This window comes from Streptomyces longisporus (assembly GCF_039532765.1).
GTDB lineage: Bacteria > Actinomycetota > Actinomycetes > Streptomycetales > Streptomycetaceae > Streptomyces > Streptomyces longisporus.
The window spans coordinates 416,775-530,295 of record NZ_BAAASG010000011.1; the positions used below are offsets into that span (position 1 = coordinate 416,775).

General features: G+C 70.8%; 99 protein-coding genes, 3 tRNA genes and 1 pseudogene (1 of these 103 running past the window's edge). 54 read left to right on the top strand and 49 right to left on the bottom strand.

What is annotated here, in order from left to right:
- Positions 1-1,085: CpaE/TadZ family protein (locus ABD355_RS24340; protein WP_486388678.1), on the top strand; the 1,085-nt coding region annotated here is incomplete at its 5' end.
- Between the two features lie 12 nt (positions 1,086-1,097).
- Here the strand turns inward: ABD355_RS24340 and ABD355_RS24345 are convergent.
- Genes ABD355_RS24345 through ABD355_RS24365 form a run of 5 tightly spaced genes read right to left on the bottom strand, consistent with a single transcriptional unit; the run spans position 1,098 to position 5,660 of the window.
- Complete coding sequence (locus ABD355_RS24345; protein ID WP_344402717.1) at positions 1,098-2,000, bottom strand: MOSC domain-containing protein; 903 nt, start codon at positions 1,998-2,000, stop codon at positions 1,098-1,100.
- Positions 1,913-2,464, bottom strand: coding sequence for a hypothetical protein (locus tag ABD355_RS24350; protein ID WP_344402719.1), 552 nt, complete (start codon positions 2,462-2,464; stop codon positions 1,913-1,915). Before ABD355_RS24350 ends, ABD355_RS24345 begins: the two co-directional genes overlap by 88 nt.
- A 57-nt stretch (positions 2,465-2,521) precedes the next feature.
- Positions 2,522-3,319, bottom strand: a complete 798-nt coding sequence (locus ABD355_RS24355) for a sugar phosphate isomerase/epimerase family protein (RefSeq protein WP_344402989.1) — start codon at positions 3,317-3,319, stop codon at positions 2,522-2,524.
- A gap of 35 nt (positions 3,320-3,354) precedes the next feature.
- Positions 3,355-4,506 carry a dihydrodipicolinate synthase family protein gene (locus tag ABD355_RS24360; protein ID WP_344402721.1) on the bottom strand — a complete coding sequence of 384 codons (1,152 nt, stop codon included), beginning with the start codon at positions 4,504-4,506 and terminating at the stop codon, positions 3,355-3,357.
- Positions 4,503-5,660 carry a Gfo/Idh/MocA family protein gene (locus tag ABD355_RS24365; RefSeq protein WP_344402722.1) on the bottom strand — a complete coding sequence of 386 codons (1,158 nt, stop codon included), beginning with the start codon at positions 5,658-5,660 and terminating at the stop codon, positions 4,503-4,505. The genes ABD355_RS24360 and ABD355_RS24365 overlap by 4 nt, the downstream gene beginning before the upstream one ends.
- A gap of 270 nt (positions 5,661-5,930) precedes the next feature.
- Here ABD355_RS24365 and ABD355_RS24370 point away from each other — a divergent pair, with 270 nt between their 5' ends.
- From ABD355_RS24370 to ABD355_RS24390, 5 genes are all read left to right on the top strand, one after another.
- A complete protein-coding gene (locus tag ABD355_RS24370; RefSeq protein WP_344402723.1) occupies positions 5,931-6,989 on the top strand; it encodes a LacI family DNA-binding transcriptional regulator in 1,059 nt (352 codons plus the stop codon).
- Positions 6,990-7,121: 132 nt separating this feature from the next.
- Positions 7,122-7,565, top strand: a complete 444-nt coding sequence (locus tag ABD355_RS24375) for a hypothetical protein (RefSeq protein WP_344402725.1) — start codon at positions 7,122-7,124, stop codon at positions 7,563-7,565.
- A gap of 283 nt (positions 7,566-7,848) precedes the next feature.
- Positions 7,849-8,448 (top strand): dihydrofolate reductase family protein, encoded by a 600-nt coding sequence (locus ABD355_RS24380; RefSeq protein WP_344402726.1) that lies wholly within the window; start codon positions 7,849-7,851, stop codon positions 8,446-8,448.
- Between the two features lie 101 nt (positions 8,449-8,549).
- Positions 8,550-9,482: a bifunctional helix-turn-helix transcriptional regulator/GNAT family N-acetyltransferase gene (locus ABD355_RS24385; RefSeq protein ID WP_344402727.1), complete on the top strand. Its 933-nt coding sequence runs from the start codon at positions 8,550-8,552 to the stop codon at positions 9,480-9,482.
- A gap of 11 nt (positions 9,483-9,493) precedes the next feature.
- Entirely contained in the window at positions 9,494-10,294 is an 801-nt protein-coding gene (locus tag ABD355_RS24390) for a sugar phosphate isomerase/epimerase family protein (protein ID WP_344402728.1), read from the top strand.
- 10 nt (positions 10,295-10,304) lie between these two features.
- Here ABD355_RS24390 and ABD355_RS24395 read toward each other — a convergent pair whose 3' ends face one another.
- On the bottom strand, positions 10,305-10,889 hold the full coding sequence (locus tag ABD355_RS24395) for an RBBP9/YdeN family alpha/beta hydrolase (protein WP_344402729.1): 585 nt from the start codon (positions 10,887-10,889) through the stop codon (positions 10,305-10,307).
- 50 nt (positions 10,890-10,939) lie between these two features.
- On the opposite strand from ABD355_RS24395, the gene ABD355_RS24400 reads away from it, so the two are divergent.
- Positions 10,940-11,938: a LysR family transcriptional regulator gene (locus ABD355_RS24400; protein ID WP_344402730.1), complete on the top strand. Its 999-nt coding sequence runs from the start codon at positions 10,940-10,942 to the stop codon at positions 11,936-11,938.
- On the opposite strand, the gene ABD355_RS24405 is transcribed toward ABD355_RS24400, so the two are convergent.
- The 3 genes from ABD355_RS24405 to ABD355_RS24415 are packed head-to-tail and all read right to left on the bottom strand — an operon-like array spanning position 11,865 to position 14,669.
- Positions 11,865-12,494: a GNAT family N-acetyltransferase gene (locus tag ABD355_RS24405; RefSeq protein ID WP_344402731.1), complete on the bottom strand. Its 630-nt coding sequence runs from the start codon at positions 12,492-12,494 to the stop codon at positions 11,865-11,867. The genes ABD355_RS24400 and ABD355_RS24405 overlap by 74 nt on opposite strands.
- 11 nt (positions 12,495-12,505) lie before the next feature.
- Positions 12,506-13,750, bottom strand: a complete 1,245-nt coding sequence (gene aroA, locus ABD355_RS24410; protein WP_344402732.1) for a 3-phosphoshikimate 1-carboxyvinyltransferase — start codon at positions 13,748-13,750, stop codon at positions 12,506-12,508.
- Between the two features lie 4 nt (positions 13,751-13,754).
- Positions 13,755-14,669, bottom strand: a complete 915-nt coding sequence (locus tag ABD355_RS24415; protein ID WP_344402734.1) for an EamA family transporter — start codon at positions 14,667-14,669, stop codon at positions 13,755-13,757.
- A gap of 89 nt (positions 14,670-14,758) precedes the next feature.
- On the opposite strand from ABD355_RS24415, the gene ABD355_RS24420 reads away from it, so the two are divergent.
- The 3 genes from ABD355_RS24420 (at position 14,759) to ABD355_RS24430 (ending at position 18,602) form a co-directional block, all read left to right on the top strand.
- Positions 14,759-15,676: a LysR family transcriptional regulator gene (locus ABD355_RS24420; protein WP_344402735.1), complete on the top strand. Its 918-nt coding sequence runs from the start codon at positions 14,759-14,761 to the stop codon at positions 15,674-15,676.
- Positions 15,677-16,007: 331 nt separating this feature from the next.
- Positions 16,008-17,801, top strand: coding sequence for a glycoside hydrolase family 3 protein (locus tag ABD355_RS24425; protein ID WP_344402736.1), 1,794 nt, complete (start codon positions 16,008-16,010; stop codon positions 17,799-17,801).
- A 165-nt stretch (positions 17,802-17,966) separates the two neighbouring features.
- Positions 17,967-18,602, top strand: a complete 636-nt coding sequence (locus tag ABD355_RS24430; protein WP_344402737.1) for a hypothetical protein — start codon at positions 17,967-17,969, stop codon at positions 18,600-18,602.
- Between the two features lie 34 nt (positions 18,603-18,636).
- On the opposite strand, the gene ABD355_RS24435 is transcribed toward ABD355_RS24430, so the two are convergent.
- The 5 genes and pseudogenes from ABD355_RS24435 to ABD355_RS24455 form a co-directional block, all read right to left on the bottom strand.
- The gene (locus ABD355_RS24435) at positions 18,637-20,058 is read right to left on the bottom strand and encodes a S28 family serine protease (protein WP_344402738.1); all 1,422 of its coding nucleotides are present in this window, start codon (positions 20,056-20,058) and stop codon (positions 18,637-18,639) included.
- A 97-nt stretch (positions 20,059-20,155) separates the two neighbouring features.
- Positions 20,156-20,551 (bottom strand): hypothetical protein, encoded by a 396-nt coding sequence (locus ABD355_RS24440; RefSeq protein WP_344402990.1) that lies wholly within the window; start codon positions 20,549-20,551, stop codon positions 20,156-20,158.
- Between the two features lie 77 nt (positions 20,552-20,628).
- Positions 20,629-24,414, bottom strand: a complete 3,786-nt coding sequence (locus tag ABD355_RS24445; RefSeq protein WP_344402739.1) for an ABC transporter ATP-binding protein — start codon at positions 24,412-24,414, stop codon at positions 20,629-20,631.
- A gap of 97 nt (positions 24,415-24,511) precedes the next feature.
- Positions 24,512-25,429: pseudogene (locus tag ABD355_RS24450) on the bottom strand (esterase-like activity of phytase family protein).
- A 39-nt stretch (positions 25,430-25,468) separates the two neighbouring features.
- The gene (locus ABD355_RS24455; RefSeq protein WP_344402740.1) at positions 25,469-26,329 is read right to left on the bottom strand and encodes a serine hydrolase; all 861 of its coding nucleotides are present in this window, start codon (positions 26,327-26,329) and stop codon (positions 25,469-25,471) included.
- Between the two features lie 157 nt (positions 26,330-26,486).
- Between ABD355_RS24455 and ABD355_RS24460 the strand changes: the two genes are divergently transcribed.
- On the top strand, positions 26,487-28,742 hold the full coding sequence (locus tag ABD355_RS24460; protein ID WP_344402741.1) for an ArnT family glycosyltransferase: 2,256 nt from the start codon (positions 26,487-26,489) through the stop codon (positions 28,740-28,742).
- Positions 28,743-28,915: 173 nt separating this feature from the next.
- Entirely contained in the window at positions 28,916-29,740 is an 825-nt protein-coding gene (locus ABD355_RS24465) for a class I SAM-dependent methyltransferase (RefSeq protein WP_344402742.1), read from the top strand.
- On the opposite strand, the gene ABD355_RS24470 is transcribed toward ABD355_RS24465, so the two are convergent.
- The 3 genes from ABD355_RS24470 to ABD355_RS24480 form a co-directional block, all read right to left on the bottom strand.
- Positions 29,672-31,357, bottom strand: a complete 1,686-nt coding sequence (locus ABD355_RS24470; RefSeq protein ID WP_344402743.1) for a thiamine pyrophosphate-binding protein — start codon at positions 31,355-31,357, stop codon at positions 29,672-29,674. The genes ABD355_RS24465 and ABD355_RS24470 overlap by 69 nt on opposite strands.
- Positions 31,354-32,343: an agmatinase gene (gene speB, locus ABD355_RS24475; protein ID WP_344402744.1), complete on the bottom strand. Its 990-nt coding sequence runs from the start codon at positions 32,341-32,343 to the stop codon at positions 31,354-31,356. Before speB ends, ABD355_RS24470 begins: the two co-directional genes overlap by 4 nt.
- Before the next feature lie 66 nt (positions 32,344-32,409).
- The gene (locus tag ABD355_RS24480) at positions 32,410-33,870 is read right to left on the bottom strand and encodes a sodium:solute symporter family protein (RefSeq protein WP_344402745.1); all 1,461 of its coding nucleotides are present in this window, start codon (positions 33,868-33,870) and stop codon (positions 32,410-32,412) included.
- A gap of 122 nt (positions 33,871-33,992) precedes the next feature.
- On the opposite strand from ABD355_RS24480, the gene ABD355_RS24485 reads away from it, so the two are divergent.
- Both ABD355_RS24485 and ABD355_RS24490 read left to right on the top strand, forming a co-directional pair.
- Entirely contained in the window at positions 33,993-35,465 is a 1,473-nt protein-coding gene (locus tag ABD355_RS24485; RefSeq protein WP_344402747.1) for a PucR family transcriptional regulator, read from the top strand.
- Positions 35,466-35,636: 171 nt separating this feature from the next.
- On the top strand, positions 35,637-36,425 hold the full coding sequence (locus ABD355_RS24490; RefSeq protein ID WP_344402748.1) for a phosphatase: 789 nt from the start codon (positions 35,637-35,639) through the stop codon (positions 36,423-36,425).
- Between the two features lie 16 nt (positions 36,426-36,441).
- On the opposite strand, the gene tesB is transcribed toward ABD355_RS24490, so the two are convergent.
- From tesB to ABD355_RS24505, 3 genes are all read right to left on the bottom strand, one after another.
- Positions 36,442-37,308, bottom strand: coding sequence for an acyl-CoA thioesterase II (tesB, locus tag ABD355_RS24495; protein ID WP_344402750.1), 867 nt, complete (start codon positions 37,306-37,308; stop codon positions 36,442-36,444).
- Positions 37,309-37,354: 46 nt separating this feature from the next.
- On the bottom strand, positions 37,355-38,512 hold the full coding sequence (locus ABD355_RS24500) for an acyl-CoA dehydrogenase family protein (RefSeq protein ID WP_344402751.1): 1,158 nt from the start codon (positions 38,510-38,512) through the stop codon (positions 37,355-37,357).
- 107 nt (positions 38,513-38,619) lie between these two features.
- Complete coding sequence (locus ABD355_RS24505; protein WP_266955508.1) at positions 38,620-39,216, bottom strand: SACE_7040 family transcriptional regulator; 597 nt, start codon at positions 39,214-39,216, stop codon at positions 38,620-38,622.
- Between the two features lie 95 nt (positions 39,217-39,311).
- Here ABD355_RS24505 and ABD355_RS24510 point away from each other — a divergent pair, with 95 nt between their 5' ends.
- The 10 genes from ABD355_RS24510 (at position 39,312) to ABD355_RS24555 (ending at position 52,286) form a co-directional block, all read left to right on the top strand.
- Positions 39,312-40,928 (top strand): carboxyl transferase domain-containing protein, encoded by a 1,617-nt coding sequence (locus ABD355_RS24510; RefSeq protein WP_344402752.1) that lies wholly within the window; start codon positions 39,312-39,314, stop codon positions 40,926-40,928.
- An 11-nt stretch (positions 40,929-40,939) separates the two neighbouring features.
- Positions 40,940-42,904, top strand: coding sequence for an acetyl/propionyl/methylcrotonyl-CoA carboxylase subunit alpha (locus ABD355_RS24515; protein ID WP_344402753.1), 1,965 nt, complete (start codon positions 40,940-40,942; stop codon positions 42,902-42,904).
- On the top strand, positions 42,901-43,824 hold the full coding sequence (locus tag ABD355_RS24520; protein ID WP_344402754.1) for a hydroxymethylglutaryl-CoA lyase: 924 nt from the start codon (positions 42,901-42,903) through the stop codon (positions 43,822-43,824). Before ABD355_RS24515 ends, ABD355_RS24520 begins: the two co-directional genes overlap by 4 nt.
- Positions 43,825-43,832: 8 nt before the next feature.
- Positions 43,833-44,993 (top strand): acyl-CoA dehydrogenase family protein, encoded by a 1,161-nt coding sequence (locus tag ABD355_RS24525; protein WP_344402755.1) that lies wholly within the window; start codon positions 43,833-43,835, stop codon positions 44,991-44,993.
- Positions 44,994-45,142: 149 nt separating this feature from the next.
- On the top strand, positions 45,143-46,189 hold the full coding sequence (locus tag ABD355_RS24530) for an ABC transporter substrate-binding protein (protein WP_344402756.1): 1,047 nt from the start codon (positions 45,143-45,145) through the stop codon (positions 46,187-46,189).
- Positions 46,190-46,332: 143 nt separating this feature from the next.
- Positions 46,333-47,166 (top strand): siderophore-interacting protein, encoded by an 834-nt coding sequence (locus tag ABD355_RS24535; RefSeq protein WP_344402757.1) that lies wholly within the window; start codon positions 46,333-46,335, stop codon positions 47,164-47,166.
- A gap of 78 nt (positions 47,167-47,244) precedes the next feature.
- Positions 47,245-48,711 (top strand): lysine decarboxylase DesA, encoded by a 1,467-nt coding sequence (desA, locus tag ABD355_RS24540; protein ID WP_344402758.1) that lies wholly within the window; start codon positions 47,245-47,247, stop codon positions 48,709-48,711.
- Positions 48,695-49,978 carry a lysine N(6)-hydroxylase/L-ornithine N(5)-oxygenase family protein gene (locus ABD355_RS24545; RefSeq protein ID WP_344402759.1) on the top strand — a complete coding sequence of 428 codons (1,284 nt, stop codon included), beginning with the start codon at positions 48,695-48,697 and terminating at the stop codon, positions 49,976-49,978. The genes desA and ABD355_RS24545 overlap by 17 nt, the downstream gene beginning before the upstream one ends.
- Positions 49,975-50,517: a GNAT family N-acetyltransferase gene (locus ABD355_RS24550; protein WP_344402760.1), complete on the top strand. Its 543-nt coding sequence runs from the start codon at positions 49,975-49,977 to the stop codon at positions 50,515-50,517. The genes ABD355_RS24545 and ABD355_RS24550 overlap by 4 nt, the downstream gene beginning before the upstream one ends.
- Positions 50,514-52,286 carry an IucA/IucC family protein gene (locus ABD355_RS24555; RefSeq protein ID WP_344402761.1) on the top strand — a complete coding sequence of 591 codons (1,773 nt, stop codon included), beginning with the start codon at positions 50,514-50,516 and terminating at the stop codon, positions 52,284-52,286. Before ABD355_RS24550 ends, ABD355_RS24555 begins: the two co-directional genes overlap by 4 nt.
- Before the next feature lie 141 nt (positions 52,287-52,427).
- Here the strand turns inward: ABD355_RS24555 and ABD355_RS24560 are convergent, their stop codons facing one another.
- Positions 52,428-54,011 carry a beta-N-acetylhexosaminidase gene (locus ABD355_RS24560; RefSeq protein ID WP_344402762.1) on the bottom strand — a complete coding sequence of 528 codons (1,584 nt, stop codon included), beginning with the start codon at positions 54,009-54,011 and terminating at the stop codon, positions 52,428-52,430.
- Positions 54,012-54,071: 60 nt separating this feature from the next.
- On the opposite strand from ABD355_RS24560, the gene ABD355_RS24565 reads away from it, so the two are divergent.
- A complete protein-coding gene (locus ABD355_RS24565; RefSeq protein WP_344402763.1) occupies positions 54,072-54,935 on the top strand; it encodes a DUF4429 domain-containing protein in 864 nt (287 codons plus the stop codon).
- A 52-nt stretch (positions 54,936-54,987) separates the two neighbouring features.
- On the opposite strand, the gene ABD355_RS24570 is transcribed toward ABD355_RS24565, so the two are convergent.
- Positions 54,988-56,553 (bottom strand): purple acid phosphatase family protein, encoded by a 1,566-nt coding sequence (locus tag ABD355_RS24570; protein ID WP_344402991.1) that lies wholly within the window; start codon positions 56,551-56,553, stop codon positions 54,988-54,990.
- 177 nt (positions 56,554-56,730) lie between these two features.
- Here ABD355_RS24570 and ABD355_RS24575 point away from each other — a divergent pair, with 177 nt between their 5' ends.
- Both ABD355_RS24575 and glmS read left to right on the top strand, forming a co-directional pair.
- The gene (locus ABD355_RS24575) at positions 56,731-56,988 is read left to right on the top strand and encodes a hypothetical protein (RefSeq protein ID WP_344402764.1); all 258 of its coding nucleotides are present in this window, start codon (positions 56,731-56,733) and stop codon (positions 56,986-56,988) included.
- 12 nt (positions 56,989-57,000) lie between these two features.
- Positions 57,001-58,818, top strand: a complete 1,818-nt coding sequence (gene glmS / locus ABD355_RS24580; protein WP_344402765.1) for a glutamine--fructose-6-phosphate transaminase (isomerizing) — start codon at positions 57,001-57,003, stop codon at positions 58,816-58,818.
- A gap of 194 nt (positions 58,819-59,012) precedes the next feature.
- Here glmS and ABD355_RS24585 read toward each other — a convergent pair whose 3' ends face one another.
- Together ABD355_RS24585 and ABD355_RS24590 are read right to left on the bottom strand one after the other, a co-directional pair.
- Complete coding sequence (locus ABD355_RS24585) at positions 59,013-59,579, bottom strand: GPR1/FUN34/YaaH family transporter (RefSeq protein ID WP_344402766.1); 567 nt, start codon at positions 59,577-59,579, stop codon at positions 59,013-59,015.
- Between the two features lie 150 nt (positions 59,580-59,729).
- Complete coding sequence (locus tag ABD355_RS24590) at positions 59,730-60,257, bottom strand: universal stress protein (protein ID WP_115908015.1); 528 nt, start codon at positions 60,255-60,257, stop codon at positions 59,730-59,732.
- Positions 60,258-60,590: 333 nt separating this feature from the next.
- On the opposite strand from ABD355_RS24590, the gene ABD355_RS24595 reads away from it, so the two are divergent.
- The 5 genes from ABD355_RS24595 (at position 60,591) to ABD355_RS24615 (ending at position 64,002) form a co-directional block, all read left to right on the top strand.
- Positions 60,591-60,923: a hypothetical protein gene (locus ABD355_RS24595; protein WP_344402767.1), complete on the top strand. Its 333-nt coding sequence runs from the start codon at positions 60,591-60,593 to the stop codon at positions 60,921-60,923.
- Positions 60,924-61,300: 377 nt separating this feature from the next.
- The gene (locus tag ABD355_RS24600; protein ID WP_344402768.1) at positions 61,301-62,536 is read left to right on the top strand and encodes a helix-turn-helix domain-containing protein; all 1,236 of its coding nucleotides are present in this window, start codon (positions 61,301-61,303) and stop codon (positions 62,534-62,536) included.
- 109 nt (positions 62,537-62,645) lie between these two features.
- A complete protein-coding gene (orn, locus tag ABD355_RS24605) occupies positions 62,646-63,248 on the top strand; it encodes an oligoribonuclease (protein ID WP_115908012.1) in 603 nt (200 codons plus the stop codon).
- Positions 63,249-63,352: 104 nt separating this feature from the next.
- A tRNA-His gene (locus ABD355_RS24610) sits at positions 63,353-63,425 on the top strand.
- Between the two features lie 64 nt (positions 63,426-63,489).
- The gene (locus ABD355_RS24615) at positions 63,490-64,002 is read left to right on the top strand and encodes a GNAT family N-acetyltransferase (protein WP_344402769.1); all 513 of its coding nucleotides are present in this window, start codon (positions 63,490-63,492) and stop codon (positions 64,000-64,002) included.
- A 68-nt stretch (positions 64,003-64,070) separates the two neighbouring features.
- Here the strand turns inward: ABD355_RS24615 and ABD355_RS24620 are convergent, their stop codons facing one another.
- From ABD355_RS24620 to ABD355_RS24630, 3 genes are all read right to left on the bottom strand, one after another.
- Positions 64,071-64,478 carry a PIN domain nuclease gene (locus tag ABD355_RS24620; RefSeq protein WP_344402770.1) on the bottom strand — a complete coding sequence of 136 codons (408 nt, stop codon included), beginning with the start codon at positions 64,476-64,478 and terminating at the stop codon, positions 64,071-64,073.
- Positions 64,475-64,708 (bottom strand): type II toxin-antitoxin system VapB family antitoxin, encoded by a 234-nt coding sequence (locus ABD355_RS24625; RefSeq protein ID WP_344402993.1) that lies wholly within the window; start codon positions 64,706-64,708, stop codon positions 64,475-64,477. The genes ABD355_RS24620 and ABD355_RS24625 overlap by 4 nt, the downstream gene beginning before the upstream one ends.
- 62 nt (positions 64,709-64,770) lie before the next feature.
- On the bottom strand, positions 64,771-65,811 hold the full coding sequence (locus ABD355_RS24630) for a LacI family DNA-binding transcriptional regulator (RefSeq protein ID WP_344402771.1): 1,041 nt from the start codon (positions 65,809-65,811) through the stop codon (positions 64,771-64,773).
- Positions 65,812-66,204: 393 nt separating this feature from the next.
- Between ABD355_RS24630 and ABD355_RS24635 the strand changes: the two genes are divergently transcribed.
- The 4 genes from ABD355_RS24635 (at position 66,205) to ABD355_RS24650 (ending at position 71,032) form a co-directional block, all read left to right on the top strand.
- On the top strand, positions 66,205-67,530 hold the full coding sequence (locus ABD355_RS24635; RefSeq protein WP_344402772.1) for an ABC transporter substrate-binding protein: 1,326 nt from the start codon (positions 66,205-66,207) through the stop codon (positions 67,528-67,530).
- Entirely contained in the window at positions 67,527-68,555 is a 1,029-nt protein-coding gene (locus ABD355_RS24640; protein WP_344402773.1) for a carbohydrate ABC transporter permease, read from the top strand. Before ABD355_RS24635 ends, ABD355_RS24640 begins: the two co-directional genes overlap by 4 nt.
- A complete protein-coding gene (locus ABD355_RS24645) occupies positions 68,552-69,442 on the top strand; it encodes a carbohydrate ABC transporter permease (RefSeq protein WP_425585785.1) in 891 nt (296 codons plus the stop codon). The genes ABD355_RS24640 and ABD355_RS24645 overlap by 4 nt, the downstream gene beginning before the upstream one ends.
- A gap of 150 nt (positions 69,443-69,592) precedes the next feature.
- Entirely contained in the window at positions 69,593-71,032 is a 1,440-nt protein-coding gene (locus ABD355_RS24650; protein ID WP_344402774.1) for a GH1 family beta-glucosidase, read from the top strand.
- Positions 71,033-71,145: 113 nt separating this feature from the next.
- Here ABD355_RS24650 and ABD355_RS24655 read toward each other — a convergent pair whose 3' ends face one another.
- The 3 genes from ABD355_RS24655 to ABD355_RS24665 all read right to left on the bottom strand — a co-directional run bounded on the left by ABD355_RS24655 (position 71,146) and on the right by ABD355_RS24665 (position 74,808).
- Entirely contained in the window at positions 71,146-72,594 is a 1,449-nt protein-coding gene (locus tag ABD355_RS24655) for a glycoside hydrolase family 18 protein (protein WP_344402775.1), read from the bottom strand.
- A gap of 109 nt (positions 72,595-72,703) precedes the next feature.
- The gene (locus ABD355_RS24660; RefSeq protein ID WP_344402776.1) at positions 72,704-74,107 is read right to left on the bottom strand and encodes a sensor histidine kinase; all 1,404 of its coding nucleotides are present in this window, start codon (positions 74,105-74,107) and stop codon (positions 72,704-72,706) included.
- Positions 74,104-74,808 carry a response regulator transcription factor gene (locus ABD355_RS24665; RefSeq protein WP_344402777.1) on the bottom strand — a complete coding sequence of 235 codons (705 nt, stop codon included), beginning with the start codon at positions 74,806-74,808 and terminating at the stop codon, positions 74,104-74,106. Before ABD355_RS24665 ends, ABD355_RS24660 begins: the two co-directional genes overlap by 4 nt.
- A 111-nt stretch (positions 74,809-74,919) precedes the next feature.
- On the opposite strand from ABD355_RS24665, the gene ABD355_RS24670 reads away from it, so the two are divergent.
- Entirely contained in the window at positions 74,920-75,429 is a 510-nt protein-coding gene (locus tag ABD355_RS24670; RefSeq protein WP_344402778.1) for a hypothetical protein, read from the top strand.
- An 11-nt stretch (positions 75,430-75,440) separates the two neighbouring features.
- Here the strand turns inward: ABD355_RS24670 and ABD355_RS24675 are convergent, their stop codons facing one another.
- Positions 75,441-76,310 (bottom strand): spermidine synthase, encoded by an 870-nt coding sequence (locus ABD355_RS24675; protein ID WP_344402779.1) that lies wholly within the window; start codon positions 76,308-76,310, stop codon positions 75,441-75,443.
- A gap of 60 nt (positions 76,311-76,370) precedes the next feature.
- Positions 76,371-76,802 (bottom strand): hypothetical protein, encoded by a 432-nt coding sequence (locus tag ABD355_RS24680; protein ID WP_344402780.1) that lies wholly within the window; start codon positions 76,800-76,802, stop codon positions 76,371-76,373.
- Positions 76,803-77,090: 288 nt separating this feature from the next.
- Here ABD355_RS24680 and ABD355_RS24685 point away from each other — a divergent pair, with 288 nt between their 5' ends.
- A complete protein-coding gene (locus tag ABD355_RS24685; protein ID WP_344402781.1) occupies positions 77,091-78,560 on the top strand; it encodes an NsdA family TPR-like regulatory protein in 1,470 nt (489 codons plus the stop codon).
- Between the two features lie 60 nt (positions 78,561-78,620).
- Here the strand turns inward: ABD355_RS24685 and ABD355_RS24690 are convergent, their stop codons facing one another.
- Positions 78,621-79,220: a histidine phosphatase family protein gene (locus tag ABD355_RS24690; protein ID WP_344402782.1), complete on the bottom strand. Its 600-nt coding sequence runs from the start codon at positions 79,218-79,220 to the stop codon at positions 78,621-78,623.
- A 193-nt stretch (positions 79,221-79,413) separates the two neighbouring features.
- Here ABD355_RS24690 and ABD355_RS24695 point away from each other — a divergent pair, with 193 nt between their 5' ends.
- The 7 genes from ABD355_RS24695 to ABD355_RS24725 all read left to right on the top strand — a co-directional run bounded on the left by ABD355_RS24695 (position 79,414) and on the right by ABD355_RS24725 (position 85,806).
- Positions 79,414-80,361, top strand: a complete 948-nt coding sequence (locus ABD355_RS24695; protein WP_344402783.1) for a phosphatase PAP2 family protein — start codon at positions 79,414-79,416, stop codon at positions 80,359-80,361.
- Positions 80,312-81,451, top strand: a complete 1,140-nt coding sequence (locus ABD355_RS24700; RefSeq protein ID WP_344402784.1) for a hypothetical protein — start codon at positions 80,312-80,314, stop codon at positions 81,449-81,451. Before ABD355_RS24695 ends, ABD355_RS24700 begins: the two co-directional genes overlap by 50 nt.
- Entirely contained in the window at positions 81,442-83,031 is a 1,590-nt protein-coding gene (locus tag ABD355_RS24705) for a hypothetical protein (protein ID WP_344402785.1), read from the top strand. Before ABD355_RS24700 ends, ABD355_RS24705 begins: the two co-directional genes overlap by 10 nt.
- On the top strand, positions 83,028-84,365 hold the full coding sequence (locus ABD355_RS24710) for an AAA domain-containing protein (RefSeq protein WP_344402786.1): 1,338 nt from the start codon (positions 83,028-83,030) through the stop codon (positions 84,363-84,365). Before ABD355_RS24705 ends, ABD355_RS24710 begins: the two co-directional genes overlap by 4 nt.
- Before the next feature lie 314 nt (positions 84,366-84,679).
- A complete protein-coding gene (locus ABD355_RS24715) occupies positions 84,680-85,045 on the top strand; it encodes a hypothetical protein (protein ID WP_344402787.1) in 366 nt (121 codons plus the stop codon).
- Positions 85,046-85,166: 121 nt separating this feature from the next.
- On the top strand, positions 85,167-85,742 hold the full coding sequence (locus ABD355_RS24720) for a bifunctional DNA primase/polymerase (protein ID WP_344402788.1): 576 nt from the start codon (positions 85,167-85,169) through the stop codon (positions 85,740-85,742).
- A tRNA-Lys gene (locus ABD355_RS24725) sits at positions 85,733-85,806 on the top strand. Before ABD355_RS24720 ends, ABD355_RS24725 begins: the two co-directional genes overlap by 10 nt.
- Before the next feature lie 899 nt (positions 85,807-86,705).
- Here the strand turns inward: ABD355_RS24725 and ABD355_RS24730 are convergent.
- From ABD355_RS24730 to ABD355_RS24750, 5 genes are all read right to left on the bottom strand, one after another.
- The gene (locus ABD355_RS24730) at positions 86,706-88,349 is read right to left on the bottom strand and encodes a long-chain-fatty-acid--CoA ligase (RefSeq protein ID WP_344402789.1); all 1,644 of its coding nucleotides are present in this window, start codon (positions 88,347-88,349) and stop codon (positions 86,706-86,708) included.
- 40 nt (positions 88,350-88,389) lie between these two features.
- Positions 88,390-88,902, bottom strand: coding sequence for a DUF3592 domain-containing protein (locus ABD355_RS24735; protein ID WP_344402790.1), 513 nt, complete (start codon positions 88,900-88,902; stop codon positions 88,390-88,392).
- A gap of 88 nt (positions 88,903-88,990) precedes the next feature.
- Positions 88,991-89,596 (bottom strand): lytic polysaccharide monooxygenase auxiliary activity family 9 protein, encoded by a 606-nt coding sequence (locus tag ABD355_RS24740; protein ID WP_344402792.1) that lies wholly within the window; start codon positions 89,594-89,596, stop codon positions 88,991-88,993.
- Positions 89,597-89,709: 113 nt separating this feature from the next.
- Positions 89,710-90,822 carry an SPFH domain-containing protein gene (locus ABD355_RS24745; protein WP_344402794.1) on the bottom strand — a complete coding sequence of 371 codons (1,113 nt, stop codon included), beginning with the start codon at positions 90,820-90,822 and terminating at the stop codon, positions 89,710-89,712.
- 107 nt (positions 90,823-90,929) lie between these two features.
- Positions 90,930-92,234, bottom strand: coding sequence for a peptidoglycan-binding protein (locus ABD355_RS24750; RefSeq protein WP_344402795.1), 1,305 nt, complete (start codon positions 92,232-92,234; stop codon positions 90,930-90,932).
- Between the two features lie 187 nt (positions 92,235-92,421).
- Between ABD355_RS24750 and ABD355_RS24755 the strand changes: the two genes are divergently transcribed.
- From ABD355_RS24755 to glxA, 3 genes are all read left to right on the top strand, one after another.
- Positions 92,422-92,495 (top strand) — tRNA-Lys (locus ABD355_RS24755).
- Positions 92,496-93,269: 774 nt separating this feature from the next.
- On the top strand, positions 93,270-95,276 hold the full coding sequence (locus ABD355_RS24760) for a glycosyltransferase family 2 protein (RefSeq protein ID WP_344402796.1): 2,007 nt from the start codon (positions 93,270-93,272) through the stop codon (positions 95,274-95,276).
- Positions 95,273-97,210 (top strand): radical copper oxidase GlxA, encoded by a 1,938-nt coding sequence (glxA, locus tag ABD355_RS24765; RefSeq protein ID WP_344402797.1) that lies wholly within the window; start codon positions 95,273-95,275, stop codon positions 97,208-97,210. The genes ABD355_RS24760 and glxA overlap by 4 nt, the downstream gene beginning before the upstream one ends.
- An 89-nt stretch (positions 97,211-97,299) precedes the next feature.
- On the opposite strand, the gene ABD355_RS24770 is transcribed toward glxA, so the two are convergent.
- From ABD355_RS24770 to ABD355_RS24795, 6 genes are all read right to left on the bottom strand, one after another.
- Positions 97,300-98,313 (bottom strand): glycoside hydrolase family 6 protein, encoded by a 1,014-nt coding sequence (locus tag ABD355_RS24770; protein ID WP_344402798.1) that lies wholly within the window; start codon positions 98,311-98,313, stop codon positions 97,300-97,302.
- Positions 98,314-99,620: 1,307 nt separating this feature from the next.
- Positions 99,621-100,286, bottom strand: a complete 666-nt coding sequence (locus tag ABD355_RS24775; protein ID WP_344402799.1) for a class F sortase — start codon at positions 100,284-100,286, stop codon at positions 99,621-99,623.
- A 4-nt stretch (positions 100,287-100,290) separates the two neighbouring features.
- Positions 100,291-100,857 carry a hypothetical protein gene (locus ABD355_RS24780; RefSeq protein ID WP_344402801.1) on the bottom strand — a complete coding sequence of 189 codons (567 nt, stop codon included), beginning with the start codon at positions 100,855-100,857 and terminating at the stop codon, positions 100,291-100,293.
- 120 nt (positions 100,858-100,977) lie between these two features.
- Positions 100,978-101,757 (bottom strand): HAD-IIA family hydrolase, encoded by a 780-nt coding sequence (locus ABD355_RS24785; protein WP_344402802.1) that lies wholly within the window; start codon positions 101,755-101,757, stop codon positions 100,978-100,980.
- Positions 101,758-101,843: 86 nt separating this feature from the next.
- On the bottom strand, positions 101,844-102,584 hold the full coding sequence (locus ABD355_RS24790; RefSeq protein ID WP_344402803.1) for a hypothetical protein: 741 nt from the start codon (positions 102,582-102,584) through the stop codon (positions 101,844-101,846).
- 226 nt (positions 102,585-102,810) lie between these two features.
- Positions 102,811-103,980, bottom strand: a complete 1,170-nt coding sequence (locus ABD355_RS24795; RefSeq protein ID WP_425585786.1) for an ROK family transcriptional regulator — start codon at positions 103,978-103,980, stop codon at positions 102,811-102,813.
- 53 nt (positions 103,981-104,033) lie between these two features.
- On the opposite strand from ABD355_RS24795, the gene ABD355_RS24800 reads away from it, so the two are divergent.
- A complete protein-coding gene (locus ABD355_RS24800) occupies positions 104,034-105,107 on the top strand; it encodes a Gfo/Idh/MocA family oxidoreductase (RefSeq protein WP_344402804.1) in 1,074 nt (357 codons plus the stop codon).
- A complete protein-coding gene (locus ABD355_RS24805) occupies positions 105,104-105,610 on the top strand; it encodes a heme-degrading domain-containing protein (protein WP_344402805.1) in 507 nt (168 codons plus the stop codon). The genes ABD355_RS24800 and ABD355_RS24805 overlap by 4 nt, the downstream gene beginning before the upstream one ends.
- 120 nt (positions 105,611-105,730) lie before the next feature.
- Here ABD355_RS24805 and ABD355_RS24810 read toward each other — a convergent pair whose 3' ends face one another.
- The 4 genes from ABD355_RS24810 to ABD355_RS24825 all read right to left on the bottom strand — a co-directional run bounded on the left by ABD355_RS24810 (position 105,731) and on the right by ABD355_RS24825 (position 108,462).
- Positions 105,731-106,588 carry a fumarylacetoacetate hydrolase family protein gene (locus ABD355_RS24810; RefSeq protein WP_344402806.1) on the bottom strand — a complete coding sequence of 286 codons (858 nt, stop codon included), beginning with the start codon at positions 106,586-106,588 and terminating at the stop codon, positions 105,731-105,733.
- Between the two features lie 137 nt (positions 106,589-106,725).
- A complete protein-coding gene (locus ABD355_RS24815) occupies positions 106,726-107,448 on the bottom strand; it encodes a YidC/Oxa1 family membrane protein insertase (protein WP_344402807.1) in 723 nt (240 codons plus the stop codon).
- A gap of 90 nt (positions 107,449-107,538) precedes the next feature.
- Positions 107,539-107,856: a DUF6412 domain-containing protein gene (locus ABD355_RS24820; protein WP_344402808.1), complete on the bottom strand. Its 318-nt coding sequence runs from the start codon at positions 107,854-107,856 to the stop codon at positions 107,539-107,541.
- 66 nt (positions 107,857-107,922) lie between these two features.
- Positions 107,923-108,462 carry a winged helix-turn-helix transcriptional regulator gene (locus tag ABD355_RS24825; protein WP_344402809.1) on the bottom strand — a complete coding sequence of 180 codons (540 nt, stop codon included), beginning with the start codon at positions 108,460-108,462 and terminating at the stop codon, positions 107,923-107,925.
- Between the two features lie 68 nt (positions 108,463-108,530).
- Here ABD355_RS24825 and ABD355_RS24830 point away from each other — a divergent pair, with 68 nt between their 5' ends.
- From ABD355_RS24830 to ABD355_RS24840, 3 genes are all read left to right on the top strand, one after another.
- The gene (locus ABD355_RS24830; protein ID WP_344402810.1) at positions 108,531-109,976 is read left to right on the top strand and encodes an MFS transporter; all 1,446 of its coding nucleotides are present in this window, start codon (positions 108,531-108,533) and stop codon (positions 109,974-109,976) included.
- Between the two features lie 191 nt (positions 109,977-110,167).
- Entirely contained in the window at positions 110,168-110,590 is a 423-nt protein-coding gene (locus ABD355_RS24835; protein WP_344402812.1) for a hypothetical protein, read from the top strand.
- Positions 110,591-110,646: 56 nt separating this feature from the next.
- Entirely contained in the window at positions 110,647-111,048 is a 402-nt protein-coding gene (locus tag ABD355_RS24840) for a hypothetical protein (protein WP_344402813.1), read from the top strand.
- Positions 111,049-111,105: 57 nt separating this feature from the next.
- On the opposite strand, the gene ABD355_RS24845 is transcribed toward ABD355_RS24840, so the two are convergent.
- On the bottom strand, positions 111,106-111,879 hold the full coding sequence (locus tag ABD355_RS24845; RefSeq protein ID WP_344402814.1) for a class E sortase: 774 nt from the start codon (positions 111,877-111,879) through the stop codon (positions 111,106-111,108).
- Between the two features lie 214 nt (positions 111,880-112,093).
- On the opposite strand from ABD355_RS24845, the gene ABD355_RS24850 reads away from it, so the two are divergent.
- On the top strand, positions 112,094-113,521 hold the 5' portion of the coding sequence (locus ABD355_RS24850; RefSeq protein ID WP_344402815.1) for a glycoside hydrolase. 45 nt of this gene lie beyond the right edge of the window; 1,428 of the gene's 1,473 nt are visible here — the first part of the coding sequence; the start codon lies at positions 112,094-112,096; its stop codon lies off the right edge, out of view.

Genomic DNA, 113,521 nt, shown 5'->3' on the forward strand with positions numbered 1-113,521 from the left:
ACCCCGCCACCGCCACACCCGCACACCCCGCGGTCGGCCCGACGCCACCCCCTGGCCCACCCATCACGACGCCGGAGCCGATCACCAGCCTCCCGGCACACCCCACCGCGCCCGTCACCTCCCACAGGCCCCCATCCGGGCCCCACTCCCCCGCCCCCGCTCCCGCCACTCCCGAGAGCCTTCCCACCCTCGACCCCCGCCTCGTCCTCGCCCTCGGTCGCCCCCAGCACGGGGATTCGCTCGCCCACCGGACCGGTCGTGGCCTGCGTCGGCTGGCCGGGTCCGTTTCTCAGGACGTGGCCGAACAGACGCGGATCGCGCGGGAGTTGCAGCAGCCGGTGGCCACCGGGCGGGTCGTCGCCGTGACCTCGATCCGCGGGGGCGTCGGCAAGTCGACCGTCGCCGCGCTGCTCGGGCGTACCTTCAACCACTACCGGCACGACCCGGTGCTCACGCTGGAGGCGGACGCCGCGCTCGGCACGCTGCCGGTGCGGATGGGCGCGGAGTCGGTGCGGTGGTCGTGCGCCGACCTCGCCCGGATCCTGACGCCGGCCATGCAGCTGACCCATGTGACCGGGTACCTGGTGCCCGTGGCCGACGGCGGCTGGCTGCTGCCCGGGAGCCAGGGCAAGGTCGGCGCCCCCTTGGACGTACGGACGTACCGCACCGTGACGCTCGCCCTGCGGCGCTACTTCTCCGTGACGGTCGTCGACTGCGAGACGCTCCCCGGCGACGTCGCCCGGACGGCGATGGACACCGCCCACGCCCGGGTGGTCGTCGCGCCGATGACCGCGGAGGGCGTCGGCGGAACCCGGCAGGTCCTCGACTGGCTCGGGCAGTTGCCGCATTCGGCGCTCTCGACGACCGTGGTGGCCCTCACCGCGAGTTCCCCCGACATGATCCTCGACGTGAAGGCCGCCACCGCTCACCTGAAGGAGACGGGCGTTCCCGTCGTCGTCCTGCCGTACGACCGGCATCTGGCCGGCGGCGGCCCCATCCGCACGGAGCTGCTCGGCCGGGCCGCCCAGGACTCGGCCATGCGGCTGGCGGCCGAGGCACTGCACCGGGCGGTGCGCGCGCACTGACCACCGGCGGCATCAGAGCCGTATGACATCCCCTTCCCGGACCCACCCGCCCCGCACCACCTGCGCATACACCCCGGCACACGGCTCGGGCGCGCGGCCGGGCAGGGCGGGTACGCGGTGGTGGTGGGCCAGGACGCGCAGGGCGTCCGGGTCGCGGGGGAGGTCGCCGTGGGCGAGGGTGGGGATCGCGCAGCGGGGGGTCGAGGCGATGACGCGGAGGATCGGGCCGTCGGTGATGTGCAGGTCTCGGCCGGTCCAGGTGTGTTCCACGAAGCCGTCGGCCTCGTCCGTGTCGATGACCAGGTTGGGGCGGTAGCGCTCCGCCTCCGCCGTGCCCCGGGGGCCCAGTTCGCCGATTCTCCTCAGAGTCGACGTCGTGATGACGTGCACCGGCGCGAAGTCGAAGAAGGTGCCCGGCGGGGAGGCCGAGCCGAACTGGACGGTGTCCGCCTCCACTGCGGTCTCCAAACCCGCCGCCAGGACCTGCTCCGGCCGGGAGCGGTCCAGGGTGCCGGCGGGCGGGGGTACGTCGGTCAGCGTGACCTCGCGGCCGACGAGGGCCGAGAGGGCGGCGGCCGTGGGCACTTCGGTGCCGTCCGGTCCGGTGATGCGCGGCGGCCCGGCCTCGGTGAGGGTCGCGGCGCACCTCAGCAACTCCCGCCACAGCCGCGGGTTTTTCGCGCTGGCGACCTTGCCCGTCTCCGCGTCCAGCAGCGCGAACCGGCGGTCGCCGCTCAGGCCGCGGTCGCTGATCTCGACGGCTTCGAGCGGCTCGCCGAGCATCGACTTCACCGGGTAGCGGTACAGCGCGGCGACCGTGGCCCGCCTCAACTCGGGCCCGCCCCGGTGCTCGGCGGCCCCGCCGCCTCCACCGCCTCCGCCGCCGCCCGGCGCAACCCTCCGGTCGTCGCCCATCCGTCGAAGGTCGACAGGTGTGCGACCACGCGGGCCGTCCAGTCGGCGTCGCCGAGCCGGTGCGCCTCGCCGTCCTCGACCAGGCGCGTCATCACGGACTGCAGGACCAGGATGTCCTTCGTCCGGTACCAGCGCGGATGACGGTCGAAGAACAGCTGCTGGTCCTCGTACGGGTGGCGCACGGTCATGTGCAGATAGCCGCCGCCGCGTCCCTTGAAGGGACCGGGCAGGCCGCCCAGGACGCCCATCTGGGTGTAGGCGCCGCGGTTCGGGTAGCGGCCGCCCAGGGTGATGCGGAAGCCCAGCATGATCCTGGACCAGGGGACCACCTCCGCCGCGGAGTCCCGCGCGATGGCGTGCAGGCCGTCCGGGCGGAACTCCACCCATGCACGGCCCGGGCGCCCGGCGTCCCCCAACGCCCAGCGGCCGTCGACCCGTTCCAGTGGTCCGAGGCTCTCGCTCACGAGATCCAATTCTGCACGAACCTCTGTGCGGTTCCAGCGAGTTGTCGCGCCGTGCGGTCAGGCGGCGTGCTCCACGAACCGTGCGGCCGTCTCCGCCAGCACCTCCCGGCCGTCCCGTGCCCACAGCGCGTCGTTGAAGAGCTCGACCTCGATGGGGCCGGTGTACCCGGCCGCCTCCACGTACCCCTTCCACTCCCGCATGTCGATGGAGCCGTCCCCGATCTGCCCGCGGCCGTTGAGCACGCCCTCCGGCAACGGCGTGGTCCAGTCGGCGAGCTGGAAGGAGTGGATACGGCCGCCGGCGCCCGCTCGGGTGATCTGCGCGGGCGCGTTGTCGTCCCACCAGATGTGGTACGTGTCGACGGTGACGCCCACCTGGTGGGCCGGGAAGCGTTCCGCGAGGTCGAGGGCCTGGGTGAGGGTGGAGACCACGCAGCGGTCGGCGGCGTACATCGGGTGGAGCGGCTCGATGGCCAGCCGTACGCCGTGCTGTTCCGCGTACGGGCCCAGCTCGCCGAGCGCGTCCGCGATCCGCTCCCTGGCGCCGTGCAGGTCCTTGGACCCCGCCGGGAGGCCGCCGGAGACCAGCACCAGCGTGTCGGTACCCAGGGTCGCCGCCTCGTCGATCGCGCGCCGGTTGTCGTCCAGGGCGATCGCCCGCTCGGCCGGGTCGATCGCCGTGAAGAAGCCGCCACGGCACAGGGTGGTGACGGTCAGACCCGCGTCGCGGACCAGTTTCGCCGTGGCCTCCAGGCCGTGGGACCGGACCGGTTCGCGCCACAGGCCCACGCCCGGCAGGCCCAACTCCAGGCACGCATCGACCAGTTCGGGCATCGACAGCTGTTTCACCGTCATCTGGTTGATGGAGAAGCGGGAGAGGTCGCCGCTGGTCACTGGGTCACTCCGTACAAGGCGAGAAGGTTCTTCATCCGTTCCTCGGCCAGCTTCGGGTCGGGGAACAGGCCCAGGCCGTCGGCGAGTTCGTAGGCGCGGGCGAAGTGCGGGAGGGAGCGGGCCGACTGGAGGCCGCCGACCATGGTGAAGTGCGACTGGTGGCCGGCCAGCCAGGCGAGGAGGACCACGCCCGTCTTGTAGAAGCGGGTCGGGGTCTGGAACAGGTGGCGGGAGAGTTCTACGGTCGGGTCGAGCAGGGCACGGAAACCGGCCACATCGCCCGTGTCCAGCACCCGCACCGCCTCGGCGGCCAGCGGTCCCAGCGGGTCGAAGATGCCGAGCAGGGCGTGGCTGAATCCCTTCTCGTCACCCGCGATCAGCTCGGGGTAGTTGAAGTCGTCGCCCGTGTAGCAGCGGACGCCCTGCGGGAGCCGGCGGCGGATGTCGATCTCTCGCTGGGCGTCCAGCAGGGAGACCTTGATGCCCTCCACCTTGTCCGGGTGCGCGGCGATGACGTCCAGGAAGGTGTCGGTGGCCGCGTCCAGGTCGGACGAGCCCCAGTAGCCGTCCAGCGCCGGGTCGAACATGGGGCCGAGCCAGTGCAGGATCACCGGCTCGGACGCCTGGCGCAGGAGGTGGCCGTAGACCTCGAGGTAGTCCTCGGGGCCGTGCGCGGCCGCCGCGAGCGCGCGGGAGGCCATCAGGATGGCCTGCGCGCCGGAGGCCTCCACGAGGGCGAGCTGCTCCTCGTAGGCCGCCCGGACGTCCACGAGTGACCCGGCGGTGATCTGGTCCGTGCCGACACCGCAGGCGATACGGCCGCCGACCGCCCTGGCCTCGGCGGCGCTGCGCCGGATCAGCTCGGCGGCGCCCGCCCAGTCCAGGCCCATGCCGCGCTGGGCGGTGTCCATCGCCTCGGCGACGCCGAGCCCGTGGGACCACAGATGGCGGCGGAAGGCGAGGGTGGCGTCCCAGTCGACGGCGGCGGGCGAGTCGGGCGACACGTCCGCGTACGGGTCGGCGACGACGTGCGCCGCTGAGAACACCGTACGAGAGGTGAAGGGCGAGCCGGGAGTGACGGCGAGGGGCTCGGGGCGGGGCTCGTACGCCCTCAGTCCGCCCTTGGAGTCCGGGAGTCGGATGGTCACAGCGCGATCTCCGGTACGTCGATGCGGACGCCCTGGGCCGAGGACTTCAGGCCCAGCTCGGCGAGCTGGACGCCGCGGGCGCCGGCGAGGAGGTCCCAGTGGTAGTCGGCACCGGCGTAGACGTGCTTGAGGAACAGCTCCCACTGGGCCTTGAAGCCGTTGTCGAAGTCGTCGTTGTCGGGGATCTCCTGCCACTGGTCGCGGAAGGAGTAGGTGGCCGGGATGTCGGGGTTCCAGACCGGCTTGGGGGTCATGCTGCGGTGCTGGACGCGGCAGTTGCGCAGGCCCGCGACGGCCGAGCCCTCGGTGCCGTCGACCTGGAACTCCACCAGTTCGTCGCGGTTGACGCGCACGGCCCAGGAGGAGTTGATCTGGGCGATCGCGCCGCCGTCGAGCTCGAAGATGCCGTAGGCGGCGTCGTCGGCGGTGGCGTCGTAGGGCTTGTCGTTCTCGTCCCAGCGCTGCGGGATGTGGGTGGCGGTGAGGGCCTGGACGGACTTCACGCGGCCGAACAGCTCGTGCAGGACGTACTCCCAGTGCGGGAACATGTCGACGACGATGCCGCCGCCGTCCTCGGCGCGGTAGTTCCACGACGGGCGCTGGGCGGTCTGCCAGTCGCCCTCGAAGACCCAGTAGCCGAACTCCCCGCGGATGGACAGGATCCGGCCGAAGAAGCCGCCGTCGATCAATCGCTTGAGCTTCAGCAGGCCCGGGAGGAAGAGCTTGTCCTGGACCACGCCGTGCTTGATGCCGGCGTCGTTCGCGAGGCGGGCGAGCTCCAGGGCGCCCTCCAGGCCGGTCGCGGTCGGCTTCTCCGTGTAGATGTGCTTGCCCGCCGCGATCGCCTTCTTGATCGCCTCCTGGCGGGCCGAGGTCACCTGTGCGTCGAAGTAGATCTCGACGGTCGGGTCCGCGAGGACCGCGTCGACGTCGGTCGAGATGTTCTGCGGGTCCAGGCCGTGCTGCTCGGCGAGCGCCCTGAGCGCGTGCTCGCGGCGGCCGACCAGGACCGGCTCCGGCCACAGCACCGTGCCGTCGCCGAGATCGAGGCCGCCCTGTTCGCGGATGGCCAGGATGGAGCGGACCAGGTGCTGGCGGTAGCCCATGCGCCCGGTCACGCCGTTCATGGCGATACGCACCGTCTTGCGTGTCACGTCATTCCCTTCGTACGCGGAGTCTGCGCCGCATACGCCCCGTCCCCCACTGGTAAGCGTCACAGCAAGCGCTTTCTATACGAGAAGAAGCTAGCCTCTCCCCAGCGGTCTGGACAAGACCGTGACGGAGTCGAGTTGTTCGAGGGGGCGAACAACGGGGAGCTTGACCCGTAAGGTCGGCTCGAAAACATTCGGAACCAGGGCCCCCTGCAGCCCTGTCTACGAGCACGTACGAACACGTGTGACGATGCGCGACCGGAGGACGACGAGATGACGGTGACCCTGGCGGACGTGGCGGCCCGCGCGCAGGTCTCGCCCGCGACGGTGTCGCGCGTGCTGAACGGGAACTATCCCGTGGCCGCCTCCACCCGTGAGCGGGTGCTGAAGGCGGTCGACGAGCTGGACTACGTGCTGAACGGCCCGGCCAGCGCGCTGGCGGCGGCGACTTCCGATCTGGTCGGAATCCTCGTCAACGACATCGCCGACCCCTTCTTCGGGATCATGGCGAGCGCGATCCAGTCGGAGATCGGGGGGCCGGGCGGCCGGGCCGGCGGGGAGCGGCTAGCGGTCGTCTGCAACACAGGGGGTTCGCCGGAGCGGGAGCTGACGTATCTGACCCTCCTGCAGCGGCAGCGGGCGGCGGCGGTCGTGCTGACCGGCGGCGCCATGGAGAACGAGCCGCACGCGGCGGCGGTCGCGGCGAAGCTGCGGAAGCTGACGGACGCGGGGACGCGGGTGGTGCTGTGCGGGCGGCCGCCGGCGCCGGACACCGGGGCGATCGCGCTGGCCTTCGACAACCGCGGGGGCGGGCAGCAGCTGACCGAGCACCTGATCGGGCTGGGGCACCGGCGGCTCGGCTATATCGCGGGGCCCGAGGAGCGGACGACGACGCGGCACCGCCTTGAGGGGCACCGGGCGGCGCTGGCGGCGGCGGGGATCGAGGAGGACCCGCGGGCGACGGTGTGGGGGCGCTACGACCGGACGTCCGGATACGAGGCGACGCTGGAACTGCTCCGCCGGGACCCGTCCCTCACCGCGGTGGTCGCGGCGAACGACTCCGTGGCGCTCGGGGCGTGCGCGGCGCTGCGGGAGTCCGGGCTGCGGATCCCGGAGGACGTGTCGGTCGCCGGGTTCGACGATCTGCCGTTCAGCGTCGATGCCGTGCCTGCGCTGACGACGGTACGGCTGCCGCTGGCGGAGGCGGGGGCCCGGGCCGGGCGGATCGCCATGGGGCGGGAGGAGCCGCCGCCGGGTGGGATGGCCACGGTGCGGGGGGAGCTGATGGTGCGGGGGTCCTCCGGGGTGCCGCGGGGTCCGGCGGCGGCGTGACCGTCCCGTCTCTGGGGGCTGCCGCCCCCAGACCCCCGCTGCCGGCCCTGAAGGTGCCTTGTCCTCGAACGCCGGACGGGCTGGCAGCTGCCGAGCGGACGGTTCGAGTCCCGTGGGACCGTTGACGTGTGGGTGTCCGAGGAACTGCCCGACGACATCGTGGAGTTGTGGCCCCGGCTGATGGAGTCGGCCGAGGCGACCGGCGTGCACCCGTATCTCTGTTGGCCCGACGATCCCTTCTTCCTCCAGGACCTGGCGGCCGTGGACGCCGTACACCTGGAGTCCGTTCTCGCGGCGGACTTCGCCGGGTACCGGCACAAACGCCTGCCATGGTGGCGGGAGCCGCTTCGGTACGACGATCTGCCCGAGGGCATCGCGCCCTGGCCGCACGACCCGGGACCGCCGTTCGAGAGCTGGCCCGGACTGGCGGAGGCCGCGGAGAGCCGCACGGACGGTGCGAGGCCGGAGGAGGCCTCCGCCCGGGTCGTCGAGGACCTGCTGAAAACCCATCCCTACGCCCACACATGTCACCTCGCTCTTGTCCCGCACGCCGCAGCGCCGATGTACCCGCCGTGATGGGCTGGTCCTCCCAGGCCCCGCTGCCCCTGCTGGGTGCCCTGCTGCGCAGTTGGGAGGAGCGGTTCGGAGCCCGGGTCGGCTCGCCCTGGAGCATGTGCTGTCCACCGCCGACAACATCGTCGACGACCCGCCCACGCCCTTTCCCGAGTACGCCGCCGAGCTGATCGGGCGGACCGAGTGGCGGTTCTGGTGGGACTGAGCGATGACTTCCGGTGCGTTCTTCGGTCTGAATGGACGTAACGCCGACCAGGCAGTGGACAGACATCAGGGAGCGAGTCACATGCGCATCGTTGTCAGCGAGTTCATCAGTCTCGACGGAGTCGTGCAGGCGCCCGGCGGTCCGCAGGAGGACACCGACGGCGGGTTCGCGCACGGCGGGTGGTCGCATCCGTACTTCGATCCGGAGGTGGTCGGCGGGGCCTTCGCCGCGGGGCTGGAGCAGGCCGAGGCGCTGCTGTACGGGCGCCGTACGTATCTGACGATGGCGGGGGCCTGGCCCGAGCGGGCCGGAGATCCGTTCGCCGACCGGCTCAACGCACTGAAGAAGTACGTCGTGACGGACACCCTCACAGACGACCAGCTGACCTGGAACAACACCGAGCGGATCCCGGGCGGCGAGGCCGTCGCGCGGATCCGGGAGCTGCGGGCCGCTCCCGGCGGCGACCTGGCGATGATGGGCAGCCCCACCCTGGTGCGGACGCTGATCGGCGAGGGGCTGGTGGACGAACTGCAGCTCATCCACATGCCGGTGATCCTCGGCGGCGGAAAGTCAATCTTCCCCGAGGACGGGGCCAAGCGGCCGTTCGAGCTCGTCTCCACGGTCAGGGGCAAGACCGGCGTGCAGGTGAGCGTGTACCGGCCGGCGGCCGACGAAGGGTAGTCACGGGGGTGCGGGTGTCCTAGTCTCGGAGCCGACGGTATCTCTGACTGAGTCAACTATCTGGTTCCTGTATCCGGGACAACCTCCGGGGGTCGACGCTCATGACCGTCCAGGACATCCGCACCTTCAACCGCTTCTACACGAACGTCATCGGCGCCCTCGACTACAGCCGTCAGCTGTACGCCCCGTACACCCTGACCGAGTCCCGCGTCCTGTACGAGCTGGCGCACTCACCGCGTACGGACGCGGCCGACCTGCGGGCCGAACTCTCGCTGGACGCCGGGTACTTGAGCCGGATCCTGAACAAATTCGAGGACGACGGGCTGATCGAGCGCACGCCGTCCGCGGGCGACTCCCGGCGCCGCCGTGTCTCGCTCACGCCCCGCGGCCGTGACACCGCCGCCCTGCTCGCCGAGCGTGCGAACGAATCCGTGGGCGCACTGCTGTCCACCGTGCCCTCCGCCGACCGGCCGCGTCTGGCGGAGGCGATGCGGGCCGTCCGCGAGATCCTCTCCGAGGGCCGCCCGCCCCGCCCCGAGGACGTCCTGCTGCGCGAACCGGCCCCCGGCGACCTCGGCTGGATCGTCCAGCGCAACGCCGCGCTGTACGCGTCCGAGTTCGGCTGGAACACCGACTACGAGGGGCTGGTGGCGCGGATCGTCGCCGACTTCGCCGAGGACCACGACCCGCATCTGGAGCGGGTGTGGATCGCCGAGCTCGACGGCCGCCCGGTGGGGTGCGTGATGTGCGTACGGGACGAGGCGCCCGGCACGGCCCGGCTGCGGCTGCTGCTGGTGGAACCGGACGCGCGCGGGCTCGGCATCGGCGACCGGCTGGTGCGGGCCGTCGTGGACTTCGCGCGCGGTGTCGGCTACCGCGAGCTCGTCCTGTGGACCAACGACGTCCTGGCCGCCGCCCGCCGCATCTACCAGCGCCACGGCTTCGTGCTCGTCGCCGAGAAACCGCACCGTTCTTTCGGAAAGGACCTGAACGGCCAGGACTGGCGCCTGGACCTGCACGGCACACCCGAGTGACAGTAGGGACCATGAGACTGGCGTTCTCCACCCTCGGCGTCCCCGGCCTGCCCGTCCCGGACGTGATCCGGCTCGCGGCCACCCACGGCTACCACGGCGTGGAGCTGCGCGCGCATCCCGAGGAACCGGTCCATCCCGGCATCGACCTCGCCGGGCGGGCGGATGTGGCCGCCGAGTTCAAGGCGGGCGGCATCGAGGTGCTGGGTCTCGCCGGGTACGCGCGCGTGGCCGCGCCCGGCGACGACGGCCCGGTGATCGACGAGATCCGTGCCCTCCTCGACCTCGCCCGCGACCTCGGCGCCCCGTACGTCCGGGTCTTCCCGGGCGGCGGCCACGAGCAGAGCACCGAGCGCGCCGACGCGACGGCCGCGCGACGGCTCGGCACGGCGGCGGAGTACGCCGCCGACCTCGGCGTACGCATCCTGCTGGAGACCCACGACTCGCACCGCAGGGCCGCCGACGCGATCCGCGTCCTCGGCCTGGTCGGGCACCGCCATGTCGGCGCCCTGTGGGACGTCATGCACACCTGGCTGGGCGGCGAGCAGCCCTCGGAGTCGTACGCGGCCCTCTCCCCGTACCTCGGCTATGTCCAGGTCAAGGACATCGCCTCCGCCGAGGACACGACCCCTCTCGCGCTCGGCGCCGGCGTGCTGCCGCTCACCGAGACCGTGGAGGTCCTCTCCCGGCACGGCTGGGACGGCTGGCTGTGCTGGGAGTACGAGAAGCGGTGGTACGAGGAGGCCGCGCCGCTGCCGGAGCTGCTGGCGGCGGGGCGTGAGCACCTGGGGCGGCTGCTCAACGAGTGCGCGTGAGCCGTACGTCCTACGCCGGGCGGGCCGTGATCGTCGCCGTCGCGTCCAGGCACCACTCCAGTACCGCGGGCCAGGAACCGTAACCGGCGTCGAGGTCGAGGTGGGCGGCGCCGGGGAGGACGTCGGTCGGGATGCGCAGGGGGTCGCCGAAGGCGTCCCGGGCGCCCTCCGGGCAGTAGGGGTCGTCGTCGCCCGCGACCAGGCGGGTGGGGGCGGGGAGGGTGAAGTCGAGGGCGGGCGGGGCGAATTCGGCCACCTCGGGGAACCGGGCGAGGACGGAGGCGGACGGCGGGGCGACGAGCAGTACGCGGTCGACGGCGCCGTCCTTCACCAGGCCGCGGGAGACGGCGTGCAGCCAGAGCAGCACGGAGGCGCTGTGCGCGAGGACGACGCGTTCGGAGCCCCGGAGGTCGTCGAGGTGCCGGGTCAGCCCCGACAGCCACACCTCCAGGCTCGGGTCGTCGGGGTCGGGCAGCTGGGGGTAGGTGACGTGGTGGCCGAGGCCGGTGAGGCGGTCGGCGAGCCAGTGCTGCCAGTGGGCCTCGGGGCGGTGGTTCTGCCAGCCGTGGAGGATGAGGAAGTGCTTCGCGGTCATGGGGCGATGGTTTCCGATCGCCGTTCCATCGGTCCAGTTAATCTTTCGGGGTGGAACGGGTAAGCGAGAGCTTCACGGTTGATCTGCGCCGTCTGACCGTCCTGCGCGAGCTGCAGCGCAGGGGCAGTGTGGCGCGAACGGCCGAGGCCCTGCATCTGACGCCGTCGGCGGTCTCCCAGCAGCTCACGGCGCTGGCCCGGGAGACGGGCGTACCGCTGACGGAGAAGGACGGCCGGGGCGTACGGCTGACCGGGCAGGCGCGGGTGCTGCTGGCGCATGCCGATCTGATCGCGGCCCAACTGGAGCGTGCGCGGGCCGACTTGGCGGCCTACGGGGAGGGCGGGCGCGGGTCGGTGACGATCGGGTGCTTCTCCAGCGGGATCCTGGGGCTGCTGCCGGGGGTGCTGCGGGCGTTGGCGGATCGTCTGCCGCACCTCAGGGTCGACGTCGTGGAGGCCGAACCGCCGGACCTGTTCACCGCGCTCGACGCGGGCCAGGTGGACGTGGCGGTGGCGGTGGACTTCGCGAAGGCTCCGCCGCACACCGACGAGCGCTACAGCAGGGTGGACCTGTTCACGGACGTCCTGGACCTCGTCGTGGCGGCGGACCACCGGCTCGCAGGTCGGGGCCCGGTCGCGTTGCGGGAGTTGGCACGGGAGGCGTGGATCGTCGGGGCGGCAGCCAGCTGCTGCGGGGCGGTGGCGCGCTCGGTGTGCGCGGCGGCCGGTTTCACACCGGACGTACGCCACGCGGTGAACGACTGGGCCGCACTCGCCGCCCTGGTCGAGGCGGGCCAGGGGGTGGCGCTGATCCCGCGGCTGGTACGGGAGTCGTACACGCATCGCCGCGTGACGGTGGTACCGACACAGGGGCAGCCACCGTCCCGAAACGTGTTCGCGGCGGTCCGGGCCGGCGCGGAGGAGGACGCGGTCCTCAAGGCGGTGCTGGATCAGCTCCGCACCACCGGGACCGCCGCTACACCCGCGCCACGAATCCCTCGACCCGCGCCTCCAACCGCTCCCGGCACTCCGGCCACTCCTCCGCCGTGACCGAGAAGATCGCCGAGTCGCGCAGACGGCCCTCCTCGCCGGGGGCCCAGGAGCGGGACCAGTTGCGCAGGATGCCCTCGAAGCGGGCGCCTACGCTCTGGATGGCCGCGCGGGAGCGGGCGTTGCGGGCGTCGGTCTTCAGGTCGACGCGGGAGACGTGCCACTCCTCGAAGGCGTGCCGGAAGAGGAGGAGTTTGGCCTCGGCGTTGATGCCGGTGCCCTGGGCCGGCCTCGCGAGCCAGGTGAAGCCGATCTCGATGGCGTCGAGCCGGTCCTCGGAGAGCCAGCAGCGCGGGTCCCAGAACGAGGTGGCGCCGACCGCCCGCCCCGTGGCGCGCGAGATCTGCGCGTACGGCGCCAGCCGGCCGGCGGCGGCGCGGGCGAGCTGCGCGTCGATGTAGCCGCCGACCTCGTGGGCCCGCGGCACCCATGTGAACTCGTACGTCCCGCGGTCCTCCTCCGCCGCCGTCGCCAGATCCGCCGCGTGCCGGTGCTCCAGTGGCTCCAGGCGCACCAGCGCGCCCTCCAGAACCGGCCCCTTCAGCTCGAACCCCACTCGTCCCCGCCTCACAACCGCGCGCGCAGCGCCCCGAACTCCTCGTGGAAACCGGGGAAAGTCTTCCGCACGCAGCCGGGGTCGTCGAACGAAATACCCGGCACCCGCAGCCCGGTGACCGCGAAGGACATCACGATGCGGTGGTCGCCGTACGAGGTGATCTCCGCACCGCTCCCGGACGGCACACCCGGCCGGATCTCGATCCAGTCAGGCCCCGTGGACACCTCGACCCCCAGCCGCCGCAGGTTCTCCGCGCAGGCCTCCAGCCGGTCGCACTCCTTCACCCGGGTGTTCGCCACGTCCTCGATCCGCACCGGCCCGTCCGCGAACGGTGCGATCGCCGCCAGCGTCGGCATCGTGTCCGAGATGTCCCGCATGTTGACCGTCAGGCCGTGCAGCACCCCTGTACCCCTGACCGTCGTGCCGTCCGGGCGTACCGATACCTCCGCGCCCATCCGCCGCAGCACCTCGACAAAGCCGAGGTCGCCCTGCAGCGCTCCCGTGCCCAGCCCCGGCACCGTCACCTCGGCGCCCGGCGTCACCGCGGCCGCGGCCGCGGCGAAGAAGTAGCCGGCGGTCGACGCGTCCGGCTCGATCGCGTAGGTGGTCGCCCGGTAGCCGCCCGGCGGGACCAGGAACACGTCGCCCTCCCGCTCCACCTCGACCCCGAACGCCCGCATCATCGCGATCGTGATCTCCACGTAGGGCACGGACACCAGATCGGTGACCCGGATCCGCAGGCCCTTCCTGGTCAGCGGACCCAGCAGCAGCAACGCCGTCAGGTACTGCGAGGACTGCCCCGCGTCCAGGACCACCTCACCGCCCTCGACCCCGGCGGCCCGCACCGTCAGCGGGTGGTGCCCCTCCGCCTCCTCGTGCCGCAGGTCCACGCCCAGGTCGCGCAGGGCCCGAGTCAGGGGCAGCAGCGGCCGGCGCCGCATCTGGGCCGACGCGTCGAAGCGGTACGTCCCGTGTCCCGCCGCCGCCAGGGCCGGCAGGAAGCGGGCGGTCGTGGCGCCGTCCCGGCAGTACACATCCGCCTCGTCCACCGCGGGGCCCTGCGGACGGCCGTCCACCTGCCAGGCGTCCCGGGTCCGCCCGACGCGATACCCGAGCCGCACCAGGCCCTCGGCGAACCCCTCGGTGTCGTCCGAGCGCAAGGGACGTACGAGGGTGGTGACTCCGTCGGCCGCCGCCGCCAGGAAGAGCGCGCGGGCGGTGATGGACTTGGAACCGGGGATGGTGACTACGGGCATGCCCTCATGATCGGCCGAGCACGGGCTCGATCGCCGCCTCGTCCACGGGATGGACGACTTCCCGTCGCCCCCGCGTCACCGACGCCAGCCCCACCCCGCCCACCAGCAGCGCCGCCGCACACCACCGCAGCGGGCTCACGCCCTCCCCCAGGAAGACGGCCGCCGACGACATCCCGAAGACCGGGACGAGGAGCGAGAACGGCGCGACCGTCGACGCCGGGTACCGGCGCAGCAGCCACCCCCACGCCCCGAAGCCGAACACCGTCGTCACCCAGGCCACGTAGACGACCGCGCCGGCGCCCTGCCGGTCCAGGGCGCGCAGGGCGTCGTAGTCCCGGCTCGGGCCCTCCAGCAGCAGTGACAGGCCGAACAGCGGCAGGACGGGGACCGTGCTCACCCAGACCATGAAGTTCAGCGCGTCCGGCGGGGCCGCCTTGCGGGTCAGGACGTTGGAGACGCCCCAGCAGGCCGCCGCGCCGATCACGAGCGCGAAGGCGCCGAGCGGGCCCGACGTGCCCTCGTCCACCGCCGCGACACCGATGCCCGCCAGCGCCACAGCCATGCCCGACACCCGTATCGCGGAAGGCCGTTCGCCCAGAACCACGAAGGCCACCCCGGCCGTGAACACCGCCTGTATCTGCAGGACCAGCGAGGACAGTCCCGCCGGCATTCCGGCGCTCATGCCGATGAACAGCAGGCCGAACTTGGCCACGCCGAGCACCAGCCCCACCGCCCACACCCACCTCCATGCCACCTTCGGGCGGCCCACGAAGAAGACGGCCGGCAGGGCCGCCGCGAAGAAGCGCAGGGCCGAGAACAGCAGCGGAGGGAAGTGGTCGAGGCCGATCTCGATGACCGTGAAGTTCACGCCCCAGACGGCGGCGACGACCACGGCGAGAGCAAGGTGTGCAGGTCGCATGCGTTCGAGCATCACGCTCCACGACCGTGTAGCACCAGCGATGATTACTGCATGGTCGGATGAAGCAACGCTGATGAATGGGAGCTCCCGTGCTCGATCTCCAACGCCTGCGCGCCCTGCACGCCGTCTCCGTCCACGGCACCGTGGGCGCGGCGGCCGCCGCGCTCGGGTACACGCCGTCCGCCGTGTCCCAGCAGATCGCCAAGCTGGAGCGGGAGACCAGGACCGTACTCCTGGAGAGAGAGGGGCGAGGGGTGCGGCTGACCCCCGAGGCGCATCAACTCGTGGACACGGCGCAGGAGTTGCTTGCCATAGTCGAGCGGGCCGAGACTGCGCTGGAGGAGCGGCGCGGGGTGCCTGCGGGGCGGCTGACGATCGCCGCCTTCGCCTCGGCGGCGCGCGGGCTGATGCCCGCCGTGCTCGCCGACCTGGCCGCCCGGCACCCCGCGCTCGACGCCCGGCTCACCGAGATCGACCCGCATCTCTCCGTCGACCTGGTCGCCAAGGGCGCGGTCGACCTGGCCGTCGTGCACGACTGGGACATCGCGCCGCTGCCCGTGCCGCCGGGTGTCGAGCACGCGGTGATCGGCGACGACCGCAGCACGCTGCTGGTGCCCGAGGGCCATCCCTTCGCCGGGCGGGAGTCCGTGCGGCGCGAGGAACTGGGCGGGGAGCGGTGGGTGTGCCAGCCGCCGGGGCGGGTCTGTCACGACTGGCTGGTGCGGACCATGCGGGCCGCCGGGCACGAGCCGGAGATCGTGCACCAGGCGGACGAGAACCCGACGCTGGTGGCGCTGGTCGCCGGCGGCCTCGGCATCTGTCTCGTCCCGCGTCTGGGCCGCGGCCCGCTGCCCGCCGGGGTCGTCGAGGTGCGCCTCGAACCCACCCCCGTACGACGCCTGTACGCCCTGTGGCGCAAAGGAGCCGCGCGTCGTCCGGCGATCGCAGAGGCCGTACGCACTCTGCAGGAGCAGTGGCCGGGCATCATGTCCCACCCGTCCCGTTGAACCCTCGGGCACCAACTTCCGGGAATCGCGGGGAATGCGGGAACCCGCCCCGAATGCGGTTCGTCCAACCCGCAAGCTGCCGGATGAGTCTCCGCCGTGCGGTGTCGGCCCTCGCTGCTGGCTGCGATCGCTGACTCCACCCTCTCCGCCGTACAGCGGCCGGCAGCACGCCGCCATCGGCGCGCCCCCCTCCAACAGCGCCGATGGCGGCCCCTCTGCGAAAGGCCCTGCCTGCGCGCTCCCTTGACCGGCAGAAACTTCCCGGATATTCACTCCCTCACGGAAGTTTCCTTCAGCTGATCTCCAGCAGATCACTCCGGAAGGAGCGCACGTGCCCTCCAGACGTACCGTCCTGGCCGCCACCGCAGGCGTCACCGCGGCTCTGGCCGTCGGCACCACCGCAAGCGCCGACACCCCCGGCGACAAGAGACTCCGCTCCCTCATCTCCCGTATGACCCTGGAGGAGAAGGTCGGCCAGCTGTTCGTGATGCGGGTCTACGGCCACTCGGCGACCGATCCCGACCAGGCCGACATCGACGCCAACCTCAAGGAGATCGGCGTCCGCACGGCCGCCGAGCTGATCGCCAGGTATCGCGTCGGCGGCATCATCTACTTCACCTGGGCCCACAACACCAGGGACCCGCACCAGATCGCGGATCTGTCGAACGGCATCCAGCGCGCCTCCCTCGCACAGCCCCGCGGCCTGCCCGTGCTCATCACCACCGACCAGGAACACGGCATCGTCTGCCGCGTCGGCAAGCCCGCCACCCTCTTCCCGGGCGCCATGGCCATGGGCGCCGGGGGCTCCCGCGAGGACGCCCGCACCCTCGGCCGTATCTCCGGCGCCGAGCTGCGCGCGATGGGCATCAACCAGGACTACTCCCCCGACGCCGACGTGAACATCAACCCCGCCAACCCGGTCATCGGGGTCCGTTCCTTCGGCGCCGACCCGGACGCGGTGGCCCGCCTGGTCGCCGCCGAGGTCGCCGGGTACCAGAGGTCGTCGGTCGCCGCGACCGCCAAGCACTTCCCGGGGCACGGGGACACGGCCGTCGACAGCCACTACGGCTTCCCGGTGATCACCCACAGCCGGGAGCTGTGGGAGAAGCTGGACGCCGTGCCGTTCCGGGCCGCCGTCGAGGCCGGCATCGACTCGATCATGACCGCGCACATCCAGTTCCCGGCCCTCGACGACTCCGGCGACCCTGCGACCCTCTCCCACCCGATCCTCACCGGCATCCTGCGCGAGGAGCTCGGCTACGACGGAGTGGTGGTGACGGACTCCCTGGGCATGCAGGGCGTGCGGACCAAGTACGGCGACGACCGCGTCCCCGTGCTCGCACTCAAGGCCGGCGTGGACCAGCTCCTCAACCCGCCCGACCTCGCCACCGCCTGGAACGCGGTCCTCAAGGCCGTGCAGGACGGGGAGCTCACCGAGTCCCGGCTGGACGAGTCGATCCTGCGCATCCTGAGGCTCAAGGCCAGGCTGCGGCTCTTCGACGAGCCCTACGTCAGCCGGCAGGGTGTCGACCGCACCGTGGGTACGACCGCGCACCTGGCCGCCGCCGACCGTATCGCCGAGCGCACGACGACCCTGCTGGCCAACAAGGCGGGCCTGCTCCCGCTGTCCCGGCGCACTCACCGGAAGGTCCTGGTCGTCGGCGCCGACCCGGCCTCCCCGTCGGGTACGACGGGACCGCCCACCGGCGTCCTCGCGAGCGCCCTCACCGAACTGGGCTTCACCGCCACCGCCCTGTCCACGGGCACGGCCCCCTCCGCGGCCACCATCGCCACGGCGGTCGCAGCGGCACAGGACGCGGACGCGGTGGTCGTGGGCACCTACAACGTCACGGCGGGCAGCTCGCAGCGCACGCTCGTCGAACAGCTGGCGGCGACCGGAAGACCGGTGGTGGCGATCGCGATCCGCAATCCGTACGACGTGGCTCAACTCCCCTCCCCCTCCGCCCACTTGGCGACGTACTCGTGGACCGACGTGGAGCTGCGGGCCGCCGCGCGCGTGATCGCGGGCAGGGCGGCGCCACGCGGGAAGCTGCCGGTTCCGGTGCAGCGGGCGGACGATCCGGCCAAGGTGCTGTATCCCGTCGGGTACGGGCTGACGTACTAGAACCCGTGCACCCGGCACCCGGTGCAGGGGGCGTAGGGCGCATACGTCACGCACCCGGCGCGCAACCCCAAACTGGCCCAAAGCCTCCCGCGCGTCTGGCGTGCGCCCGCTGCGGCGGGTCACGCTGGACGCGGGTCATCTGGGGAGGTGCCCGGGGGGTTCGCAATGCGTGAGAGAAGTTCCGCGGGGGTGGTCTGCGCACTGCTGGTACTGGTCGCCGCCCTGCTGACCGGCTGCCAGATGCTGAAGTCCGAGGCCGGCAAGGACGGCCGGGCCGCCGCGACACCGAAGGCGACCACGACACAGCCCTCCGGCTACGGGGCGGTGTTCCTCGCCGTCGACGAGTGCAGTTCGTTCGGCTCGACGAGCTTCACCGAGGTGCCGTGCACCAGCGAGCGGGCGGCCGCCCGGGTCGTGGCCCGCTACGACGGCAAGGTGAGCGACGGTCCGCTGTGCCCGGCGACCACGGACTTCGTCCTGCACATCAGCCGGCAGAGCCCCTCCGCCGACGAGGACGGCGACGGCTCGATCCCGCAGGGCTACGCCTGTATGCGCAACCTGGAGCCACCGCACCCCGGCGACCCGGGTGGCGGCGGCGGCCCCCGCACCATCGTCGGCGACTGCGTCTACGGCTCGGGGAACGGACAGGTCCGCGAGACGGCCTGCGACGGCAGCGGCAGCAGGAAACCGCAGTACAAGGTGGTCGAGGCGGTCGCCACGCGCGCCCAGTGCCCCGCGGCGACGGCGCTGTATGTGCATCTGGAGGGCGCACAGCCGGTGGGCTGCGCCCGGCGGGTGTGAACAACCGCCGGGCACGGCCCAGGAGTTGACGGAGCTACGGCCGCAGGGCCGGCTCGCGCTCCACGTCCCGCACGTCCAGCCTGCTGTCGAACCGGGCCAGCGGCTTCGCCTGCGCCGTGGAGGCGGCGGGAACCCCGGCCCACTGCAGGATGCGGGCGGTGGCCAGCGCCTTCTGGTCGGCGACCAGGCCGGCCACGTTGGCGCCGTGGTTCAGCCCCGGTGCCGTGAAGACGTACGAGTCCTTCGCACCCTTGTCGACGCGGAAGCGCTCCGCGCCCCACGGGTCGTTCTGGCCGTAGACGAAGAGCATGTGGTGCGCGTGGTGCCGCACCCAGGAGTCGACGTCGCGCATCGCGTACGGCTGGAACTTCATCGGGATGTCGCGCGGGACCAGGTTCCGCGGCGTCTCATAGCCGTAGCGGATGTACTTCTTCTCGATGTAGGGGAAGTGGATGTCCGGCGCGCCCAGCTGCGTGCCCGCCTGGTAGTAGTACGGCGTGTACGGCTCCAGGCCCTGGTCCGTATAGAACGAGAAGCCGGAGATGCTGTCCACGGAGTCCCAGATCGCCTGGTCGGTGGCGGCCTTGGCGTCCGCCGGGATGGTGGCGCAGTCGCGCAGCAGGCTGTACTGCCAAAAGCCCCACACATAGTCGAGGACGACGGCCTCGTACGCCCGGTCCAGGCTGCCGATGGTGCGGAAGGTGTAGCCGTTGTCCGCCGCGTAGGCCGCGTACTTCTTCTCCAGCGGCTCCCGGCGCACCAGGGCCTCGCGCTGCACGGCGTTCAGCCGGTCGCGGCACCCCTTGGTGCCGACCTGGGTGAAGAAGCGGTCGTAGGCGGAGTCCTCGTCGTTGACGACGTCGTTCGGGGCGACATAGGCGACGACGCCGTCCATGTCGCGCGGGTAGAACCGCTCGTAGTACGTGGCGGTCATGCCGCCCTTCGAACCGCCCGTCGCGATCCACTTCTTGGTGTAGACGGACTTCAGCGCCTGGAAGATACGGTGCTGGTCACTGGCCGCCTGCCAGATGTCCAGCTTGCTCCAGTCGGCCGGGTCCGGCCGGGAGGGCGTGAAGAAGCGGTACTCCATCGAGACCTGGTTGCCGTCCACGATCTGGGTCGGCTCGCGGCGGCTGGGGGTCGTAGAGACGTTGTAGCCGCTGGTGTAGAAGACCGTCGGACGGCTGACGTCCTTGTGCAGCACGGTGATGCGCTGCTTGAACGTGCCCTTCGACGGGTCGCGGTGGTCGACCGGCTGGGTGTAGTCGAGGACGAAGAAGCGGTAGCCGGGGTACGGCTTCTCCTCGATCAGGCTCATGCCCGGTATGGCGAGCAGCTGATCCTTGATGTCGGTCGTTCCGGTGGCCTCCGGCTGTGCGGCGGTGGCCGCTCCCGCCGTGCTCAGCGTGCCTATGAGCACGGCGAGCGCGAGCAGCCATCTGAGCGCCTTGCGCATGCACCCTCCCCTGTGAGTCAGATGTGCGAGCGGAAGCTACCGGAGCAACTCCGCTGTGCACCAGGGGAGATGGGGGGGCACTGCTGTGATTGGCGGGTTAGTAGCGCTGCCAGCCACCGGAGTCGTACGACCCGCTGCCGACCGAGCCCTTGATCCACACCTTGCGATGTCCCACGTACGAGCGGACCGGGCCGGCGTGCTGGGTGAACATCCCCTTGTCGACGACGGGCTCGAAGCCGCGGGCCTGCAGGCTGACCATCATGGGGCGCTTGTCGCCGACGCTCTTGGGGACGGTGATGGCGCAGAGGTAGCTGCCGCTCTTGTACAGCTGCACGGAGCCGGTGGAGAAGGTGAACGTCCTGATCTTGCGGCCCGAGCAGGACGACGAGTCCGCGGCCTGCGCCTCGCCCGACGCCGCGAGCGCAAGCACGCCGGAAGCGGCCAGCACGCCAAGGAACGCCCCGAGCCGCCGCCGTATCGCACCACTGTCCACCGTCATCCCTCCCGTACCCCGGCAATGAACGTACGGGTGTACGGACGCAGGACATATGTCGGATGGTTGCACGACCGTCAGTAGGAGGCCCCAACCGGCTCCTCGGGCTCGGCCTCCCCGATGAACGTCCGCCACAACGCGGCGTACCGGCCCTCCAGCGCGAGCAGCTCCTCGTGGGTGCCGTCCTCGACGACCCGGCCGTGATCCATGACCACGACGCGGTCCGCTCGGGCGGCGGTGGTCAGGCGGTGGGCCACAATCAAGGTGGTGCGCGCGTTAGCGCTCGATGAGGGGTGGTGGTCGGGCGACGGGAGGGCGGTGCGGCGGCCTGCGAGGCGGTCGGTGGCCTGGTTGACCTGGGCCTCGGTGGCCAGGTCGAGGGCGGCGGTCGCCTCGTCGAGGAGGAGGATGTCGGGGTCGACGAGTTCCGCGCGGGCCAGGGCGATCAGCTGGCGCTGGCCGGCCGAGAGGTTGCGGCCTCGTTCGGCGACCTCGTGGAGGTAACCGCCGTCAAGCGTGGCGATCATCTCGTGCGCTCCGACCGCGCGGGCCGCCGCCTCGACCTCGGCGTCGGTGGCGTCCGGGCGGCCGTAGGCGATGGCGTCGCGGACGGTGCCCTGGAAGAGGTACGCCTCCTGCGGGACGACGCCGAGACGGTGCCGGTAGGAGGTGATGTCGAGGCTGCGCAGATCCTGGCCGTCGACCGTGACCCGGCCGCCCGTGGGGTCGTAGAAGCGCGCCACGAGCTTGACGAGGGTCGACTTGCCGGCGCCGGTCTCACCGACGAAGGCCACCGTCTGGCCCGCCGGGATGCTCAACTCGATGCCGCCGAGCGCCTCTTCCCCTTCTGTCTCATCGGCGGACCCGTACGCGAAGTGCACGTCCTCGAAGGCGACCTCGCCGCGCAGGGAGAGCACTTCGAGGGGTTCGTCGGCGGACTTGGTGGAGGTCGGCTCCTGGAGCAGTTCCTGGATGCGGCCGAGGGACACGGTGGCCTGCTGGTAGCCGTCGAAGACCTGGGAGAGCTGCTGGACCGGGGCGAAGAACAGGTCGATGTACAGCAGGTACGCCACCAGGGCGCCGGTCGTGAGGGTGGCGTCGTCGACCCGGCCCGCACCCGCGATCAGTACGGAAGCGGCGGCCACGGACGACAGCAGCTGCACGAAGGGGAAGTAGATCGAGATCAGCCACTGTCCCCGGATACGGGCCCTGCGGTAGCTGTCGCTGCGCTCCGCGAACCGCCGGCCGCCGTCGCGCTCACGCCGGAAGGCCTGCACGATCCGCAGCCCGGACACGGACTCCTGCAGGTCGGCGTTCACCACCGACACCCGCTCACGGGCCAGCTCGTACGCCTTCACGCTCGCCCGGCGGAAGAAGAACGTGGCGACGATCAGCGGCGGCAGCGTCGCGAAGACCACGAGCGCCAGCTGCACGTCGATCACCAGCAGGGCGACCATGATCCCGAAGAAGGTGACGACGGAGACGAACGCGGTGACCAGCCCGGTCTGCAGGAAGGTCGAGAGCGCGTCGACGTCGGTCGTCATCCGCGTCATGATCCGGCCGGTCAGCTCCCGCTCGTAGTAGTCGAGTCCGAGCCGCTGGAGCTGGGCGAAGATCTTCAGCCGGAGCGAGTACAGGACCCGCTCCCCGGTGCGCCCCGTCATCCGGGTCTCACCCCGCTGCGCCGCCCACTGCACCACCACGGCCAGCAGGGCCAGCAGCGAGGCCGACCAGACCGCGCCGAGGGCGAGCCTGGAGACGCCCTGGTCGATGCCGTGCCGGATCATGATCGGCAGCAGCAGGCTCATGCCCGCGTCCACGGCGACCAGCCCCAGGCTGACCAGCAGCGGCAGCCCGAAGCCCCGCAGCAGCCGCCTCAGGCCGTACGACTCCTCGGGCTGCACCGCCCGTGCCTCGTCGATGTCCGGGGTGTCGTTCGCCGGGGGCAGCGCGTCGACCTGGGCGAGGAGTTCGGGGGTGGCGGGCATCCCGGCCAGCGCGGTGTCCTTGGGCTCGCGGTCGCCGGTCCACAGGCGGGGCGTCAGACCGCGCTCGGCGTCGAACTCGGCGTCCAGCTCGTCCCGTACCGAGGTGTCCTCGGCCGGTACGGAGGGCTGGCTGTGACCGGGTGAGACGCCACCGAGCTCGTCGGGGTCGGTGAGGAGGCGGCGGTAGAGGGCGGACCGTTCCTGCAGCTCCTCGTGGGTGCCGATGTCGGCGAGGCGGCCGGCGTCGAGGACGGCGATGCGGTCGGCGAGGTTGAGCGTGGAGCGGCGGTGCGCGATGAGCAGGGTCGTGCGGCCCTGCATGACCTGCTTCAGCGCCTCGTGGATCTCGTGCTCCACGCGGGCGTCCACGGCGGAGGTGGCGTCGTCGAGGACGAGCAGCCGCGGATCGGTGAGGATCGCGCGGGCGAGGGCGACGCGCTGGCGCTGCCCGCCGGAGAGGGTCAGGCCGTGTTCGCCGACCTTGGTGTCGTAGCCCTCCGGCAGCTCTCGGATGAAACGGTCCGCCTGAGCGGCACGCGCGGCGGCCTCGATCTGCTCGTCGGTGGCGTCGGGACGGCCGTAGGCGATGTTGCTGCGCACGGTGTCCGAGAAGAGGAAGGAGTCCTCGGGCACCAGCCCGATCGCGGCCCGCAGCGAGTCGAGGGTCAGCTCGCGGACGTCGTGGCCGCCGATGAGGACGGCGCCGTGGGTGACGTCGTAGAAGCGCGGCAGCAGGAGGGAGACCGTGGACTTGCCGGAGCCGGAGGAGCCGACGACGGCGAGGGTCTCACCGGACCGGATCTCGAAGCTGAGCCCGTCGAGGACCGGGCGCTCGTGTTCGTAGCCGAAGGACACGTCGTCGAACTCGACGGTCGCGGGCGCGTCGGCGGGGAGTTCCTTCGTCCCGTCGGTCATGGACGGCTCGGTGTCGATCAGCTCCAGGACGCGCTCGGTGCCGGCGCGTGCCTGCTGCCCGACCGTGAGGACCATGGCGAGCATGCGGACCGGGCCGACCAGCTGGGCGAGGTAGGTGGAGAAGGCGACGAAGGTGCCGAGCGTGATGTGCCCGCGCACGGCCAGCCAGCCTCCGAGCGCCAGCATGGCGACCTGGCCGAGGGCGGGGACGGCCTGCAGCGCCGGGGTGTAGGTGCTGTTCAGCCGGATGGTGCGCAGCCGCCCCGCGAACAGCCGCCGCCCGACCTCCCTGAGCTTCCCGGTCTCCTGCTCCTCCTGCCCGAAGCCCTTCACCACGCGTACGCCGCTGACGGCGCCGTCGACCACACCGGCGACGGCGGCGGCCTGCGCCTGCGCGTACCAGGTGGCGGGGTGCAGCTTGGAGCGGCTGCGCTTGGCGATCCACCACAGGGCGGGGGCCACGGCGAGGGCGACCAGGGTCAGCGGCAGCGACAGCCAGGCCATGATCACGAGGGATATCAGGAAGAGCAGGAGGTTCCCGATGGTCATCGGGAGCATGAACAGCAGGCCCTGGATCAGCTGGAGGTCGCTGGTGGCGCGGCCGACGACCTGCCCGGTGGACAGCTCGTCCTGGCGGCGCCCGTCGAGCCGGGTGATCGTCTCGAACATCGCGGTCCGCAGGTCGTGCTGGACGTCGAGGGCGAGGCGGCCGCCGTAGTAGCGGCGTATGTAGGTGGCGATGTACACGAGGACGGCGGCGCCGAGCAGGGCTCCCGCCCAGGGGGCCATACGGCGGCTGTGGTCACCGATCACGTCGTCGATGATCACCTTGGTGACCAGCGGCACCAGCGCCATGACGGCCATACCGGCGAGCGAGGAGCCGAGGGCGAGGAGGACGTCCTTCGGATACCGCCAGGCGTATCCGGCCAGTCGCCGTGCCCATCCCCGTTGCCCGCTCACTCCGGTGCCCTCCGTCTGTCAGAAGCCCTGATCTACCGGAAGGCACCAACACGGACAGGGGCGGATTTCATCCCGCCGCAACAAACAAGGGCGCGGATCAGACGCGCACCCGCAGGTGGTGGAAGCGGGTCGTCTGACCGGGTTCTGGTTGTCGTCGCTGACCAGGAGTACCTTCAGGCGGTCCTTCGAGTACCCCGTGACCGTCATCGGGCCCCTCCGTTGTCGAGGAGCGGGTTCGGCTGGGGCCGCCTTGCCGTCGCTCCCGGTGACGGGCACGTCACCAGGTCCGTGAGCAGCGTCTTCTTGATCAGGCGTACGCCGGACCGGCCCGTGAGGTTCGCGATGCCGCTGGTGTCCGTCGCGTGTCGCGGGTCGGCCAGGTAGAGGCGGACCGTGTTGCCGACGCCGGAGGTGAAGCCGCGCTCCAGGACGAGGAGGCGGCCGTCCGGGGTGCTCTGGACCTCGGGGACGCCGAGGCCGGCGTCGATCGGGTCGGCGTACGAAGGGGGTCAGGCCCTCGAAGGTCTGGTTGGCCGTGGCGCGGCCCGCCGGGGCGACGAGGAGCGGGGACGGGACCGGGAGGCGGTCGAGGATCCTGCCGTCCACGCTGTAGCGGCGGATGGACGGCTCGCTCTCCGAGGTGATCAGCCGGGTGCCCTCCCGGCCGATGACCAGGCCCTCGCTGTCCAGCGCGGCCCCCTTCTCGTCGGCGAGCGGGACGGCGCGCCTCGGTGCGAGCGTCTTCGGATCCGGGCCGAACAGCGACGACCGGTCCTCCCAGCGCGGCCGGCGACCCGTCACGGTCCACGGCGAGCGCGGAGAAGTTGCCGACGAAGGTGCCCTGGTACGTCGTCTTGTCGAGTGCGTCGGGGAAACGGTCGATGGAGGCGTCGGGCGAACAGGCGTGGCCCGGCCACGTGTTGACGGTGGCGGGCCCGGCGGCGGTCGGACTGGTGGCCGCCGCCAGGGCCGCGGTGACGGTCGCGAGTACGGTTCTCAGGCGCGTGGGTGTCACCGCAGGGCGGGTGGGTGACGGGCGGGAGGCCGGGAGGGGTCAACTCGCGGCGAGATCCCTGTGGATGACCTTGGCGACGCCCTGGATGGTGTTGATGCCGTAGCTCATGGTGCTGTTGCCCCACGTCAGCACCGTGATCATGTAGTCGTGGCCGCCCCCGTCGAAGGTGCCGAGGCTGTGGACCCGCCAGCCGTGCGTGGAGCGCTGCAGCCAGCCGTTCTTGACGTGGACCGAGACTCCGGAGGGCGCTCCGTACGGTGTGCCCCAGCGCTGCGAGGAGATGACCTGGCTCATCAACTTCAGGATGTACGCACGGGAGTTGTCGCTCAGGACCGTGTTCGGCGCGGTGATCAGCTTGAGCAGCTTCTGCTCGTCGGTGACGTTGATCTGGGTCAGGCCCCAGTAGCCGTTCGCGCCGGGGACGGTCTTCGTCATGCCGGCGGCGCTCAGGAAGCCGTTGATCTTCGTCAGGCCCAGCTGCTTCCACAGCTTGCTGGTCGCGTCGTTGTCCGACTTGGTGATCATGGCCTTGGCCAAGGAGGCCTCGGTGTCGGTCAGATAGCGGTTGTGCTTCTTCGCGTCCCACAGCAGCGTGGCGAGGACGGTGACCTTCACGGCGCTCGCGGAGTCGTAGGAGGAAGTGGCCCGCAGCGAGCAAGTCGTGCTGGTGGAGCGGTCGTAGAGCCCTACCGAGACGGTGCCCGTGCGGTTCGCGAGGGCGGCGGTGATGTCCTTCTGGAGTTTGGTGGCCAGCGCGGCCCTGGAGGACGTACAGCTGACGGCCGGTGCGGTGGCGGCCGCGGCGGGCGAGGCGGCGGCCACGGCGGGTATGAGGACGCCGAGGCCGAGTGCTCCGGTGGCGAGCGTTCTGGCGCGTCTGGTGGAAGTCCGTTGAGTCATGCCCCTGTTGACGCACGGGTTCGACTGAATGGTTGTACGCATCAACGGGCGCGTTGGGCAAAAGCAGTACGAGGCGTTACCGGGGCCCTGGCCGATTCACAGGCAGGAGCCAGGTTCGCCACAGCGCGCACTCACTCCGCCTCTGCACGATGCGCTCGTGACATCTGCCACCGATCCACTCCCCCACATCACCGAAACCGTGTCCGCCGACTGGCCGCCGCCGGCCCCCTCCGCGGCGCCCCCGGACAAGGCGCCCCGCTGGTCGCTGCCCGCGCTGATCGCCATTCTCGTCCTGGCGGCCGCCCTGTATGCCTGGAACCTCTCCGGCTCCAGCATGAACACTTTCTACAGCGGTGCCGTCTGGGCGGGCACGCAGAGCTGGAAGGCGTGGTTCTTCGGGTCGCTGGACCCGGGCAACTTCCTGACCGTCGACAAACCGCCGTTCGCGCTCATGGTCATGGGTCTGTCGTGCCGCGTCTTCGGCTTCGGCACCTGGCAGATGATGGCGCCGATGATCGTGGTGGCCCTCGCCACGATCTGGATCCTGCACACCACGGTGAAGCGGGTGTGGGGCCACGGCGCGGCAACCGTCGCCGCGCTGGTGCTGGCGCTCACCCCGATCACCGTCGCCATCAACCGCGACAACAACCCGGACACCCTGCTCGTCTTCCTCATGGTGGCGGGCGCGGCGCTGGCGTTCCGCGCCACCCGTGACGAGAAGCTGCTGCCGCTGCTCGGCTCGGCCGCCTGCTTCGGCCTCGCCTTCAACACCAAGCTGCTCGCGGGCTGGATCGCCCTCCCGGCCGTCTTCGCGCTCTACCTCTACGCGTCGCGGGCTCCCTGGGTGAAGCGCGTCGTCAACCTGCTGCTCGCCGCGGTCGTGCTGGCCGTCTCCAGCTTCTGGTGGGCGGTCGCCGTCTCCCTGGTCCCGGCCTCCGACCGGCCCTACATCGGCGGCTCCACGGACGGCTCCGCCTGGAACCTGATCATGGGCTACGACGGCCTCGGCCGCGTCTTCGGCGGCGAGGGCAACGGCGGAGGCGGCGGGGGCGGAGGCGGGGGCTTCTCCGGCTCCGCGGGCCTCGGCCGGATGTTCAACGACATCCTCGGCGGCCAGATCTCCTGGCTGCTGCCCTTCTCCGTGATCGCCCTGATCGGCGGCCTGGTCGTGTGCGGGCGGGCCCCGCGCACCGATCTGCGCCGGATGGCACTGGTCCTGTGGGGCGGCTGGACCCTGCTGCACTACGTGATCTTCGCGACCGCCCAGGGCACCATGCACCCGTACTACACGACCGCTCTCGCCCCGAGCATCGCGGCGCTGTGCGGCGGCGGGGGCGCGATGCTGCTGGACGCCTTCCGCCGCGACAATCGCTGGGCATGGGTGCTCCCGGTCGCCTTCGGCGTCACCGGTATCTGGGCGATCGTGCTGCTCCGTCGCGCCTCCGGCTGGAACACCTGGCTGTGGCCCACGATCGGCGTCCTCACCGTGGCCGGCATCGTGGGCATGCTGGTGTTCCGCTCCGGCTCCCGCGTACGGCTCCTGACGGCGTCGCTGGCGGCGGCGGTGATCGCGGCCCTCGCGGGCCCGACGGCGTACGCGGCCTCGCCCGCCTTCGGTTCCACCGGCGGCATGATGGGCGGCACCAACCCGACGGCCGGCCCCTCCACGGGAGGCGGCTTCGGCGGAGGCCCCGGCGGAAACCGCGGCGGCTTCCCGGGCGGCGGCGAGCTGCCGGGCGGCACCACGCAGGCAGGCGGCCGGGCCGAGGGCGCGGGCGGCTTCCCCGGCGGCGGGCAGCAGCGCCAGAACGGTGAACTGCCGGGAGGCGGTCAGCTGATGCCGGGCGGCGGGAACGGCGAACTGCCGGGCGCCGCCCAGCAGGGCGGCGGCCAAACCCCCGGCGGCAGCGGCGAGTTGGGCGGTACGTCCGGACCGCGCGGCTTCGGCCGTGGCGGCATGGGCGGCGGGCCCGGCGGTATGGGGGGCGCGGACAGCGCGCTCATCTCGTACCTGAAGGAGCACCAGGACGGCGCCAAGTGGCTGCTCGCGGTGTCCAACTCGCAGAGCGCCGCCCAGATCGAGCTCAGTGCCAGGGAACCGGTCATCTCCATGTGGGGCTTCACCGGCTCCGACAACGCGATGACGGTGACCAAGCTCAAGGAGCTGGTGAAGAAGGGCGAGCTGCACTACATCCAGATCGGCAGCGGCGGCATGGGCGGCGGCCCCGGCGGGGGCAACAACCTCAGCACCGAGGTGTCGAACTGGGTGAAGCAGCACGGCACGGCGGTCAAGGAGAGTGCCTACAGCAAGAGTTCCACGTCGAGCGCGACCCCGAAGACGAACTCCTCGTCCTCCTCGTCCCGTTCGAGCTCGTCGTCGCTCTACCGGCTGGACCCGTCGGACGTCAGCTGACGGACTCCGACACCGAGGGGTCCCGACCACATGGCCGGGGCCCCCCTTTTGGGTTCGTTTACGTTGATCGACCACCCGGAGTGGGTGGACGCGATCTGGTAGGTCGGTCACGCCGGGCGGGGCCGGGTGAAATTCCGTGGTCCGGCACGGCCGGCTCCGCCTAGGTTCGGCAGATGGCTGCCGACGAGTGCTTCACGCATCCACAGCTTGCCGCGATCTACGACCAACTGGACCCCGACCGCAGCGATCTCGACGCCTACGTCCGCATGGTGGAGGAATTCGGGGCCCGCCGGGTTCTGGACATCGGCTGCGGGACGGGGGTGTTCGCACTCCTCCTGGCCGATCGCGGGATCGAGGTCGTCGGCTGCGATCCCGCCAGGGCATCCCTGGATGTCGCCCGGGCCAAGCCGGGCAGCGAACGGGTGCGCTGGATCTGCGGTGATGTGACGGCACTACCGCCGCTGCAGGTCGACCTGGCGACCATGACGGCGAATGTCGCCCAGCAAATCGTCGACGCCCAGGAGTGGGAAGAGACGCTGAAGGGGGCGTACAGCGCGCTGCGACCGGGCGGCCGGCTGGTGTTCGAGACCCGGGATCCGGCCCGACGCGCCTGGAAGGAATGGAACCGCGAAGCCTCCTACAAGGTGACGGAGGTTCCGGGCGTCGGCGCGGTCGAGAGCTGGGTCCGGTTGACCGAGGTCAGCGGTCCCCTGGTGTCGTTCCGCTGGACCTACGCGTTCGCCGCGACCGGGCAGGTGCTGACGTCGGACTCGACGCTGCGTTTTCGCGAACGGCACGAGGTCGAGGCCCAGTTGGTCACTCAGGGGTACGTGGTGGAGGACGTGCGCGAGGCGCCCGACCGGCCGGGCAGGGAGTTCGTCTTCCTCGCACGACGTCCGTACCGGCCACCCCTGCGCAGTGACGCTCCGTCAGTCCAGATGTGTCGCCGCGAACATCCTCAGCACCGCCGGCAGCACCACCACCGACGGCCCGGCTGACGCCAGCGCCTTCGCCAGGTCCGTCTCCAGGGTTTCCGGTGTCGTACGCACCCCCGGCACCCCGAAGGACTCGGCGAGGGCCACATAGTCCGGCCGGGACAGCTCCGTCGCCGTTGCCTGGCCGAAGGCGTCCGTCATGTACTCGCGCAGGATGCCGTAGCCGCCGTCGTCGACGATCAGCCAGGTGACGTTCAGGTCGTACTGGCGGGCCGTCGCCAGCTCCGCGATCGAGTACAGGGCGCCGCCGTCACCCGACACCGCCAGCACCGGGCGGGTCGGGTCCGCCGCCGCTGCTCCCAGGGCCGCCGGGAAGCCGTAGCCGAGGCCGCCGGCGCCCTGGGCGGAGTGCAGGAGGTTGGGGCCCTTGGCGTCGAAGGCCGACCAGGCCCAGTAGGCCAGGATCGTCATGTCCCAGAAGGACGGGGAGTCGGCGGGCAGCGCCCGGCGGACGGAGGCCAACACGTCCTGTTCCAGGGTCAGTTCCTGGGAGGCGATGCGTTCGGCGACCTTCGACAGGACCGCGCCGACCCGCTCCGGCGCCGTGGGGTCCGTGCGCTCCGACACCGTCTCCAGCAGCGCCTGCAGCGCCAGTCGCGCATCCGCGTGGATGCCCAGCGCCGGGTGGTTGGACTCCAGTTTGCCGAGGTCCGCCTCGATCTGGACGACCCGGCCGCGGGGCTTGAACGTGTGGTAGTTCGAGGAGAGTTCACCGAGGCCCGAGCCGACCACCAGCAGGACGTCCGCGTCCTCCAGGATGTCCGTCGTGTGCCGGTCCTCGATCCAGGACTGGAGGGACAGCGGGTGCTTCCAGGGGAAGGCGCCCTTGCCGCCCGGCGTCGTCACCACCGGCGCCTGCAACGCCTCCGCCAGCTGCCGCAGCTTGCCCGAGGCGTCCGCCCGTACCACTCCCCCGCCCGCGATGATCGCCGGGCGTTCGGCGCGGGAGAGCAGGTCGGCGGCCACCGCCGTCAGCTCGGGGCGCGGCACCACGTCCTCCGGTGTCGCGTCCACCCCCGTCACCACCGGCAGCGAGGTCTGCGCCAGCAGCACGTCCTGCGGGATCTCCACCCACACCGGGCCGTGCGGAGCGGTCAGCGCCGACTTCCAGGCCGCCGCGATCGCGGAGGGGATCTGGGACTGGGTGCGGACCGTGTGGACCGACTTCACCACGCCCCGGAACGAGGCCGCCTGGTCCGGGAGTTCGTGCAGATAGCCGTGCCGGCCGCCGCCCAGCCCCGCCGTCGGGATCTGGCTGCTGATCGCCAGCACGGGCGCCGAGGCCGCGGCCGCCTCCTGCAGCGCGGCCAGGGACGTCAGGGCTCCCGGCCCGGTGGACAGGAGCAGCGGCGCCGCCTCGCCCGTGATCCGGCCGTACGCGTCCGCCGCGAACCCCGCGTTGTTCTCCACCCGCAGGCCCACATACCGCAGCGCCGACCGGCGCAGCGCGTCGAACATGCCCAGCGCGTGCTGACCGGGCAGGCCGAAGACCGTCGTCGCGCCGAGTCCGGCGAGCGTCTCCACGACCAGGTCTCCGCCGTTGCGGCCGGGAGGAGGGTTCAGCGCGGCGGAAATCTGCGCCTCGGTCGGGCGGAGTTCCAGGTCGTGGTCGTGGGTCACTTGCCCTCGTTCCCCTTGTTCTCCGTGCGGGCCGCGGCGATCTGGCGGGACATGATCGTGGTCAGTTCGTACGCCGTGTGGGACGCGGCCACCGACGTGATCTCCGCGTGATCGTACGCGGGCGCCACCTCGACGACGTCCGCCGAGACCAGGTTGCAGGAGGCGAGGCCCCGCAGGATCTCCAGCAGCTCACGGGAGGTCATGCCGCCCGCCTCCGGGGTGCCCGTGCCGGGCGCGTGGGCCGGGTCGAGGCAGTCGATGTCGATCGAGATGTACAGCGGGCGGTCGCCGATGCGCTGCCGCAGCTGGTCGGCCACCTCGTCCACGCCGCGCCGCATCACATCCGCCGACGTCACGATGCCGAAGCCCATCTTCTCGTCGTCGGCCAGGTCCTGCTTGCCGTACAACGGCCCCCGGATGCCCACGTGCGACAGCGCGGAGGTGTCGAGGATGCCCTCCTCCACGGCCCGCCGGAACGGCGTCCCGTGCGTGTACTCGGCGCCGAAGTACGTGTCCCAGGTGTCGAGGTGCGCGTCGAAGTGGAGCAGGGCGACCGGGCCGTGCTTCTTGGCGACCGAGCGCAGGAGCGGGAGCGCGATGGTGTGGTCGCCGCCCAGGGTCATCAGGCGGGCGCCCGTGCCCAGCAGCTCGTCCGCCGCCGCCTCGACGGTCTCCACGGCCTCGTGGATGTTGAACGGGTTCACCGCGATGTCCCCGCCGTCCGCGACCTGCGCCAGCGCGAACGGGGACGCGTCCTGCGCCGGGTTGTAGGGCCGCAGCAGCCGGGACGCCTCGCGGATCGCGTTGCCGCCGAAGCGGGCGCCCGGCCGGTACGAGACGCCCGAGTCGAACGGGACGCCCACGACCGCGACGTCCGCACGGCCGACCTCGTCGAGGCGGGGCAGCCGGGCGAAGGTCGCGGGTCCGGCGTACCGCGGGATGCGGGAGGAGTCGACGGGGCCGCGGGGCGTCTCGTTACTGCTCATGGGTGGATGCCTTCTTTCCTACGCTTCGTCGCGTATGGAGCGATAAGTAATGATTCTCGTACGACTCTACTGGGGAGCCGGGACCGGTTCGGACGCGAGTTCGGAGGACCGTCCCGCGAGGCGCTCGCGCCAGGTGGCGAGGACAACCTCGTCCGTGGGCTTCGTCCCCAGGGAGACCGCCACATATGCGACGAGGGACGACAGAAGACCGTAGTAAACGGGCTCGTTGGCGAGGATGCCGTAGCCGGCCATCAGGCCGATGACCGCGAGGCCGCCGACGATCACCGAGGCGAGGGCGCCCTGTACAGTGCCGCGCTTCCACAGCAGCCCGCCGAGGATGGGCACGAGGAGCCCGCCGACCAGCAGGTTGTACGCCACCGTGAGCGCCTCGACGACGTTGTTGAGCGCGATCGCGGTGCCGATCACCGCGAGGCCCATGATCAGGATGAAGGCGCGGTTGCCCTTCACCTCGTCGTGCTCGCCCTCGGATCTGCGTACGGCTCCCCGCAGCCGCGACCAGATGTCGTTGTTGGCCACGGTCGCGCAGGCGATCAGTGCGCCGGACGAGGTCGACATCACGGCGGCCAGGGCCGCGGCCAGCACCAACCCCCGGACACCGACCGGGAGTTCGTCCTTGACGATGGTCGCGAAGGCGTCGTCCGGGCTGCCCAGCTTCGGGTACAGCACCTTGGCGGCCGTGCCGATGACGGCGCCGGCGAGGGCGTACGCCAGACAGTAGGTACCCGCGACCGTGCCACCCCACTTCGCCGTCGTGTCGCTGCGGGCGGTGAAGACGCGCTGCCAGATGTCCTGCCCGATGAGCATGCCGAACGTGTAGATCAGGACATAGGTGAAGATCGTCTCGCCGCCGATGCCCAGCGGGTCGAAGTACTCGGTGGGCAGCTTGGCCTTCATCTGGGAGAACCCGCCGGCCTTGACGACCGCGATGGGCAGCAGGAGCAGCAGCACGCCGATCGTCTTGACCACGAACTGCACCATGTCGGTGAGCGTGATCGACCACATGCCGCCGAGCGTCGAGTACGCGACGACGATCGAGCCGCCGAGGACGATCGCGACGGTGCGGTTCATGTCGAAGAGGACGTCGAAGATCGTGGCGTACGCGATGGTGGAGGTCACCGCGAGCATGAGGGTGTACGCCCACATGACCACACCGGAGATGACGCCCGCGCGGCCGCCGTACCTCAGGTCCAGCATCTCGGAGACGGTGTAGACCTTCAGCCGGGCGATGCGGGCGGAGAAGAAGACGGACAGGGCGAGCAGTCCGAGGCCGATGGTGAAGACCATCCAGGCGCCGGAGAGGCCGTACTGGTAGCCGAGGCCGACGCCGCCGATGGTGGACGCGCCGCCGAGGACGATCGCGGCCATGGTGCCCGAGTACATGGCGGGCCCGAGGCGGCGCCCCGCGACCAGGAACTCGCTCTTCGACCTGGCGCGGCGCATGCCCCACCAGCCCATGGCCAGCATTCCGGCCAGATAGACGACGATCACTGTGTAGTCGATGGCCACGGGGCCCTCCTTCGCTCGGTCTCGCCGGCGGGTGATGAGCACTGACACTAGGTGGCTGAAAAGCGACTGCGAAGTGTACGTTTCATCCATTCGAGCCGTACGAGGTGGAGGAAGCGCACACCATGCCGGACCCCGCGGTTCCCGCCACGCCACCCACGCCGCCCGTGCCTCTTTCGGCACTCCTGGCCCGCGAGGACCTGGCCCTGCGGCAGATCGCCGGGCCGGACGATCCCGGAATCGTCATCCACTGGGCGCACACCTCGGAGATGGCCGACCCGTACCCGTATCTGCTGGGCGGGGAGCTGCTGCTGACGGCGGGGGTCCATGTCCCGGAGGCCGCCGGCTCCGGCACGTACTTCGACGACTACGTGGCGAGGATCGTCGCGGCGGGCGGCGCGGCCCTCGGCTTCGGTCTGGCTCCCGTGCACGACTCGGTGCCGCGCGCCCTGGTGGCGGCGTGCGACGCGCACGAGCTGCCGCTCGTCGAGGTCCCTCCCCAGACCACGTTCTCCGGGATCGCCCGCGCCGTCTGGCAGCTGATGGCCCAGGCCCGGCTCGCCGAGCTGCGCCGGGTCACGGAGGCCCAGCAGAGCCTCGCGGCGGCGGCCTCCCGCCCTGACCCGGTGCCGTCGGTGCTGCGGCAGCTGGCCCAGCGGCTGGGCGGCCGGGCGGTGCTGTACGGGCCGGAGGGGACGGAGATCGCCTCCGCGGGGCGCCCGGCGAAGACCGGTGCCCGGGAGGCGCTGGCCCGGCTCGCGCAGGTGGTGCACCCCTCCGGTCCGGGGACGCCCACCTCCGCCACCGACACGGCCGCCGGCACCCACCTCGCCGCCTACGCCCTCGGCGCCGGACAGGGCTTCGTGCTCGGGGTGGCCGCCCCGCAGCGGGACCCGGGCGACCACACCATCGCCTCCGTCGCCGCCGTCCTGCTCTCACTGCTCACCGGCGAGCACCAGAGCGGCACGGGGGCGGCACGGTCGTCCGCGCTGGTGCGGCTGCTGCTGGGGACGCCGCCGGCCGAGGTGGCCGCCCTCCTCGGGCCCGGCCCCTGGCTTGTGGTGCACGCACGACCGGACGCCCAGGCGCCCGACCCGGTGGCCGCCTCGGCGCTGGGCGCGTCCCTCGGCTCGCCGCTGGTGGACCTGGCGGACGACGTCGTACGGGTCCTGGTGCCCGCCGACCGCGAACCGGCCGCACAGCCGGGCTGGACGCTGGGCGTCAGCGCCGCCTCGACCCCGGCCGGGTGGCCGTCCGCCGACACCCAGGCCGCCCGCGCGCTGGCCCGCGCCCGCGCCACCCGTACCGCCCTGGTCCGGCACGGCGACCGGGCGGGCCTCGCCGACCTGGTGCCGTCCGAGGAGGCCGCGACGCACGCCCGTACGCTCCTCGCCCCGATCGCGGGCACCCCCGCGCTGACCGAGACCCTGCGCACCTGGCTCTCCCTGCACGGCAGTTGGGACCGCACGGCCGTCGCCCTGTCCGTGCACCGCAACACGGTCCGCCAGCGGATCACCCGCTGCGCCGCCCTCCTCGACACGGACCTGGACGACCCGGACGTACGCATGGAGCTGTGGTTCGCGCTGCGGCGGCAGTGAGCTCCGCTGGTCGGGCCGCGGTGTTGTCCCTCGTCTGCGGCACCGTTGTGGCTGGTCGCGCAGTTCCCCGCGCCCCTGGGAGCGCAGGCCCATGTCGCCGAGTACGTGACGCGCGTCCCAGCGCGGCGGACGCCAGGGAATCGCACAGTCGGCTGCCTCACAATGGGATTCATGCCGATACCCGGGACACCCAGCCGCGCCGAGCTCCTCGCGCATCTCGTGAAGACCCGCATCGCGGGCGATGTCGCCACCCCGCGCGAGAACAACCTCTCCCACTACCGACAGCTCGCGAACGGCGTCCGCAACTACTGGCTCGGACTGGAACTCGGCGACCGGTGGACCGACGAGCAGGACGTGCTCGCGGTGATGGCGGAGCGGGTCGGGGTGAACGACGACCCCGAGTACCGGTACGGCCAGGACACCATCGACCCCGAGCTGACGGTGGGCGGTCTGGAGCGGATGGCGGCCCGGCTGCGCAAGGCGGCCGAGGGACAGCAGCGGGTGCTGTTCGCGACCGGCCACCCGGGCGGCCTGCTCGACGTGCACCGCGCCACGGCCGCCGCCCTGCGCCAGGCCGGCTGCGAGATCGTGGTGATCCCGGAGGGGCTGCAGACCGACGAGGGGTATGTGTGGCAGCTCGCGGACGTGGCGGTCCTGGAGCACGGCGCCACCCTGTGGCACACGCATTCCGGTGAGCCGATGAAGGCCGTCCTCACGGCACTGGAGGAGGAGGGCCGCCCGCTGCCGGACCTGGTCGTCGCCGACCACGGCTGGGCGGGGTACGCCGGCCAGCACGGCGTCGACTCCGTCGGCTACGCCGACTGCAACGACCCGGCGCTCTTCCTCGCCGAGGCCGAGGGCACCGTACAGGTGACGGTCCCGCTCGACGACCATGTGCCGAGCCCGCGCCACTACGACCCGATGACGGCGTATCTGCTGGCGGAGGCGGGTCTGTCCTGACGGTCCGGGGGTCCCGTCAGCGCGGGACCCGGACCAGCCCTTCCTGGATCACCGAGATGGCCAGCTGCCCGTCCTGCGTGTAGATCCGCGCCTGGCCGAGCCCGCGGCCGCCGTGGCTGGTCGGCGACTCCTGGTCGTAGAGCAGCCATTCGTCGGCGCGGAAGGGCCGGTGGAACCACATGGCGTGGTCGAGCGAGGCGCCGACCACGTCGCCGACGGCCCAGCCGCCCCGGCCGTGCGCGAGCAGCACCGAGTCGAGCAGGGTCATGTCGGAGACGTAGGTGGCGAGGACCACGTGCAGAAGCGGGTCGTCGTCGAGCTTGCCGTTGGTGCGGAACCACACCTGGGAGTGCGGCTCGCGCGGCTCGCCGAACTTCCCGTACGGCGGCTCCTCGACGTAGCGCAGATCGACGGCCTCGCGCGCCTCCAGGAACTTCTCCACCACCGCGGGGTCGAGGTGGCCGTAGCCGCGCAGCCGCTCGTGGGAGGTGGGCAGCGTGGCCGGGTCGGGCGCCGCCGGCATCGGCGTCTGGTGGTCGAGGCCGTCCTCGTCGGTCTGGAAGGAGGCCGACAGATGGAAGATCGGTTTGCCGTGCTGCACGGCGACCACCCGGCGGGTGGTGAAGGAGCGGCCGTCACGGATGCGGTCGACCTGGTAGACGATCGGCGCGCCCGGGTCGCCCGGACGCAGGAAGTACGCGTGCAGCGAGTGGGCGTGCCGGTCCGCGGGGACCGTACGCCCCGCGGCGACCAGCGCCTGGGCCGCGACCTGCCCGCCGAAGACGCGGGGGACGACGGCGGACCGGGACTGGCCGCGGAAGATGTTCTCCTCGATCTGCTCCAGGTCGAGCAGATCGAGGAGACCCTGTAGTGCCTGGCTCATGGCAGACAGTTGTACCCGCCAGTGATTTCTCGGGGTTTCCCGGGCCTTACAGGCCCATGTCCTTGGCGATGATCGTCTTCATGATCTCGCTGGTGCCACCGTAGATGCGGTTGACGCGGTTGTCCGCGTACAGGCGGGCGATCGGGTACTCGTTCATGAAGCCGTAGCCGCCGTGCAGCTGGAGGCAGCGGTCGATGACGCGGTGGGCGACCTCGGTGCAGAACAGCTTGGCGGAGGCGGCCTCGGCGGGCGTCAGCTCACCGGCGTCGAGGGCTTCGAGGGCGCGGTCGGCGACGGCCTCTGCGGCGTCCACCTCGGCCTGGCAGGCGGCCAGCTCGAACTTGGTGTTCTGGAAGGCGGCGACCGGCTTGCCGAAGACGGTGCGCTCCTGGACGTACTCCTTGGCGAACCGCACGGCGGCCTTGGCCTGCGCATAGGCACCGAAAGCGATGCCCCAGCGCTCGGACGCCAGGTTGTGGCCCAGGTAGTAGAAGCCCTTGTTCTCCTCGCCGAGCAGGTCCTCGACCGGGACCTTGACGTCGACGAACGCCAGCTCGGCGGTGTCGGAGGTCTTCAGGCCCAGCTTGTCGAGCTTGCGGCCTATCGAGTAGCCCTCGGACTTGGTGTCCACGGCGAACAGGGAGATGCCGAAGCGGCGGTCCTCGGCGGTGGGCGCGGAGGTGCGGGCGCAGACGATCACACGGTCGGCATGGACGCCGCCGGTGATGAAGGTCTTGGCGCCGTTGAGGACGTAGTGCGTGCCGTCCTCGGAGAGCTTGGCGGTGGTCTTCATGCCCGCGAGGTCGGAGCCGGTGCCCGGCTCGGTCATCGCGAGGGCCCACATCTCCTCGCCGGAGACGAACTTCGGCAGGAAGCGCTTCTTCTGCTCGTCGGTGGCGAGCATCTTGATGTACGGCAGGCCGAGCAGCACGTGCACACCGGAGCCGCCGAACTGCACGCCCGCGCGCGCGGTCTCCTCGTACATCACGGCCTCGAACTTGTACGAGTCGATGCCGGCGCCGCCGTACTCCTCGTCCACGCGGATGCCGAAGATGCCGAGCTCGGCGAGCTTGTAGTAGAAGTCGCGCGGCGCCTGGCCGGCGGCGAACCACTCGTCGTAGACCGGGACGACCTCGGCCTCGATGAAGGCGCGCAGGGTCTCCCGGAACGCCTCGTGGTCCTCGTTGAACACCGTACGGCGCACCGCCGCCACCTCCACCTGGTCCTTGGGTCCATGTCTAAGCGCTTGCTCAGAACACCAAGGTACCGGCGGGTAAGGAGGGGCGTCCAGAGGTGATCCCGTAACGCTCGTCACTCCGCCCCGGCCGCCGCGAAGGCGCCCCGCGCCATCCGGTGCAGCAGCTCCGCCGTCGCCCCGCGGCCCGGCAATGAGCCGGGGCGGCCCAGGTGCGGGGTCGAGTTCAGCAGGCCGAAGACCGAGTGCACGGCGGAGCGGGCGGCGGGTTCCGCGATGCCCGGATAGACCTCGCGCAGCACCTCCACCCACAGCTCGACGTACTGCCGCTGCAGCTGCCGGACGAGTTTGCGGTCGCTGTCCCGGAGGCGGTCCAGCTCGCGGTCGTGCAGGGTGATCAGGGGGCGGTCGTCGAGCGCGAAGTCGATGTGCCCTTCGATGAGCGAGTCGAGGACCGCGTCCGCGGGACCCCCGTCCGCCTCCGCCAGGCGCCGCTTGGCACCGGTCAGCAGCTGGCCGCTGATCCCCACCAGCAGCTCCGCGAGCATCGCGTCCTTGCCCGCGAAGTGGCGGTAGAGGCCGGGGCCGCTGATGCCGACGGCGGCACCTATCTCGTCGACTCCGACCCCGTGGAAACCGCGCTCGGCGAACAGCCGCGCGGCCTCCTTGAGGATCTGCTCGCGGCGGGTGGGGGCGTCGGTTCTGGTGGCCATGGAGGTAATTCTAGACAGGGAGGTTAGCGGTCGTTAACCTGAAGGAAATGGTTAACGCTCATTAACAGTCGACCACTGGGTGAGGGGACCGCAGGATGCACGAGGCACCGGAGCTGACGAGCGCGGCAGACCCCGCGTCGGAGGCCTGGCGGGCCAATGAGGCGGCGCACCGGGCGCTCGTCGAGGAGCTGCGCGGCAAGCTGGCCGCGGCGCGGCTCGGCGGCGGCGAGAAGGCGCGGGCCAGGCACACCGCGCGCGGGAAGCTGCTGCCGAGGGACCGGGTGGACACGCTGCTCGACCCGGGCTCGCCTTTCCTGGAGCTGGCGCCGCTGGCCGCCGACGGGATGTACGACGGGGCCGCACCCGCCGCCGGGGTCATCGCGGGCATCGGTCGGGTGAGCGGACGCGAGTGCGTGGTCGTCGCCAACGACGCCACCGTCAAGGGCGGCACCTACTACCCGATGACGGTGAAGAAGCATCTGCGCGCCCAGGAGGTGGCCCTGGAGAACCGGCTGCCGTGCATCTACCTGGTCGACTCCGGGGGCGCCTTCCTGCCCATGCAGGACGAGGTCTTCCCGGACCGTGAGCACTTCGGGCGGATCTTCTACAACCAGGCGCGGATGTCGGGGGCCGGGATTCCGCAGATCGCCGCGGTGCTCGGGTCGTGCACGGCGGGCGGGGCGTATGTCCCTGCCATGAGCGACGAGGCGGTCATCGTCCGCAACCAGGGGACGATCTTCCTGGGCGGCCCGCCGCTGGTGAAGGCCGCCACCGGTGAAGTGGTGACCGCCGAGGAGCTGGGCGGCGGCGAGGTGCACTCCCGGGTCTCCGGTGTGACGGACCACCTGGCGGAGGACGACGCGCACGCGCTCAGGATCGTGCGGAACATCGCCGCCACGCTCCCCGCGCGCGGGCCGCTGCCCTGGGAGGTCACGGCGGCCGCGGAGCCCAAGGTCGATCCGTACGGCCTGTACGGCGCGGTGCCGGTCGATCCCCGCACTCCGTACGACGTCCGGGAGATCATCGCGCGCGTGGTCGACGGCTCCCGTTTCGCCGAGTTCAAGGCCGAGTTCGGGCAGACCCTGGTCACCGGCTTCGCGCGGATCCACGGTCACCCGGTCGGGATCGTGGCCAACAACGGCATCCTGTTCTCCGAGTCCGCCCAGAAGGGCGCCCACTTCATCGAGCTGTGCGACCAGCGCGGCATCCCGCTGGTGTTCCTGCAGAACATCTCCGGCTTCATGGTCGGCAAGGACTACGAGGCGGGCGGCATCGCCAAGCACGGCGCGAAGATGGTGACGGCCGTGGCCTGCACCCGCGTCCCGAAGCTGACGGTCGTGGTCGGCGGCTCGTACGGCGCGGGCAACTACTCGATGTGCGGCCGCGCCTACTCCCCCCGCTTCCTGTGGATGTGGCCCGGCGCCAAGATCTCCGTCATGGGCGGCGAGCAGGCCGCCTCCGTCCTCGCGACCGTCAAGCGGGACCAGCTGGAGGCCCAGGGCCAGGAGTGGCCTGCGGAGGACGAGGAGGCCTTCAAGGCGCCGATCCGGCAGCAGTACGAGCGCCAGGGCAACGCCTACTACGCCACCGCCCGCCTCTGGGACGACGGCGTGATCGACCCGCTGGAGACCCGCCAGGTGCTGGGTCTCGCGCTGACCGCCTGTGCCAACGCGCCGCTGGGTGAGCCCCAGTTCGGCGTCTTCCGGATGTGAGGAGGGGACCCATGTTCGACACAGTGCTCGTGGCCAACCGGGGCGAGATCGCCGTCCGCGTGATCCGTACGCTCCGCTCGCTGGGCGTGCGCTCGGTGGCCGTCTTCTCCGACGCCGACGCCGACGCACGGCATGTCCGCGAGGCCGACACGGCGGTACGGATCGGTCCGGCGCCCGCGGCCGAGAGCTACCTCTCGGTGGAGCGGCTGCTGGAGGCCGCCGCCCGCACCGGCGCCCAGGCCGTCCATCCCGGATACGGCTTCCTCGCGGAGAACGCCGGCTTCGCGCGCGCGTGCGCCGACGCCGGGCTGGTCTTCATCGGGCCGCCCGCGGAGGCCATCTCCCTCATGGGCGACAAGATCCGCGCCAAGGAGACGGTGCGGGCGGCCGGGGTACCGGTCGTTCCCGGTTCCAGCGGCAGCGGGCTCTCCGATGACCAACTCGCCGACGCCGCCCGTGAGATCGGGATGCCGGTGCTGCTGAAGCCGTCGGCCGGTGGTGGCGGCAAGGGCATGCGGCTGGTGCGGGACGCGGAGCGGCTCGCGGACGAGATCGGCGCCGCCCGCCGCGAGGCCCGCGCCTCCTTCGGCGACGACACGCTCCTCGTGGAGCGGTGGGTGGACCGGCCCCGGCACATCGAGATCCAGGTGCTGGCGGACGGCCACGGGAACGTGGTGCACCTGGGCGAGCGCGAGTGCTCGCTGCAGCGCCGACACCAGAAGATCATCGAGGAGGCGCCCAGTGTGCTCCTCGACGAGGAGACCCGGGCCGCGATGGGCGAGGCGGCGGTCCAGGCGGCCCGCTCGTGCGGGTACCGGGGCGCGGGCACGGTGGAGTTCATCGTGCCGGGCGGGGACCCGTCCTCGTACTACTTCATGGAGATGAACACCCGGCTCCAGGTGGAGCACCCTGTCACCGAACTGGTCGTATCCATTGCGGCTGGCGCCGCGGGCGGCCTCGATCTGGTGGAGTGGCAGCTGCGGGTGGCGGCGGGTGAGCAACTGCCGTACAAGCAGGGCGACATCACGCTGACCGGGCATGCGATCGAGGCCCGGGTGTGTGCCGAAGACCCCGCGCGCGGGTTCCTCCCCTCCGGCGGCACGGTGTTGCGGCTGCGCGAGCCCGAGGGCGACGGCATCCGGACCGACTCCGGGCTCAGCGAGGGCACGGAGGTCGGTTCGCTGTACGACCCGATGCTGTCCAAGGTGATCGCGTACGGGCCGGACCGTCAGACGGCCATCCGCAAGCTGCGGGCCGCCCTCGCGGAGACGGTGACGTTGGGTGTGCAGACCAACGCGGGGTTCCTGCGGCGGCTGCTCGGCCATCCGGCCGTCGTCGCGGGCGAGTTGGACACCGGCCTGGTGGAGCGGGAGGTGGACGGCCTCGTCTCCACGGACGTACCGGAGGAGGTGTACGAGGCGGCCGCGGCCGTACGGCTGGCGGCCCTGGAGCCCCGCGGGGAGGGCTGGACCGACCCGTTCTCCGTGCCGAGCGGCTGGCGCCTGGGCGGGACGCCGAGGCCCGTCGGCTTCCACCTGCGGGTGCAGGATCCCGTGGAGTACGTGCCGCGCGGCAGCCACGCCCTCACCGACGACACCGTCTGCGTCACCCTCGACGGCGTCCGTCACACCTTCCACCGCGCCGCCGACTGGATCGGCCGCGACGGCGACGCCTGGCAGGTGCGCGACCACGACCCGGTGGCAGCGTCCCTCACGGGTGCGCGGCATGCGGGCGCCGACTCGCTCACCGCCCCCATGCCCGGCACGGTCACGGTGGTGAAGGTCGCCGTCGGTGACGAGGTGAGCGCAGGTCAGAGCCTGCTGGTGGTCGAGGCGATGAAGATGGAGCACGTCATCTCCGCTCCGCACGCCGGCACGGTCGCCGAACTGGACGTCACCCCGGGCACGACGGTCGCCATGGACCAGGTGCTCGCGGTCATCACACCGGTCGAGCACCCGGCGGAGGAGGAGAAATGACGCTGCCCATGGCCGTACCGGCTCCCGGTCTGCCGGCCCGCGTCCGTATCCACGAGGTCGGCGCCCGTGACGGCCTGCAGAACGAGAAGTCGACGGTACCGACCGAGGTGAAGGCCGAGTTCGTCCGCCGCCTGGCCGACGCGGGGCTCACCACGATCGAGGCGACGAGCTTCGTCCACCCCAAGTGGGTGCCCCAACTCGCCGACGCCGAGCAGCTGTTCCCGCAGATCAGCGATCTCCCGGTGGACCTCCCGGTCCTCGTCCCGAACGAACGCGGCCTGGACCGCGCCCTCGCGCTCGGCGCCGGTCGCGTCGCGGTGTTCGCCAGCGCCACGGAGTCCTTCGCCAAGGCCAACCTCAACCGCACGGTGGACGAGGCGCTGGCCATGTTCGAACCGGTGGTGGCCCGCGCCAAGTCCCAGCAGGTCCATGTCCGCGGCTACCTCTCCATGTGCTTCGGCGACCCCTGGGAGGGAGCCGTCCCGATCCCCCAGGTGGTCCGGGTCTGCAGGGCCCTGCTGGACATGGGCTGCGACGAACTGAGCCTCGGCGACACGATCGGGGTCGCGACACCGGGCCATGTACGCGCCCTGCTGACCGACCTGGACGTCCCCGTCGAGAAGGTGGGCGTCCACTTCCACGACACCTACGGCCAGGCCCTCGCCAACACCCTGGCCGCCCTCCAGTACGGCGTCACCACGGTCGACGCCTCCGCCGGCGGACTCGGCGGCTGCCCGTACGCCAAGTCCGCCACCGGCAATCTCGCCACCGAAGACCTCGTGTGGATGCTTCAGGGTCTCGGCATCGACACCGGAGTCGACCTCGGCCGCCTCGTCGCCACCAGCGTGTGGATGGCCGAACAACTGGGCCGACCCAGCCCGTCCCGCACCGTCCGAGCCCTCTCCCACCAGGAGCAGTGATCACAGCCATGGACTACCGACTCTCACCCGAGCTGGAGGAACTCCGCCGCACCGTCGAGGAGTTCGCACACGACGTCGTGGCGCCCAAGATCGGCGAGTTCTACGAGCACCACGAGTTCCCCTACGAGATCGTCCGCGAGATGGGCCGCATGGGCCTGTTCGGGCTGCCGTTCCCCGAGGAGTACGGCGGCATGGGCGGCGACTATCTGGCGCTGGGCGTGGCGCTGGAGGAGCTGGCCCGCGTGGACTCGTCCGTGGCCATCACCCTGGAGGCCGGTGTCTCCCTGGGCGCCATGCCGATCCATCTCTTCGGCACCGAGGAGCAGAAGCAGCAGTGGCTGCCCCGCCTGTGCTCGGGCGAGATCCTGGGCGCCTTCGGCCTCACGGAGCCGGACGGCGGCAGCGACGCCGGAGCCACCCGTACGACGGCCCGGCTGGACGAGGAGACGGACGAATGGGTGATCAACGGCACCAAGTGCTTCATCACCAACTCGGGTACGGACATCACGGGCCTGGTCACGGTGACGGCGGTGACCGGCCGCAAGCCGGACGGCAAACCGCTGATCTCCTCGATCATCGTCCCGTCCGGCACCCCTGGCTTCACGGTGGCGGCCCCGTACTCGAAGGTCGGCTGGAACGCCTCGGACACCCGTGAGCTGCACTTCTCCGACGTCCGCGTCCCGGCCGCCAACCTGCTGGGCGAGAAGGGCCGCGGTTACGCCCAGTTCCTGCGCATCCTCGACGAGGGCCGGATCGCCATCGCCGCCCTCGCGACCGGGCTCGCCCAGGGCTGCGTGGACGAGTCGGTGAAGTACGCGAAGGAACGCCAGGCCTTCGGCCGTCCCATCGGCGCCAACCAGGCCATCCAGTTCAAGATCGCCGACATGGAGATGAAGGCCCACACCGCCCGCCTTGCCTGGCGCGACGCGGCCGCCCGGCTGGTGAGCGGCGCCCCCTTCAAGAAGGAGGCCGCGCTCGCCAAGCTCCACTCCTCCACCGTCGCCGTCGACAACGCCCGCGAGGCCACGCAGATCCACGGCGGCTACGGCTTCATGAACGAGTACCCGGTGGCCCGTATGTGGCGGGACTCCAAGATCCTGGAGATCGGCGAGGGCACCAGCGAGGTCCAACGGATGCTGATTGCAAGGGAGTTGGGACTGGCTGGCTGACCGCGGCCGGGACGCCACGGCTCCGGCCCACAGGCCGCTGACGGTTCGGGGCCGGTACGCCCACACCCCTGGACATCGAGTGAGGTTAGGCTAACCTACGTTCGAAGTTGTCCGGCGGGCGTTCCGCCCCGTTCGAAAGCAGCCACAGCATGTCCAACGCCAGAGCCACCCATCCGACCCGACGCGGCATCCTCGCCGCGGGCGGCGCCCTGGGCCTCGGGGCCGTGCTCGCGGCCTGCGGCGACGACGACGTGAAAAGCGCCGGCTCCGGCAATGGGACGACCGCCGCCAGGTCCGGCCCCTGGTCCTTCAAGGACGACCGCGGCACGACCGTGAAGCTCGACCGGGTGCCCGCGAACATCGTCGCGTTCACCGGTGTCGCCGCCGCGCTCCACGACTACGGCATCAGCGTCAAGGGCGTCTTCGGCCCCACCAGGACCGCCGACGGCAAGCCCGACGTCCAGGCCGGCGACATGGACATCAGCAAGGTCACGATCCTCGGCAACGTCTGGGACCAGTTCAACGTCGAGAAGTACGCGGCCCTCGCGCCCGACCTGCTCATCTCCACGATGTTCGACGACGCCGGCACCCTCTGGTACGTCCCCGAGGCCTCCAAGGACAAGATCGCCAAGCTGGCTCCCAGCGTCGGCATCTCCGTCTACGACCGTCAGCTGACCGAGCCGCTGCAGCGCATGTGGGCGCTCGCGCAGTCGCTCGGCGCGGACATGAAGGCCGCCGCGGTCACCGAGGCGAAGAAGAAGTTCGAGGCGGCCGCCGCCCGGCTGCGCAAGGCCGCGAAGGCCAAGCCCGACATCAAGGTGCTGGCCGGCTCGGCGAGCGACGCGCTCTTCTACGTCTCCGGCACGAACCTCTCGATCGACCTGGAGTACTTCAAGGCGCTCGGCGTGAACTTCGTCGAGCCGCCGGAGAAGGCGAAGGCCAAGGGGGGTGGCTGGTTCGAGTCGCTGAGCTGGGAGAACGTCGACAAGTACCAGGCCGACGTCATCATGATGGACGACCGGTCGTCGACCATTCAGCCGGGTGACATCACCAAGGCCACGTGGAAGAAGCTGCCGGCGGTCAAGGCGGGGCAGGTCATTCCCCGCTCCCCTGAACCGATTCTGTCTTACGACAAGTGCACGCCGCTCCTCACGAACCTCGCCGAGGCGTTGGAGAAGGCGAAGAAGGTCAGCTGAACGTTTGAGGCCGTGGGTATGTGCGGGTCCGATGTGGCTGGTCGCGCCCACGCGGCGGAGCCGCATATCGGTGCAGCCCCGCGCCCCTGAAGGGCAGGCCCCGAACCCCCAATCCGCAACCTGACGGTAACTCAGGAGCCGTAATGACAACCGCCGTAGCCGCCCCGTTCCGTTTCTTTTCCCTTCAGGTCGTGCGGACGAGGCGGCTCGGGCCGTCTCTGGTTCGGGTGACCTTTACAGGGGAGGACCTGAAGTACTTCTTCTCCGACGGACGCGACCAGTCCCTGTCCCTCTTCCTGCCGCATCCCGGGCAGAGTGAGCCCGCCGTGCCGTACGAGCTCGGGGACGGCTGGTGGCAGGCCTGGCGTGAACTGCCCGACGGTGTACGGGCCGTGATGCGGTCGTACACACTGCGGAGCCTGCGCCGCGACCCCGACGAGATCGACATCGACTTCGTGCTGCACACTCCGGCGGGTCCCGCCTCGCGGTGGGCCGCGCGGGCCGCCGCCGGTGATCGTGTCGTGGTGCTCGGGCCCGCGGTCGCGGACAACCGGGCGATCCGTTTCCGGCCGCCCGCGGACACCGATCTGACGCTGATCTGGGGGGACGAGACCGCCCTTCCGGCCGTGTCGGCGATCCTCGAGTCGCTGCCGGCCGGTGCCCGCGCCCGGGTCTGGCTGGAGGTGCACGACGCCGGGGACATCCAGGACCTGGTGACCGCGGCCGAGGCCGAGATCACCTGGCTGGTCCGGGACGCAGGCAGCGTCGAGGGGTCCCCCATGGCCCTCGACGCCCTGCGTGCCGACCGACTGCCGCCCGCCGAGCACCCGTACGCCTGGATCGCGGGCGAGAGCGGAAGCGTGAAGCAACTGCGGCGGCACCTCGTCCAGGAGCGTGGCATCGACCGGCGGCGGGTCACCTTCGTCGGCTACTGGCGACAGGGCCTGAGCGAGGAGCAGTTGCGCGAGCAGGAGTGACGGCGGTCACGGGAGGGGCGGGACTAAACCCAAGTGACTTAGGTTAGGCTTACCTAAGTTGAACGAGGAGGACCCCCAATGCGCTCGCACCTGCTCAATGACCTGACCGCGGAGCACTACCGCCGCTCCGTGACCGAAGGAGTCGAGCGGGTGGCGGCCAAACTCGCCACCACCGACCGTCCGTTCACCGGGGTCACCGTCGACGCCCTCGCTCCCCGGATCGACGCCATCGACCTCGACCGGCCGCTGGGCGACACCGGCGCGGTCCTGGACGAGCTGGAGGACGTCTACCTCCGCGACGCGGTCTACTTCCACCACCCCCGCTACCTCGCGCACCTGAACTGCCCGGTCGTCATCCCGGCGGTGCTCGGTGAGGCCGTCCTGTCCGCCGTCAACTCCTCCCTGGACACCTGGGACCAGTCGGCCGGCGGCACCCTGATCGAACGCAAGCTCATCGACTGGACGACCGCCCGTATCGGCCTCGGCCCCGCCGCGGACGGGGTGTTCACCTCCGGCGGCACCCAGTCCAACTTGCAGGCGCTGCTGCTGGCCCGCGAGGAGGCCAAGCCAGGGCGGGCAGGGTGGGAAGAGGGTGCCGCCCTTGCGAAACTGCGTGTCTTCGCGTCCGAGGTCAGCCACTTCAGCGTGAAGAAGTCCGCGAAACTGCTCGGCCTCGGGCAGGACGCGGTGGTCTCCGTTCCCGTCGACCACGACAAGCGGATGCAGACCGTCGCCCTCGCCCGTGAGCTGGAGCGCTGCAGGAACGACGGCCTGGTCCCGATGGCCGTCGTCGCCACCGCGGGCACCACCGACTTCGGCTCCATCGACCCGCTGCCCGAGATCGCCGAGCTGTGCGCCCAGTTCGGCGCCTGGCTGCACGTGGATGCGGCGTACGGCTGCGGGCTGCTCGCCTCGCTCAAGTACCGGGACCGCATCGACGGCATCGAGCGCGCCGACTCGGTCACCGTCGACTACCACAAGTCCTTCTTCCAGCCGGTGAGTTCGTCCGCCGTACTGGTGCGGGACGCCTCGACCCTGCGCCACGCGACCTATCACGCGGAGTACCTCAACCCGCGCCGTATGGTCACCGAGCGCATCCCCAACCAGGTCGACAAGTCCCTGCAGACCAGCCGCCGCTTCGACGCCCTCAAGCTGTGGATGACGCTGCGCGTGATGGGCGCCGACGGCATCGGCGAACTCTTCGACGAGGTGTGCGACCTGGCGCAGGAAGGCTGGCAGCTCCTCGCCGCCGACCCCCGCTTCGACGTCGTCGTCCGGCCGTCCCTGTCCACCCTCGTCTTCCGCTACGTCCCGGCCGCCGTCACCGATCCGGCCGAGATCGACCGCGCCAACCTCCACGCCCGCAAGGCCCTGTTCGCCTCCGGTGACGCGGTGGTCGCGGGCACCAAGGTGGGCGGCCGCCACTACCTGAAGTTCACCCTGCTCAACCCCGGGACGACGACCGAAGACATCGCCGCCGTCCTGGACCTGATAGCCGGCCACGCCGAGCAGTACCTGGGAGAGTCCCTTGACCGCGCGTCCTGAACACCCGACCGGAACCCATGACTTCGTGGGGATCGGGCTCGGCCCGTTCAACCTCGGCCTGGCCTGTCTGACCGAGCCGATCGCCGAGCTCGACGGTGTCTTCCTGGAGTCGAAGCCGGACTTCGAGTGGCATGCGGGCATGTTCCTGGACGGCGCCCATCTGCAGACCCCGTTCATGTCGGACCTGGTCACCCTCGCCGACCCGACCTCGCCGTACTCCTTCCTCAACTATCTGAAGGAGAAGGGCCGGCTGTACCCGTTCTACATCCGCGAGAACTTCTACCCGCTGCGCGTCGAGTACGACGACTACTGCCGCTGGGCCGCGAACAGCCTGAGCAGCGTCCGCTTCAGCACGACGGTCACCGAGGTGACGTACGACGAAGAGGCGAAGAGCTACCTCGTGCGCACCGAGGGCGGAGACCTGTACCGCGCCCGCCACCTCGTCCTCGGCACGGGCACTCCGCCGCACATCCCCGAGTGCTGCCGGAACCTGGGCGGAGACTTCATCCACAACTCCCGCTATCTGCAGCACAAGGCGGAGCTGCAGCGCAAGGAGTCGATCACGCTGGTCGGGTCCGGCCAGTCCGCCGCCGAGATCTACTACGACCTGCTCAGCGAGATCGATGTCCACGGCTACCGGCTGAACTGGGTCACCCGCTCCCCGCGCTTCTTCCCCCTCGAATACACCAAGCTCACGCTGGAGATGACCTCACCGGAGTACATCGACTACTACCGGGAGCTGCCGGAGGCCACCCGCTACCGGCTCACGGCCGAGCAGAAGGGCCTGTTCAAGGGCATCGACGGCGATCTGATCAACGCGATCTTCGACCTGCTCTACCAGAAGAACCTCGACGGTCCGGTGCCCACCCGCCTGCTCACCAACTCCGCGCTGACCGGCGCGCGTTACGGGAACGGCACGTACACCCTCTCCTTCCGTCAGGAGGAGCAGCAGAAGGACTACGAGATCGAGTCCGAGGGGCTGATCCTGGCCACCGGCTACAAGTACGCCGAGCCGGAGTTCCTGAAGCCCGTACGCCACCGGCTGCTCTACGACGCGCACGGCAACTTCGACATCGCCCGCAACTACGCCATCGACACCACCGGCCGGGGCGTCTTCCTGCAGAACGCCGGCGTGCACACGCACAGCATCACCAGCCCCGACCTGGGCATGGGCGCCTACCGCAACAGCTACATCATCCGCGAGCTGCTCGGCACCGAGTACTACCCGGTCGAGAAGACCATCGCGTTCCAGGAGTTCACCGCATGAGCCCCACGGCCTTCACCTTCCGCCCCCTCGACCCGCTGACCGACGCCGAACTCCTGCACAGCTGGGTCACCCACCCCAAGGCAGCGTTCTGGATGATGCAGGACGCGAAACTGGAGGACATCGAGCGCGCCTACATGGAGATCGCGGCCGACGAGCACCATCACGCGCTGCTCGGGCTCGACGGGGACGGCGAACCCGCCTTCCTGATGGAGTACTACGACCCCGCCCACCGCGAACTGGTCGGCCTCTACGAGCCGCAGCCGGGCGACATCGGCATGCACTTCCTGACCCCCGCCACCGACACGCCCGTGCACGGCTTCACCCGGGCCGTGATCACCGCCGTGATGGCGCGTCTCTTCGAGGACCCGGCGGTGCGGCGCGTCGTCGTCGAGCCGGACGTCTCCAACACGGCCGTCCACGCCTTGAACGAGGCGGTCGGATTCATGCCCGAGCGTGAGATCCAGAAGCCGGAGAAGAAGGCCCTGCTGAGCTTCTGCACGCGCGAGCAGTTCTTCGTCACGACAGGGGTGTCCGCATGACCCTCACCGCCACCGTCGCCCACCTCTCCCCCGAACGCTGGGAGCAGGCCAACCGCCTCCTGGTCCGCAAGGCCCTCGCCGAGTTCGCGCACGAGCGCCTGATCACGCCGGAAGCCACCGCCGAGAACGGGTACGTCGTCCGCAGCGACGACGGGCTGACCCGCTACCGCTTCACCGCCACGCGCCGCGCCCTCGACCACTGGCAGATCGACACCGACTCGATCACCCGCCACCGCGACGGCACCGAACTCCCCCTCGCCGCCCTGGACTTCTTCATCGAGCTGAGGGCGGCACTGGGCCTGAGCGACGAGATCCTCCCCGTCTACCTGGAGGAGATCTCCTCCACCCTGTCGGGCACCTGCTACAAGCTCAGCAAGCCGCAGATCCCGGCCGCCGAGCTGGTGAAAAGCTCCTTCCAGGACATTGAGACCGGTATGACCGAGGGCCACCCCTGCTTCGTCGCCAACAACGGACGGCTCGGCTTCGGCATCCGCGAGTACCTGTCGTACGCCCCCGAGACCGCAAGCCCGGTCCGCCTGGTGTGGCTGGCCGCGCACCGGTCGCGCGCCGCCTTCACGGCGGGCGTCGGGATCGAGTACGAGACCTTCGTACGGGAGGAGCTGGGCGAGGGGACCGTCGAGCGGTTCCACGGAATCCTGCGCGAGCAGGACCTGGATCCCGCCGACTACCTCCTCATCCCCGTCCATCCCTGGCAGTGGTGGAACAAGCTCACCGTCACCTTCGCCGCCGAGATCGCCCGCCGGCACCTGGTGTGCCTGGGCGAGGGCGACGACGAGTACCTGGCCCAGCAGTCCATCCGGACCTTCTTCAACAGCTCGCACCCCGAGAAGCACTATGTGAAAACCGCCCTGTCGGTCCTCAACATGGGCTTCATGCGCGGACTGTCGGCCGCCTACATGGAGGCCACCCCCGCCATCAACGACTGGCTGGCCGGGCTCATCGAGGGCGACCCGGTGCTGAAGTCCACCGGCCTGTCGATCATCCGCGAGCGGGCCGCCGTCGGCTACCGGCATCTGGAGTACGAGAAGGCCACGGACCGCTACTCGCCGTACCGCAAGATGCTCGCGGCCCTCTGGCGCGAGAGCCCGGTCCCGGGCCTCCGGGACGGCGAGTCGCTCGCCACCATGGCCTCCCTCCTCCACGTCGACCACGAGGGCGCGTCCTTCGCGGGCGCGCTGATCGAGCAGTCGGGCCTGGCGCCGACGGAGTGGCTGCGGCACTACCTGCGGGCGTACTTCACGCCGCTCCTGCACAGCTTCTACGCCTACGACCTGGTCTACATGCCGCACGGCGAGAACGTGATCCTGGTGCTCAAGGACGGGGCCGTGCAGCGCGCGATCTACAAGGACATCGCCGAGGAGATCGCCGTCATGGACCCGGACGCGGTGCTGCCGCCGACGGTGGAGCGGCTGCGCGTGGACGTCCCGGAGGACAAGAAACTCCTGTCGATCTTCACGGACGTCTTCGACTGCTTCTTCCGCTTCCTCGCCGCGAACCTCGCCGCCGAGGAAATCCTGGAGGAGGACGACTTCTGGCGGACGGTCGCGGAGGTCACCCGCGAGTACCAGGCGTCGGTGCCCGAACTCGCCGAGAAGTTCGAGCGGTACGACATCTTCGCCCCGGAGTTCGCACTGTCCTGCCTGAACCGGCTCCAACTGCGCAACAACCGGCAGATGGTCGACCTGGCGGATCCGGCGGGCGCCCTCCAGCTGATCGGGACCCTCAAGAACCCCGTCGCGGGGTTCTGATCAAGACGGACTGGCACCCCCGGAGTACGGTCCTCCGAGGGTGCCAGTCGCGCCCCTTAGGGGCGCGGGGGCTGTATCAATTTGCGGCTCCGCCGCGTGGGCGCGACCAGCCCCCACCGAGCCTGCAGGCGAAAACCGCGCTCACGCCGTGGGCCAAGGCACCTGCGGCGACCGGTAGTAGCCAATCCCCAGCGCATCCCACCGCGCAGCCTGCGCAGCAAGCCGCACCTTGTAGGCGTCCCAGTCGTGCGTGGCCGCCGGCGACCAGCCGAGTTCGGCCGCCCCCGCGAGCCGCGGGAACACCATGGAGTCGATGTCGGCGTCCGTCACGATCGTCTCGGTCCACAGCGGCGCCTCGACGCCCCTGATCGACGAACCGGGCGCTCCTGCAAGGTAGTTGCCGGGATCCCAGTCGTACGACCGCTTCACTTCCACCAGCCCGGCCCAGTCCTGCCCGAGCGGGGTGTCCTCGGTGTACTTCATGTCGAGGTAGATCCGGTCGGCGGGCGAGAGGATCAGCCCGGTCCCGTTCTGCGCGGCTTTGGCGACCTGCGCCTTCTCCGCCGCGTCGGTGTCGTCCAGGCCCCAGTACTGGGCGATCGCCCCCTTGGCCGGGTGCGCGCCGGTGATCTGGTGCCAGGCGATCACCGTCTTGCCGTACTTGGCGACGACCGGCTGCACCCGGTCCATGAACTTGACGTAGTCCTCGTGGCTGGTGGAGTGCGCCTCGTCGCCGCCGATGTGGAGATAGCGGCCGGGCGTGATCGCGGCCAGCTCTCGGATGACGTCGTCCACGAAGTCGTAGGTGACGTCCTTGCCGACGCACAGGGAGCTGAAGCCGACGTCGGTGCCGGTGTAGAGCGGGGGCGCGGTGCCGTTGCAGTTCAGGTCGGCGTACGAGGCGAGGGCCGCGTTGGTGTGGCCGGGCATGTCGATCTCGGGGACGACCTCCAGATAGCGGGAGGCGGCGTACCGGACGATCTCCTGGTAGTCGGCCTTGGTGTAATAGCCGCCCTGGCCGCCGCCCACCTCCGTCGAACCGCCGTAGGCCGCGAGCCGCGGCCAGGAGTCGACGGCGATGCGCCAGCCCTGGTCGTCGCTGAGGTGCAGATGCAGTTCGTTGATCTTGTAGAGCGCCAACTCGTCCATGTACCGCTTGACTTGGGCCACCGAGAAGAAGTGGCGGGAGACGTCGAGCATCGCGCCGCGGTATGCGTAGCGCGGGCTGTCCTTGATCGTGCCGCCCGCGACCAGCCACGGTCCGGGCTGTACGGACTTCTTCTCCACCGCGGGCGGCAGCAGCTGACGCAGGGTCTGGACGCCGTGGAAGAGGCCGGCGGGCTCGGTGGCGGTGATGGTGATGCCGCCTTCCGAGCTGTCCAGGCGGTAGCCCTCCGCCCCGAGCCCGCCCTTCGGCTGCCTCTCCAGCCGGAGTTGGATGCCACCGCGGCCCTGGTGGACCAGGGGCAGCCGGTAGCCGGTCGACGGGCGCAGGATGTCCGCGAGGTACTCGCCGATCCGGCCCACCCGCGGGGAGTCGTCGACGCGGATGGCGGTGGCGCCGGTGATGCGGTAAGGGGAGCCCCAGGGCTTGACCGATGCGGGTGCCGGAACCACCCGGTCGAGCGGGGTCGGGCTCACTTTCGTCGGCATGGTCGCTCCTACCGTGAAGGTGCCGGCCGCCGCCACGAGCAACAGCGACGCCAGAACGCGGTGCAGTCTCACATGCGCTCCCTCCGATTGGTAGAGACCACTCTCTCGCAGAACCGATGAAACAATCCCCCCATGGCGGAAATCATCCAGAAGGACGGCACATGGGCCTTCGACGGCGATGCCCTCCGGCTGACGCCCGGGCGGGACAAGAACGTCAGCCTGCTCCGCCGGACGCTGGGTGAACTCGTCGTCCCGCTGGGCGCGTTGGCCGGGATCTCCTTCGAGCAGGGCAAGAAGACGGGGCGGCTGAGGCTGCGGCTGCGCGACGGGGCCGACCCGCTGCTGCACGCCTCCGGCGGACGGCTCACCGAGCCCAACGACCCGTACCAGCTGCTCGTCGAGTCCGACCGCTACGGGGTGGCGGAGTACTTCACGGACGAGGTCCGCAACGCCCTGCTGCTCGAAGAGGTTCCGTCCGACCCGGTGGACGAGTACCTGCTCCCCGGCCCGCCCGTGCCGCTCTCCGTCTCCGCCGGGGACGGCACCGCGAGCTTCGACGGCGAGCATATCCGTCTGGAGTGGAACTGGAAGACGGAGGACGCCAAGGCCGCCGCCGGCACCCGCACCCTGACCGTCACCGACGTCGTCGCCGTGGAGTGGCAGCCCGCGGCCGGCCTGGAGAACGGGCATCTGCGGTTCACCGTACGGGGCGCGGACACCAAGGCACCGCCCAAGTACGACCCGCATTCGGTGGAGTTGTGGGGCTTCAAGAAGGACCCGCTGATGGCGCTGGTCGCGGCGGCCGTGCAGGCGCGGCTGCCGCACCCCTCGGCGGCCCCCGTGGACGTACCGCCGAAACAGCTGGAGGGGCCGCCCCGGGACGACCACGACGCGCTGCTGCGGCGGCTGCGGGAACTGGGTGAGCTGCACCGCACGGGTGTCCTGACGGACGAGGAGTTCACGATGGCCAAACAGGCGGTCCTCAAGCGCCTGTAGCGCCGGCGAGGACCGCCTGTGACACGTACGCCCTGCCTTCGGGGTGTACGCCCTACTTGGCCTTGCGCGCCACCGTGAAGTGGTCGATGCGGTCACCGGTCTCGGCGATGCCCGACACCTTCAGCCTGGCGTAGTGGCCGCGCGGCGCGGGCTCGACGTCCACGCGCAGGAACGAGTAGTTGAGGTAGCGCACCCGGGACCAGGCGACGGTCTCGTTGACCTTGCCGTCCTTGGTGTTGATGAACGAGGCCACGGAGTCGCGCTCGTTCAGGTGCCCCTCGTAGGAGTCCGGGGCGGAGAACGCGTACAGGCTGCGGCCCGCCGCACCCGCCGTCACGTAGACGACACCCTCGGTCTCGGGGTACGCGGTCGCGCCGATCGGCAGCTTCTTGGCGACCTTGTCGCCCTTGATCACGTCGGTGCGCTCGTACTGGTGGTTGTGGCCGTTGATGACCAGGTCCACCGTGTACTTCTCGAACAGCGGCACCCACTCCTGGCGCACGCCCCCCTCCGAGGCGTGCGCGGTGGAGGTGCAGTAGGCGCAGTGGTGGAAGAACACGACGATGAAGTCGATGTCCTTCGACGCCCGGAACTTCTTCAGCTGCGCCTCGAACCACTTGGTCTGGGTGCCGCCGGAGATGCCGAGGTTCGCGGGGATCTCGTACGACACGTCGTTCGGGTCGAGCGAGATGATCGCGGTGTTGCCGTGGACGAAGGAGTAGACGCCCGGCAGGTTCGCCTTGTCCGGCCCGTTGTCGGGGAGCGTGAAGCGGGCCTCCTCGCCGCCGTAGCCGTTGGGCGAGTACCAGGCCTCCATGTCGTGGTTGCCGTAACTCACCATCCACGGCACGGACTTGGCGACCGACTCGGTCTGGGCGAGGAACTGGTCCCACACCCGCGAGTCGAAGCCGGTGTCGGCGGTCTTGCCCGCGCCGGCCGGGTCGGCGTAGGCGATGTCGCCGGCGTGCAGGTGGAAGGACGGGTTCTGGCCGAGAATCAGGCTGTCGTTCGCGAGACCGTGGTAGCTGACGCCCTGGTCGCCGAAGGCCGTGAAGGTGAACGGCACCTTGTGCGAGGGCGCGGTGGTGAAGGTGCCCAGGGTGCCGAGCAGGTGCGGCTCGGCGGGGTCGAAGCCCTGGTGGCCGACGCCGTAGTAGTACGTCTTCCCCGGGCGCAGGTGGGTGAGCTTGGCGTGGAGGTAGTACTGCGTGTGGTCGCCGCTGGCGCCGACTCCGGCCGGGGTGTAGAGGCTGCGGACCTCGGCCTCGATCTTGCGGGAGAGGTCCCAGGGGTGGGCGCCGATACGGATGAAGGGCTTCTTCACCGCGACCGGCACCTGCCAGGAGACGGTCATCTCGGTGCTGGCGTCGCTGCCGTAGGCAAGGTGGCGGCCGAACGGGGCGACGAGCGAGCCGTCGACCGTCTCGGTGGCGGGGGCGGTCCGCTGCGTGGGAACGGCCGCCTGGGCCACCGCACCCGGCACGAATGCGCCACCGGTGACGGCGCCGAGGGTCACGGCGCCGCCTCTCATCAGGTTGCGCCGCGAGAATCTCGCGCGCAGGTACTCGTGCTGCTCGGCCATGCTCATGCGCTCGGCCAGCTGCTCCGGTACTCCCATACGAGGTATGTCCATGGCGTCTGAAACTCGTCGACTTGAGCAACGCGCCGCAGGACTCAGGATGGACAGCCTGCGAACAGAGGTCCACAAGAACATCAACAGTCACCATGACGGAGGCTTGCCCGATATCGGGCAGGATTCTTGCGAAACGGCCTTCGGTACCTCAGGATCTACCGGGTGCACGAGGAACTTGTCGATCACCTGACGCGGTCCACGCCCCTGAGCAGGGGCGAGGCACTGCGGGTGATCCAGGACGTGCTCGCCTACTTCGACGAGACGACCGAGGAGTACGTCCGTCGCCGCCACCGTGAGCTGCAGGCCCAGGGCCTGGTGAACGCGGAGATCTTCGAACGGATCGGGGCGGACCTGAAATACCGGGCGGTCGCGCCGCCGGAGCTTACGCTCAGGCAGTTGCGCCGCATCGTCTACGGCTAGGACTACGTATATATGTGCGGAATCGTCGGATACATCGGGAAACGTGATGTGGCGCCCCTCCTGCTTGAGGGCCTGCAGCGGCTCGAATACCGCGGCTACGACTCGGCCGGCATCGTCGTGACGTCCCCCAGGACGACCGGCCTGAAGCTGGTCAAGGCCAAGGGCCGGGTCCGCGACCTGGAGGCCAAGGTCCCGGCCCGCTTCAAGGGCACGACCGGCATCGCGCACACCCGCTGGGCCACCCACGGCGCCCCCTCCGACGTGAACGCACACCCGCACCTGGACGCGGAGGGCAAGGTCGCCGTCGTCCACAACGGCATCATCGACAACGCCTCCGACCTGCGCCGCAAGCTGGAGGCGGACGGCGTCGAGTTCCTCTCCGAGACGGACACCGAGGTCCTCGTCCACCTCATCGCCCGCTCCCAGGCCGAGACCCTGGAGGAGAAGGTCCGCGACACCCTCCGGGTCATCGAGGGCACGTACGGCATCGCGGTGATGCACGCCGACTTCCCGGACCGGATCGTGGTGGCCCGAAACGGCTCCCCGGTGGTCCTCGGCATCGGCGAGAAGGAGATGTTCGTCGCCTCGGACATCGCCGCCCTGGTCGCCCACACGCGGCAGATAGTGACTCTCGGCGACGGCGAGATGGCCACCCTCAAGGCCGACGACTTCCGCACCTACACGACGGAGGGCACCCGCACCACGGCGGAGCCCACCACCGTGGAGTGGGAGGCCGCCTCGTACGACATGGGCGGCCACGACACCTACATGCACAAGGAGATCCACGAGCAGGCGGACGCCGTGGACCGCGTGCTGCGCGGCCGCATCGACGACCGCTTCTCCACCGTCCACCTCGGCGGCCTCAACCTGGACGCCCGCGAGGCACGCCAGATCCGCCGGGTGAAGATCCTCGGCTGCGGCACCTCGTACCACGCGGGCATGATCGGCGCCCAGATGATCGAGGAGCTGGCCCGCATCCCCGCGGACGCCGAGCCGGCCTCCGAATTCCGCTACCGCAACGCGGTCGTGGACCCCGACACGCTCTACGTGGCCGTCTCCCAGTCCGGCGAGACCTACGACGTCCTCGCGGCCGTCCAGGAGCTGAAGCGCAAGGGCGCGCGGGTCTTCGGCATCGTGAACGTGGTCGGCTCGGCGATCGCCCGCGAGGCGGACGCCGGCATCTACGTCCACGCGGGCCCCGAGGTCTGCGTCGTCTCGACGAAGTGCTTCACCAACACCACGGTCGCCTTCGCCCTGCTCGCCCTGCACCTGGGCCGCACCCGCGACCTCTCGGTCCGCGACGGAAAGCGGATCATCGAGGGCCTGCGCAAGCTGCCCGCCCAGATCACCGAGATCCTGGCGCAGGAGGAGGAGATCAAGAAGCTGGCCGAGCAGTACGCCGACGCCCGCTCGATGCTCTTCATCGGCCGCGTCCGGGGCTACCCGGTGGCCCGAGAGGCCTCCCTCAAGCTCAAGGAGGTCTCGTACATCCACGCCGAGGCCTACCCCGCCTCCGAGCTCAAGCACGGCCCCCTGGCCCTCATCGAGCCGGCCCTTCCCACGGTCGCGATCGTCCCCGACGACGACCTCCTGGAGAAGAACCGCGCCGCCATGGAGGAGATCAAGGCCCGCAGCGGCCGCATCCTCGCGGTGGCCCACCAGCACGAGGAGAAGGCCGACGAGACGATCGTCGTCCCGAAGAACGAGGACGAACTCGACCCCATCCTGATGGGCATCCCCCTCCAACTCCTCGCCTACCACACGGCCTTGGCCCTGGGCAGGGACATCGACAAGCCCAGGAACCTCGCGAAGTCGGTGACGGTCGAGTAGCTGCATTCGCTTCAGGGGCGCGAGGGCACACCTTTTGGCGCGGGGAACTGCACATCTTTAGGGGCGCGGGGAACTGCGCGACAAGCCCCCACCGGCCCGCAGAGGCCACACAACAGAACGGGCCCCCGTGTTGCCACCAAGCACGGGGGCCCGCTCCCATTCGCCGGGGGCCGCCCAACCCCCGGCCTGCGCAGCTAGCCGGCAGCCGTCACGCCCCGACCCGCAGCACGCCGCGGAAGCACCGTCGGCCAGTGAGCCAGCGCCGCGGTGGCCGCGTACCAGGCAACCGCCCCGGCGGCCACGGCGAACCAACCGCCCACCTTCGCCAGCGACCCGCTGGTCGCGAACTGCGCGATGGCGAGAAGCACCAGCGAGACGAAGAACAACCCGTATGTACCCTGCGTCAGTTGATCCCCGCCCGCGAGGGTCAACGTCAGGGCCACGAGGGCGAACAGGGCCAGGAACAGCCCCGCCGCGTTGGCGGACATCGAGTTGCCGGCCGTCACGGCCCAGGTGAACCACAGCGCTCCGAGCGCCGAGTACGCCGTCCCGTTGACGGAGTCACCGTCACGGAAGGCGAGGAGTCCGGCGACGAAGAGCGCAACGCCGCCTACGTAGTGGGCCAGTGAGACGGCGTCAGCGGCCGACACGCCATTGATCACGTGGGTGTATCCGAGTCCGAACGCCAACAGGGTGACACCCAGGGCGAGTCGGCCGACCACGGTAGTGGTTCCGCTTCCCGCGGAGACGTCGTTGTCCACGGCGGGCTCCCTTCATGCATGTGCAGTTGTGCGGTGACCGATATATGCCCTTCACAAAGGCACAAACACCTCTACGCGCGAGTAGATTTGCGCGCTGCACAAAGGAGGGAGACCGTTCCCGGATCGCATCTCACCTGGGAGAACGAGGAGTTACGGAATGACAACGACGGGCCGCTTCGCCCGCTTGGCGAGCCGCCCCGCGACGGAGCCGAAAATCCGCCCCACGATGCCCTGCGTGGAGCCGACGACGATCGCGTCCGCCTCGTACTCCCGCCCCACCTCTTCGAGTTCATGGCAGATGTCGCCGCCGCGCTCGACCAGGATCCAGGGCACCTCGGCCAGATAGTCCGCACAGGCGAGCTCGAGCCCGAGCACCTCGGTGCGGTGGTCCGGCACGTCGACGAAGACCGGTGGCTCGCAGCCGGCCCACACCGTGGTGGGCAGCCGGTTGGCGACGTGCACGATGATCAGGCCCGATCCGGAACGATGGGCCATGCCGATCGCATAGGCGAGGGCGCGCTCACTGGACGTGGAACCGTCGAAGCCGACGACCACGCCGTGCTTGAAGGCTGGATCGCAGGAATGGCGTGGCTCTTCGGCCGCCTGGGGCTCGGCCGCCGTGGGATCGGCGACGGGCCGCTTGCGGTCCGCGGGTTCGAAGAATTCGTGACCGGCCATGGCTGTCTCGGCGTTTTGATCCTTTATGGGAGCGCCCGCGAGCGGAGCTCACTGACGGATGCAGCATGTGCGGCGGAGCTGTGTCCGGGAATCATCTTCCCAACCCCATACCCCCAAGGGTACGGCGGCACGCCTCCTTAGCCCAGATCCCGCCCACCCTGCGTGGGGGTTCCAGGGAGCATGCACGAGGGTGCGCCCGTAACGCAATGGTTGCTGCGCTGTACAGGCGGTTTGCACAGGGTTCACTGGTCCGGGGGCCGGTGGCGGCCGCGTACAGTGACCGCCCGGTCGAACACGCGTTGAACACCGAGACCCAGGCCCCAGGGAGCACGCATGTCCGGACCGCACCCCACCCCCGAGACTCCCCGCGCGACCGCCCCGCCCCAGGACACCGTGACCGATGTCGTCCGCTGGGCGGCGTTCAGCTGTGTCCTCGTCCCCGTGGTCCTTCTCTGGTACGGCGCCTCGCTCGCCGGCGCCGCGGGCACGGCGTTCGGTCTCGCCGCCGTCACCGCGGTGTGCCGGCTGCTGCTGCGCCAGTCCGAACGGGTGGCGTCCCGCCCGCCGAGCGAGGATCACACCTCCCGTCGGGGCCGCCATCACAGAAGCGGCACGGGTGCACACAGAGGCAGGCGTCACACTGGGGGAAGTACACCGGTCGGCTGACCGGTTTCCGCGCACGCGTCCGATGCTTTTCAGCCAACTTCCGGACCTCGTGCATCCCTTGCCCCGACCACCCCCCAACCCCCGTTCCACCTGCAGAGAAAGGGGTGCGGGGGCCCCGCGTACCCTACGTGGATTGGCCACTGCGACAAGGCGCACTTCCCTGCACGGCCCGCGAGTGCAACGCTTCGTGATCGAATGCTTCACGCCAAGTTGCCATGTCGACAATGTGCCGGTTGGCGAACTGGTCACACCGGCACCTTGCGACACAGTAGATTCGATCTTGACGTCTTACGGCGGGGGACTCGTGCAGGACCGAGGGGAAACGTGCAGGAGCGACACAACCGAGGAGCCGCGACCACCGAGGGGGGCTTAGCAGTATGAGCCACGACTCCACTGCCGCGCCGGAAGCCGCGGCCCGGAAGCTTTCCGGGCGACGCCGCAAGGAGATCGTCGCGGTGCTGCTGTTCAGCGGCGGCCCCATCTTCGAGAGTTCCATACCGCTGTCGGTGTTCGGGATCGACCGCCAGGACGCCGGCGTGCCGCGCTACCGACTGCTGGTGTGCGGCGGCGAGGAAGGCCCACTGCGGACCACAGGGGGCCTGGAACTCACCGCGCCACATGGCCTGGAGGCGATATCGCGCGCCGGCACGGTCGTCGTACCGGCCTGGCGCTCGATCACGTCTCCGCCGCCGGAGGAGGCGCTCGACGCACTGCGCCGGGCGCACGAGGAGGGCGCCCGCATAGTCGGGCTGTGCACCGGCGCCTTCGTGCTGGCGGCGGCGGGCCTGCTGGACGGCCGCCCCGCGACCACACACTGGATGTACGCACCGACGCTGGCCAAGCGCTACCCGTCGGTGCACGTCGATCCGAGAGAGCTCTTCGTCGACGACGGCGACGTGCTGACCTCCGCCGGTACGGCGGCCGGAATCGACCTCTGTCTCCACATCGTGCGGACGGACCACGGCAACGAGGCGGCGGGCGCACTGGCCCGGCGTCTGGTCGTGCCGCCGCGCCGGTCGGGCGGTCAGGAGCGCTACCTCGATCGATCTTTACCAGAGGAGATCGGCGCCGACCCGCTCGCGGAGGTCGTCGCCTGGGCGCTGGAGCACCTCCACGAGCAGTTCGACGTGGAGACGCTCGCCGCGCGTGCGTACATGAGTCGGCGCACCTTCGACCGCCGGTTCCGCTCGCTCACCGGCAGCGCCCCGCTGCAGTGGCTGATCACCCAGCGGGTGCTGCAGGCGCAGCGCCTGCTCGAAACGTCGGACTACTCGGTGGACGAGGTCGCGGGCCGCTGCGGCTTCCGTTCACCGGTGGCCCTGCGCGGCCACTTCCGCCGTCAGCTGGGCTCGTCCCCGGCGGCCTACCGCGCCGCGTACCGCGCTCGCCGCCCGCAGGGCGACAAGCCGGCCGACATGGAGGGTGCGGCCGGGGCGCCGGGACCCACGCCCCTGCTGCATCCGGAGGGGCCGGTTCCGCTGCAGAGCCGGCGCGCGGCGGCGAGTGCCGTCGGATCGGGTGCGTCGCTGTCCGCCGCGGCCGCGGCGGAGAACGGCCGCGAGGCCTATGTGACGAGCCGGGCGAGCCTGCCAGGGCAGCGCAGCGGTACATGACGTCGAGGAGGGGGCGGGTGACCGAGGCCACCCGCCCCCTCCTCCCGTCCCCTTGCTCCTCGAACACCAGAGGGGCCGATTTTGCGGGCGCCAGCCTTAGGGTGGTCGCATGAACGATCGCATGGTGTGGATCGACTGCGAGATGACCGGCCTCTCGCTGTCCGACGACGCTCTCATCGAGGTGGCCGCCCTCGTCACCGACTCCGAGCTGAACATCCTCGGCGAGGGTGTCGACATCGTCATCCGTCCGCCGTCCAAGGCACTGGAGACGATGCCGGAGGTGGTGCGTCAGATGCACACCGCGTCCGGGCTGCTGGACGAACTCGCCGGCGGCACGACGGTGGCCGACGCGGAGGAACAGGTCCTCGCCTACGTCCGCGAGCACGTCAAGGAACCCGGCAAGGCCCCGCTGTGCGGCAATTCGGTCGGCACCGACCGCGGCTTCCTGCTCCGCGACATGCCGACGCTCGAGGACTATCTGCACTACCGGATCGTCGACGTGTCGAGCGTCAAGGAGCTGGCCCGGCGCTGGTACCCGCGGGCCTATTTCAACAGCCCCGAGAAGAACGGCAACCACCGCGCACTCGCCGACATCCGCGAATCGATCGCGGAGTTGCGCTACTACCGCGAGGCGATCTTCGTGCCGCAGCCCGGGCCCGACTCGGACACCGCCAGGTCGATCGCCGCGAAGCACGTCCTGCCTGCGGAGTAACGCCCCCGAGGGGGCGCCGCGAAAGGCGTGCGCGAGCACCCCTTCGGACCCTGTACACTTTTTCTCGGCCGGTCGGAAAACCACGAAGTAGACCGCCGGTCGTGGTGGGTGTAGCTCAGCTGGTAGAGCACCTGGTTGTGGTCCAGGATGTCGCGGGTTCGAGTCCCGTCACTCACCCTGAGTAATCAGCCGGTGACCCTGCATAAGGGGTCACCGGCTGATTCATTTCCGGAAGGCGCCCATGCCCCTGCCCGTGTACGCCGACACGATCAGAACTCCACGCCTCGACCTGCTCCCCCTCCGCGTCGAGCACGCCGAGGAGATGGCTGCCACCCTGTCCGACCCAGCGCTGCACGACTTCATCGGCGGCAGCCCCAGCTCTCCCAAGGACCTGCGCATCCGTTACGAGCGACTCGTCGCCGGATCGCCCGACCCCGCCGTCTCCTGGTGCAACTGGGTGTTGCTGCTGCGCGAGGGCTCCCGACCAGTGGGGACCGTCCAGGCCACCGTGTCCGGGACGGCCGCCGAGATCGCATGGGTCGTCGGTACCGCCCGGCAGGGCCGCGGTCTCGCCTCCGAGGCAGCCCGCGCCCTGGTCACCTGGCTCGCGGGGCGGTCCGATCTGCGTACGGTCGTCGCACACATCCACCCCGGGCACACAGCCTCTGCGGCGGTCGCCCGGGGCGCCGGACTGGAGCCGACGGACGAGCAACACGACGGCGAGACGCGGTGGCGCCTCGCCCTACCTCGCTGAGCCGGCCGCCCACCGCGCCTCGGTCAACTCCCGTACGCCCTCGGACCATTCGCCGGGATCCACCGCACTCAAGCACGGGCGTCACGCTGGTCGACCTCCTTCAGCACCGCGGCCAGGGTGGCGAAGTCGTTGTCCACATGCAGCACCGTGTGCCCGTGGTGAACCGCGGTGGCGCACACCAGGAGATCGACGGCTCCTGCGGCGCGATGCTGCCCGAACTGCGTGAGCTTGTACTGAGCCGTGTCCACCCATCGCCATGCCCCCTTCGGAACCGGCGAGATATGGCACAGAGCGTCCAGCTCGTCGGCCAACTCGTCGCGGTGGGCGGGGCCAGTTGCGGAATACAGGAACTCGGTGCGCGTGGGTTCGCAGATGTGGAAGGCGCCCGCCGCAATGTGCCCTTCCCAGGCAGCCAGCGCGCCCGGCGTGCGGAAGAGGTGCCACAGTGCTGACGTATCCAGTAGGTACGTGATCACTCGAAGGCCGCCCGGCGCACACGTTTGATGTCGGCATGGGCCGCCGCCGCCGCATCGAACTCACCGCGCTCGCCACGCGCCGCCAACTTCTCAGCGGCCTCAAGACGCTTGACACGTGCAACGTAGTCCCGCAGGGCCGCGTTCACCGTGTCCTTCTTGGTCGTGGAGCCCATGAGCCGCATCGCCTCGGCGAGCGCCTCGTCGTCCAGATCGATCTGAGTGACGCTCATCCCGGCCACCTCCATGTTCGCGATGTACACAGGTAGTGTATGTCACCAACATTCAGGGGCTCCTACGACGACGCCCGCGCCACGAGCTCCGTGGCCAGCACCACCTGCCGTCGCTCCAGCCCCCGCGACACCGCCGGTCGGCGGTCGGCGATTTCGCTGAGGAGAAGGTCGATCATGCGGCGGCCCATCTCCTCGATGGGCTGGCGGACGCTGGTGAGGGGCGGGTCCATGTGGCGGGCGATGGCCGAGTCGTCGTAGCCGACCAGCGCCACGTCGTCGGGGATGCGGCGGCCCTCCTCGCGCAGGACCTGGCGGGCGCCCGCCGCCATCACGTCTGAGCCCGCGAAGACCGCGTCCAGGTCGGGGCAGCGGCCGAGCAGCTTCGTCATCGCCCGGCGGCCGCCCTCCTCGGTGAAGTCGCCCGTTTCGATGAGGAGTTCGTCGACCTCCTGGCCCGCGTCGCTCAGGGCGTCGCGGTAGCCGTCGACGCGGCGCTGGGCGCCGTAGACGTCGAGGCGGCCGGTGATGTGGGCTATCTTGCGGCGGCCCCGGGAGAGCAGGTGCTCCACCGCCGAGCGGCCGCCGCCGTAGTTGTCCGAGTCCACCGAGGTCAGGGTCTCGGCGGCCGACCGGGGGCCGCTGATCACGGCGGGGATCTCCAGCTGCGCGAGCAGGTCGGGAAGCGGGTCGTCCGCGTGCACGGAGACCAGCAGGACGCCGTCCACGCGGTGGGCGGCGAGGTACTGCGCGAGGCGGCGGCGCTCACGGTCGCTGCCCGCGAAGATCAGCAGGAGCTGCATCTCGGTGTCGGACAGCTCGGCGCCGACGCCCTTCAGCATGTCCGAGAAGTACGGCTCCGCGAAGAAGCGGGTCTCCGGCTCGGGGACGACCAGAGCTATCGCGTCCGTGCGGTTCGCCGCGAGAGCGCGCGCGGCGGTGTTGGGGACGTATCCGAGTTCGGCCACCGCCGCCTCGACCGCCGCGCGGGTCGCGTCGCTGACCCGGGGCGAGCCGTTGATCACGCGGGAGACCGTGCCGCGGCCCACGCCCGCGCGCGCGGCGACCTCTTCGAGGGTGGGGCGACCACCGCTCCGGCTCCGCATTTGGCTCCGACCTTTCCGCCGTTACTGCAGCTGGCCAGGAATCTAACAGTCCCGGGGCATCCGTGACCGTCCCTGGGGGCTGCCACCCCTCGGGCCCCAGCTTTCGACCCGCCGGCCTCCCCCTCGAAGAGCGGACCGGCTGGAGGACCCGCCCGGTACCGGACTCCTTTCGTCCAGTTAACAGCCCGATAACTGAACACATCTCGCCACGCCGACTCCCTTGACACCCCCGCTCGAACCGGCGAACCTTCAACACATCACTTGTGGGAGCGCTCCCACAGTACCTGACACATACACATCCCGCACGTTCCCCGCCCGAGCCGCAGCGTGTAGAACGGGCCCAACAATGCAGTTGGCCGGGGGGTCGGCACGTCAGGCAACAGGAGGACGCAAATGGGCACGAGTACCCGACGGTCCCGCAGGCTGATGGCCCTCGCGGCCGTCGCCGCGCTGACCACGGGGCTGCTGGCCGGCTGCTCCAAGGACTCGGACAACAGCTCGTCGAACGACAGCGGCGGCAACAGCAAGGGCAAGACCACACTGACCATCGGCACCTTCGGTGTGTTCGGCTACAAGCAGGCCGGTCTCTACGACGAGTACATGAAGCTGCACCCGAACATCAGCATCAAGGAGAACGTCACCACCCGTACCGACGTGTACTGGCCGAAGGTCCTCACCCGGCTGCAGGCGGGCTCCGGCACCGACGACATCCAGGCGATCGAGGTCGGCAACATCACCGAGGCCGTGCAGACGCAGGGCAGCAAGTTCGTCGACCTCGGCAAGGAGGTCGACAAGTCCCAGTGGCTGGACTGGAAGAACGCCCAGGCCACCACCAAGGACGGCAAGCTGATCGGGCTCGGCACCGACGTCGGCCCGATGGCGATCTGCTACCGCAAGGACCTCTTCAAGAAGGCCGGCCTGGAGACGGACCGCACCAAGCTCGCCGCGCAGTGGAAGGGCGACTGGGCCAAGTACGTCGACGTCGGCAAGCAGTACATGAAGAAGGCGCCCAGCGGCACCAAGTTCGTGGACTCGGCCTCCTCCGTCTACAACGCGGCCCTCGGCGGCGCGAGCGAGCGCTACTACGACAAGAGCAGCGGCCAGGTCGTCTGGGACAAGTCCGACGGCGTGAAGAAGGCCTGGGACGTCGCGATGTCGGTGGCGACCAGCAACATGTCGGCGAAGCTGAAGCAGTTCGACAAGCCGTGGGACCAGGGCTACGCCAACGGCACCTTCGCCACGGTGGCCTGCCCCGCCTGGATGATCGGCTACATCGAGCAGAAGTCCGGTGACTCCGGCAAGGGCAACTGGGACGTCGCCGCCGCGCCGACCGCGTCCAACTGGGGCGGCTCCTTCCTCGGCGTGCCGACGGCCGGCAAGCACCAGAAGGAGGCCATCGCCCTGGCCAAGTGGCTGACCGCGCCCGAGCAGCAGGCGAAGGTCTTCGCCAAGCAGGCCAGCTTCCCGTCGACCCCGTCGGCGTACCCGACGCTGAAGCCGGCCGCGGACACCACGGCGTACTTCTCGAACGCGCCGCTCACCCAGATCTTCGCCGACTCCGCGAAGACCATCCCGAGCCAGTACTTCGGCATCAAGGACCAGCCCATCAACACCGCCATCACCGACGTGGGCATCCTCCAGGTCGAGCAGAAGGGCAAGAGCCCCTCGCAGGGCTGGGACGCGGCCAAGAACGAGATCAAGGACGTGCTCGGCCAGTGAGCAGCTCCAAGCAGGCACTCGCGCATCCCGCGTCGAGCGCCGAGGCCGCGCCCGGCACCCCGCCGGGCGCGGCCCGGGGCGCTCACGGTCGAGGTACGCCACCCCCGGGCGCCGACTCCTGGCGCAGCCGGCTGTACCGCTGGGACATGAAGGCGTCGCCGTACGCGTTCATCGCCCCCTTCTTCATCATCTTCGGGGCGTTCTCCCTGGTCCCGCTGCTGTACACGGCCTGGTACTCGCTGCACAACGTGCAGCTGTCCTCGCTGGACACCCAGACCTGGGCGGGCCTGGACAACTACAAGAACCTGCTCAGCTCGGACTTCTTCTGGAACGCGCTGAAGAACACCTTCACCATCGGTGTGATCTCGACCGTGCCGCAGCTGATGGCCGCGATCGGGCTCGCCCACCTGCTCAACTACCGGCTGCGCGGCTCGACCGTCTGGCGGGTCGTGATGCTCACCCCGTACGCCACCTCGGTGGCGGCGGCGACGCTCGTCTTCACGCTGCTGTACTCCTGGGACGGCGGCATGATCAACTGGTTCCTGCACTTCGTGGGGATCGGCCCGGTCAACTGGCGTGAGTCCGACTGGGGTTCGCAGTTCGCGGTGTCGTCGATCGTGATCTGGCGGTGGACCGGTTACAACGCGCTGATCTACCTGGCGGCGATGCAGGCGATCCCGGTCGACCTGTACGAGTCGGCGGCGCTGGACGGCGCCAACCGCTGGCAGCAGTTCCGGCATGTGACGATCCCGCAGCTCAGGCCGACCATCCTGTTCACGGTGGTGGTCTCCACGATCGGCGCGACCCAGCTCTTCGGTGAGCCCCTGCTGTTCGGCGGGGTCAGCGGCTCCAAGGGCGGCTCCGAGCACCAGTACCAGACGCTCGGCCTGTACATGTACGACCAGGGCTGGATCATCGGCAACCTCGGCAAGGCGTCCGCGATCGCCTGGTCGATGTTCCTGATCCTGCTGATCGTCGCCGTGATCAACATGCTGTTCACCCGACGCCTGAGGAAGTCCCAATGACCACCAGTGAACTGACGTTGCCTCAGGCGCGACCGAAGAAGGACCGCTCCCGCCGGGTGATGGGCGCGGGCAAGCAGCTGCACGCCGGCCCCGTGACGTACGTCGTGCTGACGGTCTTCGCGCTGATCTCGCTGGCGCCCCTGGTGTGGACGGCGGTCGCGGCCTCGCGCACCGACCGGCGGCTGGCCGAGACCCCGCCGCCCCTGTGGTTCGGCGGGAACCTGTTCAAGAACCTGCAGGCCGCCTGGGACCAGGCCGGCATGGGCACCGCGATGTTCAACAGCACGGTCGTCGCGGGCACCATCACCGTCGCCACGGTGCTGTTCTCCACGCTCGCCGGGTTCGCCTTCGCCAAGCTGCGGTTCCGGTTCTCCAGCGTGCTGCTGCTGACGATCGGCACGATGATGATCCCGCCGCAGCTGGCCGTCGTACCGCTGTATCTGTGGATGAGCAACCTGGGCTGGTCGAACCAGTTGCAGACGGTCATCCTGCCGACGCTGGTGACGGCCTTCGGTACGTTCTTCATGCGGCAGTACCTGGTGCAGGCGCTGCCCACCGAGCTGATCGAGGCGGCCCGGGTGGACGGGGCGAGCAGCCTGAGAGTCGTCTGGCACGTGGTCTTCCCCGCGGCCCGGCCCGCGATGGCCGTGCTCGGCCTGCTGACCTTCGTGTTCGCCTGGAACGACTTCCTGTGGCCGATCATCGCCCTCAACCAGCAGAACCCGACCGTGCAGGTCGCCCTCAACTCGCTCGGCACCGGTTATGTCCCCGACCAGGCGGTGATCATGGCGGGCGCGCTGCTGGGCACGCTGCCGCTGCTGATCGCGTTCATCCTGTTCGGCAAGCAGATCGTGGGCGGCATCATGCAGGGCGCGATCAAGGGCTGACGGCTCACCACTCCGACTCTGCCGTACGTCGTGGTACGTCCCCCCGGGGCCGGGTCAGCGCCGTCTCGGCCCCCTTTCCTCCTCCCCCTCTCCTTCCCCCACTCCCCCTCCAACTCTTCGGTCACGACGACCACTTATGGGAGCGCTTCCATGCCTGAGTCCGTACAGCCGGCGACCCCGGTGACCTTTCCCCCCGCCTTCCTCTGGGGTGCCGCGACCTCCGCGTACCAGATCGAGGGGGCGGTGCGGGAGGGCGGTCGTACGCCCTCGATCTGGGACACCTTCAGTCATACGCCGGGCAAGACCGCCGGCGGCGAGCACGGTGACATCGCTGTCGACCACTACCACCGGTACCGCGAAGACGTGGCCCTCATGGCCGAGCTGGGCCTGTCCGCGTACCGCTTCTCGATCTCCTGGTCCCGGGTGCAGCCGACGGGCCGGGGGCCCGCGGTGCAGGTCGGCCTGGACTTCTACCGGCGGCTGGTCGACGAGCTGCTCGAGCGCGGCATCAAGCCGGCCGTCACGCTCTACCACTGGGACCTGCCGCAGGAGCTGGAGGACGCGGGCGGCTGGCCGGAGCGGGACACGGCGCTCAGGTTCGCCGAGTACGCCCAGATCGTGGGCGAGGCGCTGGGCGACCGGGTGGAGCAGTGGATCACCCTCAACGAGCCGTGGTGCAGCGCGTTCCTGGGCTACGGCTCCGGGGTGCACGCACCGGGCCGGACGGACCCGGAGGCCTCGCTGAGGGCCGCGCACCACCTGAACCTGGCGCACGGGCTCGGCACCTCGGCCCTGCGGTCGGTGATGCCGGCCCGCAACTCGGTCGCGCTCAGCCTCAACTCCTCGGTGGTCAGGCCCCTTTCCCCGCAGGACCCGGCGGATCTGGCGGCGGTGCGGAAGATCGACGACCTGGCGAACGGCGTCTTCCACGGCCCGATCCTGCACGGCGCGTACCCGGAGTCGCTGCTCACGGCGACCGAACTGGTCACCGACTGGTCGTACGTCCTCGACGGCGACCTGCAGGCGATCAACCAGCCGCTGGACGCGCTGGGCCTCAACTACTACACACCCGCGCTGGTCTCGGCGACCGACGCGGACGCGACCGGCCCGCGCGCCGACGGCCACGGCGCCAGCGACCACTCCCCGTGGCCGGGCGCGGACGACGTCGCCTTCCACCAGACGCCCGGCGAGCGCACCGAAATGGGCTGGACGATCGACCCGACGGGTCTGCACGAGCTGATCATGCGGTACACCCGCGAGGCCCCGGGCCTGCCGCTGTACATCACCGAGAACGGCGCCGCCTACGACGACAAGCCCGACCCCGACGGCCGCGTCCACGACCCCGAGCGCATCGCCTACCTGGAGAAGCACCTCGCGGCGGTACGCCGGGCGATCACCGACGGCGCGGACGTGCGCGGCTACTACCTGTGGTCCCTGATGGACAACTTCGAGTGGGCGTACGGCTACGAGAAGCGCTTCGGGGCGGTGTACGTCGACTACGCCACGCTTACCCGCACGCCGAAGTCGAGTGCCCTTTGGTATGGGCAGGCTGCCCGGACGGGGACCTTGCCTGCGGCGGAGGCCGACTGAGCGCTGCGGGCCGCCCATGCGGGGGCCTGGGCGCGGCGGCCGAGGGGGACGCCGCGCCCCGGCCGGCGGGGGGGAAGTCCGGCCGGGGCGCGTCAACCCCCGTTGGGTGCCGGTCAGTTGAAGGCGCCGAACGCCTTCGAGAAGGCGAACGTGTCCTGGGTGATCGAACTGCAGGTGGCGTCGGCGGTGGGCTTGGTGCCGCCTGCGCACTGCTTGTCGCGGGTCGCCGACCACATCGAGAGGCCGCCGAGGCCCTTGGACTTGGCGAAGGCCGTCAGCTGGGTGGCGTCGTCGACCTTGAAGATCTCGGACGAGATGTCGTTGACGCCGATCATCGGGGTGACCGCGACCGTCTTCCAGGCGGCGGCGTCGGAGAGGCCCAGCACGCTCTTGACCTGCGCCTGCGTGGCCGTGGCCGCCTGCTCGGCGTAGGTGCCCATGTCGCCGCTGTAGGAGGCGCCGTAGTCCATGGCCATGATGTTGACGGTGTCGATCTTCGCGCCGTTGGACTTGGCGTCGGAGAGGAGGTTCACGCCGTCCTGGGTGAGGCCCTCGGGCATGACCGGGAGGGTGAAGGAGACGTCCAGGTCGGGGTGGGCCGCCTGGAGCTTGGCTATCGCCTTCGCGCGGTTCGTGTTCGCCGTGGCGTTCGGGAGCGCACCGCCCTCGACGTCGAAGTCGACCTTGGTCAGCTTGAACTGGTCCACGACCTTGCCGTACGCCGCCGCCAGCGCGTCCGCCGAGGAGCACGTCGTCGCCAGTTCTGAACCGGAGGCGCCGCCGAAGGAGACCCTGACGTCACCGCCCTTGGCGCGCAGCGCTCCGATCTGGGAGGCGACCCCGTCGCTACCGAGGTCGGTCACGCCGCCCCACTTGGGTGTGCAGCCGCCGCCGTCGGTGACGAAGGCGAGGTTGTAGTTCTTCACGCCGGTCGCGTCGGCGCTCGCGAGGAGGTCGAAGGCGGGGTAGAGAGAGGTGTCGACGTAGGGGGCGAAACCGGCGCTCGCCGTGGTGCCGGTGCCGGAGCTCTGGGTCGGCGTGGGGGTGGCCGTGGGGGGCGCCGTCCTGGTGGGAGTCGGCGTGGGGGTGGGTGTCGGGGACTGTGTCGGGCGGCCGCTCGGCTCGGGCGTCGGGCCGTCGTCCGCGGAGCACTGGGCGCCGTCGACCAGACAACTGCTCGGGTTGCCGGTGCCGTTGACGACGAAGCCGACGGTGACGGACTTGCCGGGCGCGAGGCCGTCGGTGTCCCACTTGGCCGGTGTGACGGTGACGTGCTGCCCGCTCACGCTGGACTCGGCGTTCCACAGCGAGCTCAGCTTGGCGCCGGACGGCAGGTCGAACTCCAGCTTCCAGCTCTTCTCCGTCTGGCCGGTGTTGTTCGTGACGACGTACTGCGCGGTGTAGCCGGTCGACCAGTCACTGGTCCTCGTGTACGCGGCGGCCACACCGGCCGCCTGTGCGGTACCGGTGAGCAGGAGCGCACCGCCACCGATCACGGCCGCGGCGACAGCTCCGCCGATCGCCTTGTTCCTGCCACTGATCCTGCGCCGGTGCGTGCTCATGCGTGTGCCTGCCTTCATGGTTCGGGGGGTCGGGTGCGGCAGCACGCTAGCGAGCCGGAATCGGGCAAAGTGCCTGATCCGGACGGGGGTTGAGGATCTTAGGGTGCGCTTAAGGAAGGGATCGGGGACGGTTAAAGGTAGAGACCAATTTCTTCTGTCTGCGTCGCCGTACGGAGCGGTGGCCCCGCCCTGGCGTCCGCTCCCGCCCGTCCAGCTGGATCCAGATCCGCACCTCGGTCCCGCCAAGGACCGAGGACCCGATCCGCACGTCACCGCCGGTCGACTCGGCGAGCCGGCGCACGATGTCCAGGCCGAGTCCGGTGGATCCGTCGCTGCCGGAGCCCCGCCCGCGCGCCATGGCGGCCTCGGGGTCCTGGATCCCGGGACCGGCGTCGGAGACCAGCACGATCACGGCGTCCTCGCCGTTGTGCAGGTCGACCGCGAAGGCCGTGCCCTCGGCGGTGTGCCGGAAGACGTTGCCGAGCAGCGCGTCCAGCGCGGCCGCGAGGTCCGCCCGGGCCACGGGTATGCGCACCGGACGGTCGGCGCCGGCCATCCGCCACTTGCGGCCCTCGTCCTCGGCGAGCGCCGACCAGAACGCCATCCGCTCGCGGACCACCTCGGCCGCGTCGCATCCTGCGCCGGGACCGGCGGCCGCGGTCTGCGGCTTGGCGTCCCGGGCCGTGCGGATGATGGTGTCGACCTCGCGCTCCAGCTGGGCGACGGCGGCCCGGGTCTGCTCGGCGGCCGGTCCGTCACCGAGCGAGGCCGCATTCAGCCGCAGCACGGTCAGCGGGGTACGCAGCCGGTGGGACAGATCCGCCGCCAACTCCCGCTCGTTCGCCAGGAGTTGTACGACCTGGTCGGCCATGGAGTTGAACGCGACCGCCGCCAGCCGCAGTTCGGTCGGCCCTTCCTCCGGCACCCTTGCCCCGAGCTTCCCCTCCCCCAGCTCGTGCGCGCCCTCGACCAGCTTCTGCGCGGGCTGCACCATCCGTACGCCCAGCCGGTCGGCGACCGCGACGGATCCGACGATCAGGGCGATCCCGACACCCGCGAGCACCGCCCACGCCGTACCGACGCCGTTGCTGACCTCGGACTCGGGGACGTACACCTCGACGACGGCTATGGCCCCGGTGCTCAGCGCGACCGGCTGGAGGAGCGTGGAGCCGCCGGAGACCGCGGTGGTGGAGGCGCGGCCCAGTTTGCGCACGGTCGCGATGTCCTCCCCGGCGGCGCGCTGCCGCCCGATGTCGAGGGCGGGCTGTCCGGCGGCCGCCGGTAGGTGCACGGCCATCCCGGAGTCCGAGCCCGCGGAGGCGACGACCCGCTCCAGCTGGTCGCGCTCGGTGGTGATGGACAGTGCCGGGGCGACCGCGGCGGCCTGCCGCTCGGCGTTGGAGAACGCGCGGTCGCGGGCCATCTCCTTGATGACGAGCCCGAGCGGCACCGCGAAGGCGACCACGACCATGGCGGTGACCGCCAGACAGACCTTGACCAGTGCCCATCTCATCGCGGCGGCTCCCCACCCGGCGGCTCCAGCTTCACGCCGACGCCCCGGAGCGTGTGCAGATAGCGGGGCTGCGCCGCCGTCTCGCCCAGCTTCCGCCGCAGCCAGGACAGATGGACGTCGATGGTCTGGTCGTCGCCGTAGGACTGCTGCCACACCTCGGCGAGGAGTTCCTTGCGGGGTACGACGACGCCCGGCCGGCCCGCCAGGAAGGCGAGCAGGTCGAACTCGCGGCGGGTGAGGTCGAGCCGCACGCCGTCCAGTTCGGCCTGGCGGCGCAGCGGGTCGACGGTGAGGCCGCCGACCCGCAGGACCGTGGAGGGCGAGGCGTCCGAAGGGGAGGACCGGGACCGTCGGAGGACCGCGGACATCCGCGCGGACAGGTGCTCGACGGAGAAGGGCTTGGTCAGGTAGTCGTCGGCGCCCGCGTTGAGCAGGCGGACGATCTCCGTCTCGTCGTCCCGCGCGGTGGCGATGATCACCGGCACGTCCGTGATGCCGCGCAGCATCTTCAGGGCCTCGGACCCGTCCAGATCGGGCAGTCCCAGGTCCAGAATCACCACGTCGAAACGGAAATGGGCGACCTCGCGCAGCGCCTCCAGCGCCGTCCCGACACTGCGCACGGTGTGCGCGGCATCGGTCAGGTGCCGGATCAGCGCCGAGCGTACGAACTGGTCGTCCTCGACCACGAGCACACTTGCCATGCGCGGCACCGTACGCCATGCGGAACAGCCGCATCGGAGCCTGTGGACAACTCTTCGGTTGTGGACAACGGACGGGACACCCGTGGGACGCGTGAGGCAGTATGGCCCGCGATGCGCAGAGGACTCGTACACGTACTGGCTTGGTCGCTCGCCACGGGCGCGGCGGTCACGCTGTCCTGGTGGGGTGTCCACACGGTGATGGCGGGCACGGCGTACGACCCGCCGCGCGCCCTGCCGATCACGGCGGCGGACGCGACCACGCAGGAGTCGAAGCCGCTGGCGTCGTCGACGAAGCGGCCCTCGCCGTCACCGTCGAAGGGCACGTCGGGCAAGCCCTCCCCGGCGCCCACGCCGTCGACGACGCCGACCTCGAGCCCCACCCCGACCCCCACCTCATCCGGCCAGGTCAAGAGCTACGACACCGACGGCGGGCGGGTGGTCTTCGACCTCGGCAAGAGTGCGGCGACGCTCGTCATGGCGACCCCGGACACCGGCTGGTCGATGCAGACGTGGAAGACGGAGACCTGGATCCGGGTGGAGTTCACCTCGGGCACGAACAAGGTCTCGGTGATCTGCACCTGGCACGACGGGCCGCCGCATGTGGAGATCGGGAACTACTAGCAGGGAACTGGTCAACGGAACACCGAGGGCGGCGGCGCGGGAGACGCGACCGCCGCCTCGTCCGTCACCGGGGTCGCCCCGCCGGTGAAGTCGAGGAGTGCGCGGCCGTGTTCGACGCGGCCGGGGTGCGGGTCGGAGGCGGCCCGGCGGGTCAGCTCCGCGACCGGCAGCGGGACGTCCGAGGCGACGAGGACCGCGTTGCCGAAGCGCTTGCCGCGCAGCACGGTCGGATCGGCGACCAGCGCGAGTTCGGGGAAACGGGCGGCAGCGGTGGCGATCTGGCCGCGGAGGTGGGCGAGCGGCGGCCCGTCGGCGACGTTGGCGGCGTAGCAGCCGCCCGGCTTCAGGACCCGGCGGACGTCGTCGAGGAACTCGGTCGAGGTGAGGTGGGCCGGGGTGCGGGCGCCGCTGAACACATCGGCGATGACGAGGTCGGCCCAGCCGTCGGGCACCTTGGCGAGCCCTTCGCGGGCGTCGACGGAGCGCACCCTGATGCGGGCGTTCGGGTCCAACGGCAGCTCACGGCGGACCAGTTGGACGAGCGCGGCGTCCCGCTCGACGGCCTGCTGGGTGGAGCGGGGGCGGGTGGCGGCGACATAACGGGCGAGGGTGAGGGCTCCACCGCCGAGGTGCACGGCGTGCACGGGCTTCCCGGCCGGTGCGACGAGGTCGATGACATGCCCGAGCCGGCGCTGGTACTCGAAGGAGAGATAGGAGGGGTCGTCGAGATCGACGTGCGACTGAGGCGCCCCGTCGATCAGCAGCGTCCAGGACCGCGCCCGGTCCCGGTCGGGCATCAGCTCGGCGAGCCCGCCGTCGACGGCCTCGACGACCGCTTCGGCTCCGCCGCCTGCGCGCCGGGGGTTCCTGGACTTTCCCATTGCGCCATTATCGGCAGCGCCGGACGGCCACGCCTGCGCGGGGTGGCACGAGCGACCAGGTCAGCGGCAGTTGTCCGCGGCCTCGATGATCCGCGCCGCCTCGCCCAGGGCGGCACGCAGCACCGCCGGATCCGTCGCGAGGTCGGCCTCACCGGGCGGGAGCAGCCAGTCCGAGCCCGCCACGGGCGGCTCGGGGTTCAGCCTCAGACCGCGGCCGTCGGTCTCCGTACAGGTACTGCCCGGGACGTCCCAGGCGGCGGCCGTGCCTGGCGGCACCACGAAGCCCAGGGTGTTGCAGTCGTCGTCGTGCAGGACGGGGCCGACCGCGTCGCCCGCGCCGCGCCGCAGGATGTCGACGGCCTCCAGCCCCTGCCGGGTCGGCACGGTGACGAGGTCGCACGCACCGTCGGGAAGGGGCGGCTCGCCGCACCCCGGGGCGTGCGCCCCGGTCGCGGGCGGCGTACGAGGAACGACGCTCTGTCTGGTCTCCATCCCGGCCTCCACCACGGAACCCCTCCTTGAACGAAGCGGGTCGGGAGTCGGGCGGCTCCCGGTCCGCAGGGTTCAACGCGGCGCACGCGTCAACGGCTACGGCAGAAGTCAGCCACAAAGGATGGCAGTTCATGGCAGATCCCGTATGAGATATCCGGTTTGTAGCCAAACACAGCGTGAGCAGTCCGGCACAGCAGGTACGTTCTTCCCCGCTGGAGACAGGGCTCTTCACGGACAACCCACCCTGAATCCGGCATGGTTCGACGGTTCGCACGAGAGGACCCGGCCATGGCGTCGTCACAGCTGACCTCGTCCCAGCCCACGCCCCCCAGGCCACCGCGGCCGAACCTCGTCTTCCGGCAGTTGCGCGGACAGCGCTCGCCGGCCGAGTTCGCCGCCGCGGTGCGCCGGGCCGCGCGCGAGATCGGGGAGCGGGTCAGCTGCGACGCGCGCTACATCGGCCGGGTCGAGGCGGGCGAGATCCGCTGCCCCAACTACGCATACGAACGGGTGTTCCTGCACATGTTCCCCGGCCGCACCCTCACCGACCTGGGCTTCGCGCCCCGCTCGTCCGTGCGCGGACGCCGGGCGCACACCACCGGTGAGACACCGGGGGCGTACGAGCCGTATGAGAGGCAGGACAACCCGGACCCGCAGGTCCCTCACCACCCGCAAGTCCCTTACGACCCGCATGGGCATCACCACGAGAGCCATGCGCTTCACGAGAACTACGAGGAGAGCGACGTGCTGCGTCGCGCATTCATGACCGGCGGTGGCGCCACGGTGGCCGCCGCCTCGCTGGGCCCGATCGGGCTCGCCTTCGACGCCGCGGCAGCGGGACGTCCCGTCCGCCGCCCCGGCGCGAACGACGCGTACGCGCTCGAAGAGGCCGTACGCAGAATCCGGCTGCTCGACGACCGGCACGGCGCGGACGGGCTCTACCGGCGCGCGTCGGCTCCGTTGCGCGCCGCCTATGCGCTGCTGGACGCCGGCGCGACCCGGCAGACGACCGCCGACCGTCTCCACTCGGGCGCCGGTGAACTCGCCATCTCCGTGGGCTGGCTGGCGCACGACTCGGGGCGGTTCGACGATGCCCGATCGCACTATGCGGAGGCGCTCGCGACCGCCCGGATGACCGGCGACGACGCCCTGGAGGCGCACGCCTTCTGCAACACGGCCTTCCTCGCGCGCGACGCCGGACGCCCGCGCGAGGCGGTCCGGGCCGCGCAGGCCGCACAACGCGTCGCGCGCCCCCTCGGCTCCGCCCGCCTGATGTCGCTGCTCGCGCTGCGCGAGGCGGGCGGCTGGGCGGGGCTCGCCGACCGCACCGCCTGCGAACAGGCGCTCGTCCGCGCACAGACCCTCTTCGAGCGAGGCCCCTCGGACGCCGACCCCGAGTGGATGAGCTTCTACGGGGAGGCCGAGCTGGAGGGCCTGGAGGCGCAGTGCTGGTCGACGCTGGGCGACTGGCAGCGCGCTGCACGCCACGCGCGCCGCGCGGCCCAGCTCCAGAACCCGCACTTCACCCGCAATATCGCCCTGTACACGGCGGAACTGGCGGACGACCTGGCCAGAGGCGGCCGCCCGGACGAGGCGGCAACAGCCGGAATGCAGGTACTGGACCTCCTGGACCAGGTCCAGTCCTCCCGAGTCCAGACAATGCTGGCAGGAACGGCAAGGGTCCTTCTCCCCCACCGCCGGGCATCGGGCGTATCGGGCTTCCTGGAACGCCACGCCAACCAGCCCCGAACGCCGTAGCTACGGACCGCCCGCCGTTGCCGCCCCAGCTGCGGGCGGTCGCGGCACCCCCGGCACAGCTCACTCCCCGGTCAAGTGCCCCAGGTCGTTCCAGCTCTCGATGGCCGGCTCGCCATAAGCCCACCCCAACACCGACAACGACGTCGGGTTCAACCGAATCCGCGCGGCGAAATCCAACGGCAGCCCCAACCACCGAGCCCCGATGGACCGCAAAATGTGCCCGTGGGCAAACACCAGCACATCCCGCTCCTCAGCCCGCGCCCAAGACACCACCTCATCCGCCCGCGAGGCCACCTCGGCAAGCGACTCACCCCCGGGCACCCCGTCCCGCCAGATCAACCACCCCGGCCGCACGCCCTGGATCTCCTCGGGCGTCATCCCCTCGTACGCCCCGTAGTCCCACTCCATCAACGTGTCCCACACGACCGCCCGCTCCCCGAACCCGGCAAGCTCGCACGTCTCACGCGCGCGTGCCAGCGGACTGGTGCGCACGGCGACCCCGGGAAGCCCCTCGAACGGCATCCGGTGCAGCCGCTCGCCGAGCAGCTTGGCGCCGCGCCGGCCCTCCTCCAGGAGCGGCACGTCGGTCCTGCCGGTGTGCTTGCCGGACAGCGACCACGCGGTCTGTCCGTGCCGGGCCAGCAGAATGCGCGGTGCCATGAGCGGAAAAGCCTTCCGGGAGAAATCGCAGGCGGAACCACTCCATCATCGCGCACCCTTGGGGCGGGCAACCCGGCGGGCGATCTCTGCGTCTTTGAGGGCCGGGGCGCCCGAAGCGGGTGCGCACGTACGCCGTAAAGTGGCACGACCGGCCGGCCGGGCGCCGCGCGAGAAAGAAGGGGGAGGCGATCGGATGCCGAGGACCGAGACGACACCGGGCATCGAGGCAGCAACCCCGCACTCCCGTCTGCGCTGGTGGACCGAACTGCCGCTGATCCTGCTGGTGTACGCCTGCTACTCGGCCGGCCGGCTCCTCGCCCGCGGTGACACCTCGAGCGCCGTCGACCACGGCGTGACGATCCTGCACATCGAGAAGTTCCTGCACATCAACGCCGAGCACCCGCTCAACCGGCTCTTCACACGCGAGGCGTGGCTCGGCGTCCCGGCGGACTTCTGGTACGCATCGCTGCACTACCTGGTCACACCGGCGATCCTGGTCTGGCTGTTCCGTTCGCGCGCCGTGCACTACCGCGCGGCCCGCACCTGGCTGATGACGTCCACCTTCATCGGTCTGATCGGCTTCACCCTGCTGCCGACCTGCCCGCCGCGCCTGCTCTCCGCGGGCCACGGCTTCGTCGACACGATGGCCCAGTACAGCTCGTACGGCTGGTGGGGCAGCGAGGCCAGCGCCCCGCGCGGCCTCGGGGGGATGACGAACCAGTACGCGGCCATGCCGAGCCTGCATGTGGGCTGGGCCCTGTGGTGCGGGGTCATGCTGTGGCGGTACGGCAGGACGCGTACGACGAAGGTCGCCGCCGTCGCCTACCCGTTGCTCACCACGATCGTGGTCATGGGCACCGCGAACCACTACTTCCTCGACGCGGTCGCGGGTGCGGCCGTGATGGGCGTCGGGCTGCTCCTGACGCGGTACGTCATGCGCGGCGCGGACGGGATCAGGGAGCGGCTGGCCTTCGGCGCAGGGGGCGCTCAGGTCGCAGGTTCCTCAATTGTCAGTGCCGGATGCCAGACTTCCGCGGGTGAGCGAATTCCACGGCAGCGCGAGTCCCGGATCGGATCCGGAGCCGAGCCGGGTGCCTCTCCCACGGACGCGGGGGAAAGCGCTCCGGCAGCGGCTCGCTGAGCTGCGCGGTCCCGACGTACCGGCCAAGGCGCTGGACGCGCGCGCCCTGGCCGCCCTCGCCGCCAACCCCGGGTGCAGACGGCGCGCGATCCTGGACGGCGCCGGGGTGAACAAGGCGGCGGTGGCGAGCGCGCTGGGTTCCCCTTCGGTCTTCGGGCAGTCGCAGTTCGCGTTCACGCGGGGCAACGCGTTCGAGGCGAAGGTCAAGGCGGACGGCGGCGCGGAGCTGCTCAAGCTGGTGCACGAGAAGCTGGACCGGCGCGCGGAGCCGCCCGCCGAGGCGCAGGTACCGGACCTCTCCGCGACCGGCCCCGAGGGCCGCGCGGCCCGCACGGCACTGGCGCTGCGCGAGGCCACCGCGGCCGCCGGCAGCTGGACGCTCCTCGACCACCCGATGCTCGCGCTCGACGTGGCGGGCTCCCCCGCGTTCCTGGAGCCGGACGCCGTGGTGGTGCACCCCGACGGCAGCTGGACGGTCGTGGAGATCAAGTCCTTCCCCATGCTGGACGGTTCCGCGGACCCGGCGAAGGTGGGCGCGGCGGCACGCCAGGCGGCGGTGTACGTCCTCGCCCTGGAAGAGGTCGCCGCCCGCCTCGACCCCGCCCCCGAGGTACGGCACCGGATCCTCCTCGTCTGCCCCAAGGACTTCTCCAACCTCCCCACCGCCTCGGCCGTCGACGTGCGCAAGCAGCGCGCGGTCACCGGCCGCCAGCTGGCGCGTCTCACCCGTATCGAGGACATCGCCCACGCGCTCCCCGAGGGCACCTGCTTCTCCCCGGAGCTGCCCGCCGCCGAGCTGACCTCGGCCGTGGAGTCAGTCCCGGCGACGTACGCACCCGAGTGCCTGTCCGCCTGCGAGCTGGCCTTCCACTGCCGCGACCGCTCCCGCGCGGCCGGCGCGGTGACCTCCCTGGGCCGCTCGGTCCGCGCCGAACTGGGCGGCCTGACGACGGTCGAGGAGGTCCTGTCGGCGGCCCGTGGCGAGAGCGGCGACCCGGACGACCCGGCAGTGGCGGCCCTGCGGAGGGCGGCGCACCTGCGTGCCGAAGCCCTCGCTCCCCTCGGTCAGGAGGTCACCCCGTGTCACTGATCTCCACCCTCGCCCGCCTGGAAGCGGTGCGCACCGGCCGGGCACAAGCCGCCGCCACCGTCCGGCACCGGCATCTGTCCGAGCGGCCGCTGGTCTTCGTGCCGCTCACCACCGCGGGCGAGGCCGGCGCCCCGCTCGGCGCGCTCGTCGGCACCGACCGGGACGCGCCGCGTCTGCTGGCCGTACCGCAGCCGCGCGACCGCGACCTCAGATTCACGTTCCTGGCCGAGCTGGCCGACGTCGTGCTGCCGTATCTCGACGCGTACGCCGAGGACGTGGAGGCCGCCGAGCGGAACGAGACCGATCCGGAGACCGGCAAGCGGATCAAGGTCGAGGTCGAGCTGTGCGCGGACGCCCCGCAGCTGATCGTGCCGAGCCGGGCGGGCGTCGAATTCGTACGGCTGCTCGGCCGCTCCATGCGCTTCAGGCGTACGGCGGAACAGGACCCGGAGGCGCCGTATCCCGCGCCACCGCGCGTGCCGTTGCTCGGCCGCTGGCTGACGCACTTCGGGGAGCGTGCCCGCGTCCCCGGATCGTCCCTCCTGCTGGCGATGACGGATGTCCTGGCCCGGCACTGGGCGACCGGGCAGTCCACCCTGGAGGACCAGCACCTGGGCGCCCTGCTCGCGTGGATCGACCCTCCGGAGGGCTCGACGGGCGCCGAGGCCGCGCTGCACGCCGAGCTCGCCCGCGACGCCAAGGGCCAACTGCTCTGCCCGCCCGCCGGACCGGCCACGGACCCGGCGTTCGACAACAAGCTGCTCGCGCCCGCCATCGAGCGCTACGACCGCGCGCGTACCGCCCTCGCCGTCGCCGAGGACGGGCTGGAGGCGGACGACCGGCTCGGTGAACTGACCGCCGCCGAGCGGGAGATCCGTGAGCTGGTGCTGAGCCGCACCCTGCCCACCTGGGAGAAGGTGTGGCAGGGCCTCGACCTGCTGCGGGCGCTGCCCGAGGGGGCGCATGTCGAGGAGCGGTGGACGCGCGACCGCTGGTCGTTCACCGGCCACCGGGACCGGATCGTCGCGGGCGAGCCGCCGCAGCCGCGCCGCGACGACGCGGTCACCGCCGCCAACAAGCTGGCCGCGCGCGAGCGCGAACAGGCCCGGCTGGAGGCCCAGGAGGCGCTCGACGATCCGCTGGTGATGGCGGGGCGGCGGCTGTCCGGGGAGGCGTTCGCCGGGGAGGTGACGGATGTCGTGATGGCGTACAGCGAGGGCAAGCGGCCGAGCCCCCGCCCGCTGGTCACCGTGCGGACGGAGGACCGCCCGCATCTGGGCGAGCGGGTCAGGGTGTACCGCTCGCTGGGCGGCAAGCCGCAGGCGGCGGAGTTCGTCGGGCGGGAGGCGGAGGATCTGCTCGTGCTGCGTGTCCTCGACAAGATGGGCCGTGGCAAGGAGCCCGAGGCCGGCTCGGTGCCCGAGAAGGGCGACCGGCTCTGCTTCACCCTCTTCGAGCACGAGCAGCGGGGCGGTCCGAAGCTGCCCGACCCGGAGGAGACGCCGTGGACGCACGGCGGGCCGCCGGGCGAGGCCGCCGCGGAGGCCGCCGATCCCCTGACCGCGGAGGACGTCCTGTGACCACCGCCTTCGACCCCGGCGCCCTGGCCGCCGAGGCCACCGACACCATCCTCCGCGACACCCTGCACGGCACCCACCGGGGCGTGGTCGTCGACTCCCCTCCCGGTGCGGGAAAGTCCACGCTCGTCGTCCGTGCGGCCCTCGAACTGGCCGACGCGGGGCGCCCGTTGATGATCGTCGCCCAGACCAACGCCCAGGTCGACGATCTCGTGCTGCGGCTCGCGGAGAAGAACCGGGAGCTCCCCGTCGGTCGTCTCCACAGCAGCGACACCGACCCGTACGACAAGGCGCTCGACGACCTGCCGAACGTCCGCAAGTCGGCGAAGGCGGCCGACCTGACCGGCCTCTCGGTCGTCGTCTCCACGGCCGCGAAGTGGGCACATGTGAAGGTCGACGAGCCGTGGCGGCACGCGATCGTGGACGAGGCGTACCAGATGCGCTCGGACGCGCTGCTCGCCGTGGCGGGGCTGTTCGAGCGGGCGCTGTTCGTGGGCGACCCGGGCCAGCTCGATCCCTTCTCCATCGTCGGCAGCGAGCAGTGGGCGGGCCTGTCCTACGACCCGTCGGCCTCCGCCGTGACCACCCTTCTGGCCCACAACCCGGAACTGCCGCAGCACCGCCTGCCGGTGTCCTGGCGCCTCCCGGCCTCCGCGGCCCCGCTGGTCTCGGACGCCTTCTACCCGTACACGCCCTTCCGCAGCGGCACGGACCACGGCGACCGCCGCCTGGCCTTCACCGTCCCGTCCGACGGCTCCGGCCCCGACCGGGTGATCGACGAGGCGGCCGAGTCGGGCTGGGGGCTGCTGGAACTGCCCGCGCGGCACACCCCGCGCACGGACCCCGAGGCGGTGCGGGCGGTGGCGACGGTCGTACGGCGGCTGCTGGACCGGGGCGGCGAGGCCACGTCGGAGCGTGCGCCCGAGGAGCCCATGCCGCTGACCCCGGACCGGATCGCCGTCGGCACGGCCCACCGCGACCAGGCGGCGGCCGTCCGCGCGGCACTCGCGGAGCTGGGCGTCACGGACGTCACCGTCGACACGGCGAACCGTCTCCAGGGCCGCGAGTACGACGTCACGGTGGTCCTCCACCCGCTCTCCGGCCGCCCCGACGCCACCGCCTTCCACCTGGAAACAGGCCGCCTGTGCGTCCTCGCCTCCCGCCACCGCCACGCCTGCATCGTGATCTGCCGGGCGGGGGTGAGCGAACTCCTGGACGACTACCCGTCCACGGAGCCGGTGCAGCTGGGAACGCTGGTGAAGTTCCCGGACGGCTGGGAGGCGAACCACGCGGTACTGGCACGGCTGGCCGAACACCGGGTGAGCCGGCAGCCATGACACCGGAGGCCGAACCACCCCCGCCGAGCCCTCCGCCGCGTGCCCGCCGGCCAGAGGCCGGCACGCCGCCGGAGGCGGCCAATGGATACAGCCCCGACGGCTGGGAGGCGAACCACCCGGTACTGGCACGGCTGGCCCAGCACCGGGTGAGCCGGCAGCCGTGAGCATGGGGCCGGTGTGGCTCGGGGAACATCGGGTGGCGTTCAGGACTTGAGGGACCTGGGGTTCCGGGCCCACTTGCGTGGCCGCGGGACAATGGACGGTGGCCCGGTGGTCCTGGACGGGCCGATTGCGACGTACGAGGAGGAGAAGACATGGCGGAGCCCACGCCGCGTCGGAACGAACCGCGGCTACGCCCCGCGCCCCTGCTCTTCGAGCCCGCGGAGGCGGCCTCCGACCCTGAGCACTTCTTCGACCTGGAGTCGATCGACGACCCGCGGGCGCTGCTGGCCCGCTCGACGGAGCTGGCGCAGGCGTTCCGCGCGGCGGCCGACCGGGCGGTGGAGTTCCAGGCGATGGCGGCCGCGCAGTTGGCGGACCCCCGGCGGTTCGACCGGCTGACGCCGGCGGCCATCGCGGAACGCGCCGAGTGGACCGAGGACTATGCCAAGAAGATGGTCGAGTACGGGCGGGACCTGATGAGCGGCGCCGAAGGGCGCGGCCCCGCCGACCCGGTGTGAATACGGTCCACTTCGGTTTGGCATATGCCAGGCGGGCAAGATACTCCTCTTCTCTCCCACCTGTCCCGGTTTCCGGCAACCGTGAGGAGCGGTGCGTTCACAGCCGGTAGACATGGATGTCATGAGCAGCGAACGCATCGATGACGTCAGCGGAGTCACCGCGGACGGAGCCGCCTGGCTCGCCTCGGCGGGGACGTACCCGCGCAGCACGCTCGCCCTCTGGAAGGAGCACGCCGACGCCCCGGTGGTGCTCCCGTGCGGCACGATCTTCGACGTCGTCAGCGCGCCGGCGGTCTTCGCGCGCCGGATGGTCGACCGGCTGTGGGACGAGGGGCCGGGTTCCGGCCCGGTGGCGACGTTCCGGGGCCGGATGCTGCTGTTCGCCGCGCCCGGCACGGCCCAGCGGCTGCCCTCACTGCTGCGCTGGGAGGAGTTCGGCCGTACGGGAGCGATCCCGCCGCTGCTGTGCCACGGCAACGGCGACGCGGTGACCGTCCCGCCCCTGCTCGCGACCACCCCGCCGACCTCCCCCGACTCCCGCTGGCTGGTCGCCCCGGACACCCGCCACCCCTGGCTGCCGGGCCCCGAGATCCTGCTCTGGGCAGCCGTGCGGGCGGCCCGCGCAGCCGTACGGATATCGATTTTTCCCCCGGCCGATCAGGATGCTAAGGTCTACGACGTCAGCAGGCGCCGCTAGCTCAGTTGGTTAGAGCAGCTGACTCTTAATCAGCGGGTCCGGGGTTCGAGTCCCTGGCGGCGCACGATGGCGATGGCGAGGCATGTTCGCGGAAAGCGCGAACCGGCCTCGCCATCGTCGTTTCTGCGCGGCTTCGCCGCGCGTTGTGGGGGCTTCGCCACCCACACCCCCCTTCCACCGGCGGCTGTCGCGGCCGCAGGGTGGAGGAGCCAGCCCCCGGCTACCGCACACAGTGGGGCGTTGTCATGCGCGCCCCCTTTTCCACCAGCGGCTCCCGCGCCCGCAGGGTGGAGGAGCCAGTCCCCGGCTATGACACCCCGCACCGTCGACACTTCGCCACCCGCCCTCCCTTTCACCAGCGGCTCCCGCGCCCGCAGGGTGGAGGAGCCAGCCCCCGGCTATGACACCCCGCACCGTCGGCACTCCCCCACCCGCCCCCTTTTCCACCAGCGGCTCCCGCGCCAGCAGGGTGGAGGAGCCAGCCCCCGGCTATGACACCCCGCACCGTCGACACTCCCCCACCCGCCCCCTTTTCCACCAGCGGCTCCCGCGCCCGCAGGGTGGAGGAGCCAGCCCCCCGGCTATGACACCCCGCACCGTCGACACTCCCCCACCCGCCCCCTTTTCCACCAGCGGCTCCGTCGGCCGTAGAGCGAAGAAGCCCCCGGCCATGACACCGCGCACAGTGCCGGCATTGCCACCCACGCGCCCCTTTCCACCAGCGGCTCCCGCCGCCGCAGAGTGAAGAAGCCGGCCCCCGGCCGTGACACCGCGCACCGTGGGCGCTTCGCCGCCCTCCGTCGGCCGTGGAGCGAAGAAGTCCCCGGCCATGACACCGCGCACAGTGGTGGCGTTGCCAACCGCGCGCCCCTTTCCACCAGCGGCTGTCGCGACCGCAGAGTGAAGAAGCCGGCCCCCGGCCGTGACACCGCGCACGGCGGGGGCTTTGGCGCCCGCGGCCCCTCAGGCGAGGTCTCTGCCGGGAGTGGAGCGTGCTTCGGCGACTTCCAGGTCGTTGCTGGTCAGCCTTCGGTAGGTGGGGGTCTGCTCGGTCGGCGGGCGCCACCACAGCGGGTCGGTGCAGCGGAGGCCCTCCCTTCTGAGCTGGGACCGGTGGATCTTGTTCGTGGCCGTGGCCGGCATCCGGTCCACGACCCGCACGAACCTGGGTGCCATCTTCGTCCCGAGATCGGGCTGGGCGGCCAGGAAGCCGGCGAAACCGACCGGATCGAAGCTCCCGGCGATCGTCGCCATCACCTGGTCCCCGGTCACCGGATCGGGCACGGCGTACACGGCGACGGCGTCGGCACCCTCGTACCGCGCGAGGATGTTCTCGATCATCGCGGCCGCCAGGTTCTCGCTGTCGACGCGGAGGCGGTCGTCGGTGCGGCCGGCGAAGTAGAGGTAGCCGTCGGCATCCCGGTAGAAGAGGTCGCCGGTCCAGTACCAGCCGTCGTGCCGCCGCTCGGCCTCCGCCGCGGGGTTGCGCCAGTACCCCTCGAAGGGATTCGGCCCCTGGTTCACCAGTTCCCCTATGGCCTCGTCCCCGTTGAGCAGCCGCCCGGCCGCGTCGAACACCGCGGGCGGGCACTCCTTGCGCGTCTCCGGATCGAGTACGACGAGCCCGGGCGCCGCCCGCCCGACCGCACCCGGCGGTGTCCCTGGCGACCACTGCACGGCCGCCCCGCCCTCCGACGACCCGTACCCCTCCACCAGCCGCACCCCGAACCGCCGCTCGAAGGCCGCCGCGTCCACCGCCCCCGCCTCCGTGCCGAAGCCGAGCCGCAGCGGATTGTCCCGGTCGTCCTCGCGCTCCTCGGTGGCGAGGACGTACTGCACGGCACGCCCCACATACGTGAAGTACGTCGCCCCGTACTTCCGTACGTCCGCCAGGAACCCCGACGCCGAGAAGCGCCGCCGCAGCGCCACGCCCGCGCCGGCCGCCAGCGCGGGCGCCCAGTCGGCGATCACCGCGTTGCCGTGGAACATCGGCATGCAGATGTAGTGCACGTCCTCGGGGCGCACCCCGAACTGGCCGACCAGCGAGGCTCCCGCGGCGGCCAGTCGCCCCTGGGAGCAGATCGCGGCCTTCGGGGCGCCGGTCGAGCCCGAGGTGAAGTAGAGGAGGAAGCGGTCGTCGGGAGTGGCCCGGGAGGCGTCCGGTGCGGCGTTCGTATACGAAGCGAGCAGATTGTCGTACTCCTCGCCGTCGGTCAGCAGGAGGCGTACGCCCGGGAGATCGAGGCCGCGGAGGAGCGGGAGGTGCGCGCGTTCGGTGAGGAGGATCCGGCACTCGGTGTGCAGGATGTCGCGGGCCAGCTCCGCGCCCCGGCGGGTGGGGTTGATCCCGGCGACCGCCGCGCCCGCGAGCGCTGCCGCACCCAGCCACAGCGGGTACTCGGGGGTGTTGTCGAGCAGCACGCCCACATGCGGCTCGGCGCCCGGCGGCAGCAGATCGGCCAGCAGCGCCGCCCGGGCAGCGGCACCCGCGGCCACCTCGTGGTGGGTGAGCACCCGCTCCTCGCACCACAGGCCGGGCCGGTGGTCGCCCCACCGCTCGGCTACCAGTTCCGCGACCGTGCGCCTGCCGGGCCCCGTGGACTCCATGGGGGCAGACGGTAGTTGATGGGCCGTCAGATGTGGAGGGTCACGGGGTCATCGTGACGCCGTCCACGACGACGGTGTTGGTGGTGTCGTCCACGCCTTCGCCGAAGCCGAAGGCGTCCGACATCAGGCTGAACCCGACCATGAAGGCGATGCAGCCGGCGATGAACACGCCGAAGAAGGCCAGCAGGCAGCCCTGCTCGGCGAGGAGCCGGCCGGGCTGGGGCGGCTTCGCCGTGGCCCGCTCGGGGTGCTCGGCCGCATAGCGCACCGTGACGATGTCGCCGGTGACGATCGTCCGCGGCCCGTTGCTCTCCTCGAAGCGGACCGGACGGCCCTCCCGGGTCGTGAACTCGTACACGTGGTGCAGGGTCGTGCTCACGGAGGTCTCGCCGCCGCCGCTGGTCGTGGTGTACGTGTTCAGGCACCGCGCCTCGGCGGTGAGCCCGCTGTTCCAGGCCCTGGTGATGTTCCGGGCGCGCAGCAGCAGGCCGATCAGACCACTGAGCGCGAGCGCGATCATCAGGCCGGGCACGAGATAGAAGAACGCTTCCATGGGGTCCCCCGAGGTCGTACGCCGGCCTCGTTCGGTCGGCGTGGGAGGAACCTACCCACGCCGACCGCGCCATGGGCTCAAGGAACCCTCAGAACGTGACGTCCGAGCAGGCGTAGAACGCGTTGCCCGTGTCCGCGATCGTCCATACGGCGACGATGACGTGGTGGCCGCTCAGCCCCGAGGGCAGTGTGCCGCTGTGGGAGAGGGTGGCCGGGGGACGCTGCCCGTTGTACGGCACCGTCAGGAACGGTGTCGTGTTGAGGTCGGAGCGGGCCAGGTTGTGGTTCTGGTTCCAGCCCTGCCTGGTGACGTAGTACTTGAAGTCGGTGGTGGCGTGCATGGCGGTGAACTGCCAGCGGAAGGTGTAGCTCTGCCCGCCTGTCACCCGGGTGGTGGGCCAGGCGCCGCCCGAGGGGGTCCTCGGGCTGTCGAGCTGGGAGAAGCGGGAGTTGCCGCCGGAGCAGATGGCGCCGTCGGCCGGTCCGGTGGCGGGGAAGCCCTTGGGGCCCTCGACGCTCTGCGGCTCGTACTGGATCTCGCCGCAGTCGGTCACGGTGCCGTTCTGGCAGAGCTTCTGCCTGCTGACGGGGAGGTCGGTGTAGCCGTGGCCGCTCGCGCCTCCGGCGGAGAGCACGAGGGCTCCTGCCGTGGTGAGTCCGAGCGCGGCGGCGTACCACTTGGTCTTTTTGCGCATGCTGCCGCTCCTGAAGAACGTGGGGGAGGTTCCATGAGGCGTGCAGGTCTAGACCAAGTCCCAGATTATTGCCGATTGTTGGCCATGTCCATGCACACGACATGGCCGCGCCATCACGGGCCCGGTTCGGTGCGCCCCGCGCAGAACGCCACCGTCAAGTCCTTGACCAGCGCCTTGCGTTCGTAGTCGTCCAGTTCCACCAGGCCCCGCACGGTCAGCCGCGTCACGGTGTCCTCCACCGAGTCGACGACCGAGGTGAGCACGGTCGCGCGGTGCTCTGCGTCCAGGGCGGCGATACGGCGGCGCTGCATCGCGGCGGCCACCTCGGGGGCGTACTCGACCCGGACCGGCTGCACCGAGAACACCTCGAGCCCGACCGGCGCGGCGTCCGCCGCCGTCAGCCGGGTCAGCGCCTCCGTGACGGCCTCCACCGAACCCCTCGACGCACCGGGCGCCTCCACCGCGACCCGCGCGAGGGCCGCCTCCACGCACTCGCGCAGATAGGTCTCGTGGTCCTCGATGCCCAGCACCGCCCGTGCGGTGTCCCGCACCCGCCACACCACCAGCACGACGACCCGCAGCGCGACCCCGTTGCCGTCGGCCGCGGGCATCTCCTCACTGCGCCAGTGCCGCAGCCGTACGTCGACGCGGCGGCGCAGGTGCAGCGGGTTGACCCACATCAGGCCGGTGCGCCGGACGGTGCCCCGGTAGCGGCCGTACAGCCCCAGCACCCAGGCCCGTCCGGTCCGGCCGCGCGCGAGGCCGCCGAAGCCGAAGAAGCCCAGCGTCGCGGCGCCCGCGTAGGCCGCCCACTGCGCGGGGCCGAGACCGGCGCCCGGATACGCCGGCAGCCGTAGCGCCGTCACCGCGAGGGACGGCAGGACGCCAGCCCACCACGAGGTCGCCACGCAGCCGGCCGCCCCGCAGGCCCCGGCGAGGACGCCCGCCGTCGCGGGCAGCACCCTGGCGGGTCGCTCGCCCAGGTCGGGATCGATCTCGGGCGCGGACCGCGGCTTCAGCGCGGTCGGACGCCGGAACCGCGGCTGTTCGCCCGTCGCCTGCCGACGGCCGACCACCGTCGGCCTGAGCGGCACGGACACCGGGGCCGTTTCGTCGCGGAACAGCAGATGGACGGGGATCTCGGTGGTCGCCTCGTTCTGGATGAGGCGACCGGGTCTGCCGGGCCCCTCGGACTCGGGCGTCTGTGAAGTGGTCGTCGTACTCATGCGTGCCTCCAGCCTCCGCGCCAGATGCGTCACAACAAATGCGTCACAACAGATGGGTCAAACCAAACCGCTCGGAACCAGACAAAGCAGCCAGGGGCCGGAAGCGCTCAGGAGAAGAGCCGCCGCCAGGTCTCCGGGCCCGGGACGCCGTCCGCCGCGCCGCCCCGCCAGCCCTGGGAGCGCTGGAAGTCCTCGACGTTGCGCCGGTCCTCCTCGTCCCAGTCCGGCCCCGGATCGGCGGTGTAGTACTTGTCGAAGCCCTTCTTCACCAGCTGCTCCCCCAGCTGGGTGACGTACGGGTTGGAGGCGCCGGGGCGGAACATCGCCCGTCCCGGATAGCCCGGCACCCCATGGGACGAGGGCACCTGCGCATCCGGCGCGTCGACCGGACCGATGTCCTTGCCCTTGCCCGACACCAGCAGGTCCCAGGTCTGCGGCCCCGGCAGCCCGCGCGTCTCCGCGCCGTTCCAGCCCTGGGCCAGCTGGAAGGCCCCGGTGGCCCGGCGGTCCGCGTCCGACCAGCGCGGACCGGGGCCCATTGCGTAGTACTGCCCGGCGCCGCGCGCGACGAGCATCTGCCCGAGCTGGGTCACGTACTTGTTGTTCGCGCCGGGGCCGAAGTACGCCGCTCCCGGGTACGGCGCCGCGACGCCCGGCGGATTCGCCGGTTTGTCCGGACCGGCCGCCGGGTCCTCCTTGAGCCCCTTGTAGCGGTAGGGGACGTAGCGGTTCGACTGGTGCCAGTAGGCGTACGGGGTCTCCTTCCGGCGGGCCTGCGGGGGCCGCTGCTCGTAGGCGAGGTACGAGCTGTGCGTGTAGTCCTTCCAGCCGCCGAAGATGACGACGTGCGAGCCCCTCTCCGGGTTCTGCGGATTGTGGAACAGCAGAATGTCGCCGGGCTGCAGTTCATCCTTGGTGATGCGCTCCGCGAACTTGCCCAGGGTTCCCGTCCATTCGTTTCCGGGCAGTCCCCAGGCCATCGAGACATAGCCCGAACAGTCCTGTCGGTAACCGTCGGACCAGTAGGCCTCCATGCTGTACGGCACCTTCGCGTCGACCCATTTCTTGGCCCGGGTGATGATGTCCGCGCGGGTGGTCTGAGGCGCCTTGACGTCACCCGCGGGCTCGGGCGGGCCGCCCCTGCCGTGCAGCGGGGCCCGGTGCCCCTGCGGGGTGGCGACCTCGCTGCCTGCGGAAACGCCCGGTCCGGGCGGTACCTGCGGGGCGGCGAGCGCCGGTGCCACATGCCCCGCGCCGAGGGCCGCGGACGCGGCGGCCGCCACGATCACGGCGCGCCGGGCCGCCGGGTGCCGTACCGCCCGCGAATACGGCAGAACACTCCGCCAGTGCGCACATCCCGGGCAGTCGCAGTCGTTCGCCGGATCGAATTCCTCGAATACCGGAGTCGCCATGCGATTCCCCTCACACTCCAGATGAAAATGACCGGGCCTGTCCACGATGATCAGTTTCCCAACCCTCTTCCCGACGCGCATGTTGACGGTCCGAATGATGTACAAGCGCCTCGTGCGGCCCCGGGGGCCACCGGGACGGGTGGTCAGGAGCACCCCCGGCCGTCGGGTAGAGTTACGACGTCAGCAGGCGCCGCTAGCTCAGTTGGTTAGAGCAGCTGACTCTTAATCAGCGGGTCCGGGGTTCGAGTCCCTGGCGGCGCACGATGGCGATGGCGGGGCATGTTCGCGGAAAGCGCGAACATGCCCCGCCATCGTCGTTTCTGCGCGGCTTCGCCGCGCGTTGTGGGGGCTCCGCCACCCACACCCCCTTGCCCCGGCACTGCGGTGGCCGCAGGCGGAGGAGCCCGGTCCGCAGCCACGCCGGAGCCGCAGACGCCCGACGGCCCCGTCCCGCGCACCCGGCGGAGCGCTGGGCAGCGCCCGCAGGCTGCCCTCCGGGACCGCGCGAGCCGGACCTCATTGAACTCGACGCCTTCGTGAACCGTATGGAGTACCAGGCCGCGCAAGCAGGCGCCGGCCTCGCGGACACCGACCGAGCTTTTCAGCCACCGACGCCTTCCATCGCGTACGGACGGGGAGAGCACTTCGGCAACATCCGCGCCCGGCTGTCCACAACTGGTCCACACGACCCCCACAGGCGCCACAATGAACGCGTATGACCGGTAAACACCGCGTTTCGCGTCTTGCGATCATGATGAACGCCGTAGAACCCTGTTCTCCAAGATGCTGCGGATACGCGGCAGTTGGGGGGCAAGTAAGCGGTTGCCGGGTTCGCGGGGATAGGGGCCCCGTTCACGAGCGGATGCCGAGGGGGGCATCATGCAACCGGAAGGTCGCGGTTCCATGTCTTTGGGTGTGGAAAGTGTGGTGACTGCGGCCGGTCACTGATTCGTCCGTGGAGAGTCGAGGGGGACTCGACCGCGGGCGGAAGGAACCGACACAACACGCAGCGACCTGCGTGTGGGGGGATGACTCATGACGTCGACGCCGACGGGCGCCCGGCATAACTTCGATCCGTCAGAAACAACCCAGCTCAGGGTGGACTCCCACCGGAACAGCACGACAGGCCAGTTCCGGCGCATCAAGAAGACCCTTCCGAGATACGACTACGAGCACTACAGCCGGCTGGCCGGTCCCCTCACCCAGCCCGACCCGGACAAGCCGTACAAGGTGCAGTACCGCTCCCTGCTCTCGCAGGAGCCGCACCGGCTGCGCGCCGCCCTGATGCTGGGCGCCGCGCCGCTGCTCTCGCTGATCCTGCTCGGCTGGCTGCTGCAGCCGCAGCACTGGACCGAGCGCGACTACCCCGCCTTCAGCTTCCTGCCGGCGCTGGACGTCGTCATGCTCGTCTCGATCGGTCTGATCGAGTTCTTCCGCTGCATGAACGTGCTGTCCAACGCGCACGCCACGCTGGTGGCCCGCGACCCGATCCCGGTGGTCCCGGAGACCGGCACCAGAGTCGCGTTCATCACGACGTACGTGCCCGGCAAGGAACCCTTGGAGATGGTGACGAAGACCCTGGAGGCGGCCGTGCGGCTGCGCCACCGGGGGCTTCTGCACATCTGGCTGCTCGACGAGGGCGACGACGCCGAGGTGAAGGCGGTCTGCGAGCGCCTCGGAGTGCACCACTTCTCCCGCAAGGGTGTCGAGAAGTGGAACCAGAAGAAGGGCCCGCACCGCGCCAAGACCAAGCACGGCAACTACAACGCCTGGCTCGAGGCGCACGGCGACGACTACGACTTCTTCGCCTCCGTCGACACCGACCACGTGCCATTGCCCAACTACCTGGAGCGGATGCTCGGCTTCTTCCGCGACCCGGACGTCGGCTTCGTCATCGGCCCGCAGGTGTACGGCAACTACGACAACCCCATCACCAAGGCGGCCGAATCCCAGCAGTTCCTCTTCCACGCCCTCATCCAGCGGGCCGGAAACCGCTACGGCGCCCCGATGTTCGTCGGTACGTCGAACGCCGTACGGATCAAGGCGCTCAAGCAGATCGGCGGCCTGTACGACTCGATCACCGAGGACATGGCCACCGGCTTCGAGATCCACCGGCACCGGAACCCGGCGACGGGGAAGAAGTGGCGGTCGGTGTACACGCCTGACGTGCTCGCGGTGGGCGAGGGCCCGGGTGCCTGGACGGACTTCTTCACGCAGCAGCTGCGCTGGTCCCGGGGCACCTACGAGACGATCCTGAAGCAGTACTGGAAGGGCTGGTTCTCCCTGCCTCCGGGCAAGCTCTTCAACTACACGATGATGATCATCTTCTACCCGATGTCGGCTCTCAACTGGATCCTGGCGGCGCTGAGCTGTGCGCTGTTCCTGGGTCTTGGCGCCTCGGGTGTGAACATCGACCCGACGGTCTGGCTGATGCTGTACGGCAACGCGTCCGCGCTGCAGATCGGCCTGTACGTCTGGAACCGCCGGCACAACGTCTCCCCGCACGAGCCCGAGGGCTCCGGCGGTGTGGCGGGCATGGTGATGTCGGCCCTCTCGGCGCCGATCTACGCACGCTCGCTGATGGACACCGTGCTGCGCCGCAAGAGCAAGTTCGTGGTGACGCCCAAGGGCGACTCGGCCAGCCCGGACACGCTGTTCGGGACCTTCCGGATCCACCTGTTCTTCATCCTGGTCTTCGGCGGCTCGATCGCCGCCGGTCTCACACTCGGGCACTCGCACCCGGCGATGATCATCTGGGCCACCTTCGCCCTGCTGATCACGGCGTCGCCGATCTTCGCCTGGCGGTACGGCCTCAGGCAGGCGAAGAAGCAGCCGCCCGTACCGCTGTACGAGGAGCCGCAGGACTCGGCGGCGCCCGCAGCGGCGTACCAGCCGAAGCCGCTGCCCGGGCAGCACGCGCCGCAGTCGCCGCACGGCTCGGGGCAGAAGCCCAGCTGGGCCGCCTCCGGCGGGGGCTCGGGCGCAGGCACTGACCAGACGATGCAGATCGCTCTCGGTGGATTTGGGGGACGTAAGGAATGAACGACCGTGCAGGCCGCCGCCGCGCCCGTCGACTCGCGATCGGCACGGCGGTGGTGCTCGCGCTGGCCGGGATGAACGGGCCGTGGCTCTACCGCGTCGGCACCGAGAAATACCACCAGTACAAGATCAACAGACCCGAGTACAAGGCGAAGAACGGGCACTGGGACGTCATCGAGTTCCCGCCCGAATATCGCCAGGACACCATTCACGCGGCGCTGCTGCGCACCGGCAAGGTGCTGCTGATCGCCGGTTCAGGCAACAACCAGGACAACTTCAACGCGAAGAAGTTCGACACCCGGATCTGGGACCCGGTCAAGGGCACCATCAAGAAGATCCCGACGCCCAAGGACCTGTTCTGCACCGGCCACACCCAGCTGGCGAACGGCAATCTGCTGATCGCGGGCGGTACGAAGCGGTACGAGAAGCTGAAAGGTGACGTCACCAAGGCCGGCGGCCTGATGGTGGTGCACAACGAGAACCCGGACAAGCCGATGACCCTGCCCGCGGGGACGAAGTTCACGGGCAAGGAGAACGGCAAGACCTTCGTGTCCAAGGACCCGGTGCTCGTACCGCGCGCGACGAAGGTCTTCGACCCGAAGACGGGGAAGTTCCTGCGCAACGACCCGGGACTCGGCCGTATTTACGTCGAGGCGAAGAAGAGCGGATCGAAGTACGAGACCGGTACGCAGGACAACTACCGGATCCAGGGCCTGACCGGCGCCGACGCACGCAACACGTACGGCATCGCGCAGAAGCTCGCCCTCGACAAGAAGGACTTCCAGGGAATCCGGGACGCCTTCGAGTTCGACCCGGTCGCCGAGAAGTACATCAAGGTCGACCCGATGAACGAGGCACGCTGGTATCCGACGCTGACGACTCTGTCGGACGGCAAGATCCTCAGTGTGTCCGGACTCGACGACATCGGGCAGCTGGTGCCGGGCAAGAACGAGGTCTTCGACCCGAAGACCAAGAAGTGGACGTACACGTCGAAGATCCGGCAGTTCCCGACGTATCCGGCGCTGTTTCTGATGCAGAACGGAAAGATCTTCTACTCGGGTTCGAATGCGGGGTACGGGCCCGACAACGTCGGCCGGACTCCGGGTGTCTGGGACGTCGATACGAACCAGTTCACCAAGCTGCCCGGGCTGAGCGACGCCAACGAGATGGAGACGTCCGGAACGGTGCTGCTGCCTCCGGCGCAGAACGAGAAGTTCATGGTGATCGGCGGTGGCGGTGTCGGCGAGTCCAAGCTGTCCAGCAACAAGACGCGGCTGATCAATCTGAAGGACAGCGACCCGAAGTTCGTGGACGGGCCGACGCTGGAGAAGGGAACGCGGTATCCGCAGTCCTCGGTGCTGCCGGACGACACGGTGCTGGTGTCCGGCGGGTCGGAGGACTATCGCGGGCGCAGCGACTCCAACATCCTGCAGGCCCGGCTCTATCACCCGGACACCAATACGTTCCAGCGGGTCGCCGACCCCGAGGTGGGGCGGAACTATCACTCGGGGTCCATTCTGCTGCCGGACGGGCGGGTGATGTTCTTCGGGTCGGACTCCCTGTACGGCGACAAGGCGAACACGAAGCCGGGGAAGTTCGAGCAGCGGATCGAGATCTACACCCCGCCCTATCTTTATCGGGATTCACGGCCTTCACTGTCCGGGGGGCCGCAGACCATTGCTCGGGGCGGGTCGGGGACGTTCACGTCACCGCAGGCTTCGGCGATCAAGAAGGTGCGGTTGATTCGGCCCAGTGCGTCCACTCATGTCACGGACGTGGATCAGCGGTCCATTGCGTTGGACTACCAGGTGTCCGGGGACAAGATCACGGTTACCGTGCCGAAGAATCGGAACTTGGTGACTTCGGGGTGGTACATGCTGTTCGTCGATGACGATCAGGGAACGCCGTCGAAGGCGCAGTGGGTGAGGGTGCCGTAGCGCTCCCGCGGGTTGTCTTTTCGGGTGCGGGAGCGCTGTGGCTTGTCGAGCCCGCGCGGCGGAGCCGCAGATGTCACAGTCCCGCGCCCCTAAAGACTTGACCCTTCCGCCAGCTTCAGAGCGTAGGTCGGCCACCATTCGCCTGCCTTGGGGCCGCCCTTGCAGGTGCCGTCGGACTCTCCTGGGCGTTTGACCCACAGGTAGGCGTCCACCAGCGGATCTGCTGTCTTGGTCGTCGGGGTCTCGCCCAGTTTGCGGCCGGGCGGGTTGCACCAGTTCTCGTCCGGCTTGCCTTCCGTGTAGGGGCCGTTTCCGTTGCGGCTGGTGTCGATGACGAAGTGTTTGTTGTCCACCTTTGCGGACAGCTGCTTGCCGTACGCGATGGAGTCCTGGGTGGAGTAGAAGTTGGAGACGTTGACCGAGAAGCCGTCGGCCTGGGCCACGCCTGCGCGCTGGAGGGGCTGGAAGATCTGGTCGGGGTGGCCCCAGCCGGCGTTGCCCGCGTCCAGGTAGACCTTGGTGTTCTTCAGGGACTTGAGCTTGGTGACGGCGTAGTTGAGGAGGCTGTAGCGCTCCTCCTGGAACTGGGGCTGGGTGCAGCCGTCCACCAGGTGCAGTACGGCGTCCGGCTCGAGGATCACCATGGCGGCGCGGTCCCCGATGCCCGTGGCCACGCCGTCGATCCAGGCGCGGTACGCGTTGCCGTCGGCCGCGCCGCCCTGGGAGTACTGGCCGCAGTCGCGGTGCGGGATGTTGTAGAGGACCAGCAGGGCCGTGCGGCCGGCCTTGTCGGCGGCCTCCGTGAAGCCCTGGGCCTCCTGCTCGGGGTTCTCCGGGCCGATCCACTCGCCGGTCGGCTGCTCGGCGATCTTGCGGATCTGCTCGGCTTCGGAGTCCTTGCCCGACTTGGCGTAGGCGGCGACCTGACGTGCCGCGTTGCCGTCCGGGTTGACCCAGAACGGGTCGCTGTCCTTGGGCTGTTGGGTGATCTTCGCGCCGGCGTTCTTGTCGTCGCCGCCCCCGGAGGAACATCCCGCGACCAGCAGCGCCGCCCCCAGCACCGCCGCGGAAGCCCTCATTCGGGCCCCCCTCATGCCGTACATCCAACTCCCCCTTGGGTGCACTGGTCCGAGTCTCAATCCTGACATACGGCCCGCCTCGCCCACGAGGTCGCCCGAGCCTTGTCGGCGAGCTGTTACAGCGTCATGGCCGGGGTGGCACGGCAGCACCCGGCCGGTCCTGAGGGCCGCCGTAGAACCCCTGATGGACCGTCGGTCACCAGCGTGTATGACGGAGAGCCACCGTAACGGAACCTGGCGTCATCCGGCCTCTAGGCTGTGGCGCTCATCCGTTCTAGAGTCGTCTCAGACGGCCCCAGCCCCCGGCCGGTCCTTGCCGCTGTGACCCCATGACCTCCCGCGCCGGTCGCCGGGTTACTCCCGCAGCCCGTGCGCGCGCGGTTGAGGACCAGCCCGGTCGGCGGCTTCAGGGGGAGCAGGCCGCCGACCGGGCCAGGTGCAGGACGAGACACCCCGGCGACCTGCCCTTCTGCCTGGGGCCCGGAGGGGGCCAGCCCCCGGAATGCTGCAGCACTCCCGCAGCCCCCGCGCGCGGTTGAGAACCAGCCTGGTCGACGGCTTCGGGGGGCAAGCCGCCGACCGGCCCAGGCGCAGGGCGGCGCCCTCCCCGGCGCTGGCACTCAGGATCGCCTCGCGATGCCCGCACCAGACACCCGGCGACCTGCCCTTCTGCTGAGGGTCCGGGGGCCGGCCCCCGGAATGGGGCAGCACTCCCGCAGCCCCCGCGCGCGGTTGAGAACCAGCCCGGTCGACGACTTCGGGGGGCAAGCCGCCGACCGGCCCAGGCGCAGGGCAGCGCCCTCCCCGGCGCTGGCACTCAGGATCGCCTCACGATGCCCGCACCAGACACCCCGCGACCTGCCCTTCTGCCGAGAGTCCGAGGGCCAGCCCCCGGAATGATGCAGCACTCCCGCAGACCCTGCGCGCGGTTGAGAACCAGCCCGGTGGGCGGCTTCAGGGGGCAGGCCGCCGGCCGGGCCAGGTGCAGGGCGGCGCACCCCGGCGCTGGCACTCAGGATCGCCTCGCGATGCCCGCACCAGACACCCGGCGACCTGCCCTTCTGCTGAGGGTCCGGGGGCCGGCCCCCGGAATGCTGCGCGCGGTTTGCTCCGTCGGCGGCTTCAGGGGGAGCAGGCCGCCGACCGGGCCGGGTGCAGGTGGGGCGACCCCGGCGCCGGTACCAAGGATTACCTCGCGATGACCGCACCAGACACCCCGGCGAGCCGGGAGTCCGGGGGCCAGCAGCACGCCCGCAGCCCCTGCGTGGTTGAGGGCCAGCCCGGTCGGCGGCTTCAGGGAGCAGGCCGCCGGTTGGGGCAGGTGTGGGCGGTCAGTGACCGGTTCCTGTGAGGTAGGCCGAGACGATCACGTTCGCCGTGTAGTTGCCGGTGTCCCGGTCGAAGGTGCCCCCGCAGGTGATCAGCCGCAGCTCCGCGCGCCCGGGTCGGCGTGGTCCGTAGGCCTGCCGGGCGTCGAAGTGGTCGCGGTTCTGGACCTGGACGCCCTCGACGGTGAACTCGGCGATCCTGCCGTCGTCACGGGTGACGCGGACGGTCTGGCCGGGCCGCAGGGAGCCCAGCTTGTAGAAGACGGCGGGCCTGGTCTCGGTGTCGAGGTGACCCACCATCAGCGCTGCCCCGGCGGCGCCCGGCCGGGTCCCGGCGGCGTACCACCCGACGGTGCCCGCCTGGTTGAAGGGCGGCGGTTCGATCGCCCCCTGCCGGTCCAGGCCGCGGGGCGCCACGGGTGCCTGGACGCCCAGGACGGGAATGTCGATGCGCTGCGGCAGTGCGTTCCCCAACGGGCGGGCGGCGGGCGGGAGTTCCGCTTCCGGCGGCCGTCCCACCGCACCCATGTCACCGGTGGCGGGTGCCGACACACCCTGCCGTACGTCGGTCAACTGCACACCCCACTGCCACAGCGCGAACAACAGCGCCGCCCAGGTCAGGGCCATCAGGAGGCGCCCGGAGCCGGAGGGGCGTTCTTCGTCGGACATGGGTTCAGTCCGTTCCGCGGCTCCGGCGCGCGCTCAGGACCGCGACGGCGCCCGCGGCCGCGGCCACGAGCACCAGCCCGGTGACTGCCTGCCCCGTGCCGGGCCCGGCCTCGCGGACGTCCACGGTGGCGAAGTGCGCCGTACCACCGCCGCCGGCGTGGACCGGGGCGACGGGGGACGCCGCGGGGTGCGAGACCGGCTGGGACTTGGACGGGGACGCGGACGGGGATGCTGACGGGGATACGACGGTGATCCTGGCCGTGGTCACTGCGCCCCCGCAGGTGACCTTGACGTCGTAGGAGCCGGGCTCGGCCGAGGCGCGGACGCGGCTGTTCCCGGTGAGGGTGCCGTCGGCGCCCGCGAGTCGCACGTCCGCGACGAACGCCCTGGACGAGGCGCTCCCCGCCTTCGCCGAGCAGCCGGTCACATGGAGCGCGACGTCCGCCCCCGGCGCGGGGGACGAGGGGCTCACAGAGATACCGGCTCCGCCCGCGTCGACCGCGTACACCGGCGGGGCGAGGGCGCAGACGGCCAGGGCCCCGGTACAGAGAGTGAGACGTAGTGAACCCATCGTGAAACCTCCAGATAACTGGAGACTCCCCCGCGGGCCGGGGCCCCGCATCCTCAGCGGGGCCGCATTGCTCCGAATGGGTCACGCGGGGTTTCAGACCGGTCGACGAGGTCCGCGATCTCAGACCCGGTCGACGAGGTCCGCGATCGAGTCGACGACCTTGGACGGCCGGTACGGGAAGTTCTCGACCTGCTCGGGCCGGGTCAGCCCCGTGAGCACCAGGAACGTCTGCATTCCGGCCTCCATGCCGGCCAGGACGTCGGTGTCCATGCGGTCGCCGATCATCGCGCTGGTCTCGGAGTGCGCCCCGATCGCGTTGAGACCGGTCCGCATCATCAGCGGGTTGGGCTTGCCCGCGAAGTACGGCTTCTTGCCGGTCGCCTTGGTGATCAGCGCGGCGACCGCGCCGGTGGCGGGCAGCGGGCCCTCGGTGGAGGGACCGGTCTCGTCGGGGTTGGTGCAGATGAAGCGGGCCCCGTCGTTGATCAGCCGTACGGCCTTGGTCATGGCCTCGAAGGAGTACGTACGGGTCTCGCCGAGGACGACGTAGTCCGGCTCGTGGTCGGTGAGGATGTACCCGATGTCGTGCAGGGCGGTGGTCAGGCCCGCCTCGCCGATGACGTAGGCCGAGCCGCCCGGCCGCTGGTCGTCCAGGAACTGGGCGGTGGCCAGGGCCGAGGTCCAGATGGACTCGACGGGCACGTCCAGTCCCATGCGGCGCAGCCGGGCGTGCAGGTCGCGTGGGGTGTAGATCGAGTTGTTGGTGAGGACCAGGAACGGCTTGCCGGACTCGCGCAGCTTCTTGAGGAAGGCGTCGGCGCCGGGGATCGGTACGCCCTCGTGGATGAGTACACCGTCCATGTCGGTGAGCCACGACTCGATGGGCCTGCGTTCTGCCATGTGCGGGATCTCCTGCCGTACGCATGTACGCGGTGCTGCGTGCGCCCCCAGCGTAGACACTGGCCGGATCTTGGGGAATGGGCGTCTCAGCGGCGCCTGCGCTGTCTGCGGGCCAGCAGCAGCGCACCGCCGGTGACGAGGACCGCGGCGGCGGCGAGGGCCACGCCGGGGGTGCCGAGGCCGGTGCGGGCGAGTTCGTCGGCGAAGGGGAGGCGGGGGGCGCGGCTGGGCGGGGTGCTGCCGGTTCCCGAGATGGCGGGGCTGGGGGTGGGGCTCGCGTCGTTGTGGATGCGGAAGGCGTAGTCGTTGGACTGTCCGACCCAGTCGCCGTCGTCGCCCCGCCGCTGGACGACGGCGGCGTCGGCGGTGACCTGGTTGGGTGCCGCGTCCGAGGTGATGGCGAGGCGGATCTTCACGGTGACGGTCTGTCGGGGGCCGACGGTGAACCCGGGGAAGCCGTCGTCGAAGGGCCCGACCAGCTCGTCCTCGTCGGTGGTCTCGAACTGGACGGGGTGCGGGTGGGGGCCGTCGTAGAACTCCAGATGGGGCTGCGAGGGTGTCAGCTCGTGCCTGTCGTCGACGAGCACGACCACCGGGTGGATGTTTCCGCAGGTCCGGGTGGTGGTGTTGGTGAGGTCCAGATACCAGATGCCGTATCCGCCGCCCGCTTCATAGGTGTCGGGGCCGCCGTGGATGCGGGTGGTGAGGGGGAAGCGGCGGGCGTCGGGGGCGGCGCAGGTGGGGGCGTCGGCCGCGTGCGCGGGGGGTGCCGCGGGGAGCAGGGCGGCTGCCGCCAGGCAGAGGGAGACGGGCGTGCAGGGTCGCATGGACACGTGAGTCTGCCGGGGGGTGGCGGGTGGGGAGCGGTGGCGCTCCGTGCGGGGCGTCAGGTCCGCTCGTTCAGCGCACGCGCGGGGGGGGCTGCCGCCGGACGCAAGCGTGTGTTTCGCCCGCTCCGCCCCTTCCCGTCCCTGAGGTGTTTCGCCCCCTCCGCCCCTTCCCGTCCCTGAGGGCTGCGGCCCCAGACCCCCTTTCGGCCTGACGGCCTCGTCCTCAAACGCCGGACGGGGTGAGAGGTCCGACGCCGGACGGGCTGAAGGATCCAGCGCCGGACGGGTTGAAGAGTCCTGCCAGGATCAGCTGTGCCGCTCCCTCGGCCACCCCGCCGGAGGCGAGGCGGACCGGTACCGGGTCCTCGCCGAGGCGGCCGGCGCGTTCGACGAGGACCGTGCGCACCCCTCGCAGGAAGGCGTCCGGGGCGGCGGTGACGGTGCGGCCGCCCAGGAGTACGAGGTCGATGTCGAGCAGGGCGACCAGGTTGCCGGCGCCGATGCCGAGGACGTGCGCCGCCTCGTCGACCGCGCCGCGTGCCATCGCGGCCAGGCACAGCGCCTCGATGCAGCCGCGGTTGCCGCAGCCGCACGGCGGTCCGTCCAGCTGGACGACCTGGTGCCCGAACTCCCCGGCCCCGGTACGGGCGCCCCGGTGCAGGGCGCCGCCGATGACCAGCCCGGCGCCGAGTCCCGTAGCGAGATGCAGATAGGCGAAGGACCCGCTCTCGCCGCCGACGGCGAGTCCCAGCGCGGCCGCGTTGGTGTCCTTGTCGACGACGACCGGCCCCCCGAGCCGCCGCGCGAGCGCGTCCCGCAGGGGGAAGCCGTTCCACTGGGGGAATCCCGTCACGCGGTGCAGGACACCCCTCTTGTGGTCGAGCGGACCGGGGAGCGCGACACCGACACCGAGGACGGAACCGGCGCCCGACAGCCCGAGCATCAGCGCGCCCGCCTCCCCCGCCACCGCGGCGACGACTGCCTCGGCCCCCGCCCCCAGGTCCAGCGAGGTGTGCCGCTCCCCCACCACCGTCCCCGTGAGGTCGACCAGTACCGCCCGCAGCTCGTCCCGGTCCAGGTGCAGTCCGACCGCGTGGCCCGCCTCGGGCACCAGTCGCAGCACCGTGCGGGGCTTGCCGCCCGTCGAGGCCCTGCGGCCCGCCTCCGTCGCGAGCCCCTCGTCCCGCAGCCGTGCGGTGATCTTGCTGACGGCCTGCGGGGTCAGCCCGGTCCGCTCCGCGAGCTCCAGCCGGCTGATGCCCTCCGCCCCTGCCGTGCGCAGCAGATCGAGTACGAGCGCCGTGTTGTGGCTGCGCAGCACCGGCAGATTGACGCCGGCGGAGCCCGCCACCCCCACCCGTCCGGCCCCTGTTCCTGCGTTCGTCCTGTCCACGCCTCCATTCTCCCCCGCTTGCACTTTGGCAACAGCGTTGCGAAAGTGGAGGCATGACTCGCACCCCTCTGCGCGTGGGCCTCGTCGGCTACGGCCTCGCGGGCTCCGTCTTCCACGCCCCCCTGATCACCGCCACCGAGGGCCTCGCCCTCGACACGGTGGTCACCTCGAACCCGGAGCGGCAGCAGCAGGCCCGCGCCGAGTACCCGGACGTACGGATCGCGGCGACTTCCGACGAGCTGTTCGACCGCGCCGCCGAGCTGGACCTGCTCGTCATCGCGTCCCCGAACAGGACGCATGTCCCGCTGGCGACCACCGCCCTGAAGGCCGGCCTCCCGGTGGTCGTGGACAAGCCCGTCGCGGGCACGGCGGCCGAGGCGCGCGAGCTGGCCGCCCTCGCCGAGGACCGCGGCCTGCTGCTCTCCGTCTACCAGAACCGGCGCTGGGACAACGACTTCCTGACCCTCCGCAAGCTCCTGGCCGAGGGCGAGTTGGGCGACGTATGGCGCTTCGAGTCCCGCTTCGAGCGCTGGCGTCCACAGCCGAAGGGCGGCTGGCGCGAGTCCGGCGACCCCGCAGAGATCGGAGGTCTGCTGTACGACCTCGGCAGTCATGTCGTCGACCAGGCGCTGGTTCTGTTCGGCCCTGCGGCGCAGGTCTACGCCGAGTCGGACATCCGCCGCCCGGGCGCCGAGACGGACGACGACACGTTCATCGCCGTCACCCACACCAGCGGTGTCCGCTCCCACCTGTACGTCTCCGCCACGACCGCCCAACTCGGGCCCCGTTTCCGGGTGCTGGGATCGAAGGCGGGTTACGTCAAGTACGGCCTCGACCCGCAGGAGGCGGCCCTGCGGGACGGCGAGCGCCCGGGGACGACCGCCGACTGGGGCACGGAACCCGAGTCCCTGTGGGGCCGCGTCGGATCCGGCGAGTCCCCGCTGACCGGAGGAGGCCGCGCCGAACCCACCCTTCCCGGCGACTATCCGGCCTACTATGCGGCCGTGACCAGGGCCCTCAACGACGACGGTCCCAACCCGGTGACCGCTCTGGAGGCGGCCGCCGCCCTCGATGTGCTCGAGGCGGCCCGCCGTTCGGCCCGCGACGGAGTGGCGGTGGCGCTGTGACGCACAACCAGGAGATCACCCCGAAGTTCCACCCGGAACTCACCCCGCCCCTGGAGGAACTGGAGGCGCAGGAACGGCACCTGGTCTTCAGCCAGTTCACCTATGAGGACGCCTGGGCGCTGGGTTCCCTGCTGGTGGAGATGGCCCGCGAGCGCCAGGCCCCGGTCGCGATCGACATCCACCGCGCGGGCCAGCAGCTCTTCCACGCGGCGCTGCCCGGCTCGACCCCGGACAACGACGCATGGATCACCCGCAAGCGCCGCGTGGTCGAACGCTTCGGCTCCGCCTCCTACCTGGTGGGCGCCCGCTTCCGCGCCAAGGGCACCACCTTCGAGGACTCCTCCCGCCTGAACCCCGACGAGTACGCGGCCCACGGCGGCTCCTTCCCCATCAACGTCCTCGGCGTGGGCGTCGTCGGCGCGGTGACGGTCTCCGGCCTCCCCCAACTGGCAGACCACCGCTTCGTGGTGGAGGCCCTGGAGGAGTTCCTGCACAAGGGGTGAAGCGCCCCGTAAGGGGCGCGGGGCTGTGTCGATTTGCGGCTCCGCCGCGTGGGCGCGACCAGCCACAGACGGCCCGCAGACAACGAACCAGCGCAGTTCCCCGGCTTTCCAGCGGAACGCCTAGGCGTCCTTGAACTCCTGCCGCTGCCGCCCGAGCCCCGAGATCTCCAGCTCCACCACATCCCCGCCCCGCAGGAACGGCTTGGGCTCAGGCGCCCCCATGGCAACCCCCGCGGGCGTCCCCGTATTGATGACGTCCCCGGGGTACAAGGTCATGAACTGGCTGACGTACCGAACAACCTCCGCCACGGAGAAGATCTGCTCAGCGGTCGTCCCGTCCTGTTTCAACGCCCCGTTGACCCACAGCTTCAACGACAGATCCTGCGGATCACCCACCTCGTCCGCCGTCACCAACCACGGCCCCAGCGGATTGAACGTCTCGCAGTTCTTCCCCTTGTCCCAGGTCCCGCCCCGCTCGATCTGGAACTCCCGCTCGGACACGTCGTGCGCGACCGCGTATCCGGCGACGTACGCCAGCGGATCCTCGTCGTCCGACAGATACCGGGCCGTACGCCCGATGACGACGGCCAGCTCGACCTCCCAGTCGGTCTTCACCGACCGGCGAGGGACCAGCACGGTGTCATAGGGCCCGACCACCGTGTCCGCGGCCTTGAAGAAGATCACCGGCTCGGCGGGCGGCTGGGCCCCGGTCTCGCGGGCGTGGTCGTGGTAGTTCAGCCCGATGCACACGATCTTGCCGATCCGCCCCACCGGGGGCCCGACCCGCAGTCCGGTGGCGTCCAGCGCGGGCAGCTCGCCGGCGTCGGCGGCGGCGCGGATCCGGCCGAGCGCCTCGTCGTCGGCGAGCAATGTCCCGTCGATGTCGGTCACGACACCGGACAGGTCCCGCAGAACCCCCTCGGCGTCGAGCAGCGCGGGCGTCTCCGCTCCCGCCGTACCGACTCGCAGCAGCTTCATGATCACTTTCTCCCTCGATCGCGGGGCGCCCGACCGATGGGTGCAGCCATCGGAGGACTGGTCGATCCTCCAAGGTCACGGTCCAGTCCGCAATACCCGGTTCACGGACTGGACCGTAACCATCGGATCGGGAGCGATCAGGAGTACAGAACCGCCCGCTCCACAGCGCTCCACGCCGTACTGGTGACCACGTACAGCGCGGCGGCCAGCGGCACCACCGCCACCGTGAACAAGGTGAAGAAGGACATGAACGGCATCACCTTGCTGACGGTGCCGAGCCCCGGCACGGACTCGCCGTCCTGCACGGGGAGGGGGTTGTCGGCGGCCATCATCCGCTTGGTACGCCGGTAGTTGAAGACGGCCACGACAGCGACCACGGCGAACAGTCCGAGATAGACCAGCCCCGCACCCCCGAACACCCCACCGCCCCCGAGGGCGTCCGCCCACCGCCCGCCCAGCGGGGCGGCAAGCAGCTGATGGGTGAGCAGTTCGTTCGCCTGCCCGCCGATGTGCGTGCTGGAGAACAGGTGGTACAGCAGGAAGAACGCCGGCAGCTGCAGCAGGGACGGCAGGCACCCGGAGACCGGTGACACCTTCTCCTCGGCATGCAGCTCCAGCACCGCCTTCTGGAGCTTCTCGGGTTCCTTCTTGTGCTGCTTGCGCAGCTCGGCGATCTTCGGCTGCAGCGCGGTACGGGCCTTCTGCCCGCGGGCGGCGGCCCGGGACAGGGGGTGCACAAGCAGTCGTACGAGAGCGGTGAACAGGACGATGGCGGCGGCCGCCGCGGAGGCGCCGAACAGCGGCTGGAGCAGGTCGGCGAAGTGTCCGACCAGGTCGGCGAAGACAGAAAAAACGGACATGAATGAGCCCTTCGGGGGTCTCGTCGTGCCGGGATGGGGACAAGGCGGCATGACGACCCGCGCGGGGCCGACTACATGTGTGAGTGAGCCCTACGCGGCGGTCGCCGGAAGGGCGGATCCGGGGGCTCGGGGCCGGGTGCGCCCCTTGGCGTCGGGATCGCGTTGCGGCAGGAATGCGGTACGGCGGGCGCGGTCGCGGATGGCCGTACGCACCCGCGTGGGCGGCACCGCGGGCGCGCAGCGAGCGGTGAGCAGGGCGCAGGCGGCGAGCGCGGAGCCGGCCGCGGCGGTCGCGGCGAGCGCGAAGGTGGCGGTGAGGCTGCCGGTGTCGAGCAGCGCGACCTGGAGGACGAGCAGCGGGAGCAGCAGCACGGCGACGGGGCGCAGCGACATCCGGCTGCGGATCATGACGCCCCCCTCACGCGTACGTACTGCTGCTCGTCTGTTGCTGCTCGCCTGTTCGTTCTGCCTCGGTTATACCTGACCGCTCTCGACGGGCGGTTCCAGGGGCTGCAACAGCCTGCGCGGAGCGAGCAGCGCCCGGCTGACCGGATCCGCCGGGTTCGGGTCGAGTCCGGGTCCCGGCTCCATGAGGACGTCCTCGACGGGTACGACGGTTGCGCAGGCCGGGCATTCGCCGTACGGCCCGAGTTCGGTGCCGCACGTGACGTGCCGGAAGTAGCGCAGCTGGGTCTCGTTGTAGTGCTCACGGCCCCAGCGGCCGAGGGAGCGCAGGGCCGGCCACAGCGCGATGCCGCGCTCGGTGATGACGTACTCGTCCCGCGGCGGCGACTCCTGGTAGCGCCGCTTCTCCAGGATCCCCTCCGCCGTCAGCGACTGGAGGCGGGCGGCGAGGACCGCGCGCGGGATGCCGAGGTGGACGAGGAAGTCGTTGTAGCGGCGCACGCCGTAGAGCGCGTCGCGGATGACGAGCAGCGTCCATCGCTCGCCGACGATCTCCAGCGCGCGGGCGATGGAGCACTCCTGTGTCGCGTAGTCCTTGCCGAGTGCCATGACGTCCACTGTAACCATTTTCCGCGAGATTGGTTCAGTGACCGAACCTAGGTGCTACGGTTCAGGACATGACTAGGTTCAATGACCGAACTCTTACGGGGGCCGAAGCAGCCGAGGTGCCGGCGGCAGCCGGCGGTGCAGCGCACGCACAGCAGCCCGCCCCACCCGCGGAGGCGCCCCCGCACCCCCGCGCCACCCTCGCCCTGACCAGCGCGGCAACGGCCGTGACCCTCATGACGTACACCGCCCCGGTGGTCACGCTCCGGGACACGGCGATCGCCCTGCACACCCCGCTCTCCGCACAGGCCTGGCTCATCAACGGCACCCCGCTGGGCCTCGCCGCGCTCCTGCTGGTGGCCGGCAGCCTGGCCGACGACTACGGCCGCCGCCGGATCTTCCTCCTCGGCACTCTCGCCCTCGGCATCACCACGGCCCTCGGCGCCCTGGCCTCCTCCACGCTGCAGTTCACGCTCGCGCGCATAGCGCAGGGCGCGTCCAGCGCGGCCATCCTGGCGAGCAGCCTGGGCCTGCTGGTGCACGCCTTCCCGACCCCACGGGGCCGACTGCACGCGACCGGCGTGTGGGGTGCCTTCGTGAGCGGCGGCATCGCGGCGGGGCCCCTCGTCGCGGGCGCGATGCCCGACTGGCGGGTGGCGTACGGCGTACTGGGCGCGGCGGCGGTGATCGTGGCGGCCCTGGGGACACGTACGTTGACCGAATCCCGCTCGCCGAGGGGCGGCCGCCCGGACATCCCGGGCGCACTGACCTTCGGCCTGGCCCTGGTCTCCCTGGTCGCCGCCCTCACCCTCGGCCGGGACGGCTGGCTGCGCCCCGAGGTGGGCCTGCTGTTCCTGGCGGCCATGGTGCTGGTGGCCGTGTTCGCACTGGTGGAGCACCGCACCACGACCCCGATGATCGACCTGAGCCTGCTGCGCCGACCGGGCTTCCTGGCCTCGTCCGCGGGCGGTCTGTTCACGGGCCTCGCGGTGATCGGCCTCTTCAGCTTCCTGCCGGTCCTTTTCCAGCAGGCGCTCGGCCTGTCCCCCATGGACACGGCCTGGCTGTTCCTGCTCTGGTCCGGCCTGTCCTTCACGGTGGCACTGCAGGCGAAGCGCCTCGCGGGCCGCGTGCCGCCCCGCCACCAGCTGGCCGTCGGCTTCGCCCTGCACGCGGCGGGCGTCCTGGCGATGCTCGGCGCGATCGACTCGGGTTCCTGGCAGCGCCTCCTGCCCGGCCTGATCCTGGGCGGCATCGGCAGCGGCCTCCTGAACGCCGCCCTGCCCCTGCTGTCGGTGGAGTCGGTCCCGGCGGCCCGCGCTGCCATGGGCTCCGGCGCCCAGCAGACCTTCCGCTACATCGGCTCCTGCGCGGGCGTCGCGCTGACGATCGCGATCGTGACGTCCTCGGGCGGGGGTCTGGGGCACGGAGCGAACATCGCGCTGCTGGTGTCGGCGGCTCTGGCGCTGTCGGCCGCGGTGGCGGTGCTGGTGCTGCGCGAGCGGGGCCGAGCGTAGAGCCCGCCCAAGTCCCGCTGAGGACTCTCAACTCACCCTGAGAAGTCTCAGGTTCCCGTTCGACGGAACGCGTTCCACGATGTGGCGGAGCCGGTCGGTCCGGCACCTTTCGACGGCCTTCGAAGTGTTAGCGGCCGCCTTCGGGCCGCACCTACGGTGAGGCCCCGCGGAATCGACGATCGGGGGACCCCATGAAGAGACGCGTCCGCCAGGCCCGACCCATACGCCGTCGCGCCGCCGCATTGGCCGGCACGCTGGCGCTGGCCGCCGTTGCGGTGGGCACGGCCGCCTCGCCCGCCTCGGCCGCGGGCTGGGCCTGCGACCACGACGGGCACACCGTGTGGTGTGCGTCCGTGACCGGCATATCGGCCGGGTCCTACCTGGCCTCCCACAACGGGCCGAGCTACGGCTCGGGCACCACCGGGCACCGCTACTACAACGGCCAGACCATGATGCTGGCCTGCTGGACCACGGGCGACGGCGACGCGGACGGCCACGGCGACCGCTACTGGTTCGCGCTCGACCTCGACAGCGACGGCGGATTCATCAACGACTGGTATGTGACGACCGGTTCGCCGTCGCAATGGCAGCCGCACGTACCGCAGTGCCGGTGAGAACAGCGCGGCAAGCACCCCCCACCCGCCCCACGCACTCCCGTCAGGAGATCACCATGCGTCGCGTCCTCGTCGCGCTACTGGCCTGTCTGGGACTGGCCGTCCCCATGGTCGTCACCGCATCCACGGCCGCGTCCGCCGCACCGGTCCTGTCACCCCGTACCGCACAGACCGCTGTCTGCAACGCCGGTCATGTCTGCATCTACCAGGGCGACATCTGGGACGACAGCCCCAACCACCCCAAGGTGTACGACTTCTACTACTACGGCACGTACAACGTGCACAACCTCATCGGCGACTACACCGTGCTGAACTGCCAGACGGGCGGCGCGGGCGTCAAGGGGTTCACGGGATACAACGGCACGGGAAGCGTGACCTGGGACCTCACCATCAACAACTGTGCGGGCGGACTCTGGACGGACCTCACACCGACGAACTCCGTCAGGCTGTACGCCTGACCTCGCCCGCTCCATGGATGGGGGTCCGTCAGCCTGCTGACGGGCCCTTTCCGCCGTCTAGGCCCGAGGCCGCATCGACACCAGCTTCCCCCACACCACCAGCCGGTACCTCGACGTGTACTCCGGGGTGCAGGTCGTCAGCGTGATGTAGTACCCGGGCTCGGAGTACCCGTAGCCGGGCTCGACGGTCGAGCGGGGAATCGGGCGTACGACACCGGAGTCACCGGCCGAGGTCTGCGGGAGCGTCCTGTCGACGGCGTAGGTGTAGGTCGCGGTCTTCGTCTCGACCTCCACGAGATCCTTCGCCCGCAGCCGGTTGATGTACCGGAACGGCTCGCCGTGCGTGTTCCGGTGCCCCGCGAGCGCGAAGTTGCCCACCTGGCCGGGCTGCCCGGTGCCGCGGTAGTGGCCGACGTACCCCTTGTTGAGGACCTCCTGCTTGCTGACGCCCTCGGCGACCGGGACGCGCAGGCCCAGACGGGGGATGACGAGGATGGCGTAGGCCTGGGACCAGGAGGGGCGGGGCTGCGCGGCGGTGGCCACCTGTCGGCTGTCACGGGTGCCGGTGCGCGGCTGGGGCGTCGCGGCCGGGACGGGCGTACCGGAGTCGCCGCCTTTGTCGGTGGCCCCGTCGCCCCACTCCCGCTCCAGCGCCTCCACCTTGCGCTCGGCGCCGCGCCTGGCCTCCCGGTTGGTCCACCACAGCTGGTGCACGACGAGCAGCAGGAGCACGAGGCCTGCGGTGACGAGGAGTTCGCCGCCGGTCCACAGCGCACGTCGGCGGCGCGCGCGCTGCCGCCGGGTGGTGTGCTGCACGACCGGAACGCGCATGCGTACGCCTCCTTCAGCGGGCCGCCCGCACGATAAGGGCCCGAGGTCGAAGTCACCAGACCCGCACGGCGCCGGCTGTACGGCAGGGGCTGTTCGGGACTTCGTACATAGGTTTTAGAAAGGGCTGGCACAACCCTCGACAACCCCACCCGCCACACCCGATGCTTCCCTCCAGTGACCTGACGGGCCAGGTCCCAGCAAAGGCGGAGAAGCCATGATCCGACGCAGAACCCTGCTGACCGCAGCGGGCGGCACCCTCCTCGGCAGCGCTCTCGCGACCGGCACCGCACGCGCGGACGCCACGATCGCCGTCAACCCCGGGACCTCGTACGGCACGTGGGAGGGCTGGGGCACCTCGCTGGCCTGGTGGGCCAATGTGTTCGGCGCGCGGGACGACTTCGCCGACATCTTCTTCACCACCAAGTCGACGACGTACAACGGCACCACGCTGCCCGGCCTGGGCCTGAACATCGCCCGTTACAACCTGGGCGCGTGCAGCTCGAACACCGTGAGCGGCGCGAGCATGGTCGCCTCCCCCAACATCCCGGCGTTCAAGCAGATCGAGGGCTACTGGCAGGACTGGAACAACGAGGACCCGACGTCCTCGGCCTGGAAGTGGACGGCGGACGCCACCCAGCGGGCGATGCTGGTGAAGGCGACGGCCCGCGGCGCGACCACCGAGCTGTTCGCCAACTCCCCCATGTGGTGGATGTGCCTGAACCACAATCCGTCCGGCGCCTCCGACGGCGGCAACAACCTCCAGTCCTGGAACTACCGCCAGCACGCCTCCCACCTGGCGGCGGTCGCCCTCTACGCGAAGAACAACTGGGGCGTGAACTTCGCGACGGTCGAGGCCTTCAACGAGCCGAGCTCCAGCTGGTGGACGGCGACCGGCACCCAGGAGGGCTGCCACATCGACTCGACCGTCCAGTCCGCCGTACTGCCGTACGTCCGCAGCGAGTTGGACAAGCGGGGCCTGACGAGCACGAAGATCTCGGCCTCGGACGAGACGAGCTACGACCTCGCCCGCACGACCTGGAACTCCTTCTCCTCGACGACCAAGGGCTATGTGGACCGGGTCAACGTCCACGGCTACCAGGGCTCGGGCGGTCGTAGAGACCTGTTGTACTCGGATGTCGTGACGACGGCCGGCAAGGCCCTGTGGAACTCGGAGACCGGCGACAACGACGGCACCGGCTACACCCTCGCCTTCAATCTCCTCTACGACTTCCGCTGGCTGCACCCGACCGCCTGGGTCTACTGGCAGGTCATGGACCCGTCCACGAACTGGGCGATGATCGCGTACGACGCGAGCACGCTGCAGGCGGGCGCGGTGCAGACGAAGTACTACACGATGGCCCAGTTCAGCCGGCACATCCGCCCCGGCATGAAGATCCTCGACACGGGTGTGAGCAACGCGGTCGCGGCCTACGACTCGAGCGCGAAGCGCCTGGTGATCGTGGCACTGAACACCTCGACGTCGGCCCAGACCTTCACCTTCAACCTCTCCAACTTCACCACGGTGACGGGCGGTTCGGGCGGCCTTGTTCCCCGCTGGAACACGGTGACGACGGGCGGGGACCTGTACAAGGCGTACTCGGACACGTTCCTGAGCGGGAAGTCGGTCTCGGTGTCGCTGGCG

Excerpts from the sequence above, each read along its gene's own strand:
- ABD355_RS24370 (WP_344402723.1), top strand. The coding sequence starts at position 5,931 with ATGACGGTGACCCTGGCGGACGTGGCGGCCCGCGCGCAGGTCTCGCCC.
- ABD355_RS24345 (WP_344402717.1), bottom strand. The coding sequence starts at position 2,000 with ATGGGCGACGACCGGAGGGTTGCGCCGGGCGGCGGCGGAGGCGGTGGA.
- ABD355_RS24435 (WP_344402738.1), bottom strand. The coding sequence starts at position 20,058 with ATGCGCAAGGCGCTCAGATGGCTGCTCGCGCTCGCCGTGCTCATAGGC.
- ABD355_RS24835 (WP_344402812.1), top strand. The coding sequence starts at position 110,168 with ATGAAGAGACGCGTCCGCCAGGCCCGACCCATACGCCGTCGCGCCGCC.
- ABD355_RS24385 (WP_344402727.1), top strand. The coding sequence starts at position 8,550 with ATGACCGTCCAGGACATCCGCACCTTCAACCGCTTCTACACGAACGTC.
- ABD355_RS24565 (WP_344402763.1), top strand. The coding sequence starts at position 54,072 with ATGGCGGAAATCATCCAGAAGGACGGCACATGGGCCTTCGACGGCGAT.
- ABD355_RS24825 (WP_344402809.1), bottom strand. The coding sequence starts at position 108,462 with ATGGCACTCGGCAAGGACTACGCGACACAGGAGTGCTCCATCGCCCGC.
- ABD355_RS24695 (WP_344402783.1), top strand. The coding sequence starts at position 79,414 with ATGCCGAGGACCGAGACGACACCGGGCATCGAGGCAGCAACCCCGCAC.
- ABD355_RS24845 (WP_344402814.1), bottom strand. The coding sequence starts at position 111,879 with ATGCGCGTTCCGGTCGTGCAGCACACCACCCGGCGGCAGCGCGCGCGC.
- ABD355_RS24590 (WP_115908015.1), bottom strand. The coding sequence starts at position 60,257 with ATGGCCGGTCACGAATTCTTCGAACCCGCGGACCGCAAGCGGCCCGTC.
- ABD355_RS24555 (WP_344402761.1), top strand. The coding sequence starts at position 50,514 with ATGACCCTCACCGCCACCGTCGCCCACCTCTCCCCCGAACGCTGGGAG.
- ABD355_RS24380 (WP_344402726.1), top strand. The coding sequence starts at position 7,849 with ATGCGCATCGTTGTCAGCGAGTTCATCAGTCTCGACGGAGTCGTGCAG.
- ABD355_RS24820 (WP_344402808.1), bottom strand. The coding sequence starts at position 107,856 with ATGATCCGCAGCCGGATGTCGCTGCGCCCCGTCGCCGTGCTGCTGCTC.
- ABD355_RS24730 (WP_344402789.1), bottom strand. The coding sequence starts at position 88,349 with ATGGAGTCCACGGGGCCCGGCAGGCGCACGGTCGCGGAACTGGTAGCC.
- ABD355_RS24815 (WP_344402807.1), bottom strand. The coding sequence starts at position 107,448 with ATGTCCGTTTTTTCTGTCTTCGCCGACCTGGTCGGACACTTCGCCGAC.
- ABD355_RS24790 (WP_344402803.1), bottom strand. The coding sequence starts at position 102,584 with ATGCGACCCTGCACGCCCGTCTCCCTCTGCCTGGCGGCAGCCGCCCTG.
- ABD355_RS24510 (WP_344402752.1), top strand. The coding sequence starts at position 39,312 with ATGCACGAGGCACCGGAGCTGACGAGCGCGGCAGACCCCGCGTCGGAG.
- tesB (WP_344402750.1), bottom strand. The coding sequence starts at position 37,308 with ATGAGCCAGGCACTACAGGGTCTCCTCGATCTGCTCGACCTGGAGCAG.
- ABD355_RS24685 (WP_344402781.1), top strand. The coding sequence starts at position 77,091 with ATGGCGTCGTCACAGCTGACCTCGTCCCAGCCCACGCCCCCCAGGCCA.
- speB (WP_344402744.1), bottom strand. The coding sequence starts at position 32,343 with ATGAGCAGTAACGAGACGCCCCGCGGCCCCGTCGACTCCTCCCGCATC.
- ABD355_RS24735 (WP_344402790.1), bottom strand. The coding sequence starts at position 88,902 with ATGGAAGCGTTCTTCTATCTCGTGCCCGGCCTGATGATCGCGCTCGCG.
- ABD355_RS24785 (WP_344402802.1), bottom strand. The coding sequence starts at position 101,757 with ATGGCAGAACGCAGGCCCATCGAGTCGTGGCTCACCGACATGGACGGT.
- ABD355_RS24535 (WP_344402757.1), top strand. The coding sequence starts at position 46,333 with ATGACAACCGCCGTAGCCGCCCCGTTCCGTTTCTTTTCCCTTCAGGTC.
- ABD355_RS24415 (WP_344402734.1), bottom strand. The coding sequence starts at position 14,669 with ATGCGACCTGCACACCTTGCTCTCGCCGTGGTCGTCGCCGCCGTCTGG.
- ABD355_RS24430 (WP_344402737.1), top strand. The coding sequence starts at position 17,967 with ATGCGTGAGAGAAGTTCCGCGGGGGTGGTCTGCGCACTGCTGGTACTG.
- ABD355_RS24520 (WP_344402754.1), top strand. The coding sequence starts at position 42,901 with ATGACGCTGCCCATGGCCGTACCGGCTCCCGGTCTGCCGGCCCGCGTC.
- ABD355_RS24490 (WP_344402748.1), top strand. The coding sequence starts at position 35,637 with ATGCCGATACCCGGGACACCCAGCCGCGCCGAGCTCCTCGCGCATCTC.
- ABD355_RS24690 (WP_344402782.1), bottom strand. The coding sequence starts at position 79,220 with ATGGCACCGCGCATTCTGCTGGCCCGGCACGGACAGACCGCGTGGTCG.
- ABD355_RS24655 (WP_344402775.1), bottom strand. The coding sequence starts at position 72,594 with ATGAGCACGCACCGGCGCAGGATCAGTGGCAGGAACAAGGCGATCGGC.
- ABD355_RS24750 (WP_344402795.1), bottom strand. The coding sequence starts at position 92,234 with ATGGCGACTCCGGTATTCGAGGAATTCGATCCGGCGAACGACTGCGAC.
- ABD355_RS24645 (WP_425585785.1), top strand. The coding sequence starts at position 68,552 with ATGACCACCAGTGAACTGACGTTGCCTCAGGCGCGACCGAAGAAGGAC.
- orn (WP_115908012.1), top strand. The coding sequence starts at position 62,646 with ATGAACGATCGCATGGTGTGGATCGACTGCGAGATGACCGGCCTCTCG.
- aroA (WP_344402732.1), bottom strand. The coding sequence starts at position 13,750 with ATGCCCGTAGTCACCATCCCCGGTTCCAAGTCCATCACCGCCCGCGCG.
- ABD355_RS24770 (WP_344402798.1), bottom strand. The coding sequence starts at position 98,313 with ATGTACGGCATGAGGGGGGCCCGAATGAGGGCTTCCGCGGCGGTGCTG.
- ABD355_RS24515 (WP_344402753.1), top strand. The coding sequence starts at position 40,940 with ATGTTCGACACAGTGCTCGTGGCCAACCGGGGCGAGATCGCCGTCCGC.
- ABD355_RS24740 (WP_344402792.1), bottom strand. The coding sequence starts at position 89,596 with ATGCGCAAAAAGACCAAGTGGTACGCCGCCGCGCTCGGACTCACCACG.
- ABD355_RS24830 (WP_344402810.1), top strand. The coding sequence starts at position 108,531 with ATGACTAGGTTCAATGACCGAACTCTTACGGGGGCCGAAGCAGCCGAG.
- ABD355_RS24625 (WP_344402993.1), bottom strand. The coding sequence starts at position 64,708 with ATGAGCGTCACTCAGATCGATCTGGACGACGAGGCGCTCGCCGAGGCG.
- ABD355_RS24570 (WP_344402991.1), bottom strand. The coding sequence starts at position 56,553 with ATGGGAGTACCGGAGCAGCTGGCCGAGCGCATGAGCATGGCCGAGCAG.
- ABD355_RS24715 (WP_344402787.1), top strand. The coding sequence starts at position 84,680 with ATGGCGGAGCCCACGCCGCGTCGGAACGAACCGCGGCTACGCCCCGCG.
- desA (WP_344402758.1), top strand. The coding sequence starts at position 47,245 with ATGCGCTCGCACCTGCTCAATGACCTGACCGCGGAGCACTACCGCCGC.
- ABD355_RS24355 (WP_344402989.1), bottom strand. The coding sequence starts at position 3,319 with ATGACGGTGAAACAGCTGTCGATGCCCGAACTGGTCGATGCGTGCCTG.
- ABD355_RS24720 (WP_344402788.1), top strand. The coding sequence starts at position 85,167 with ATGAGCAGCGAACGCATCGATGACGTCAGCGGAGTCACCGCGGACGGA.
- ABD355_RS24455 (WP_344402740.1), bottom strand. The coding sequence starts at position 26,329 with ATGACTCAACGGACTTCCACCAGACGCGCCAGAACGCTCGCCACCGGA.
- ABD355_RS24600 (WP_344402768.1), top strand. The coding sequence starts at position 61,301 with ATGAGCCACGACTCCACTGCCGCGCCGGAAGCCGCGGCCCGGAAGCTT.
- ABD355_RS24775 (WP_344402799.1), bottom strand. The coding sequence starts at position 100,286 with ATGTCCGACGAAGAACGCCCCTCCGGCTCCGGGCGCCTCCTGATGGCC.
- ABD355_RS24635 (WP_344402772.1), top strand. The coding sequence starts at position 66,205 with ATGGGCACGAGTACCCGACGGTCCCGCAGGCTGATGGCCCTCGCGGCC.
- ABD355_RS24390 (WP_344402728.1), top strand. The coding sequence starts at position 9,494 with ATGAGACTGGCGTTCTCCACCCTCGGCGTCCCCGGCCTGCCCGTCCCG.
- ABD355_RS24650 (WP_344402774.1), top strand. The coding sequence starts at position 69,593 with ATGCCTGAGTCCGTACAGCCGGCGACCCCGGTGACCTTTCCCCCCGCC.
- glmS (WP_344402765.1), top strand. The coding sequence starts at position 57,001 with ATGTGCGGAATCGTCGGATACATCGGGAAACGTGATGTGGCGCCCCTC.
- ABD355_RS24630 (WP_344402771.1), bottom strand. The coding sequence starts at position 65,811 with ATGCGGAGCCGGAGCGGTGGTCGCCCCACCCTCGAAGAGGTCGCCGCG.
- ABD355_RS24550 (WP_344402760.1), top strand. The coding sequence starts at position 49,975 with ATGAGCCCCACGGCCTTCACCTTCCGCCCCCTCGACCCGCTGACCGAC.
- ABD355_RS24485 (WP_344402747.1), top strand. The coding sequence starts at position 33,993 with ATGCCGGACCCCGCGGTTCCCGCCACGCCACCCACGCCGCCCGTGCCT.
- ABD355_RS24665 (WP_344402777.1), bottom strand. The coding sequence starts at position 74,808 with ATGGCAAGTGTGCTCGTGGTCGAGGACGACCAGTTCGTACGCTCGGCG.
- ABD355_RS24810 (WP_344402806.1), bottom strand. The coding sequence starts at position 106,588 with ATGAAGCTGCTGCGAGTCGGTACGGCGGGAGCGGAGACGCCCGCGCTG.
- ABD355_RS24675 (WP_344402779.1), bottom strand. The coding sequence starts at position 76,310 with ATGGGAAAGTCCAGGAACCCCCGGCGCGCAGGCGGCGGAGCCGAAGCG.
- ABD355_RS24395 (WP_344402729.1), bottom strand. The coding sequence starts at position 10,889 with ATGACCGCGAAGCACTTCCTCATCCTCCACGGCTGGCAGAACCACCGC.
- ABD355_RS24840 (WP_344402813.1), top strand. The coding sequence starts at position 110,647 with ATGCGTCGCGTCCTCGTCGCGCTACTGGCCTGTCTGGGACTGGCCGTC.
- ABD355_RS24780 (WP_344402801.1), bottom strand. The coding sequence starts at position 100,857 with ATGGGTTCACTACGTCTCACTCTCTGTACCGGGGCCCTGGCCGTCTGC.
- ABD355_RS24745 (WP_344402794.1), bottom strand. The coding sequence starts at position 90,822 with ATGAGTACGACGACCACTTCACAGACGCCCGAGTCCGAGGGGCCCGGC.
- ABD355_RS24660 (WP_344402776.1), bottom strand. The coding sequence starts at position 74,107 with ATGAGATGGGCACTGGTCAAGGTCTGTCTGGCGGTCACCGCCATGGTC.
- ABD355_RS24760 (WP_344402796.1), top strand. The coding sequence starts at position 93,270 with ATGACGTCGACGCCGACGGGCGCCCGGCATAACTTCGATCCGTCAGAA.
- ABD355_RS24615 (WP_344402769.1), top strand. The coding sequence starts at position 63,490 with ATGCCCCTGCCCGTGTACGCCGACACGATCAGAACTCCACGCCTCGAC.
- ABD355_RS24530 (WP_344402756.1), top strand. The coding sequence starts at position 45,143 with ATGTCCAACGCCAGAGCCACCCATCCGACCCGACGCGGCATCCTCGCC.
- ABD355_RS24505 (WP_266955508.1), bottom strand. The coding sequence starts at position 39,216 with ATGGCCACCAGAACCGACGCCCCCACCCGCCGCGAGCAGATCCTCAAG.
- glxA (WP_344402797.1), top strand. The coding sequence starts at position 95,273 with ATGAACGACCGTGCAGGCCGCCGCCGCGCCCGTCGACTCGCGATCGGC.
- ABD355_RS24595 (WP_344402767.1), top strand. The coding sequence starts at position 60,591 with ATGTCCGGACCGCACCCCACCCCCGAGACTCCCCGCGCGACCGCCCCG.
- ABD355_RS24800 (WP_344402804.1), top strand. The coding sequence starts at position 104,034 with ATGACTCGCACCCCTCTGCGCGTGGGCCTCGTCGGCTACGGCCTCGCG.
- ABD355_RS24680 (WP_344402780.1), bottom strand. The coding sequence starts at position 76,802 with ATGGAGACCAGACAGAGCGTCGTTCCTCGTACGCCGCCCGCGACCGGG.
- ABD355_RS24465 (WP_344402742.1), top strand. The coding sequence starts at position 28,916 with ATGGCTGCCGACGAGTGCTTCACGCATCCACAGCTTGCCGCGATCTAC.
- ABD355_RS24525 (WP_344402755.1), top strand. The coding sequence starts at position 43,833 with ATGGACTACCGACTCTCACCCGAGCTGGAGGAACTCCGCCGCACCGTC.
- ABD355_RS24670 (WP_344402778.1), top strand. The coding sequence starts at position 74,920 with ATGCGCAGAGGACTCGTACACGTACTGGCTTGGTCGCTCGCCACGGGC.